Raw genomic sequence first — 108,844 nt, 5'->3', positions numbered from 1 at the left:
GTTCGAGCACACGAGGCCCGTCGTGTCGGCGAAGGCGGAAAGAAGCGGTCACGGTGCCAGGGAGCAATAGCCATGACGCTTGCCGGCGAAATCCTGCACCTGTTCAAACGGGCATGTTCGGACGGCGACATGGAAGTTGCCGAGAAGCTATTGCAGGCTCTTGAACTGATTGATGCGCGAGGGCTCGGCGTCGCAGCTTCGCACAAGCCGTTGTCTCAAGCTTATCTGGCTATCGGAGAACTTCCTGTGCCTCCGAAAAAATGTCAGCGGCATCACTAGGACATCATCCGTTCAATGAGGCCCAAGGATGGATGAGCCGGAAACGGGACGGGTCAATGCCGACTTCGCAGGTCAACAACTGCCCGCGTAGGCGGGACTCCGAAACTCAGCGGCGGCGGGAGACCTCCTCCTGATATCCGCGCTCTCGTTCCGGCCAAGTACTCTTAATAAAAGCGAGGACAGCCCGGATCTCGCCGTCGCTCAGGGCATCGGCAAAACCAGGCATGTCGCTCTCATAGCTCCCTCCGACGATGGCCGCTGTACCCTCCTTGACGATGCGGAACAGCATCTCATCGGCATGGTGCCAGGTGTGGCCGCTCTCGTCGTGCGGCGGTGCGGGCAGCCGACCGGAGGGAGGCGGCGAGCGCCAGTCCGGCTGCCCTTCGAGATTCGCACCGTGGCAAGACGCGCATTGATCCGCATAGACTTGTCGGCCCTGCTCGACGACCTCCGCTGATGCCGCAGCGATGGATTCGGAACGGGCGTAATGCCACCCAGCCAATGTCGCCACGATCGCACCTGCGAGGAGCGACCCTGCCCAGAATGTATTTAGGAGCTTCTTTCGCATGGCACGCATGTTCAGTAACGAGGAATTGCAACGCACGAGATGGCAAGGAGGATTTGCCAGTGGTGCGACACCATTTGCAATAGACATTCCGGTGAGTAGTACCTATCGTTCCAGTATGTTTGCGCGCGTTGTCTCCATGCTTGCCATAATCGGCGTCGCCGTCATGACGATGGCATTCTCCGCGCACGCGGCACGAATGAGCATACCGCCGGAACAGGCTGTGCATGTGGGCGAGATTACAAACTCTGCAGCCGGCATTGAGCCTGCATGCACCAGCAAACACTGCGGATCGGCAGACATGGATGCGGGAACCTGTGAACTGGTTTGTGCAGGTTTTTCAATCTTTCTCGTATCACCGAGCGGTGGTTCTGGAAACCAATACACGTCAACCGCCTATGTTCTGCCGCCTGATGCCAGCATTCCCGGTCGGGCGCTCGGACTGAACGAACGCCCTCCGAAGATCCGTCTCCTCTGATCGCGCCCGGGCATTCGGCCCGCGGCCTTCCGACAGCTTTGAGGAACGGGACTGCGGTCCCGAGGAGACGACCATGAATACCCTTTCACGACGCGGCTTTCTCGCCGCTGGCGCGGCCATGCTGGCCTACGCTCAGGTGCCCCGGATGGCGGCAGCGCAGGACGCCACGCCGCTATCGCTTCGCGCCGCCAGCCGCACGCTCGACATCGACGGACGCGCCGCCACTGTCTGGGGCCTTGCCGGGCCATCCGGACAGGGCCTGACACTCGATCCCGGCATGCCGTTCCGGGTGGATCTAACGAACGAACTCGACACCGCCACACTGATCCACTGGCACGGCCAGATCCCGCCCAATGCGCAGGATGGCGTGCCCGACATGCCCTTGCCGATGCTCGCCCCCGGCGAGACTCGCGCCTATGACTTCGCACCGCTGCCCGGCACCTATTGGATGCACGCGCATGTTCCGCTGCACGAGATGCGCCTTCTGGCCGCGCCCCTGATCGTGCGCAGCGCCGAGGATGTCGCCGCTGACCGGCAGGAGGTGGTACTGTTTCTGCATGATTTCTCATTCAAGGCACCCGAAGAGGTGATGGCGGAGATCAAGTCCGGCCATGGTGCCACGGGCAATCACGGAAGCGGCACAGGCACAGGCACGGGCGGAATGTCAGGTATGAACCACGGCGCGATGGGAAACATGCCGATGACTGGCATGGATCACGGCGCCAAGGGCGGCATGATGGGAATGGGGACCATGGACGGCATGACGATGGACCTCAACGACTACGACTGGGACGCCTATCTTGCCAATGATCGTACGCTCTCGGACCCGGAAGTGGTGCAGGTCGAGCGCGGCGGGCGTATCCGCCTGCGGGTCATCAACGCCGCTGCGGCGACGGTGTTCTGGCTCGACACCGGCGAAGCGCAGGCCCGGCTCGTCGCGGTTGATGGCCATGCCGTTCAGCCGCTCTCCGGCACGAGGTTCGGTCTGGCCATGGGCCAACGGCTCGACCTTGAGATCGACCTGCCTTCGGAGGGCGGTGCCTGGCCGATCCTCGCGCTGCGAGAAGGCGCGCGGGAGCGCACCGGTCTGATCCTTGCCACTCCGGGCGCCGAGATACGGCACATTGATGCTTTGGCAGAGACCGAAGCACCGGCCTTTGACACCGACCTTGCGCAGGAGACGCGCCTGATCGCTTCCGAATCCTTGCCGGAGCGGCCGGTGGACCGCAGCCACATGGTGATGCTGGGCGGCTCGATGCAGCCCTATGTGTGGACGATCAACGGTGCCGTCTGGGGCCAGCATCGCCCGGTTACCGCGAGGCGCGGCGAACGGATCGTGCTGTCCTTCCACAATATGTCGATGATGGGTCACCCGATGCATCTCCACGGCCATGTGTTCCAGGTCGTCGGGCTGAATGGACGTGCGGTCACGGGCGCGCAGCGGGACACGGTGTATGTGCCGCCGATGTCGATGGTCGACGTGGCACTCGATGCCGGAGAAGCCGCGCGCTGGATGCTGCATTGCCATCACATGCCGCATCTTGAAACAGGCATGATGACCGAATTCGCGGTCAGCGCATAGGCAGCGTGCTGGCAGGAGGACGCCGGCACCGGCGTCCTCCTGTGCAACAAGGAGGTGAACCCTATGTCAATGTCTCACGGCGGTCATGCCGGCCACATGCCGGCGAGTGGTGATCGCAAAGCGCTCGTCATTTCGGGCTGGCTTACCGGCCTTTACTTCATCGTGGAACTCGGGATCGGCATCTGGACGGGCTCAGTCGCCGTCATGTCGGATGCCTTCCACACCTTCTCGGCCGTGGGCGGCGTGCTCATTGCGCTGGTCGCCATGCGTCTGGGTGAGCGAAAATCCAGCCCCTCGCGCACCTTCGGCTACATTCGGGCGGAGATCCTGGGGGCCCTCTTCAACGGCCTCTTCCTCGTCGCCATGGCTCTCTACGTGCTGTGGATGGGCGCGATGCGCCTCATGGAGCCCATCGAACTGGCCACGACGCCGATGTTGATCGCCGCAGCGGGCGGCATCGCCACCGAGCTTGTCGCGCTCTGGCTCATGTACGAGCGCCAGAAGGACAACCTGAATATGCGGGGTGCGTATTGGCACATCCTGCAGACCTTCGTCGGCAGCTTCCTCATCATCGTCTCGGCGCTGGTGATCCGATTCACGGGCTTTGTGGCCATCGATCCGCTGCTTGGCATGGCCTTCGGACTGCTGCTGCTCTGGGCTTCCTGGGGTATTATGCGCGAGGCATTGCACATCCTGCTGCAAGGCACGCCCGAAGACCTCGACTTGGAGGCCGCCATCGAGGCCATACGGCAGCTAGAGGGGGTTACCGACGTGCACCACGTCCATGCCTGGAGTCTGACATCCGGGCGCAATGTATTCTCAAGCCACGTCTGCGTTGGGGACTTTCAGGAAGGCGAACGGGTGCTGCGACAAGCAAGCAATCTCCTGCGCGAGCGTTTCAACATCTACTTCTCGACGTTGCAGATCGAGGAATACTGCCTCGACGGCGAGGACTCTGCGGCCGAGATTGACATCATGCAGTCTCAGACGGGGCAAGAACGGACCAGCATCGGAAAGATCCACGACAATCACTGATTGGCAGGAACCCCGGATTCCGATCACCTCTTGACCTTCCAACGGTTGGAAGGCGCAGAATAGGCGAAGAGCAAGCTTAGGATAAGACGCCGAGGAGGCGTGAAAATGGCCAGCAAGACCGAACACGATCACCAGAATCAGAGTCACGCTCATTCCGCCCAAGGTCATGCGCATGATCACGGGGCCGTCGCGCAGGACGACACGCACAAGGTCAAGGACCCGGTCTGCGGCATGATTGTCGATCCCCACACGGCCCAGCACAAGGCCGAGCATGCGGGCCGGCCCTATTATTTCTGCTCGGCCGGGTGCCGCGCGAAGTTCCTGGCCGAGCCCGAAAGCTATCTCGATCCGGCGGCGGCGGAGGTAGTACCGATTCTCGAGGGGACGGTCTATACCTGCCCGATGCATCCTGAGATCCGGCAGGACGGCCCCGGATCATGCCCGATCTGCGGCATGGCGCTGGAGCCGGTACTGGTCAGCCTTGAGGCCGAGCCCAATGTCGAACTGATCGACATGACACGCCGCTTCTGGATCGGCCTCGTTCTGGCGATCCCGGTGTTCATTCTCGAGATGGGCGGGCATCTGTTCGGGCTGACTCATGCCATCGGGCAGCAGGTCTCGAACTGGCTGCAACTGATCCTCGCAACGCCGGTCGTTCTCTGGGCGGGCTGGCCGTTCTTCCAGCGTGGCTGGCAGTCGCTCGTCAACCGCAGCCTCAACATGTTTACACTGATCGCCATGGGCACGGGAACGGCGTGGATATACAGCGTCGTCGCCACGCTGGCGCCGGGCATCTTCCCAGATGCATTCCGCCAGCATGACGGCTCGGTCGCGGTCTATTTCGAGGCGGCCGCGGTCATCACTGTGCTCGTGCTGCTCGGGCAGGTGTTGGAATTGCGGGCGCGCGAGAGCACCAGCGGCGCGATCCGGGCGCTGCTCGACCTCGCCCCCAAGACCGCCCGGATCATTCGTGACGACGGCACCGAGGAGGAGGTTCAACTCGACACCGTTCGGGTCGGCGACCGCCTGCGGGTGCGTCCCGGCGAGAAGGTGCCGGTCGATGGCGAAGTTCTGGAAGGACGCAGCGCCGTCGATGAATCGATGGTGACTGGCGAGTCGATGCCGGTCACCAAGGAGGTCGGCGCCACCGCCATCGGCGGCACCATGAACCAGTCCGGCGCGCTGGTGATCGAGGCGAAGAAGGTCGGCCGCGACACCATGCTGTCGCAGATCGTCCAGCTCGTCGCCGAGGCGCAGCGTAGTCGCGCGCCGATCCAGCGCCTCGCCGATCAGGTGTCGGGCTGGTTCGTGCCGGCGGTGATCGTGGTCGCAATCCTTGCCTTCATAACCTGGTCGATCTGGGGTCCGGAGCCGCGCTTCTCCTTCGGTCTGATCGCGGCGGTTTCCGTGCTGATCATCGCCTGTCCCTGTGCGCTCGGGCTGGCAACGCCGATGTCGATCATGGTCGGCGTCGGGCGTGGCGCACAGGCGGGCGTGCTGATCAAGAACGCCGAGGCGCTGGAGCATATGGAGAAGGTCGATACCATCATAGTCGACAAGACCGGTACGCTGACCGAGGGACGACCCGCCGTCACCGCAATCGTGCCGGCGCCGGGGTTCACCGAGGACGAGGCTTTGCGGCTTGCCGCCAGCGTGGAGCGGGCCAGCGAGCATCCGCTGGCGCTGGCCATCGTTCGCGCTGCCGAGGAGCGGGGGATCGTGACCGCACCGGTCGCGGATTTCGACTCGCCGACCGGCAAAGGCGCCTACGGCACGGTCGAAGGCAAGCGCATTCCCCTTGGAAATGCCAAGTTCCTAGCCGAGCAAGGCGTTGATGTCGCCCCACTGGCGGATGAGGCCGACCGGCTGCGCGAGGACGGGGCAACCGCGATCTTCATGGGAGTGGACAACCGCATCGCTGCCATCTTCGCCATCGCCGATCCGGTCAAGCCCTCGACGCCCGAGGCGCTTGCCGCGCTGAAGGCGCAGGGAATCCGCGTTGTCATGCTTACGGGTGATAACTGGACCACGGCCAAGGCGGTCGCCCGCCGGCTCGGCATCGACGAGGTCGAGGCCGAGGTCCTGCCCGACCAGAAAAGCGCGGTCGTGCAGCGTCACAAGGCGGCAGGCGAGGTGGTGGCGATGGCAGGCGACGGCGTGAACGACGCACCGGCGCTGGCGGCGGCCGATGTGGGCATCGCCATGGGCACCGGTACCGATGTGGCAATGGAAAGCGCAGGCGTCACATTGCTCAAGGGCGATCTCACGGGCATCGTCCGCGCGCGCCGGCTCTCGGAGGCTGTCATGCGCAACATCCGCCAGAACCTATTCTTCGCCTTCATTTACAACGCGCTCGGCGTGCCGGTGGCGGCCGGGGTGCTCTACCCGTTCTTCGACATCCTGCTGTCGCCGATCATCGCGGCCGCCGCCATGGCGCTGTCGTCGGTGAGCGTCATCGCGAACGCCTCCCGGCTGCGGGTCACGAGATTGTAGGAGGCTGACGTGGGCGAAGGTCCTCCATCTGGAAAAATTGGTGACGATGGTGGCGCCAACAGCCCGGATACCGTCCCATCCTTGCGCTAAGTCAAAGTCTGCGGCGAAGGGGGCCGCTATGAGTATCTTTGCGACGGAAGGGCAGAACAGGCCATGATGCAATGTCATGATGTCGGGCGGGATGATGTGGGGCATCGTTCTTCTGGTGCTCGTGCTCCTTACCGCCGCCGCTTTGATCAAATACGTATTTTTCCGGTGATCCAGCTTTGACGAAGTTGCGGCCCAGATGGAGGAACTGAGATGCAAACCATCCATATGATCAGCAGGCGCTCCTTCCTCGCCAGCGCCACCGCGTTCCCCCTCCTGCTCTCAACGGCGGGAACGGTTCGCTCGGCAGGACTGCCTCTGGTGACCGTCACCAAGGATACGAATTGCGGGTGCTGCGGCGCATGGGTCGAGCATATCGAGGCGGCCGGCTTCCCGGTGAGCGTCGTGGAATCGAGCGAGGTCGAAAGCCTCAAGCAGCGGCTCGGCGTCCCGGCGGCGTTGTACTCCTGCCATACGGCCGAAGTGGACGGCTATGTCATCGAAGGACATGTGCCGGCCGCCGCGCTTCGCCGCCTCCTGGCCGCGCGCCCGCTCGCGACAGGGCTTGCGGTTCCCGGAATGCCCGCCGGCTCCCCCGGCATGGACTTTCCCGGCGTGGTCCCCGAGCCATACGAGGTGTTCCTGTTCGGCCCTTCCGTCCAGAAAACCTTCGGGCGTTTCCGCGGCGCGCGGGAGATCTGAGTGGAACGGTGCTCATGATCCATCCGGTCGCCATCAGTCCGATCCAGAACCGGGCCTGCGGGGCAGACCCTGCCTTTGTCAGGAGCTCTGGTTGCCTGGGCTCGGATACTGACGGCCGCAAGGATGTCATCTGGTGCGTGGCAACTCTCCATCCCGACCTCGACAAAGAAGCCAAGCCATGAGCAGGAGCTCGACTGCGGCTTTCGGATCGAAAGGCGACTGGCTCCGCCAGTTCCTGACAGGCCTGCTGCTGCTTGCGTTCAGCGCTTTTGTTTTCCTGGCAGCGGCGCATGCCAGCCCGGGCACACACGGCTCGTATCAGGATCAGACCGTTGCGGGTGCACAGCATGAGGCCCATTCGAATTACTCCGACGACCGAAGCAAGGCTGCGGACGAACGATGCTGTCACACTGAAACGGCGCCGGACCGCGATTGCGGCCAGCTCTGCACCATTGTTGCCCTGCTACCCGAGGCGCCGCCTGTGATGCCATCCTCGGACGGCGAGCCATTGCTCGGTTTCCAGGCCAGCGATCTGGGCCGAAATCCTTCAGTCCTCCTGACACCACCGCGTCTGACCGCCCCTGCGTAGTGAACGCATCGGCCGGGAGGTGTTCTTCTCGGCACTCAAGCAGCAAACAGTCAGACGAAGCCACGGTAGGCGCGCGTCCAGAAATTAGACGCGGCTCTCCGGTGCCAAAGGATGAACCATGACGTACCGAACAATAGTTGCCCTTTCTGCCAGTCTCTTGATGGGAGTCTCCGGCGCTGCTCTGGCGCAGCAGGCAGAGCATGACGCCCATCACCCTCAGACGCCGCAGGCCCAGGAGGAACGGGCCCCTGCCTCCATGTCCCCTTCAGGACAGATGCCTTCGATGCAGGACATGCCGAAGGAATGCCGGGCCATGATGGAGACCATGCCCCAAGCGTGCATGGACGCCATGCAGCAGATGATGCAGGGCGGCATGATGCACGGTGGGATGGCCGCTCCCCAAGGCGGAGAGTCGGCTCCAGCCGACGCCGATGTCGCCGACTTCACCAAGGCCTATGTCGATGCGATGGAGGAGATGCACGGTCCGATGATGGAGGGCGTCATGGCCGAGGACCCGGACGTCGCTTTCATCCGGGGCATGATCCCGCACCATCAGGGTGCGGTCGACATGGCGAAGATCGTGCAGCGATACGGAGATGACCCGCAGACAAGAGAGTGGGCGTCTCAGATCATTGAAGCACAGGAACGTGAGATCGCCGAAATGCAGGCGTGGCTGGACAGGAATGCCGGCCAGCAGCCTGCCGGCTTGGTCGAGACAGGCGGAACCGTGTACTCCGCCAACGAGGGCGACAATTCGATCAGCGCCATCGAACTCGGCACGGGTTCGGTCGAGACGGTGCAGATCGGAGTCTCACCGCACAATGTCGATCGGACACCGGACGGGAGGCTGTTGCTCGCCGTCGGGAGCGCTGCCTCCGATCACGCTCACGGATCGGATGACCAGGGACATGCCGATGCCGGCAACGGGCTTCTGGTGGTGCTCGATCCGCAGCAGCTGTCACAACCCGTCGGCACAGTAGAAGTCGGTGCGCATCCGGCGCATGTCGTCGCCGATCGTAGCGGCCGCGCCTATGTTTCGCTGTCCGGCGGGAACGAGATTGCGGTCGTTGATCTCGCAGCGGCTTCGGTGATCGAGCACATCACGACCGGAGCCTATCCGCACGGGCTGCGCCTCAACCCGGATGAGAGCGAGCTCTATGTGGCCAATGTCGAGGACGGCTCGGTCTCCGTCATCGACACGCAGGAGCTGACCGAGGTTGCGCGCATTCCGGTGGGCGCAGCGCCTGTTCAGGTCGGGTTCACGCCCTCGGGCGATCAGGTCTACGTCTCTCTTCGAGACGAGAACCGGGTGGCCGTCATCGACACCGCATCCCGCGAGGTGACGAACAGGATCGACGTCGGGCCGAACCCGATCCAGATGTTCGCCACCCCGGATGGAGCCTACGTCTATGTGGCCAATCAGGGCACCGAGGCGGAACCGAACGACACGGTCTCCGTGATCGAGATTGAGTCCGGAAACGTGATCGAGACGATCACCACCGGGAGCGGCGCCCACGGCGTCTCGGCATCGGCTGACGGGGCATTCGTGTTCGTAACGAACATTGCCGATGACAGCGTTTCGATCATCGACGTGGCGAGCCAGGAAGTGCTCAAGACCGTGCCGGTCGGCGATCGCCCGAACGGCATAGTCTACGCCGGATCGAACCAGTAAGCAGCGCGGCGCCGGAGCGAAACAGCTCTGGCGCCAGACTTGAGAATTGAGAATAGCTATTGGCGTCGATGAGCAGAGCCGGCGTGCATGACGAACTTCGAGGCAGCACGGCATTGGTTGCAGACATCGGAACTGATCTTGTCGCATATGCCGCCCTTTTCGTAAGCGCGTTCACGTCGGCGACCCTCCTACCAGGGTCGTCCGAGGCAGCGCTCCTGACTCTTCTAACAATGGGACAGGCCAACCTCGTCACCCTAGTGGGCGTCGCAACGGCAGGAAATGTGCTCGGCTCCTTGGTGAACTGGGCGCTGGGCAGGTTCCTCTCAGGGTTTCGAGACCATCGCTGGTTTCCGATTGACGACAGGTCATTTAGCCGTGCATCAGATTGGTACGGACGTTATGGCGTGTGGTCTCTACTCTTGTCCTGGCTGCCGATTATCGGCGATCCGCTGACAGTTGTGGCAGGAGCACTGCGAGTTGACCTTTCTCGTTTTCTCATATTCGTGTCGATCGGCAAAGCGGCACGCTATCTCTTTGTCGCCGGCGCATTTCTCTGGTGGAGCGGTTCTTGAGTGTACTTGCACGTCGAGTCGAGCTGTTGAGAATGGCGGAGACGAAGGGGCGCAGCCGAGCCGCCACCGCGCCCAGAAGCCTCACGCGGCCGCCGACTGGTCCTTGCGTTCGGCCGGATAGCCTGCCTCGGTTAAGGCGGCGGGGAGTACCTGCTCGTCCACCTTCGTGGTGACCGTCACTTCGCGGGTGGGTGGATTGGTGGTGACATCAGCCGCCGGATCGACGCTCAGAAGCGCGTTGTTGACCCGGCGCGCGCAGCCGCCGCAAGTCATGTCGGGAGCAGTGAATCGGAACATGCGAACTCTCCTCTGTTGGGCGTTCACGGACAAATCTGGTCCTTGCCACGTTGGCAAGGTCAAGGGTCAACGAGGAAAAATGATATCGCGGCCAAGGCGGCCTTGACCTTCCCATTGTTGGAAGCCCCATCTGGGGTGCAATGGATCAGGAAGGAAGCATGTCAAGACGAACCTTGTTCCGGCGAATTTGCTGCTAGGACCGTCTGACCGCCGCCCGTTCCTGCCGCGCCAGGCCGCTCGGCCCGTCCGTGAACGACGAATCTGGTCATGTCATGGCCAGCTAGACCACTGATCGCCATTGCCTGATCGGCGCTTCTCGCATGCAAAATGTGGGCGATGTGCAGCTCATCGGCTTATAGATCAAGTTTCAGCGGATTTGGGAAGCAATTTGTTCTTGACCTTCCAGCCGTTGGAAGGATTAGGGGTCTGCGACATCTGAACGCCCCATGAAAAATAACAGGAACTCCGGATGTCTACGCTCTCCCCCCAAACGCCGAAGCCTCCGGTGGCTTCGTCACCTGCAAGCACGACATTGCCGCTGGCCGTCATTGCGACGGCTCAGCTCATGGTGGTGCTTGACGATACCATCGCGAACATCGCCCTGCCGACACTCCAGAACGAACTCGGAATGTCGGCTGCGAGCCTGCCTTGGGTGATCAACGCCTACGTTCTCGCCTTTGGTGGACTGCTGCTGTTCGGCGGCAGGTTGGGCGATATCTATGGCCGGCGGCGCATGCTGCAGGCGGGCATGGCGATCTTCACCATTGCTTCCCTGTTCGTCGGGCTTGCCCAGGACAGCATGAGCATAATCGCGTCACGCGGTCTACAGGGCGTGGGTGCGGCGCTGACGGCCCCCAATGCTCTTGCCTTGATCGCGACGACCTTCCCCGAAGGCAAGGCGCGCAACGGAGCGATGGCCGTTTACGGAGCAATGTCCGGCCTTGGTATCATCGCCGGGCTGATCCTCGGCGGGCTGCTGACGGGGCTGCTGGGCTGGCGCTGGGCCTTCTTCATCAACATTCCCATCGGCCTGGCTGTGCTGGCGGGGTCAAGAACGCTTGTCGAGGCGGAACTGCACAAAGGCCGCCCGGACTTCACCGGCGCGCTCACCAGCATTGTGGGCATGGCCGCGCTCGTCTATGGGATCACCCGTGGCGGCGAACATGGCTGGACGGACAGCATCACGCTCGCCTCGTTCGCTACCGCCGCGATCCTGCTGCCGCTGTTCCTGATCTTGCAGTCGCGCAGCAAAGACCCGCTTCTGCCGCCACGTCTGTTCAAGGAGCGCAACCGGGCGGGTTCCTACCTCGCCATGCTGCTGCTGGGCTTCGGTCCGATGGGGATGATCTATCTGCTGACGCTCTATTTGCAGCACATCCTCGGCTACAGCCCGATCATGACCGCGCTGGCGTTCCTGCCATTCGGTGCGGGTATTATCGTTGGGGCCATTGTCAGTTCCAAGCTTGTCACGCGGTTTGCGCCGCGCGAGGTGGCAGCGCCCGCCGCACTAATAGGCGGCGCTGCCTTGTTCTGGCTCGCCAATATCGGACAGGAACTCAACTATATGTGGCACTTCATGCCCGCGGCCTTCCTCACCGCTTTCGGTTTCGTGGGGGCCGTGATTGCACTGGCGCTGACCGCCGTCAAAGGCGTGCAGACACAGGAGACGGGCATCGCATCGGCGCTCTTCAACGCCTCGCAACAGATCGGCGTCGCCTTGGGGCTGGCCGTCCTTTCGACCATCGCAGTCTCTGCCACGGCTGGCAGGTTGCCGGGTGCACTCGCCGCCCTCTATCGCGGGCGGGAGACGGGTGACGCCGGGCTAGTGAGATCGGCCAGCGATGCGCTGATCCACGGTTATGGTCTTGCGCTTGCGGGAGCTGGAGCTGCCCTCGTGATTGCCGCAGTCATTGCCGCGGTTCTGGTCAACGCTAAGAGGGGACAGGTTTCTACCGGCACGATCGCTGTCCATTGACAGGATAGTCATTAAGCCTACGGCGCGGTTCCGTGGCGCGCTACCCGCCGTAGGCCTTGCGCAGACGCCTGCTTGGACGAATTGCAAGCGGAGCGGTTGACATACAACATATGAACACATATTCATGTGTTGTATGTCAACCGCATGAGCCCTGAAATGTCCCATTCACACAGCCATGGTCATTCTCATGATGACCATTCCCATGATCACTCCCATGCGCCGACCGTCACGAGCGATAATGAGCGCAAGGTCCTTCTCTCGTTCTTCCTGATCCTCACGTTCATGATCGTGGAGGTGATCGGCGGTCTGATCTCAGGATCGCTGGCGCTGCTCGCCGACGCTGGACATATGCTGAGCGACGCGGCTGCGCTGGCGCTAGCTTATGCCGCCTTTCGGTTCGGACGGCGGGCGGCAGACTCCAAGCGGACCTTTGGCTATCTGCGTTTCGAGGTCCTTGCCGGTTTTATCAACGCAATCACGCTATTCGCGATCGTCGTCTGGATTGTCTATGAAGCCTGGCAGCGCTTTCAGGAACCGCATGTTATCCTCGCGGGTCCGATGCTTGGCGTCGCCATTGCGGGGCTCCTCATCAATATTCTCGTGTTCTGGATTCTGACGCGCGGAGATACCGAGCACGTGAACATCAAGGGTGCCATCCTTCATGTGTTGGGCGACCTCCTCGGCTCTGTGGCAGCGGTTTCAGCCGCCATCGTGATCATGTACACGGGTTGGACGCTGATCGATCCTATCCTCTCGGTGTTTGTCTCCCTGCTGATCCTGCGCGCCGCGTGGAATCTCCTCGGCAAGTCGATACATATCCTGCTTGAAGGTGCGCCAGATAACGCGACGCCCGAGAAGATCGAACGCCATCTTGTCGAGAACATCGCTGGCGTGGCGTCGGTGAGCCACATCCATGTCTGGTCGATCACGTCCGGGCGGACCTTGGCCACCCTACATGTGCGGCCGAAAGCCGATGTCGATGCTCGCTCGGTGATGCGCGCGGTCGAGCGTGAGTTGAAGTCACAGTTTAAGATCGAACATCCGACCATCGCCATCGACTGGAATGACGATGCGGACGCGTGCAGCCTGTCGCAAGCCTCTGCCTTGACGGGGCACGCGCATGGGGATCGACACGACCATGATGGGCATCACCACAACCATGGGCCTGAGCATGTCCACAGCAAGCAGGAGCATGAACGTTGAAGCAAGCCCCGTCCCTGTCGCAGAACGACGTAACCGTACTGGCAGAGACTTTTCGCCTGCTGGGCGATCCTACACGGCTGAGAATTCTGCTCTTTTGCCTGCCGGGTCCAAAGTCCGTCGGCGACATTGTTGAGAGCCTGGGACTGTCGCAGACACTGGTTAGCCACCATTTACGCCTGCTCAGAGGTGCACGGCTCGTCAGGGGGAGCGTCGGTCAAAGCAGGTTTTCTACGAAGTGGCAGACAGTCACGTGAGCGACATGCTGATCGACATGGCAACCCACATCGACGAGGAGCACTTTGATGACTGACAAACAAGGCTTCTTGGCGATGTGATGCCTGTACCGCTGAAGAGCGGGCCGCTAATGCGTTCGTTGAAGCAGGCAGCAGCACTTATCGCCGACACGGCAATCTTCACGCTGCGGTTAAGACCGGGACTTAAGCAATTTCGGTCTTGACCTTCCAATGGTTGGAGGCTGCACGATCTTGCTTGATACCCGTTTCGTCAATGCAAGGCGGCAGAAATGAAGGACCAAGCGAAGAACCGTTCGTCCGTCGACAAATTATTCGGCTCGCTGATCGCGGAAGGGTACGTTTATGCAGATGATGCCGCGGACCTCGATGATGGTGCCGACATACGGATTCGTTTGGGCTTTCTCCAGACATTGATGTTGGCGACCAGAAGCAAGGTGGCCGCATAATGCGGAAAGGGGTCAAGTGTTCGGATAAAGTCGAGCTTCGCCATCTCCGCTATTTCGTGGCTGTGGTCGAGCATGGCAGCTTTCGCAAAGCAGGAGCTGCGGTTGGACGGTCGCAAGCTGCAATCAGTCGGTCCATTGCCAAGCTGGAAGACGAGATTGGCGCCTCCTTGTTTCACCGGCATACATGGGGCGTATCGCAAACCTATGCCGGCCAGCGATTCCTCGTACACGCCCGCAGGGTCATCAGGACTGTTGGAGAAGGCGCTCGAGAGGTTGCCTCCGCAGGTCGTTCTGAAAAGGGACGTGTCCGGATCGGTATTTATTCCTCGATCGCTTCCGGCTTTTTGGCGGAGTTGCTGGAAGTTTACGGCAGGCGACATAGCGCGGTGAGAATCGAAGTGGCTGACGGGAACCCCGCAGAGCATGTCGCAGCGATCCGGCAACTCAATCTCGACGTCGCCTTCATCACTGGAACACGAGACTGGCCGGATTGCGAACGCGTCCTCTTGTGGTCGGAGCGTGTGTTCGTGGTCTTGCCTGACCATCATGCCTTAGCCAACAGGGAGGAAGTCGTATGGCGCGATCTGGCCGACGAGTCCTTTATCGTCAGCGAGACTGCTCCGGGACAGGAAATTTACGATCATCTGGTGCGGCGGCTGGCGGATCTCGGCAGGCATCCCGAGATCCAGGTGCAATATGTCGGTCGGGATAATCTGGTGCCGCTTGTCGCCCTCGGCCGAGGGCTGACTTTGGTGAGCGAAGCCATCACCGTCGCACAATTTCCGGGTGTGGTTTACCGACCGATCCTCGGCGAGGTTCTGCCCTTTTCGGCCGTCTGGTCGGCGAGCAACGACAATCCCGCCTTCCGTCGCTTTCTCAGTCTGGCGAAAGCAATGGCCGTCAGACCTGCGACTTCGGAGACAGGACGGAGCGCCGTGCTTTCGTGAACCCCCTGTCAGTGGCGATAAAGCGCTCCAACATTGGCACGATCAGCCTGACAGGATCAGCGGCGGGTTGGCCGGTCTCGCGGGCCAGCACCTCGGCATAGGTCGCAAGATCGCGATGAAGCGGCCCCGGCAGCTCTACCGTAACCTTGACGGGCTTGTCCTCGACGATGGGACCGAGTTTCAGTTTTGTCATGCTCAACCTCCTGCGGGCTCGAATACCAGGTCGCGGGTCACAATAATCCTGACCGGAAAGCCGGGCCGGATGGTGAGCGTCGGCGCGACCTGCAATTGGCGCTGGACGATCTGCTGCCCGGCCTGATTGACGGTATCCTGTGCGCCGTCGCGAATGGCGCGGATCAACCGGTCCTCGTCGCTGGTCGCCAGCTCTGTACCGACCGCGAGCAGTGTGGAAAGCCCTGCCGCTTTCATCAGATCCCACCAGTGATAATCGACGCCATCCTCAAGCCCGGCGTAACCGGAAGCGTCCGCGCCCGGCAGGCGCTCCAGAACGATGGAGCGGCCGCCCGGCAGGATCAGGCGATTCCACACCAGCAGGACGCGGCGCTGGCCGAAGGTCACGCCGTCATCATATTGGCCGATGATGCGCGTTCCCTGCGGGATCAGAAGCAGCGAGCCGGTCGGGCTGTCATAGACGTTTTCGGTGACCTGCGCGGTGATCTGGCCCGGCAGATCGGAGCGGATTCCGGTGATGAGTGCGGCCGGAATGACGGCTCCAGCCTGAAGGATGTAGGGCGATGCCGGCGGCGTGACGCGATCTGGCGCAACCGTCTGTCGGTCGACCGGGCTATTGAGGAAAGCCGCGTGCCTGTTCTGCCCTGTGCCGTCCGGCTGCAAGCCTATCCCGGCTATTCCTGGCATGGCCGTTCCCGCTGTCCCGCCAGAACGCGACCCGGACTGGAAGAACACGTTGCTCAAGCGCGCGGCCTCTTCCTCGGCGCGGCGGCGCTCCTCTTCGGGATCGACGGCTGGTGTGGTGATTGCCGGAGGCGCGACTGGCTGCCCCCGGTTCTGCGCGTCGAGGATCGGACGGCCAAGGTCGCCCGGCAATGCCGGTCCCAGGACGGGGCCGGTATAGTCGCGCGGCAGACCGGCGAGGCCGTCAGCCGTGGGTCGGTTTTCGGTCGAATAGAGTTCGCCGCCACCCGGCCCCGCATCGCGGGTCTGGAGCGCATAGATCAAGGTTCCGGCGATGCCGAGAAGCGCGACCGCGCCAACGCTTGCCAGCAACTTTCGGGACAGGCGGGTGACACGAGGCGGCTCGGCGCGCAGGCGCATGGGGGCGGCGGTATCGGTATCGCTCATGACGACGATCCTCCCGTGGTCGTGCTGGCTGGTTCTGCTGCGGCCTGCGTCGGGTTGATGCGGACGATCCTGACCACTTGCTGCCGATCGCCGCTGCCAAGGCGCAGTTCGGCCGCACCGAACAGGCGGTCCACGATCAGGACATTCTGGTGGACACGGCTGTTGACGATCTGCGTTTCTCCGTCCGACCCGATGACGAACAAAGGCGGCATTTCGCCCTGCACGATGCCGCGCGAGAAAATGACATAGACGCGGCGGCCATCGTCGAAGACGGAGAGCGGCCGCCATGGCGGGCTGTCGCCCCGCACCTGCAATCCGTAGCGATAGTTCCGCGCCGCCTCGGCGGGGATGATGGGCGCGGCGGGCGTGGTGGCACGGCTTCCCGCCGGCGCCGCGGGATAGGCCCATGCGACGGAAGGCATGTAGAGCGATTCCCGCGCGCGCAGCTCGATCATGTAGGTGCGCCGGTCGGTGGTCACGACAAGGTTGGTGGAAATGTCCGGGCGTGTCGGCTTCACGAGGATGTGGACGCGGCGGTTCGCGCCCGAACCGGATTCGGTGTCGCCAATGATCCATCGTGTCGTATCCCCGGCCGCAATAGGTCCCGCGCCGGTCAGGCTTTCGCCCGGCGCCAGCGCGATATTTGTGATCTGGCCGGGGGCCGCATAGACCTGATAGAGCGCGCCTTCGCTCCACGGATAAATCTGGATGGCGTTGTAATAGCCCTCACGGCGAGGTTCGACACGGGCGGCGGCATTGGCGTTTTCGACACGGCCGTCCGGAGTGCTGGCAGCAGTTCCGCCCCGCGCGACCGTCCAGGCCGGCGGCGTGTGAAGCGGCCGGGGCCGGTCGTCGGTGGCGACCGTCTGCACGGTGGGCAGCGGCGGCACGTCGGCGTCATAGTTGAATTGCGGCGTCCGGTTGGTCGCGCAGCCGGCCAACATGGTCGCGGAAAGCAGCAAAGCCGCGAAAGCGGGTTTACGGAAAACCGGAAAACCGGCTCTACGGAAAGTCGTGCGGGTCATTGGCTCATCTCCCGCGACCATGAAATTGCGTTGATGTAGATTCCCAGCGGATTGGCGCGTAATCGTTCGGCATCGCGCGGGGGCTGGATCACGACAGTCAGGATCGCGGTCCATCGCTCGGTCGTGGAAAGCTGGCCGTTCTCGAAATGGCGTTCGGTCCAGGCGACGCGGAAACTGTCCGGCGAAGCCCGGATGACGCTCGACACCTCGACGGCGATCTGCTGGCGGCCGACCTTGGTGAAGGGATCGTTGGCCCGCGCATAATCGTTCAAGGCCGCCGCGCCCCGGTCGGTGGTGAACTCGTAAGCCCGAAGCCAGTTCTGCCGGACGATGATCGCGTCCGCCGGGATCGCGCGGACCTGCTCGATGAAGCGGCCGAGATGGAAGGCGATCTGCGGATCGGTCGGGCGATAATCGGCGTTCGCGGGCGCGACAGCCTGCGCCTGACCGAGATTGTCCACCTGCACCACCCAGGGCACGACGGTTCCACGCGCCGATTGCCAGACGAGCGCGGCGGCAAAGCCGGCCGAGAGGATCAGACAGCCGAACGCCATATAGCGCCAGTTCTTCGCCTGCACGCGGGCCGAGCCGATGCGTTCGTCCCAGACCTGTGCGGCTTTTTGATAGGGAGTCTCGGGTTCCGGCACCTTGCCGTAATGGGTCGTCGGTCGTTTGAAGATGTTCATGTGCGGTCACTTTCGGAAAGGCTGACGGAGGAGCCGCCGCCGTGGCTGTCGCCGGATCGGACAGCATGAGCAGCAGCCGTGACGCCGTGGCTCATGGCCCGGCCACGCCGCATCTGCTGCGCCCAGGCCGGCGGCCCATCAGGGGTTGAGGGGGTTGACGGCGCAGGCGACGAATCTCTGCCGACGGTGCCCATGGTCGACGTGCCGCCGGATGCCGCGAATCCGGCTTTCGCACCATCGGAATAGCTGGATTTCAGGCTGTCGCTGGCGCGGGAGGCGGCGCGCTTGAGTGGTGAAACGGCGGCGGAGGCTCCGGCGCGCGCCACACCGCCAAGGCCGGAGGCGACCCCGGCCGTGCCGGACCCGCCCAAGGAGCCGAGGGTATAGGCGGACGAAGCCGCACCGGCGGCCGAGGCACCGCCGCGGGCAAGTGCTGCCCCGCCCGAGAGTGCGGCTGCGCCACCCCGCGCCGCGAGCATGGTCGCGCCACCGGCTGCGATCGCAGCGCCGCCAACCGCAAGGCCAGTCCCGACGGCGGCGCCGGCACTGAGTTGCGGGCCTCCGGAGACGAGGCCGGTGGCGATGCCGGGGCCGAAGATGCCGAGGCCGAGAAGGGAAAGGGCTGCCAGCACGATCGCCATGGCGTCGTCGATTGTCGGGGTCGCACCGCCGAAGCCTGCGGTAAACTGGCCGAAGAGCGTGGAGCCGATGCCGATGATGACGGCGAGGACCAGCACCTTGATACCGCTGGAGATCACATTGCCCAGCACCCGCTCGGCCATGAAGGCGGTCTTGCCGAACAGGCCGAATGGAATCAGCACGAAGCCGGCCAGCGTGGTCAGCTTGAACTCGATCAGCGTGACGAAAAGCTGGATTGCCAGGATGAAAAAGGCCAGCACCACCAGCGCCCAGGCGAACAACAGGCACGCGATCTGGATGAAGTTCTCGAAGAAGGCGATCCAGCCCATCAGGTCCGAAATAGATTCCAGCAGCGGGCGACCGGCGTCCAGCCCGGTTTGGGCAACGCGGCCGGGGCGCAGCAGATCGGCAACCGAGAAGCCAGTGCCGGACGCCATGAGCCCGAGCCCGGCGAAGCTCTCGAAGACGATCCGTGCGAGATTGTTCCAGTTGCTGATGAGATAGGCGAAGACGCCGACGAACAGCGTCTTTTTCACCAACCGCGCAATGATGTCGCCGTCGGCGCCCCAGGCCCAGAACAGTGCGGCGAGCGTCACGTCGATGACGATCAGCGTCGTGGCGATAAACGCCACCTCGCCGCCGAGCAGGCCGAAGCCGGAGTCGATATAGCTGGTGAAGATGCCGAGAAAATTATCGATGACCCCCGTTCCGCCCATGGCTCACGGTCTCCCGTTCTGTGCGGGGGTCGCTGGCGCGGGTGTCTTGCCGAGGAAGCGATCGCGGGTCTCGGCCCAGGTTCGGAGGCAGTCGGCATCATTGGCCGCCGCCTCGCCCAATGCCTGGCAACGCCGCTGTTCCAGACGCAGCGGATCGGTGGCGGGCTGAAGCGCTGGGACGGAAGGTGCTGGCGCGGGGCCTTCCTCACGCGACATCTCGATGATCGCCGCCGTGATGGCCACGGCCACGAACACAATGGCCGCGATCCGGGCCAGCACCTTCCCCTCCATACTCCGCCTCCTTTCCTCAGTTGAACATTCGCGCGTTGCCGGGCTGATAGCCTGACCCCGGCGTCAGGAAACGCTCGCGCTGAATGCGTCCCTGTTCGGCTGCCGTGGCGCGTTCGGCCTCGGTCAAGGCATTCGCCCGGCCATTGGCCGAGATGACAGCGATCAGGTCCGAAAGCTGCTGCGACTGGAGGGCGAGAAGCTGGTTGCCAGCCTGGGTCGCCTGAAGCGCGCCGGTCGCCCCCTGGCTTTGGCCGACAAGCTCCGACATTTGCGTGCGATTGCTGTCGATATTGCCGACGACGCCGGCCTGGACGCGCATGGCGTCCTGCAGGCCGCCGACGGTGTTTTCCCAGCGCGAGCGCGCATCGGCGATCATCTGGGTGTCGGTCGCGGTCAAAGACAGCTTGCCGTAGTCCTGCTGGAACATCTGATCGATGTTCTGAACGTCGAACGCAATGTTCTGGGCCTGCCCGAGAAGCTGCTGGGTCCGCTGGACGTTCTGCTGAAGCGCCTGAAGCGAGCTGTGAGGCAGGCTCGCGAGATTGCGGGCCTGGTTGATCAGCATCTGCGCCTCGTTCTGAAGCGAGGTGATCTGGTTGTTGATCTGCTCCAGCGTACGGGCGGCGGTCAGCAGATTCTCCGCGTGGTTGGTCGGATCATAGACGATCCGGCCGAACCCGCCGAAGAAGGCATGGGCCGGGGTGATGAAGTCCGGCGCGAGCGCCAGCGGCGCGGCAAGCGAAAGGGCGAGCGCCGAAGCGCTGGCCATGCGGGAAATCCGGGTCTTTGTGCGCGTCATGGGGTACTTTCCTCTTCTTCCAGGGTGAGCTCGAACGCGTCCTCATCGAAAATGACGGACGGCAGATCCTCGCTTTCGGTCGCGAGATTGCTGAGGTCCGGGATCAGTTCTGCGGCCCATTCGACGCCACGCGCCTTGAGCCAGGCGGCGAGGAACCCGTCGCGGCCATGCTCGGTGAGGATTTCGCTGATCAGGGCCTGATCGGATTTGGCCGATGCGGCGCAAAGCGCCAGCCCGACTTCCGACAATCCGAGGTCAAACAGGCGGTTGCCGCGCCGCGACTGGCAGTAGTAGTCCCGCTTGGGCGTGGCCCGTGCGAGGATCTCGATCTGCCTGTCATTGAGGCCGAAACGGCGATAGATCGCGGTGATCTGGGGTTCGATGGCGCGCTCGTTGGGCAGCAACAGCCGCGTTGGGCAGCTTTCGATGATCGCCGGCGCGATGGCTGAATTGTCGATGTCGGACAGTGACTGCGTGGCGAAGATGACGCTGGCGTTCTTCTTTCGCAGGGTTTTGAGCCATTCCCTGAGTTGGTCCGCGAAGCCTTCGTCGTCGAGCGCCAGCCAGCCCTCGTCGATGATCAGCAGCGTGGGCCACCCGTCTAGCCGGTCGCCGATGCGGTGGAAGAGATAAGAGAGGACCGCGGGCGCCGCGCCGGTCCCGACAAGGCCCTCGATTTCGAATGCCTGCACGTCTGCTGAACCAAGATGTTCGGTCTCCGCATCGAGCAGCCGGCCATAGGGACCACCGACGCAATAGGCGCGGAGCGCCTGTTTCAGATCATTCGACTGGAGCAGCACGGCGAGGCCGGTGATGGTGCGTTCCCCGACCGGGGCGGAGGCGAGCGAGGTCAGGGCCGTCCAGATGTGCTCCTTCACCTCCGGGGTGATCTGGATGTTCTCGCGCGTCAGGATCGCCACGATCCAGTCGGCGGCCCAGGCGCGTTCGGCCGTCTCGTGAATGCGCGCCAGAGGTTGCAGCGAGACGGATGTTTCGGAAGCGTCGGTCAGCTCGCCACCAAGATCGTGCCAGTCACCTTGCATCGCGAGGGCGCAGGCCCGGATCGAGCCGCCGAAATCGAAGGCAAAGACCTGTGAGCGCGCGTAGCGCCGGAACTGCAAGGCCATTAGCGCCAGCAGCACCGATTTGCCGGCACCCGTCGGCCCGACGACAAGCGTATGGCCGACATCGCCGACATGGAGGGAAAACCGGAACGGGGTCGATCCTTCGGTCCTGCCATACAGCAGCGGGGGCGCGCCGAAGTGATCGTCCCGTTCCGGTCCCGCCCACACGGCGGACGAAGGGACCATGTGGGCAAGGTTGAGCGTCGAGACCGGCGGTTGCCGGACATTCGCATAGGCATGTCCGGGCAAGCTGCCGAGCCAGGCGTCGACGGCGTTGACCGTTTCGACCATGACGCTGAAATCGCGGGACTGGATGATCTTCTCGACCAGCCGCAGCTTTTCGTCGGCGCGGCGGGCGTCCTCGTCCCAAACGGTGACGGTCGCCGTGACATAGGCCATGCCCGCCATGTCGGCGCCAAGTTCCTGCAGGGCCATGTCGGCATCGGCCGCCTTGTTGGCGGCGTCGGTGTCGACGAGCGCGGATTGCTCGTTGGTCATCACCTCTTTCAGGATGGCGGCAATCGACTTGCGCTTGGCGAACCACTGGCGCCTGATCTTCGTCAGCAGCCGGGTCGCATCGGTCTTGTCCATGAGGATGGCGCGGGTCGACCAGCGATAGGGAAAGGCCAACCGGTTCATTTCGTCGAGCAGGCCGGGGGTGGTGGTTGCCGGAAAGCCGGTGATCGTCAGCACCCGGAGATGCTGATTGCCCAGGCGCGGCTCCAGCCCGCCGGTCAGCGGCTGATCGGCCAGCAGCGCATCGAGATAGGTCGGGGTTTCGGGCACGCGGACGCGATGCCGGTTGATCGAAATCGTCGAATGCAGGTAAGTCAGCGTCCCGGCGTCATCGAGCCAGCGGCATTCCGGCATAAAACCGTCGAGCAGCGCCAGCACGCGGTCGGTGCGGTCGGCAAAGCCGCGCACCAGTTCCCAAGGGTTCACGCTCGACGTTTCGCGGCCCTCGTAAAGCCAGGACTCGGAGCGGGCGGCATCCTCGGCGGGCGGAAGCCAGAGGAAGGTCAGGAAATAGCCAGAGACGAAATGGCTGCCTTTCTCCTCGAAATCGGCCTTGCGCTCGGCATCGACCAGCGCCGATGCGGGATCGGGGAAGCGGCTCGCCGGATAGGTGGCGGCTTCCGACCGCTGTGCTTCGACGAAGATCGCCCAGCCGGAGCCGAGGCGACGGAAGGCATTGTTAAGGCGGCCAGCGACCGCGACCAGCTCGGCCGCGACGGCGGAATCCAGATCGGGACCGCGAAACTTCGCGGTGCGCTGGAACGAGCCGTCCTTGTTGAGGACAACGCCGAAGCCGACCAGCGCTACCCAGGGAAGGTAATCGGCGAGGCGGGATGCGGTACGGCGGTATTCGGCGAGATTCATCATGGGCTTCCTCACACCGAAAGATGACCGGGGATGCGGAGGTGGCGGCGCGCGACCTCGACGAAGAGCGGATCGCGCTTGGCGGCCCAGACGGCGGCGATGTGACCGACGGCCCAGATCAGGATGCCGGCCAGCCAGAGCTGGAGGCCGAGGCCCACGGCTCCGGCCAGCGTGCCATTGAGGATCGCGACGGAGCGTGGCGCTCCGCCAAGCAGGATCGGTTCGGTCAGGGCGCGGTGAACCGGCACACTGAATCCCGGAACCGCGTCGAGCGCCTCGAAACTCACCGCCATCAGACCAGCGCTCCGCCGCCGAAGCTGAAGAACGAGAGGAAGAAGCTGGACGCCGCGAAGGCGATGGAGATACCGAAGACGATCTGGATGAGGCGACGGAAGCCGCCGCCGGTATCGCCGAATGCGAGCGTCAGGCCGGTGACGATGATGATGATCACTGCCACGATCTTGGCCACCGGGCCTTCGACGGATTCAAGGATGGATTGCAGCGGCGCTTCCCAGGGCATGGAGGAGCCAGACGCTTGGGCGGGGGCAGTCATCAGGCTCGCCCAGGTGAAGGCGGCGGCGGTCGCCAGATGATGACGGATACGAACGGCGCAACGGATCATGCAGGTTCTCCTGGAACGTGAGGGATTGAGGTGTCGGGAAAAGCGAGGGAAATCCGGTAATCGCCGTCGGGGCCGAGCCCTTCGACGCAGGCAAGTTCGGCCAGCCGGCGCGCGGAGCCGCGGCCAGCGAGGACGGCCACGAGGTCGATGGTCTCCGCGATCATCGCGCGCGGCACAGTGACGACGGCTTCCTGGATGAGTTGTTCGAGGCGGCGCAGGGCGCCGATGCCGGAACCAGCATGGATGGTGCCGATGCCGCCCGGATGGCCGGTGCCCCAGGCTTTGAGGAGATCGAGCGCCTCGGCGCCGCGCACCTCACCGATCGGAATGCGGTCCGGACGCAGGCGCAGCGAAGACCGCACCAGTTCCGACAAGGTGGCGACACCATCCTTGGTGCGCATCGCCACGAGATTCGACGCTGCGCATTGCAGTTCGCGGGTGTCCTCGATGATGACGACCCGATCCTGCGTCTTCGCCACCTCGGCGAGCAGCGCATTGGTCAGCGTCGTTTTACCGGTGGACGTGCCGCCTGCGACAAGGATGTTGGCGCGGGACGCGACGGCCGCGCGGAGCGTTTCCGCCTGATCGGCGGACATGATGCCGGCGGCCACATAGTCGTCTAGCGTGAATACTGCGACCGCGGGCTTGCGGATGGCGAAGGCGGGTGCGGACACGACCGGCGGCAGCAACCCCTCGAAGCGCTCGCCGGTTTCGGGCAGTTCGGCCGAGACGCGCGGGCTGCGCGCATGGACTTCGACGCCGACATGGTGGGCGACCAGCCGCACGATGCGCTCACCGTCAGCGGCGGACAGTATTTCGCCCGTATCGGCCAACCCTTCGGACAGCCGGTCCACCCAGATGCGTCCGTCCGGGTTCAGCATGACCTCGACGACAGACGGGTCTTGCAGCAGGGTTGAGATGGCAGGCCCGAGCGCTGTCCGGAGCATGCGCGCGCCGCGGTCCACATTTGCCTGTTTGTGGTTGATGCCTGGCATCTCGTCCCCGTTCCACCGGGGAGGCGAGAGACGATCCCCGGATGGGGATCACTAAAAGAGACACAAAACAGGTCGTTTCAACAAGTTTCGGTCGTCGTAGTAGTGTGGGATAAAATTACAGGAGAACGGCGGTGTGCCTGACCAGTCGGATGATCTGCAGGCACACCGGCATGCTCTCGACTGATTCGACCGGCCCGTGGCGTCAGGCCGCCTCGCCGGGACCGAGCCGACGTTCGCCCCAGGTGGTCCGCTCTCGGAAATCATGTCGCAAGTGGCTTAGCACTTGCGATAAAGTCTTGTGAAACGAATAGCCGCGACTTTCCGGGTGCAGCCGATCTATTGCGGGTTTCAGGAATTGCGCGAGATTGAGGCGCGCGCGCTCCATCTATAAGCAATAATTTCAACAAAACATGAAACGTTGAAATGATATGGACGAAAACGACGCGCTCGCGGGCTTCGCCGCGCTCTCTCACAAGGACCGCTTGCGGATAATCCGCATGTTGGTCGTCGCGGGGGCTGACGGCATGGCCGCTGGTGCCATCGCCGGCGCGCTCGATGATGCGCCGCCGTCGCGCGTCTCCTTCCATCTCAAGGAACTGGAGCGTGCCGGACTCGTGCAGGGGCGGCGAGATGGCAAGTCGATCATCTACAGCGCCAACTGGCCGGCGCTCTCCGATCTCGTCGCCTTCCTCATGCACGACTGCTGCCAAGGTCACTGCAAATATTGCGATCAAGCGATTGCCCTGTTCGCGAAATGCGAGGGCCGCCCAACCGGTACGATCCGCTGCGAATAGGACTGCCGATGCAGAAAGCCCTCGCCTTTGTTGAAAACAATCTCCTGCTGCTGGCCGTTGTAACGGCCGCGCTTGGCCTGCTCGTCCCTTCGCTCGGCATGGTCCTTGAAAGCGGCATAAGCCCGCTTCTGGCATTGCTGATGCTGGTCATCAGCCTGACATTCGACGCTCACGCCGTGAAGCTGGTTTTCCGGAAGCCGAGCCGGCAGCTTTGGGCGCTTGGCCTCGTCTATGGTCCCATGTCGCTCGCCGGATGGCTCACCGGGCGGCTGTTCTTCGGCTCTGGGCCGCTGGCCGCCGGTCAAACCCTTGTCGGCACTCTGCCGACTGACGTTTCCGCTCCGTTGCTGGTCCTGCTCGCACGCGGCAATGTCGCCCTCGCGGCGGTCCTCAATGCGGTCAACACAGTGCTTTCGCCCTTCATCGTGCCGATCCTGTTCCTGCTTCTCACCGGAATCGAGCTGCAAGTTCCCATCGGGGCGATCATCATGGAATTAGTGCTGATCGTGGTGCTGCCGACCGTGATCGGGGTCTACCTACGCACGCGATACCCGGAAGCGGTCGGCCGACACGATGGCCTCTATCCCTCTCTTGGTTCGGTGCTCTACCTGCTCCTGCTTCTGGCGGTCGTGGGTCCAAACGCCGAAACAATCCTCGGCTATGGCTGGTTCGCCCTCCTAATCGCGCTGGCCGCGCTCACGCTGAACCTGATCGGCTATGCGGTCGGGTCCATCGCAAAAGTCTTTGTGGCCGACCGGCAAGAGCTGATCGCCTACCTGTTCACGGTGAGCAAAAAGGAGTTCTCCATTGCGGCGGCGTTCGTAGCGGCGTCCGGGTTGCCCTCGGAAATCGCCGTGCCTGCCGCCTTCTTCGCTGTGATCCAGATGATTACGTCACCGATCGCCGCAAAGATTTTGGCATCGAGAGGCCCGGCGCTGCGGTGAGCAGTCATTAGGTTCTGGCTGGCAGCGGAGACAGGCTCTCTATTATCCTACAATCTGCGACCAGCCCGCATCCACACTGGTCTATCATCCTGTCCAGTTCCGACTTGAGCGCAGTTAGGTCTTCGATTTTTCGCTCGACTTCCTTCCGGTGCTCCTTTGCAATCGCATCAATCGCCGCGCAGGACTGCGAACGATCGTCGGCCAGCTTGAGAAACTCCCTGATCTGATCGAGCGAGAAACCAAGCTCGCGCGCACGCCTGATGAAGCTGAGGCGGTTGAGGTGGCCCGGCTCATATGCACGGTAGTTGCCATCGGTACGCGAGGGTGCGGGCAGGAGACCGTTCTTCTCGTAGAACCGGATCGTCTCGACCTTGGTCCCCGTTCGTCTAGCCAATTGGCCGATCATCAGAATTCTGTCGTTCATCTCTTGACCCTATAGTTACTACAGGGTCTATCTACAATGTCACATCGGGAAAGTCGAGGTGACATCATGGCGGCAGCGAGCCCTTACAGACTGCGTGTAGAAGGCATGGACTGCGCCTCCTGCGCGTTGAAAATTGAAACGGTGATGCAACGCCTGCCGGGCGTTAGCGACATTCATGTCAGCTACGCCAACGAGACGCTCGCATTGCAACTGGATGAGGACCGTACGGCTCTCGGCACCATTGAGCAAAAGATCCGAGCGCTCGGCTACACACCAGTGATCGAGCAGACCGAGGCAAAGGCGAGCCCACCTCGGAAACGCAGCACGGAGGCGTGGTGGAAAGGCAGCAAGGGTCGGCTTGTGCTCCTTACCGGCGCGTTGTTCATCCTTGCCTTCGCCCTCGCGCGTGTCCTGCCCGAATCGGAGCAATGGCTATACTCGGGCGCTGCATTGATCAGCATCATCCCGTTCGCGAGGCGGGCGGTCGCCGGCGCGATGTCCGGCTCCCCCTTCACCATCGAGACGCTGATGACGGTCGCGGCACTCGGCGCGGTCGCCATCGGCGAGGCCGAAGAAGCTGCTGTCGTGATCTTTCTGTTCGCAGTGGGCGAATTGCTTGAAACCGTGGCGGCCGGCCGTGCGCGCGCTGGCATTGAAGCACTGATCGATCTCGTGCCTCGGGCCGCGTTCCGCGAGCGTGATGGTGTTGTTGAGAAGGTCGCCGCAGAAGATCTGGCCGTCGGTGATGTTGTCGTTGTTCGGCCTGGTGACCGTGTGCCGTCTGACGGCACGGTGATTGACGGCGTTTCTGAGGTCGATGAGGCCCCGGTGACAGGCGAATCCGTGCCCGTGCTGAAAGAAGCCGGCGCAAACGTCTATGCCGGCAGCATCAATGCAAATGGCGAGTTGCGGGTGTCGATCAGCCATGTCGCGGCCGACAACACCATCGCCCGTATCATCCACATGGTCGAGGAAGCCCAGGAATCAAAGGCCCCGACGGCGCGTATGATCGACCGTTTCAGCCGCTGGTACACGCCGGGCGCGATGGTCGTCGCGGCTCTGATCGTTGTCGTGCCGCCGCTCGCCTTCGGCGGTGACTGGATGACATGGGTGTATCGGGGTCTCGCGACGTTGCTGATTGCTTGTCCCTGCGCGCTCGTGATTTCCACACCGGCGGCTATTGCTTCGGGTCTTGCCGCCGGTGCGCGTCAGGGACTGTTGATCAAGGGCGGCGCGACGCTGGAAACACTTGGCAAGGTCGTAACCGTTGCCTTCGACAAGACGGGAACGCTGACGCGTGGCCACCCCCAGGTGACGGACATTGTGCCGATCAATGGTGATGAGAACTCCGTCCTTGCCATCGCGGCGGCCGTCGAGCGCAGCACCAGCCATCCTCTCGGGATTGCAATCGTGGAGGCGGCAAAGGTGCGGGGGCTCGAACTGCCCGCCACCTTCGGGGGCGGCGTTGCCACACCCGGCAAAGCGGTCACAGCGCGGTTGAAGGACGGCTTCGCTTCGGTCGGGTCTCCCCGTCACGCCGCCGAACAAACGGGCCTCGAAGAGAGCATCGTTGACACGATCACCGGGCTGGAGAGCCAGGGCAAGACGGTCGTCGTGCTCATCAAGGGCAAGACCATCGAGGGATTGATCGCCTTGCGCGACGAGCCGCGCGACGACGCTATCGAAGGTGTGAAGCGGCTGACAGATCGCGGCGTGCGCCCTCTGATGCTGACCGGCGACAACAAGCGCACGGCCGACGCCATTGCGGCTCATCTCGGCCTTGAGGCGAGCGCCGAACTTCTGCCCGACGCCAAGCTCGCCGAGATCGGCCGCCTCAGGGCTGATGGACCGATTGCCATGGTGGGAGACGGTATCAACGACGCTCCGGCGCTCGCTGCTGCCTCCGTTGGCGTTGCCATGGGTGCGGGCACCGACGTCGCGCTGGAAACCGCTGATGCCGCGCTGCTCAGAAACCGGGTGACGGGTATCGCTGATCTCATCGGATTGTCGCAGGCGACGCTCGGCAATATCTGGCAGAACATCGCAATAGCGCTTGGTCTGAAGGCTGTCTTCCTCGTGACGACTCTATTCGGCATTACCACGCTCTGGATGGCCATCCTCGCCGATACGGGCGCTACTGTCCTCGTTACGGCCAATGCGCTGCGCCTGCTGACCTGGCGCGGCACCCGCGACAAATGAGCTTGAACAGTGCGCACATGCAGGTCGCGGCTTCCACTTCTCGCCAAGAAAGCCGAGGTATAATTTATGAGTAATCAGTCCCAGGGCAGTGCCAATTCATCCGAGAAGAGCGAACAATGGGCGCTCGCATGGGTACTTGCGATTAATACTGCCCAGGCAGCCATTGTGGGAGGATTAGGTTGGTGGGCTCAGTCAACAGGATTGATGGGCTCTGCACTCGATAATCTTGGCGATGCCGGTGTCTACGCCATCAGCCTTTTCGTCGTAGGTCGCGGTTTGGCGGCGAAGGTTCGCGTTGCGCGGCTGTCGGGTATGCTCCTGATAGTATTCGCCGGTTTGCTTCTGTTTGAGGTTGGCCGACGCTTCTTCACTGGCTCCGATCCGATCGGGCCGGTCATGATCGCCGTGGCAATCGCGAGCGCGCTTACGAATATGATCTGCATGTGGTTCCTGAAATCACATCGGGAAAGTGGCGTGCATCTGCAAGCCTCATGGATATTCACGACAAACGATATGCTCGTGAACTCGGCGATCGCTGTTTCTGGTCTTGCAGTAATTCTTTTCAATTCGCCTTATCCGGATCTGATCATTGGCTTGGGTGTGGTTGTAGTCGTTGTCAGAAGCGGCTTCGAAATCCTTGAGAAGGCCGGCGAAGCTGGAAAAGGAGAAAAGGAACATGACTAGTTTGCGAGCCCTATCCGCCGCCTTCCTTGCCCTTGCAGTGTCGATCTCTCCTGCTGTGGGTCACGACTTCCAAGCTGGTTCGATCACCATCAATCACCCGTGGTCACGCGCGACTCCGCCGGTCACGCCGGTAGCCGGCGGCTATCTGACGCTGACAAACGATGGCGATATGGCCGATCGCCTGGTTTCAATCTCATCACCTCTGTCAGACCGGGTGGAAATCCATGAGTCGACCGTGAGCGATGGGGTTGCCAGCATGAGGCCTGTGCAAAATGGCATCGAAATTGGAGCTGGCGAGACCGTCGAGCTTCAACCTGGCGGTATGCACATCATGTTCTTGAAGCCATCGCGCCCTTTGAAGGATGGGAAGCGGTTTGCCGCGACTCTTGTGTTCGAGCAGGCCGGTGCGATCGACGTTGAGTTCGTTGTGCAGAACATGGGCGCTCGTCCGGAATCTGCGAACGAACATGACGGACACGGAGAGGCTGTCCAATGAGCGGCGTCAAACTTTTCCGCCTTGTTGCATGGGTTGCCGTCGCCGCTGTCGGCGGGCTTTTCATCGGCCTGTCCGTATCCAAGCCTTGGCAACAGCAAACCGTGGCGGTCGCGTCCTCGACAGGCACGGCAGCCATCGGCGGCCCGTTCCAGCTCACATCCCATCGAGGCGAAACGATCGACAATGCTGCGCTGGCCGGAAAGCCTTATCTCGCCTTCTTCGGCTTCACCCATTGTCCCGATGTGTGCCCGACGACGCTCTATGAACTGAGCGATCTCATGAACGAGCTCGGGCCGGTGGCCGACCAGTTCAACGTCCTGTTCTTCACCGTCGATCCCGAACGGGACACACAAGAATTGCTGGCTCAGTACATGACAGCCTTTGATAACCGCATCCTCGCACTGCGGGGAAACCGACAGGAAACGGACGCTGTGGTGAAGGCCTTTGCGGCCTATGCGCGAAAAGTGCCTCTGGAAGGGGGCGAATACACAATGGATCATACCGCCGGCGTTTACCTGATGGATGCCGAGAGCCAATTCGTCGGCACGCTCGACATGCACGAGCCGCGTGAGATTCGATTGCAGAAGCTCCGCCGCCTGGCGGGCGAGATTGGCTGATGGAGTTCTCCAGTATCGGAATAGCGACGGCTTTCGCCGCAGGTGTCGTATCCTTCCTGTCGCCCTGCGTCCTTCCGCTGGTGCCGGGCTATATCTCCTACGTCGCAGGCCGCACGATTAGCCCGGATGGCACTGCGGCCGATGCCGAATTCAAGGCGGCAAGCCGAACTCTCGGCCTCAGCCTCTGCTTCGTGCTCGGCTTTACGACCGTGTTCGTCCTCCTTGGGGCCAGCGCAACCGTGTTGAGCCGGCTCCTGCGCATGTATCTTTTCGAAGCGAACCTGATCGGAGGCGTAATCGTCGTCCTCTTCGGTCTGTTCACGACAGGCCTCGTACCAATGCCCTGGCTCAATCGTGAAGCGCGGTTCCATGCCAATCCGGGCAGCGGAAGCGCCGGCGCGGCTTATCTCCTCGGTCTCGCTTTCGCGTTCGGCTGGACTCCCTGCATCGGACCAGTGCTGGGCGCGATTCTGACCCTGTCCGCCGCCAACGCCACGGTCGCAAGCGGAACGACGCTGCTCGCCGTCTACTCGCTCGGCCTTGGCCTCCCTTTCATCTTGGCCGCTTTGTTCATGCGCGGGTTCATGGCGCGGATGATGTCGATGCGCCGTACTGGCCGGGTGCTCAAAATCGTCGCTGGTGGGGTGATGGTGGTGATGGGCATCGCCATGATCACCGGCCATCTAACCAGCTTTGCGATATGGCTGCTCCAGACTTTCCCGGCCCTCGGCCGGATCGGCTAAGCCGGAGTTTAAAGGACATTTGGACATGCTCAGGCTCGGCCTTCCCATCGCCCTTGGCGGATTTTTCCTTGATCAGGCGACGAAGTGGTGGGTCCTGAACCATGTTATGAACCCGCCTCAGGTCATCCCCGTCACCGGCTTCTTTAATCTCGTGCTCGGCTTCAATACCGGCGTGAGCTTCGGATTGTTCGGCCAGGCGCCGGCTTGGCTCCTGATGGCGTTCACGCTCGCTATAGTCGCTGGCCTCCTTGTCTGGATCCATCGAAGCGACAGCCGCCTGACGGCATCCGCCCTCGGGCTCGTGGTTGGGGGGGCGCTCGGCAATCTGCTCGACCGGCTGCGGCAGGGTGCGGTGGCGGATTTCCTGGATTTTTACATTGGCAGCTATCATTGGCCCGCCTTCAACCTTGCCGACGTGGCGATTGTCTGTGGGGTCGGGCTTTTGCTGGTGGAGAGCGTTCTGGCACGAGGCAAAACAAAGGCTGCATGAACAGAAGTCCTCGCCAGCTATCCGAAACTATCGCCGCAAAATTCCCGGAACCTGCAACGTAGCGGGCTTTAGAAGTAGTGCGACATGGCAATGGCTCGGGCGGGCTTAGCCGCAGCAGGCAGACGCTCTCGTCTGCTGCGCGCGATGCCTCGGCTTGCAGATTGCGGGGCGCGGGCTGAGACGCACAATCGTCCGGTCTTTCTCGATCTCGATTCCGGCCCCGTCATAGACCTGCATCGGCTCACCGGGCCGGCTCACCTCCCATGTCAACCGCGCGTCCGTGTCAAGCTGGACCCTGCTGCCGACCTTTCCCAAGATTGACCGGAACTTGGCGACGGTCATCGGCATGCTGCCTTCGGTCGGGGGAATATCCTCGACCTGCAAGACCGTCTCCCGCCACGCATCGGGATTGCCGCCGCAATCGAGCGTGACGAAGGAACCGGCCTTGACCTCCGTGATGTGATAGCCGGCCTGCACCTGCTGCCCGTCGCCATAGGCGAGCACAAGAACCTTGTCGGCATGGCCCTCCAAAATATCGAGGATCGCCCCGAGCGAGGCAACATCAGGAAATTCTGTGATTAAGGGGCTGGCGTAAGCGTTCATGTCCGTGTATCCATGATTCAACTACTCTTGAGATGTTGAGGCATACATGAACGAAAAGCAAGCCCTCTCTGCCTTCGCGGCGCTCTCGCAGGAAACCCGGCTGCGCATCGTGCGCCTGCTGGTGACGGCCGGCCCGGAAGGGATGCCGGCCGGCGCGATCGGGGAAGCGATGGACGGCGCATCGTCGTCGCGCATGTCCTTCCACCTGAGCCACCTTGAACAAGCCGACCTCATCGAGTCGCGGCGCGACGGGCGCTCGATCATCTACAGCGCCTCCTATCCGGCGCTGTCCGGCCTGCTCGAATTTCTCATGCGCGATTGCTGCCAAGGCCACCCGGACGTGTGCAACCCGGCAGTCGCCGCGCTGTCCTGCTGCAAACCGACGAAAGGCGTCACCCATGCCTGAGCCTATGGCCAATCACTCCGATAGAATCTTCAACGTGCTGTTTCTTTGCACCGGAAATTCCGCCCGCTCGATCCTTGCCGAAAGCATCTTGAACAAGGATGGTGCGGGTCGCTTCCGGGCCTATTCGGCTGGAAGCCAGCCCAAAGGCGAAGTGAACCCGCTCGCCCTGAAGGTACTCGAAAGCTACGACTACCCGGCTGAAGGCTTCCGATCGAAAGGATGGGAAGAATTCTCCGGCCCCGACGCGCCGGTGATGGATTTCGTGTTCACCGTCTGCGACAACGCGGCCGGCGAAGCCTGTCCGGTCTGGCCGGGCCAGCCGATGACCGCGCATTGGGGTATCGAAGACCCCGCCACCGTCGAGGGCACCGAGATTCAGCGCATGGCGGCTTTTGTCACGGCGTTTCGCTACATGAAAACCCGGATTTCGGTCTTCGTGGCCTTGCCCGTCGCCAGCCTCGATAAATCGTCGCTCAATATGAAGCTCAACGAAATCGGTCAATCCGAAGGGGCAGCCTCGCCCCGCTCTGGCGCGGCGTGAGGCAATCCATGGATGTCATTGTCTACCACAATCCCGATTGCGGCACCTCGCGCAATACGCTCGGCCTGATCCGCAATTCCGGCGTCGAGCCGCATATCATCGAATATCTGAAAACCCCGCCCTCACGGGCGCTGCTCGCGCAACTCATCGAGCGCGCCAGCCTGACGGCCCGCTCGATCTTGCGGGAGAAAGGAACGCCCTATGCCGACCTCGGCCTTGGCGATCCAGAATTGAGCGATGACGCATTGCTCGACGCCATGATGGCGCACCCGATCCTCATCAATCGCCCCCTCGTCGTCACCCCCCAAGGGGTCAAGCTCTGCCGACCGTCCGAAGCCGTTCTTGATCTGCTGCCCCCACAACGGGGCGAGTTCGTCAAAGAGGATGGCGAGCGGATCATTGACGAACATGGACGGCGCGTTGCTTCCGCCTGACTTTCAGCCTGCGATTGGAGAATACTGATGGCTTCCCTCAAGCCAGCTTCCCGCCTTGGTTTCCTCGACCGCTATCTGACGGTGTGGATTTTCGCCGCGATGGCACTCGGCGTCGTGCTGGGCACGATATTCACCGGCTTGCCGGAAGCTCTCAACGCCATGTCGGTCGGCACCACCAACATACCGATCGCCATCGGCCTGATCCTGATGATGTATCCGCCGCTCGCCAAGGTGCGCTACGAAGAACTGCACCGGGTCTTTTCCGACAAGCGAGTGCTGATCCTTTCGCTGGTACAAAACTGGATCATCGGCCCGACGCTGATGTTCGCGCTGGCCGTGATCTTCCTGCGCGACCACCCGGAATACATGACAGGACTGATCCTGATCGGACTCGCCCGCTGCATCGCTATGGTGCTGGTCTGGAACCAACTCGCGCGCGGCGACAATCAATATGTCGCCGGTCTGGTTGCCTTCAACTCGATATTCCAGATTCTGTTCTTCTCCACCTATGCGTGGTTTTTCCTTTCCGTCTTGCCACCCCTCTTCGGCCTTGAGGGCAGCGTCATAGACGTGAGCTTCTGGACCATTACCGAAGCGGTGCTGATCTATCTCGGCATTCCCTTCCTCGCCGGGTTCCTGACGCGCCGCATCCTCATCGCTCGCAAAGGCGCGGGCTGGTATGAGCACGAATTTCTGCCGCGCATCAGCCCCATAACGCTAGCCGCGCTGCTGTTCACCATTGTCGCCATGTTCAGCCTCAAGGGCGCGGACGTGGTGTCGCTGCCTCTCGATGTCCTGCGCATAGCCATTCCCCTGGCGCTTTATTTCGTCATCCAGTTCCTCATCAGCTTCGCGATGGGCCGGCTGATCGAGGCGGATTATCCGCGCACCACGGCCATCGCCTTCACCGCTGCCGGCAATAATTTCGAGTTGGCCATCGCGGTCGCCATCGCGGCATTCGGTCTCGCATCGCCGGTGGCCTTCGCCGCCGTCATCGGCCCGCTCGTGGAAGTGCCCGCACTGATCCTGCTCGTTCATGTCGCGCTCAGGCTCGGCGCGAAGTGGTTTCCCGAGAAAGGGACGCCCGTTGCCGTTCCGGCCGAGGCCAAGCCATGACGGTTTCCGACCTTCCTAATGTGGTCCGCGCGGTGCTCGACAGCCCATCGGCTGAACGCCTACGAACGACGCCCTCTGCTCATCCGCCGCGCATTCTCCTGCTCTACGGCTCGTTGCGTGAACGCTCCTATAGCAAGCTGCTCACGCTCGAAGCCGAACGGCTCCTCAACCACTTCGGCGCGGAAACCCGTGTGTTCGATCCGCACGGCCTGCCGCTGCCTGATGGTGCGCCCGTTGATCATCCGAAGGTGCAGGAGCTTCGGAAACTTTCGGAATGGTCCGAAGGGCAGGTCTGGACCAGCCCCGAACGTCACGGTGCCATGAGCGGAGTCCTCAAGGCGCAAATCGACTGGATACCGCTCGCGGTTGGCGCAGTTCGCCCCACCCAGGGCCGCACATTGGCCGTGATGCAAGTCTCTGGCGGCTCGCAGAGTTTCAACGCCGTCAACCAACTTCGCGTCCTCGGCCGCTGGATGCGGATGATCACCATCCCCAACCAGTCCTCGGTCGCCAAGGCATATCAGGAGTTCGACGAAGCGGGTCGAATGAAGCCTTCATCCTATTACGACCGGGTGGTCGATGTGATGGAGGAACTGGTGAAGTTCACGCTTCTGACCCGCGACGTCGCTCCTTACCTCACCGACCGCTACAGCGAGCGCAAGGAAACCGCCCAAAAGCTGGAAGAGCGTATGGCGCTCAAGCGCGTCCGGTGACGACAAACCTGCCGGCTCAAACGGGCCTGTCTCCCGACGCGAGAAGGTGGCCCGTCATCTCCGCGCTCGGCATCGTACAGATATTTGCATGGGGCAGCTCCTATTACCTGCTCGCCGTTCTCGCCGCCCCGATCGCGGCCGATACGGGTTGGCCGCTTTCATGGATCGTCGGCGCTCTCTCCATTGGCCTGCTCGCGGCCGGCGTCGTTTCCCCGCGCGTGGGTGACGCCATTGGCCAGCACGGCGGGCGTCCCATCCTTGCTCTGGCTTGCCTGCTGTTCGCTGCCGGCCTCGTCATCCTTGCGGCTGCGCCGTCCCTATGGGTATTCGTCGCCGGATGGATCGTGCTCGGTATCGGCATGGGGGCCGGCCTTTATGATGCGGCATTTGCCACGCTCGGGGGCTATTATGGCCGTTCCGCGCGATCCGCCATCACTACACTGACCTTGTGGGGCGGCTTCGCAAGCACGGTCTGCTGGCCGCTCTCGGCCTTGTTTCTGGAGCATCTGGGATGGCGCGGGGCCTGCATGGCCTATGCCGGCATTCATCTCGCGATCTGCCTGCCGCTCGTGCTGCTGGTCCTTCCGAGCAACGGCAAGCCCAGGCCGATCGGTGGCAAAGACCAAGCTCCTGCGATCAAGCTGCGCGACCATGAGCGCCGGGCCTATCTGATCATGATGGCGATCGTGGTGCTGGCCGGATTGGGCGTCACCATCATATCGGTGCATCTGCTGACCCTGTTGCAGCAACGCGGGCTGTCGCTGGGCGAAGCTGTAGCCCTCGGCGCGCTGATAGGCCCGGCCCAAGTCGCCGGCCGAATTGGCGAAATGGCGAGCGGGGGGAGGCATCATCCCTTCTGGACACTCGCGGCCGCCTCCGTCCTGAGCGCGGCAGGGGTGACGATGCTCGCGGCAGGTTTTCTCATCATCGGCCTGTCGCTCATCCTCTACGGGGCCGGCAATGGCATCTTCTCGATCGCCAAGGGTGCGCTCCCGCTCGCCCTGTTCGGACCTTCCCGCTATGCGCCGATCATGGGGCGGCTTGCCCGGCCCAGTCTCGTCGCCCAAGCTGCCGGCCCAACCGTGGGTGCGATCCTGCTTTCGGTCGGGGGCACCGATCAAACTCTTGTGGCGCTGGCAGCTCTCGCCATCGCCAATCTCGCCCTCGTCGCGCTGTTATGGGGGCCGATCAAAGGAGAAGCGGGAAGCAACGATAAGTTTTGAGAAGCCGTCACGAAGATCCCTGATTTTTGTAGCAGGTCAGGCCAACGTTGAATTTTCAGGGGAATTTCTGTCGCAAATGTCGCGTGCGAAAGTCAAAATTGTGCGACTGATTTTTGCGACACGTCGCGGCCCGGAATCCGGGCCGCAATGGATTACCGCTCTTCCCGCTGCTGTGGTGCTGGACCGATTGTAGCGGGTTCCCCTTCGATGATGCGGATCGGCACGCCCAAAGCAGCCGAAAGGGATGCTTCGCTGCCACCGGCAAGCTCTGTTCCGGGGAGAACCGTAAGAACCACATATCCGGTGCGCTCATCGACATATCCGCCGTAGCCATCGGGAAGAACGCGCGTAATCATCTGGCGGTCATCCAACGCGGCGACCAGTTGATCGACGGTATGGGATGCGCCTGTCAGGACTTCGACACGCACCCGATCTTCGCCCAATTGGTACTGAAGCGTGCCCGCATCCCGGTCTCCCGTTAGCCTGACGACGACATGGAAATCGGGCTCGCGCTCGATGAAGATACCGGCGATACGGTCGCGGAAACGCTCCTGTAGGGCGGCCGAAAGCGGGCCGGTGTCCGGCTCCATCTCATGCGAGGGGATTTCAGGAACATAGTTCTCAGGCAACCCGGCCGGTCTGGCGGACGTGGGCGCCTCCGCGCCTGCCACGGATGCTGCCGCGACAAACACCGTTGCGCCAAAAGCCCCCGCCCATACCCTATTCATTTGTGGTTTTGCCGCGTGCTTCGAAGAGCGCGGCCTTGTCTTCCGCGGGGCTGATGAAACCGTCGCCATCGGTGTCGATCTGGTCGAAGACTTCATCGGTCATGTTCGGATTCCCGGCTTTCGCCTCTTCCCGGCTCAGCTTGCCGTCGCCATCCGTGTCGCCCGCGTCCCATTCGGCCTGCCATGCGGCTTCGTCAAAATCTGCGGGCGGTTCCGTCTGGGCGAAGGCAGGGACGGCGAGACCGATGGCGAACAGGCTGGCAATGGCAAGTCTCAAGGCTGTTCCTCCAAAGTCGAGTGAATATACAGCCATCACCTTAGGATAATTCGCGAAAATCCCAAAGACCGCGACAGTCGCGAAGGCCGCTTCCGGCGGATCCTTGTTACTGCTCAGCCAACCGGGAGCGGGAACTCGTGTCAACGACTAAGGCGGCCAAATTCAACTCTCTGATCCGTCACATCCTCCGACACCTCCTGCCGCAGCTTCGGTCCCTGTGCGAGGCGGCGACCGAGCGCGGTGATGAACGCCTCGTATCGCTCCGCTGATTTGGCCTTCGCGGCCTTTGCCGCCGGCTCAGGCAAGGCCGGTGTGGTGTTGACCCAGAAGCGGATGAAGACCGCCAGGCTTTCGACGGCGATGCCGACGTCTCGTTCAAGCCGGTCCATGCGGCGATCGAGTCGATCGAGGCGCTTGGCGATTATCGCCTCTCGGCGTTCGGCATCGTCGGGAGACAGGAATGAGGCGATGGCCGCCTCGCCGATCATCGACTGCGACCGGTCCCGCCGCGCGGCAAACTCGGTCAGGGCTTTTTCGACATCGGGGTCCAGATAGACGGTGAGTTTTTTCTTCTTCCGGAGATTGGCCATGGCGCTACAGCTCCATGCCGTCGTTCGGGTCCATGGCAACCTGCCGGGCAATGCCCTGCACCTGGCGGATCATGCGCCGATTTTGCATGGCCTCTTCCTCAACTTCATCGGGCGGCGCGATCTCGAATTCGTTCTCGAGGGGCTTTTTCTTCTCCACGGGCTTTACGCGGCTGAGTTCAGGCTGCAATCGGCGTTCGGATTCGGTCGGATCTTCGTCATTGGTTCTCTGGTCGCCGTGATCCGTGGCGCCTTCCGGTCGCGCCGGGATCGGAAGCTTGGTCCAGTCGTCGGGCCGCGTTTCTTCGGGACCTTTCAATTCAGGCGGTGACAGAACGCGCTCGCGAAACCGGGCGTCCTCGTAATAGCGCGCCTTCGTCGCCCGGATCGGGGGGATGCCCGCCACCATGACGATCTCCTCATGTGGGGGAAGCTGCATGATCTCGCCCGGCGTCAGCAACTGGCGCGCGGTTTCCGAGCGCGAGACCATAAGGTGCCCGAGCCAGGGCGACAGGCGATGGCCGGCATAGTTCTTCATCGCCTTCATCTCGGTGGCGGTGCCGAGCGCATCCGACACCCGTTTCGCCGTGCGCTCGTCGTTGGTGGCGAAGCTGACGCGGACATGGCAGTTGTCGAGGATCGAGTTGTTCGGCCCGTAGGCTTTCTCGATCTGGTTCAGCGACTGCGCGATCAGGAATGATTTCAGACCGTAGCCGGCCATGAAAGCCAGCGCGGTCTCGAAGAAATCGAGCCTGCCCAGCGCCGGAAACTCGTCCAGCATCAGAAGGAGCCGATGCCGCCCGGCGTTCGCCTGCAGGTCTTCGGTCAGGCGACGGCCGATCTGATTGAGCAGCAATCGCATCAGCGGCTTGGTGCGGTTGATGTCGGAGGGCGGCACGACGAGGTAAAGCGTGACCGGCTGATCGCCTCCCACAATATCGCTGATGCGCCAGTCGGAGCGGCGTGTGACTTCGGCCACGACCGGATCGCGATACAGGCCGAGAAACGACATCGCCGTCGACAACACGCCGCTGCGCTCGTTCTCGGACTTGTTGCGCAGCTCGCGCGCGGCGCTGGCAACGACCGGGTGCGGCCCCGCTTCGCCCAGATGCGCGGTCTTCATCATGGCGCGCAACGTGGAATCCACCGGGCGCTTCGGATCGGACAGGAATTTGGCCACACCTGCCAGGGTCTTGTCGGGTTCGGCGTAAAGCACATGCAGGATGGCGCCCACCAGCAGCGAATGGCTGGTCTTTTCCCAATGGTTGCGCTTGTCGAGACTGCCTTCCGGATCGACGAGGATGTCGGCGATGTTCTGGACGTCGCGCACCTCCCACTCGCCGCGGCGCACTTCCAGCAGCGGATTGTAGGCCGAGGATTTCGGGTTGGTCGGGTCGAAGAGCAGCACGCGGCCGTGCTGCGAGCGGAAGCCGGAGGTGAGCTGCCAGTTCTCACCCTTGATGTCGTGGACGATGGCCGACCCCGGCCAGGTCAGCAGCGACGGGACGACGAGGCCGACGCCTTTGCCCGAACGTGTCGGGGCAAAGCACAGGACATGCTCCGGCCCGTCATGGCGTAGATAGTCCTTCTCGTAACGGCCGAGAACAACACCATCGGGATCGAGCAGGCCCGCCGCCTTGATCTCTCCTTTCCCGGCCCATCGCGCCGAGCCATAGGTGGCGACGTTTTTCGCCTCGCGCGCCCGCCAGACCGACATGCCGATGGCGACGGCAATGGCGATGAAGCCGCCCGATGCCGCGATGATCCCGCCCTTGGCGAAGATCGGCGGCGCATAGGCTTCGTAGAAATACCACCACCAGAAGATCGCGGGCGGATAATAGATCGGCACGCCGAACATCACGAACCAGGGCGGCCCGAGTTGCGCCTGATAACCGAGGCTCGAGGCGACATACTGGGTCGCGCCCCAGGTGGTGGCGAGGATGATGAGGAAGACGATGGTGATCTGTCCCCAGAGGATCTTGGTCGCGGACATTGCGATGGTCCTTTCTGGTTGAGGCTAAAGGCCGAGGGAGCGCTTGCGCCCGAAGTCCCAATCTACGCCGCCATCATCGCGGGCTACGCCGGAGACGTGACGGCCGATCTGTTTTTCGAGAGAGGGCGACCAGGGCACGAGCTGGAAGCCGAGGCCGTCGTCGATCATGGCGAAGCGGCCGGAGGCGAGCGCGAAACGCTGGCGATAGGAGCCGGCGACATATTCGCCGCTGGCTGCGCGCTCGAAGGACATGCCGGTCTCGGTTGCGAGCTTCTCGCCGAGGTTGTCGAGTTCGCGTTGGCGCAAGGTGCTGAGCAGCCGGCGCGCGAAGACGACGCGACCGCCCTGCCGCTCGGCAAAGCCCTCGCCGATCAGATGTTCAGCGCGTTCGTCCAGAGCCTGACGGACCTCAGCGCCGAAACCGCTGTCCGACAGCGCGATCGGATCGCGGGCGATGGCCTGCCGGTCGAGCCAGGTCGCGCCCGAGGCGCCGACTTGCGCACCAAGATCGAGATCGGCGCGGACGGCGAGCGCGACGCGGCGCTGCCCCTGCGGGTCCTCCCAGGATCGCAACTCGACGATGGAACCGGGCGGACTGTCGCCGGCGGCGTCGAGATGCGGCAGCTTGATGTGATGGGTCCGCCCGTCGGTGCCGTCGACCACGGCATAAGCGGTGCCCTTCAACTCGTCGTCGAGGCCGCGCTCGACCAGGCGGCCGATGACGGGAACGTCAAGGCTTTCGCCGGCGAGGACATAGCTGGCCGAGCCGCGTTCGATGCCGCGTTCGGTCAGGGCACGGTGCATGCGCTTGATGATGTCGCCGCGCTCGCCCAGTTCACGCAGGACCGCTTCGGCTTCGGGCTTGATGAACCATTGCGAGAGGCCGATCTCTTCGGCAAGCCCGCGGATTTCAAGGGTTCGCAGCCGCCCCACCTTCAGAGTATGAAACTCGTCCGGCTGGCGGTCGGGAAGCGGGGCAAGGTCGATGATGCCGGACTTGCCGGCGTCGCGCACAAGCTGCCGGTCGAGCTGCGTCCAGCGTTCCGCCTCGACCTGCCGCTCCAGATTGCGGTGGATCTCCAGATCGGTGCGGGGCCCGAGTTCCTGCGTGACCAGATCCTGCGCACGGGCGCGCATGCCCTCCTTGATGTAGTCGCGGGAAATCACCAGGTCCTGGCCATCGTCGGTGCGGCCGCGCAGGATGATATGGATATGGGGATTGTCGGTGTTCCAGTGATCGACGGCGACCCAATCGAGGCGCGTGCCGAGATCCTTCTCCATCTGCCCCATCAGCTCGCGGGCGTGATCCTTCAGATTGGCCATGTCCACCGCGTCTTCGGGCGAGACGATGAAGCGGAAATGATGCCTGTCGTCCTGGCACTTTTCCGCGAAAGCGCCGACATCCATGTCGTCCCTTTCCGGGCCGAACATCCGCGCCTTTTCCCCGTCGCGGGTCACGCCATCGCGGCGCAGATAATTAAGGTGTGCGCCGAGCGGAGCCGAGCGTGCCGTTTGGCGAACCACGCGGGTCTTGATGACGGCGATGCGCGAGCGTCCGGTGAGAAGCCGGTTGGCCTGGATGCTGGCGCGCTGACCGCGCCCGAAGCGTGAGCGGTTGCCCGAGGTGATCTTGCCGGAGCGCGAGACGCGTCCGCCGGCTTTCTGGGCGGCGGCGAGCGCCTGGGCGACAAAGGGCCTCGCCTGTTGCGCGCGGGTCGAGCGGATACGGCCCGGACGGATGCGGAACTCGTTGTCATCGGACATGGGGCGCCCCCGCACGGTGCAAATCATCAAGGAAAATCAGGAAGAGGAGCGCGCAGCGCACGGTGCGCGCCAGCGCCGCACGGTGCGGGACGCGCCGGAAACCTGAACAAAAACAACCGCCCGCCACAGCCGCACCGTGCGGCCTTTTATCTCGCCATCTTTCGGTCGTGGTGCCTGCCGCCACCCTCTGCGCCCTCCATGACACGCCAGCGCCCGATGGGATGCGAATTGCGGTGCCGCTGCTCATGGCCGGTCCCCACCGGCATCGCGGGCGACGAACAGCCCCTCCGACTGCAAGGCGGTGAGTGCGTCCGGTGCCGCCGGGACGAGCGAAGGGGCATCGTCCGGCGTGCGGTCGGGGGACGCGGGATCGGCAGCGGAAGCGCCGATTTCACGCGCGACGAAGAGCGCCGCCTCGCGCCAGTCGGGCGGCGGAGCGACCGTCGAGCCGCTGCCGGAAGGCCGCTCGCCGAGCAGGATCGGCGTCAAAGCAGCGACATAGGCGCGCGTCTCGGCAGGCAGCGGACGAGCCGTCGCGCGGTATTCATCGTAGCGACCGGGACCGGCATTGTAGGCCGCGAGCATCGCGGCAACATTGCCGTAGCGATCCCACATCTCGCGTAGGTAGGCGGTGCCCGCGAGGATGTTGTCGCGCGGCTCGAAGGGGTCGCGGCCGAGAGCATGGCGGATGCGCAGCTCCGCCCAAGTCGAGGGCATGACCTGCATCAGCCCCATCGCGCCGGCAGACGATATGGCGTGCATATTGCCCGCGCTTTCGACCTGCATCACGGCGATGATCCATGCCGCCGGGATGCCGAACCGCTGCGAAGCCTCTTCGATATGGGCGCCGTGCGGATGCACGGCGACGGCACGACCCATCACGGCGATCTGCGCCAGGCCGGGCAGCGGGGCAATGGCTGTGACGAACAGGCCGGAAAGAAGAAGGAGGAGGATGCGGCGGCGGGCGCCACATCTCCCCGAGGCGGGACGGATGCAGGACGTGACCATGATCACTCCTGCTCGTCGCGCTTCTTTTGGCGGGTCCAGTGCAAGCCCCAGTCGCGGCCGTCTTCGTCCGACTGGAACAGGCGGGCGCGGATCGGCTGCTGGAAAACTGGATCGTCGAGAAGCACGGAGACGAACGGTCCCGCGCGCTCGCCGGAATGTTTCCAGCCTGCGCCGACTTCCGGCCCATACTCATCGCCGAGATGGATGCGATAGGCAGGCGCCTTGTCGGCGTCCGCATTTTCCGACGGCGTGAAGGTCAGCTCGACGTCCAGCGAGAGCGTGCGGAGTCGCCCGGAATAGCCGGACGGGGTGCGGGTAAACTGGCCGATCTGTGCCATGGAAGGCTCCTTTCCTATGCGGTGGAGAAGACGCGGGACGGCTCAACGGCCCCGCTCTGGACGCGCTGTCACCGCATCGGCGCGCGCCAGACAAAGCGGCCCTCGCCGTCTTCGTCGGTGAAAAGCGGGATCGCGTGGCCGATCACCGCCGAGGCGGGGAACGGGCCGAAATAGCGGCCGTCGAGGCTGTCGCCGACGTCCGGGTTCATCAGGAACACTTCGCCCTCGGCGATGACGCGACAGCCCTGCCAGACCGGCAGGTCTCGGCCGAAGCTGTCGTGGTCGCGCGCCTCGCCGAGCGGAACGCCGTCGACGATAATGGCGCGGCCATCGCGGCACAGGCGCTGTCCGGGCAGGCCGAGAACGTGCTTCAGAAGCGGCACGTCGCGTGCGACGTAGCCGCGCTCGACCATAAACGAGGCGAAGGGTTCGGGTGGGATGACGGCGACCAGATCGGGCACCGCGATCCGGTCGTCGGGTGCGACAGTATAGAACCCGATCGGCACGCTGGCCGATGCGTTCCAGACCAGCCTTGGCGCAGTCGGAACGAATCCGGCAAAGGCGATCCCGAGCGTGGCAACCGTCGTCACCATGACATAGCGAAAGCGCGTCATGGGGCGATCTCCCGCCGCCAGAGCCATGCCTGATGACGCTCCGCGGTGTAGGGACGCGGCGCTTCGCCTGCGTTTATCCAGTGGGAGACGTGCCGCCAATGATCGGGATCGACTTGGGCCGGATCGACACCTATGGCCTCGATCCCGTCGACATGGCGAAGGACAGCCTCGACCTTCGGCCAGCCTTCGATCTTCAGCAGGATTTCGCCGCCTGGACGGACGAAGGGCAGCGTCTGATAGGACTGGCCCGGCGCAACCGCGCGCAGGATGTCGAGGCGCGAAATGATCGTGCCGTGGTCGTTCGCCGCCCAGCGGACGAACGCAAACACCGTGCCGGGATGGAAGAATACAACACGCCGGTTGCGATCGAGGATCTGCTCACCAGTCGCATGGCCGAATCTGATCCAGTATTCGGTCTTGCCTTCCACCCAGGTCAGTTCCGCGCGGGTCAGATCGCCGTCATGGGCGTCGATGCCGATCATGGGCGGTCTCCCCCTATGTCGGGAAACTCGCGCGCCAGCAGGTCGCGCAGCATGTCGGCGACGGTGATGCCGCGCTGGAAGGCCGCGATCTTGATGCGGCCGCGCAGCGCCGGCGTGATGTCCACGGTCAGCCGCGCCGAATAGGCGTCGGCGGTATCCGTGCGCTTTGGCGGCGCGTCGCCGGCCTTGATCCAGCTATCGGGATCGGCCGGGCGCGTAGCGAAGCTGCGCTTCTCGGTGCGCGCCGTCATGACGAAATTCCGTCATGGAATGGCAGCACGGTGGCGATGCGCGCCCGCGCGCACTCGGCCATGTCGGGGTCGATCTCGCAGCCGAGATAGCGCCGGCCGGAAAGCCGGCAGGCTTCCCCGACCGCGCCGGAACCGGCGAACCAGTCGCCGACCAGGCCGCCTTCGGGGCAGCTCGTGCGGATCAGGATCTCCAGGAGCGCCGACGGCTTTTCGGTCGGATGGATGGCGCGGCCGTGGCAGTTGCGCAGGTAGATGACCGAGCGCATGAGGCGCGGCCCGCCGTCATGGCTGACATAATGGCCGGCGTCGATCTGGCCGGTATGGGGCGGGCGCTGCTTGCGCCGCACCGTGCGGGCCGTCGCGTCGGGCGTGGTCTGGACGTCGTTGTAGATGTCACGCCAAGCGGTCTCGGCGGGATAGAACTGGACGGCCAGTTCATGCACCCGCTTGAAGCGGTCGGCATGAAAGCCGGTGCCGTTCTGCTTTTCCCAGACGATCTCCTGCGCGATCCGCAAGCCGGCGTCAGTGAAGCGGTCGGCGGTCGCCATGAAGCTGCGCAGCGAGCCGAAGACCCAGAGCGAGCCGGTCGGCCTGAGGGCGGCGCGCGCCAGCACGACCCAGCCCTCGACGCGCCGATCCCAGGCGAGCGAAGTGTCGCCATAGGGCGGATCGGCGATGATCATGTCGTAGGGTGCGTGCCAGGGCATTTCTTCGCGGCAGTCGCCGGTAAGGATCGTCATGCCGATACCCTCCCGATCCCCAGCAGGCCGATCTCGGCGGCCAGGGCGGCAATCTCGCGCGCGGCGGGTGATCGGCGCCCGATCTCGCGGACGAGCCGCCCGGTCTGCGCGGCGTCGGCGAAGACGACGCGCTGGCCGATGGCGCTGGTGAGCACGGGAGGATCGTGGTCCGCCAGCGTCTCGGCGGTCTCGCGGGCGATGACGGTGCGGGCACCGCAGCGGTTGAGCACGAAGCGGGCAACGAGCTGGGGCCGGTAGATGCGCGCCTCCGCCAGGAGGGCGAGCATCTCCGCCGAAGCCCAGCCGTCGAACGGCGATGGCTGCACCGGGATCAGCACGAGATCGGCGGCGAGCAGCGCGGAGCGCATGAGGCCGGCGACGCGCGGTGGCCCGTCGATGACGATGCGATCGACATCGCGGGCGAGTTCGGGCGCTTCGCGATGCAGCGTGTCGCGGGCCAGGCCAACGGTGCCGAAGGCGCGTGGCAGGCCCTCACGCGCGCGTTGTTGCGACCAGTCGAGGGCGGAGCCTTGCGGATCGGCGTCGATCAGGGTGACGCGCTTGCCACCCTGAGCCAGTTCACCGGCAAGATGCAGCGCCAGCGTCGTCTTGCCGACACCGCCCTTCTGGTTGAGGAGCGCGATGATCATTTGCACCCCCCCGGCAGATCGAGAGGCAGGCGGGGTCTTTCTGCAGATTCAGGAGCCTCGGTTGCGCCTCGATCAGATGCCGGTCGAGGCGATGCCGGGGCGTCGGATGCCCTCTTCTTAGCGGCTCTACCAAGGCTTCTGGCGGTGTCGCGGATGAGGTTTTCCACATCGCGCGCGCGCTCTTCAAAGTTAGACTCTTTGTTAGACTCTAAGTTAAGGGCGCGATTTCCTGAATGGGTTCCGGGTGTTAAGCCCGGTTTCGGTTCCTGATAGCACGAGCCTCCGGTTCCCGATAGCACGATAGTCCGGGTTCCTGATAGCACGAGGCCATCCACAGGTTTTCCACAGGGCGCGACCGGCTCGAAGGCCAGCAGCATCCGCCCGCCAACCTCAGCTTCGAGAAACAGCGAATAGCCCGGCAGAGGCTGGCGCCGGATGATGTCGCGCAGCTCGAAGGCGAAGCGCTTGAACGGCGACAGGCTGCCGGATTTCTGGTGAAGGTGACGGAAATCGAACCGCCAGCCATCGCGCTGGCGGCCGCCGTGCTTGCGCACCAGGCGGTAGAGCCAGCGGTCGAGGCCGCCGGTGAGATCGAAATAGGTCCGGTCGATGGTCAGCACGAGCGCATCGTCGAGGACGGCTTGGTAGAACCAGTCCGGCACGATCATCTCGATGCCGTCGGGTCGGCCGTTGCGGTCGGTGCGCTCCTGCCATTCGTTGATCCACGAGAAACGATGACGGCGGCCTTCGGTCGGCTGGCGGATCGAGGTGGAAATCGTGGTCGATTGCAGCCGGTCGAGCGCCGCCTTCAGCCGCTGGTAGTCGCGAAGCGACGTGCCGCGCCCGACATAGGTGAGAATCTCATAGGGCGTGGCGGCCATCAGCCGGGAGGTGCGAAGCCCGGCATCGCGGGCTTCGACGATCTGGCTCGCGGCCCAGATCAGGATGTCGGCGTCCCAGATCGTGGCCATGCCATGATCGGGAACCGCCTCGACCCGGATGGTCACGCTGCCGGCAGCGAAGTCGATGGGCGCGATGCGCTTCGACTTGGCGAGGGAGAAGAAGGGATAGGCCATGAGATCCTGCGCGTCTCGTGGCGCGAAGTCGCCGGGGAGCGCCCGGAACAGGTCGAGCTGCCCGCGCTCAGAAAGGGATCGGCGTCGCACCGTCATGAAGGGAACCGGCTGCGATCAGCGGGCGTAACGACCGGCCTGCGGGCCGGACGGAAGCGACTGACGCTTGGCGGGCAGCACTGAGCCACGCGGATCGGAGGTGGAGGTCACCGCGCCGCGCTCGGTCCAGGCCTCGAGATCGTCGATGGCATAGACCACACGGCCGCCGAGCTTGCGATAGGCAGGCCCGGTTCCGTAGGTGCGGTGCTTTTCGAGGGTCCGGGCCGAGAGGCTGAGAAAGGTCGCGGCCTCCTTGGTCCGTAGAAAACGCGGCGGCAGGACGACGGGTTCATGTGGCATGATCGGGCCTCCGTGGGGTTGCAAGCGGCCGCTGCGGATCAGCGGCGGGCAATGACCACGGTGGCGCAGGAAGAGCGGCGAGTTGCAGGGCGAAGTTGGGGGGTATCGAAATCGCCCACCATCAGGGCAAAGGATCGCGTTATCGTGGGCGGCGATGACGAAGGAGTTTCCGATAACCGCCGGCGACCATGGAACGGGCGTCGCGCAGGAGTGCCTTGATGGCATGACGGGCCGAGGACGCCTGCCATTCGTCCCGCTCAAGCCGGCCGGTGTTCAGAAGAACCCGCGCGATCTCCTGCTGCGTGACGCCGGCCCGATGGCCATCGAAGGCCCGCAGCATCCGTCGGAGGCGTGCGCGTTGCTGGCGTGTCAGGCGCGTATCCGGCGGGATCGCGCGACCATGCAGGGCCGAAAGGAAGCGTTGAATGGCCTCGATCCGGTCGAAACCGGCGAGGCTGAGAGGGACGATGGCGACCGCGATCGCGTCCCCCTTGATGGCACCGTCGAAAATCTGGAGCTTCTGCCCGTTGCCGAGCGGAAAGTGAAACTCCGCACCTGCATTCTCGACCGCGTAGTCGATGCGCCAGTTCTGCGGAGTGACGTCAGCGCTGTCGCCAAGTTCCGAAGGGACCCCGGTCAGCACCACCACACTTGTGTCCTCCGCCGGGAGCCAAAAGACCGGCGCATCGGGTGGCGGGACCAACGGATCGACAGGGAAATCGCAACCCCCATCGCTGCCGGATCCGTTCGGTCAGCGGTTGGGGGTCTCCATGGTCGGCAATTGAGGCTTCAAAATCTGCGTCATAATCGTCATTGCGGCGCAGCCATTCCCAGGCCAGATCGGATGCCGTCAGTTCATCCAGATGGTCGTATTGCGCCGACGAACGCCAAGTCGATGCGTCAGGGGTCATCGCGGCCTCCCGGGTCTACTCAAACGAATTGAGAAGGGTCAGGATTCCCGCACGCGTTGAATTGAGGAAGTCAGGCGATGGTCAACAGGTGATGCGCGGCACGCATCACGCGTCAGGAATTGCGCTGGCTTTCGCGGACCAGCTCGCGGTAGCCGTGTTCGGTCATCCAGTGCGCGCGGGCGAGGTGAGCGTCATGGATGGACCGGCAATGCTCGGGGTCATGTTCGGGATCGAGGCCAAAGAGAACCTGCACAGCTTCGCGCCAATCGGCGCCATCACGCTCGGCATCGAGCAGGCGCATGTAGAGTTTCATATGCTCGCGATCATAGGACGTCAGCGTCTGGCTGGACGGTGGCTTGTCGAGGAAAGTCTGTGTCGGGCGTCCCATCATTCGCTCACGTTTGGGTAACGTATTTGTTAACCATCTTCGGCGGAAGACAGCCATTCCTTTTGACGAGAACCTGACATCACGCTGGCCGCTGTTTCACCGTTTGTCGGTGTTGACCGTATCGTGTTGCAGCAACACGCCCTCGCCCTTATCCGTCGACAAGAAAACGATCCCGGCCGCTTCGAGAGCGCGGCGCACCTGGTCGCGGGTGGACTCGAACACCTCGAGCCCGCTTTGGGATTCGAGGCGTTTGAGTGCGGTCAATGCGACCTGGGCCTTGTCGGCGAGCGTCTCCTGTGTCCATCCCAGTAACGCGCGCGCAGCCCGAGATTGGCGAGCGGTGATCATACATGATCACCTCCCACCGGGATACGCACGCACTCCAGAACTACGGCTATAATAGTCGTTCTCGCTGTGAGCACCAGCCGAAATTCAGGTGCAATTATCAAGGATAGAGAGACGACGCTCCCGTCCATGCCCGTCTGATTCGGTCGCTGGACCTTGCCAGAAGCGGCGGGCGCGATCCGGTGAAGCAGGAGGGAAACCCGGCGGCTTGCGCCGCCGGGCCTCGGGTTCCCGATCAGAACGGAATGTCATCGTCGTCGATGAACTTGCCGTCGTCGTTCTGGGTCTGCTTCGCCCGGCTCAGGAAATCGACCGTCTCGGCGATGATCTCGCAGCCGTAGCGATCGACCCCGGCGGCATCGGTCCATTTCGTGTAGTGGATGCGGCCGCGAACCAGAACCTTCATGCCCTTGTCGCAATGCTGCTGGACCGTCTTGCCGAGGCCGTTGAAGCAGGTGATGCGGTGCCATTCGGTGTCCTGGACCCGATAGCCGTTCTCGTCGCGCAGGACGCGGCCTTCCGAATAGCGGGGGCGCGAGGTGGCCAGGGTGAAGTGGGTGATGCCGGTGCCGCCCTGGGTGGTGCGGGTTTCGGGGGCCTGGCCGATGTTGCCGGCGAGGATGACGATGTTCTGCATTGTAGGTCTCCGTTGCTCCTCGGAGGGACCGTCCCTCCGACGAGACCCGGCCAAGGCCGTCGGAAGACTCCTGCAACTGCCGCCCTTGCTGCAGCTTGCCCCCAAGGCCCCAGGTGGGGCGGGCAGCCGCGTTTGCGCGGCAACACGGCTGGGAGCCGCGGGGGTTGCTGGTGGAAGCCGAACGGACTTAGGGGATCAGTCAGGCGGAGGGATGGTGCTTTCGAAAGCAGATCGGGGACGCACAGCAGAACCATCGTCCTTGCTGGCGACAGCGACCAGGCAGGCCCCCATGCGAACCGAGACCACCGGCATGGCACTCCTTCAACCGTCTTTGCCGGTCACCGTCGTGTCCGCCGCCGGAAGGCCATGTCATCCGCGATGTGATCGGACAGGCTATCGGGTTCTCAGGTCCGGTATGGCGCCGCCCTGCTTCATCGGCCAAAGGCTCGGTCCCTCAGCATCGTGAAGGGACAAGGAAGGTGTTCGCGAAGGCCCCACGAAACGACGTGGACCGATGCAGCGGGGCATCGACCGCACGGGACCACGGTTCGCACCGCAGACCATTTCAAGCGCCGCGAGAAGCAGACCGGGTGCGATGGTGACATGCTGCGACGAACTGCTTTTCCGTCTTGGGCGAAACGACCGGGGCTCGGCGGCGCAAGCTGCCGGCCTTCCTCAGAAGTGGCTGATCGCGTCTGCCGTTTCAGCGCGAGAACACCGACTCGCCGAGGGCGTTCAGATTGACGATGGCCGAGATGCCGATGACGAGACCGCCCATGCCGCCGAACAGGTTGAGAACCAGCCCCGAGTCGATGGCGTTCTTGGTGATGCCATAGACAAGGGCATAGCCGGCGATGACGGCGGGCACGGCGAAGAGAGCGAGCGCAATGAGCCGCAGGGCCGGGTTCTTCGCGAAGCCAAGAGTCACGATCACAAGCGCGATCGAGAGCACGGCGGCGCCGATGGCCATGAGGCCGGACATCACGACCCCGGCGCCCGCGCCCCAGGCATATTGCGCGGCCGTGATGGCTGCCATGACGGGCAAGGCATAGATCGCGAGATTCCAGGCGATCACGCAGGCCGCGATGGTGAGCGAGATGGCGAGCAGGATCAGCGTCATGGAAACCTCCAGAGAACGGTTGGGGATCACGACAGGCTGCCGGGAGATGCGCTCCGCCTGCGACTATGCTGCTTCGCCGGTTCTGCAAGGATGTTCCATCAAAGGCGCGGCCTTGCATCTTGTCAAGTATCGGCGGCCGAAAGCCGCCAGGCGGCGGCGCTTACGCGCCGCCGTCGAACTTCATGACCGGGATGCCGAGCTTGCGGGCCTTGTCGGCGAGATTCTCCTGAATCCCGGTGCCGGGGAAGACGAGGACGCCGACCGGCAGCACGTCCAGCATGGCATCGTTTCGCTTGAACGGCGCCGCCTTGGCGTGCTTGGTCCAGTCGGGCCGGAAGGCGACCTGGGGCACCTTGCGGTGATCTGCCCAACGGGAAGCGATCAGTTCGGCTCCCTTCGGCGACCCGCCGTGCAGCAGCACCATCTCGGGGTGCTTGGCATGGACCTGATCGAGCTTCGCCCAGATCAGGCGGTGATCGTTGAAGTCCGCGCCGCCAGTCACGGCAACCTTCGGGCCGGCGGGCAGCATCACCTCGGTCTCGGCCCGGCGCTTCGCGGCAAGGAAGTCGCGGCTGTCGATCATCGCGGCGGTCAGGTTGCGATGGTTGACCATCGAGCCGCTGCGCGGCCGCCAGGCACTGCCGGTGTGGTGCTCGAAAGCCTCGGCCGCGAGGTCGCGGAAGAGTTCCATGCTGGCGCGCCGTTCGATCAGGGTCTGCCCCTCGGCCGTGAGGCGTTCGAGTTCGACCGACTTGACCTCGCTGCCGTCCTGTTCCCGCTGAAGCCGGCGCTGCGCCTGCTCGTTGTCGTCGAGATCGCGCTCCACCCGGCCGGTGGCGCGGTGGAAGAGATTGACGGTCCCCCAGAGCAGCTCTTCGAGGTCGGGCTCTAAGCGGGTGTCGCCGAGCGTCGCGACGAGGGCGTCGAAGATGTCGGTGACGGCGGCGGCGACGGTGTTGCCCTCGGGCAGCGGCCTCGGATCGGGTTCGTCCTGGAACGGGCGCCAGCCGTAGAGCTGGAGTTCGGTGAGGGTGTGATCGGTCTGGGAGGAGGTGTGGACCGGCTCGTCGCCTGCGGAATAGGTTTCGTTCGTCATCGGGAGCGTCCTTCGTCTGGAGACCGCGCCCATCGCGGCCTTCGCAGGCGTCGAAGCGCACGGGCGGGACGGGTTGGCAGCCCTCGCCCGCTCCGCGAGGGCCTTGATGGCCGGGGGTGGGCTATTTTGACTTTCGCGATGCAAAGGCGGGGTTCGTCCCCGCCGGCGGAAAATAGTCCAAACCCGGCCATTGCCTGCCCGGCCCGTTTGTGCGCCGATCGCCCTCTCCGAAGGCCGTGGGCGCGGGACTCTCCGACGATGGATGCACCTGCCGATGGCGAAAGACTGAAACCGGCAGAGGATGACGCTGGGCCGCGCCTCCGGGACCGATCACGACCTCACCTCTCCATGAACCGGCGGACGTCTTCAGGATGAAGCTGATCCTTCAGACGCGCCCGGAGGGCATCGGCGCCGTGGCGTCGCAGATCATCGTTGAAATCGCCGTTGAGCGGCGTGAGCGACATCGCCTCGATCCCGAGGCTCTCTGCTCTGGCGGCCAGGCCGTCTCTTGCACCGTCCCCGGCCGGGTCGCGATCCCTGACGACATAGAGCCGGCGCAGCGACGGCGGGAACAGGATGGCAGCGAGGTGAGCGGCCGAAAGCGCCGCCAGCATCGGCATGCGGGGCAGAACCTGACGGGGCGACAGCACGGTCTCGATGCCCTCGCCGGCGGCGAGAACCTCAGCGGCGGTTCCGAAGCGGACAGCGTGCCCGAGAAGGACGCCCATCGCCCGCCGCGGTGTTTCGACAGCCGCCTTGCCGGAACCGTCCGGGGCGAGCCAGGTGCGATGCGCGCCGGTCTGCTGGCCCGCAAGATCGGTGACGGCGGCAACGAGTGCCGGCCGGATCTCGGTGGGTGAAGACTCGTCGGGTCTATAGTAGCACCTCGGATGGTAGCGCAGCGCGGTGGTGTCCGAGAGGGAGGTGATCGCCCGCCCGTTGAGGTAGATCGCCGCAAGGGTGCCGTGGATCGGCTGCGCCATGGCGAAGAGGCGGCGCGACGCTTCAGGCGAACCGGGCACGCTGCTGGATGTGCTGCCGGTCGGCGTCCTCGTCTTCTCCGGTTCAGGATGCGGGAGGGCAAGGAAACGGCGCGCTTCCTCGGCCACTTCCTTGAAGTCGACAAGGCCAAGCGCCTCGCGGATGACGTCGAGCAGATCGCCATGCTCCCCGGTGGCCATGTCGGTCCATTTCCCCGCCGCGCCCTTGCCGGAACCCGGGCCGGTCAGGCGCACGAACATCGAGCGGCCAGGAGTGTTCTGCACATCGCCGACCAGCCAATATCGCCCGGCGCGGTGGCCGGACGAGAGATAGTGGCGGCAGACCGCCTCGGCCTCTCGGCCGAGACGGGTCGCCAGTTCGGAGGCGTCGTGACGCGGCATCAGGCTGCCTCCCGTTCACCGATGCGCTCGACCGGCCAGCGGTCGAAGAGCTTGGCCAGCACGGCGGGTCCGCTGGCATCGACTGGCACGAACATGCGCAGCTTCCAGGAGATGATCTCGTGGAAGAGGCCGTATGCCGTGAGACGCTGGCGCATGGTGTCGGTGAAGCCGGAAAGCTCGATGCGGTTCACCCCCATGACGCGGACCCGGCGAAGCTGGAGGCCCTCGGAGAGATCGAGGATCGTCCGGCCTTCCATCAGCGCCGCGAAAGCATCCTTCGGCGTGACCTTCGCGATGCCGGTCGTGGTCGCGTTCGCGGCCCAGGCCGGGGAGACCTTGCGGCCGATGATGCGCTCGCCCGCGTCAGACTGGAGGCGATAGACGCGGGTGGACTCGTTCGGCAGCCGTTTCCAGATCGGCAGCAGCAAGCCCGTCACCATATGCAGGGTGCTGTCTGCGAACTCCGGCACCTCCGCAAGTTCCGCATTCCAGGCCGCAGCGAATGCGTCCCGGTCGGCCTCGACCCAATGGGTCTCGCCCATCATCCTGATGGGGATATTGTGTGCTTCCATCGGCCGGATCAGCCTGACGCGGCGCTCGATCTCGCCATCGTCCAGCATGACGCTGGTGGTGGGGATTTGCACCGCCGCGCGGCCTGAGCGCCCGTTGATCAGGAGCTTCGCGCGCGGATCGTCGAGTTCCGCTAGGGCGGCATCGAGCATGACGGGCCGGTTGCGCTTGCGTTCGGTGATCGTCAGCAGGCTGGTCTCGGCCCCGGTGCGGGGATGGGTGTAGATCACCTGACGGTCGGTGACGGTGAAGCTCTCGGCGCGCAGCGTCTCCAGCCCAGCGTCATAGATGCCGGACGCGATGGCGCCCTCGATCCGCGCGGTCAGAAGCTGCTCGAAAGCGCTGAAGAGAACGCCCTGAAGCTCGACGGTCAGCGCCAGCAGCCGGTTCAAGAAAGTCGTGATGGCGGGCAGCTCGTCCTTGATGCCGTTCGCGTCCATCAGTTTCAACCCGGTGGCGGATTCGAAGCGTTCGAGCGAACATCCCTCGACCTTGCCGCGCACCAGCAGGAGATAGAGCTGGCGCAGCGCGTCGCGGGCGTAGGGACTTTCCAGATTGTCCTCGGGCCGGAACAGGCCCTGGCCGCCGGTCTGGCGCTGGCCGCGCGTGATCGCGCCCAAAGTGTCGAGGCGGCGGGCAATCGTGCTGAGGAAGCGCTTCTCGGCTTTCACATTGGTCGAGATCGGCCGGAACAGCGGCGGCTGCGCCTGATTGGTGCGATGCGTCCGGCCAAGGCCCTGGATGGCGGCGTCCGCCTTCCAGCCGGCTTCGAGCAGGTAATGGACGCGCAGCCGGGTGTTCTTCGCTGACAGTTCGGCGTGATAGCTGCGCCCGGTGCCGCCGGCATCGGAGAACACCAGCACCCGCTTCTGATCGTCCATGAAGGCTTGCGTCTCGGCCAGGTTGGCCGAACCGGCGCGACTTTCCACGACGAGCCGGTCGATGGTAACGCCGCCGCCGCGCTTGCGGACGATACGACGCGAGCGGCCCGTGACCTCCGCCACCGTGTCGGTGCCGAAATGCTGGATGATCTGGTCGAGCGCGCCGGGAACCGGCGGCAAGCTGGCGAGGTTGGCGATCATCTCGTCGCGCCGGGCCGCGGCCTCGCGGCTCTCGACCAGCTGGCCATCACGATAGACCGGGCGCGACGACAGGTTGCCCTCCGAATCCGTGAACGGCTCATAAAGCTGCACCGGGAAGGAATGAGCGAGGTAGTCTAGGACATACTCGCGCGGCGACAGGTCCATTTTCAGATCGCCCCATTCCTCGGTGGGGATCTCTGCCAGCCGCCGTTCCATCAGCGCCTCGCCGGTCGAGACGATCTGGATGACGGAAGAATGTCCCGCTTCCAGATCGGCCGTGATGGACCGGATCAGCGTCGGGGTTTTCATCGACGTCAACAGGTGCCCGAAGAACCTCTGCTTGGCGCTCTCAAAGGCCGAGCGGGCGGCGGACTTGGCCTGCCGGTTCAGCGTGCCGGACCCGCCCTCGCCGCCGGTGATGTTGGCGGCCTGCATCGCCGCATCGAGATTGTTATGGATGATGGCGAAGGCATCGGCATAGCTGTCGTAGATGCGGACCTGTTCAGGGGTCAGTTCGTGGTCGAGCAACTCGTATTCCACGCCTTTGAAGGACAGCGAGCGGGCGGTGTAGAGGCCAAGCGCCCGCAGGTCGCGCGCCAGCACCTCCATCGCCGCGACGCCGCCGGCCTCGATCGCCTCGACGAACTCCGCCCTGGTCGAGAATGGGAAATCCTCGCCGCCCCAGAGACCGAGCCGCTGCGCATAGGCGAGATTGTGGACGGTGGTGGCGCCGGTGGCCGAGACATAGACCACGCGGGCCTGCGGCAGGGCGTGCTGGAGGCGCAGCCCGGCACGGCCCTGCTGGCTGGCGGCGACATCGCCGCGTTCTCCCTTGCCTCCTGCGGCATTGGCCATTGCGTGCGCCTCGTCGAAAATCACCACTCCATCGAAGTCGGAACCCAACCATTCGACGATCTGCCTGACCCTGGAAATCCTTTCTCCGCGGTCGTCGGAGCGCAGCGTGGCATAGGTTAGAAATAGGATGCCTTCGTTCAGGGTGATCTTTGCGCCTTGCGGGAATCGCGACAGCGGCGTGACCAGCAGCCGCTCCATGCCAAGCGCCGACCAGTCGCGCTGCGCATCCTCCAGCAGCTTGTCGGACTTCGAGATCCAGACCGCCTTGCGCCGCCCCTGCATCCAGTTGTCGAGGATGATCGCTGCGGATTCCCGGCCCTTGCCGACGCCGGTGCCATCGCCGACCATGAACCCTTGGCGGAAGCGGACGGCGCCCTTGGCGTCCTCCGGCGTGGCAGCAAGATTGTCGAGCGTGTCGTCCACCGTCCAAGCCCCGGCGAGGAATCCCATATGGGCCTCGCCGGCATAGATCCGTCTCCAACTGCGCCTCGGACAGCCTGCCGAGAATGTCTTTGGGCAGCACCGGACGATAGCTCGGCTTCGGCGGCGCGATGCTCGCCATCGAGGCCGACTGCACGAGCTGGGTCGGATGCGCCTGCGCCCCGGCGATGCGGATGGTCTGAAGACCGTATTCCTCGTAGATCGCGTCGGAGAGGCGGCCGCCCTCGGCCGGTTCCCAATCCACGATCTCGTAGGCGACCGGCACGGCCTCCGGTTCCGCAAGGGGCGCGTCGGGCGCGGATCGCGCGGCGCGGTTGACATAGCCGCGCACGGTGCGCGGCGCGGTCGGTCGTGCCACCGGCACGGCCAGGCCGGGATCGACGGGAAGCCTGGCCGGAAGCTGCTCCGCCAGCCAGCCCATCAGGGTGGCAACATCCGACGCCACACCGGGCGCTGCCGGGAACACCGCCGGGTCTTCGGCGGGCAGCTTGTCGATGACGGTCAGCCGCGTGTCGATGGTGGTGCCGTGCTTGGCATAGACCGATCCATCGATGACGGCCGAGAAGACCACGCGGCCGCGCTCCTGCAGCCGTTTCCAGTTAGCCGTCCAGGCCGGATTGTCGGGGGCGAAGCTCGCGCCGGTGATGGTGACGAGCCGCCCGCCGGGCGCAAGGCGCGCCAGCGTCGAGGCGACATGGCGGAAGGCGGCATCAGCCACGCGGCCCTCGACATGGGCCATGACCGAGAACGGCGGGTTCATCAGCACCACTGTCGGGATCAGGCCGGGATCGAGATGATCGTCGATCTGGGCGGCGTCGAAGCGGGTGACGGACAGGGCCGGAAAGAGGGAGGAAAGCAGGCCGGCGCGGACCTCGGCCAGTTCGTTGACGAGCAGCGCACCGCCGGCGATCTCGGCCAGGATGGCGAGGAGCCCGGTGCCGGCCGAGGGCTCCAGCACGCGGTCGGCGTGCGTGATCGCCGCCGCCGTCACCGCAGCGAAGCCGAGAGGGATCGGGGTGGAGAACTGCTGGAAGGTCTGCGCTTCCTCGGAACGCCGGGTGTGGGTCGGCAGGAGCCCGGCAATTTTCGTAAGCTGCGGCAGGATTGCCGACGGAGACCCGGCTTTGCGGAAAAGTGCATTGCCGTATTTGCGCAGGAAGAGGACGGTCGCCGCCTCGCAGGCATCATAGGCGGTCTTCCAGTCCCAAGCGCCGGTGGCATCGGACGTGCCGAAGGCGGCCTCCATGGCGCCGCGCAGCGTGGCGGCGTCGACACGCTGACCGCGTTCCAGATGCGGCAGCAGCAGACCGGCAGCGGTGAAAACGCAGGCCGCGGTCTCAGCGTCATGGTCGAACGGAAGCGGCGCGGTGGCGGATGCCGCCGCGGATGCGGAAATCATGTTCATCGGGGATTCCTCGGGAGAGCAAGTCAGGATCAAGCCGGGCAGCGCTCTCTCTCGACCGCACCGGCTCAAACCCCTTCCGGCCCATCTCTCGCTCTGAAGCCGTGGCGAAAGCAGGCATGAAACAAGCGCCCGACCGTCAGGCTGGGCGCTTGTGGGTTTCAGTCGATGGCCTGGAAAATCGCCGCCGCCTCCGCGTGATCGGCGGCATGCTCGTAGAGGCGACCATAGCCCTCGGCGAGTTCGTCGTCATCGTAGCGGAAGGAAAGATGCGAGAAGGCGAAGAGCGTGGCGATGATCCCGGCGGCATCGCTTGAGACCTCGCCCTCGAAGCCGTTGCCTTCGCAGAACAGGCGGCAACGGGGCTTTGAGGTCGGCGCGAGATAGAGCGGCTGGCCGGCGCGTTCGTAGAAATCCCAGAGCCCGCCGCCGTAATCGCCGGGGCTGAGTATCTCCATGAAGCGAAAGACGGTATGCTCGCCGATGATGAGCAGGCGCCGGCCAAAAAGGCGCGGCAGGAAGTCCATGCGGCGCTCGTCGGGGACGCGGATTGCGGATTGGGAAGCAAGTTCGGGCAAAGCCATGATCGGTCTCCGAGAGGGAAAGGGGCACCTGCCGGACGACCCTCTCTCAACCCGTCCGGGGGCACCTGTTCCCGGCCGTCCTTTCGCTCTGGGGGCTTGAAGTGGACCATTATCTGGACCATCTTGTGCAGAATAGCGGAGAACATCTGGAGTGATATGCGATGAGGGTTTCTGTCACCGAGGCGAAGGGGCAGCTCACCGAACTGGTGAAGCGGGCCGAAGCCGGCGACGAGGTGATCCTGACGCGGCGGGGCCACGAGGTCGCCCGCCTCGTGCCGGTTGCCGTGGTGGCGACCCCGAAAGGCCGGCGCGCGCTGATGGAGCGGGTCCGGGCCACGGCGCGGGGCAAGGCATTGCCCGGCGCGGCTGCCGCGCGCAGCCAGGATTTCCTCTACGGGGATGACGGGATGCCGGCATGATCGCCGTCGATACCTCGGCGCTGATGGCCATCGTGCTGGACGAGCCGCAGGCCGAGACCTGCATGGTGGCGATCGAGGCGGCAGACGGCCTGCTGATCTCGGCCGGAACAGTGGCCGAGGCGCTGATCGTCGCCGGGCGGCGCAATGTCGGTGAAGAGATCGCCGCCCTGGTCGAGGGCCTTGGGTTCGAGGTGGTCTCCGTCACTGAAGCCTCGGCACGCAGGATCGCCGAAGCCTATGCCCGCTGGGGCAAGGGCGTTCATCCCGCCGGACTCAACTACGGGGATTGCTTCGCCTATGAGGTCGCCAGCGAACGCGGCTGCCCGTTGCTCTTCGTCGGCGACGACTTCTCACGGACGGACCTGCTGTCGGTTCTGTGAGGCAGCGCAGAAGGGTTTCAGCCGAAGCGCTTTCCATCAACTGTGAAGCTGTATTCGTTGGCAACGATGGCCTCATCGACCGCCTCATCCGAAGTCAGGTAGTCGTATTCGCGCTCAAGCTGGCGATAAAGCCAACGGGCGAGATCGCGCAATGCCTCCATGACGGTCTCCTCGGCATCGGCGGTCATGTCCTGCCAGGTCGGGCTGTCGCGGGTGACCGAGATCGCCATGCAGTATTCGTGATAGTATCGCCCCCGATGGGTCGCCTCGGCGGTCAACTGGTAGAAGTTGCGGCGTTGCGCCTGGTGCAGGGCATCCGCGATGCGGTGCAGCTCCACATCCTTCGGCGCATAGGTACGGATTTCCGCCGCCGTGCCTTTGCGATAGGAATAGTGGCCTTCGAACGCGGCGCCATCGCCCTGCGACCAGAAGCCCGTAAACCAGATGCAAGGCTCTTGTCGCACGCCGCCGCCCATGAGGCGGACGGTGCGGGTCTTGATGCGGATGCCGAGGATGTCCGCGATCCGCCGGAAATCCTCATAGACGGCATCGTACCAATCGTAGTCGAAGCCGCCCTCGCGATACCAGGCGCGGGCATTGTCTTTCGCGGCTTCGGAAAGCTCGTCGAGCCGATAGACCGTGGTTTCGATGACGTCAGGCATTGGGGTCGCCCCTGTCCAGAACGGTGGAAAGCCAACCGTCGGTGTAGATCCAGTCCACCGTCTCGCCGGTGGCGAGGTCGAGGACATGCGCGCCGCCCCCGAACCCGTCGATTCTCGGACGTGAGCAGGTATTGGCGTATTGCATCCCCCATAGCCCGGTCAGGCCGAACGCGGCGGCACAGCGTTTGACGAACTGGATGACATGCTCGGGATCGCCGGTGCCGTCATCGCGCATCCAGAGCTGGGTGCCGCCATGTTCGGGCTGGATCGAAAGCATGAAGCCGTCCGAGGGCGGATCTTCGGCGGCGTTTTCGCGCGCCAGCGCGTTGTAGAGATCAAGCGCGCGGGCGGCGTTCTCGGGGCTGCCCACGTCGAGCAGGCAGGAGAAATGGGTGAAGTAGTCGGCCATGTCAGGCTCCTGAAACGAGAAGGCCCGGCGCGGGGCCGGGCCTAGTGGATGGAAAGGGGCGACAGGTCAGGCAGCTTGTGGCAGCCGCAGCAGATCGGCAGTCGTCTCGCGCCAGAAGGGATCGACCAGCCGCGCCTCGAGCAGGCTGGCGCGGTGGCGGAGATCACGAGCCGATACCGCATCGCCGCGCCCGGATGCCGTGAAGGCCATGCCCCGCAGACGGCTGGCCTCCGTGACGGTGCGGCGAGCCTCGGCGTCGGAGGCGACCGGATGCTGCCAGAGCACGATCCCGGCCCGGACCTCACCGGCAAGGACAAGGCCCAGTTCGTTGTCCTGAATGACCATGACGCGGGGGCGAAAGCGCAGCGCATCGCCCTGTCCAACGCGGAAATCACCGCGCGCAACGCGCTGGCTGGCGATGATCAGCGCCTCTTCGGGGGATTGGCACTGGCCGATGACGAGCGTGCGGTCGAAGCCGCCGACGTCATCGCTTTCGTCATCGCTGGCGATACCGATGCAGGAGATGCGCAGCGGCAGCTTCTGGGCATGACGCAGCCGGGGCAGGATCTGTCGCGCGACAATTTCGCCGATCGAGGCGAAAGTGGTGTGGTGGGAAAGGCTCATGGGGAATGCTCCGCGACGGACGGCGGAAGCCCCTCTCCCGCCTCACAATCCGTCACGGCCAACCGGCCCGCACTCTTACTCTCCCGTCCCGACGGTGGATCGTCCCGCACCTCGGCGGGACGATCCGGCGATCAGCACCAGGGCTCACGCCGCCCGGCCCAGGTTCTCGCCAGCCCTTCATCGACGAGAATATCGCCGACATCGCGGCCTTCGACGCGTATCGCCGCCAGGGTCCGGCCATAGCGGTCGGTCCCCTGACGCAGGATTTCGACCCGCCGACCTTGCAGGATTTCCGCCAGCCTGATCTTCGCTTGCCGGGCAAGGTCGGTTTCATGGATGCAGCGGCCCTCCATTTCGGGAGCGTCGATGTTGAATATCCGAACAGCTTCGGACTGCTGTCCCATACCCAGCCGGATCGAGTCACCGTCCCAGACGCGGATTTCCGCCGGTTCGCAGGAAGCCGTGCAGAGCAGGACGGAGATGACGATATGGCTGAGCATGGCAAGAGGCTTTCATAAGGGGGAGGCTGACGCGACTGCTCAGACTTCTTCCTGAAGTCGGCCATTGACGCAATGCGGATCGACCTCCGCCTCGATCCGCTGCGTCCGCCCCATCCAAGGCGCCGGGTGGATTGCCCGCGCCCAATCGGCGAAGGACGGGATACGGCCCAGATCCTCGCGGACATGCTGCTCCCCGACCCATCGGGCCGGGATCACCCTGCCGGTGGACAGGGTGATCGTCGCCCCGAAAATGGTCTCGGCCATGAAGATGCCCTCGGCATGGTGGCGAAGCGCGCGATGACGAAAATCGGCCAGGATCTCCTTGCTGGCATCGAACCAGCTATGGATGGGCAAGTAATCCTCGACCGTGCCGCCCCATTTCTTCACCGACGAGAGCGCATGATGATAGGGATGTGCCATTTCCGCCCCCTCAGAACTCGTGACTGTAGAATTCGGTGGCGGTGTAGCGCTCGTTGTAGTCGAGCGTGATGGTGCGCGCCGCCACATCGAAGCTGAACTCGCCATAGGCGCCATCATTGTTCTCCCAGCCGCCATGGGTTTCCGAGAGGAAGTCATAGGCGAGCTGTTCGATGGCCGCCTCAACGCCCATTGAGATTGCGGTCACCTTGTCGGTTCCCCATGCCACCGTGGCAATGGTGATCTCGCCCTGCGGCAGGTCCACGGTCCGGTCGTCCGATTGCGCGGTGATGTCCTCGATCTGGCCGCTGTCGCCAGAACCGTCGAAGGTGACGGTCACGAGAGTGATGCCTGCGGCGGCCAGCGCATCGAACAGCGCCGTCTTGTTGTCGGGACGGACCGCTTCAGCGCGACGGTTGCGCTCATCGCGCTCGGCGAAGAAGCGCGCGACGCTGGCGGCCATGTCGAATTCCGGCGTGGCTGGTTTGTCGGTATCGGTCATTGGATGATCCTCCAGGAGAGCGGGATGATATGGCCCGGCGGCGCTCTCCTCTCCTTCCGCCAGGCTCGCCCCGATCCCGGCCCAACTCTCCCTTTCCAGAGCCGAGGCGAGGCCTCGGCACCGCCGCTGGCGATGCGCAGCCTGCGCATGGCACAAGGCCCGGCTGCGCCTGACGCGGGCCGGGCCGTCGGGCGGAGGCGCTTTCGCGCCTCAGCCGAAGGGATCGAGTTCGAGCTTCACCATCTCTTCGTCGCCGTCGAACTCGTCGGCGGGCATGGCGCCGTGGGTGCCGTCCCCGGCCTGGAACACGACGATCACGACCATCAGCGTGGTGGCGAGGCTGGCGGCGAAAGCGGTGGCATCTGCGTAGGACATGGGTTCCGGCTCCTGTCTTTGGAGGCGGGGGACCATCCCCCGCGCGACAGGCGCCCGAAGTGTCTGACCGGATCTGCAATCACCCTCGGGCGTTCGGATTCTTTCCGAATCCCCGAGGGCGGCACGCGCGCGTAAGCCGACCCCACCGGGGTTGAATGCAAAGAGACGGTCGGACCAAGGTTAGCGAATGGAAGCGGGGGATGGTGCTTTGCGTCGAGCCGGTGCCGGAAACCCGTCGCAGATGCTTTGCTGCGCCAGCCTCGTTGCCGGCGGATATTCAGGGTGTGTTTCAGGCCGGGGACGGAACCCGTTGCCCCCACAACACCAAGGAGTTGGCGCAATGGTGAAGCTCGAACTCGATCCATCGCTGCTTGTGCAGCGATACCCGATAGCCCCGTGTGCAAGGTTCGGCTTTCAGGGCCGGTCAGTCCCAGAACCCATCGGCGATTTCGCGGGCGATCATGGCGCGGGCCTTCATCATCACATCGTCGCCGGAGGTGTCGATATGACCGAAAAAGCGCGTCCGGGCGCCATGGGCCGTCCAGTCGGCATAGCGGCAGTATTCGCGGGCATCGAGCCGGAAGGCGCGCATGTCCTCGGCCCAATGCGGTTTCGGTTCCACGATGACGGTGACGCCGTTGCGGGTTTCCTCCCAGGGAAGCGAGCGCTCCGATGGCGGATTGCGGCGGTCATCGGCGAAGATTTCATCGACCGTCATCATGATGCGCCCCCATCTTCGGCCTTCTCGACAAAGCCGGCAGGATCGTCGGGATCCGGCGGCAGATAGGCGTCATAGGGGTTGCCGCTTGCGAGATGGCCGAACGGCGTGAAGACGTAATCACCCCCGTCGCGGCCGACCGCGCACAGGACATAGCGTGTCTCACGGGTCGCGGCGTCGAGGCATTCCATAAGGGCGAGATTGCCGTCATCGGCAGCACGAAGCAGAGTGTCGAAGTTCGTTCGAACGGGATCGGGAATGGCCATTGTGTTCTCCTGAAACGAAGAAGGCCCGCCGTCACGGGACAAGCGGGCCGGATGAACGGGATCGGCGATGGTCACGCGGCAGCTCGACCCTCGACGGCATCGGCGCCTGCCTCGTCGGCGGTGATCTCCTCGAGGCGCGCGCGGCTGTAGCCGTTCCTGGCTAGCCAGAGTTCGGCCGCCTCGTGGTTCTCCGCGAGGTGCAGCAATTCGACGTTCTCTCCGACATCCTGCACAACACGGACCTGACCGATCTTCGGGCGTTCGACAACCCGGAAGCTCAGATCGCTGTCGATGCCGTAGCTGCGCATGATGGTGATGAGGATGATGCCGCCTTCGCCGAAATCACCCTCATGCAGGGTGAAGGACGGCGGCGTCGTGTAGGTCGGGCGCTCGCGGCCCGGTTCCTTGCGCACGAGGCGACCGGCCCCGTTGCGGGATTTCCACGCGGCGAGCTTCTTGGTGAAACGTGCGGGCGGTTTCGGCTGGCCGTCGCTATAGGCCACGAGCGAGCCGAGAGGCGCAATGTCGAAAATGAGGGAAGCGGACATGATCTTGCTCCTGAAACGAAAGCGGCCCGGCGAGATGCCGGGCCTTCAGATGGAAGGGATGGAATGCGGGGCGGCGGAGGCCGCCCCGCTGCTGCGCGTCACTCGGCGGCGACGAGGGCCTCTGGATCGTCGGCGGCCTCGGCCGTGTCCTCATGGCCACCGGCGAGGAAGTCGGGCAGCGCCACGCTGTCCTCGTCCTGATCGGTCGCGCCATCCACGGCCTGCGCCTCGATGGCGGGGCGCAGCGGCTCCGGCAGCCAGCCGGTATCGGCCAGGAGCCGTTCGGCCTCCTTCGCCATATCGCCCTTCTTGAGATGCGCGATGAGATCGGCCGCGCGATCGCCGGCGCCCTCGCGCACCGCCTCGATGATGCGGGTCTTGGTCACGCGACCCAGGTAGTTCTCGACCGTGGGCCTCCAGCCCGCTTCGACGAGATCGAGGCCGGTGGCCTGTGCCAGCCGTTCGGCCTCGGCCATGCGGCGGTCGAGACCGTGCTGCGAGATGCCATTCCCCGAATAGGGGTTGGGCCGCTCGTAAAGCGCGTTGACCCCGAAACTGACGCAATGGGCGAGCAGCGCCAGGCGGCTGGCATCGTCGAGACCGTCGATCCAGTCCCAGAGCCGGTCGTCATCGCCAGCGGGGATGTCGCCCCGCCAGGCGTCCGCGCGCTCGTCGATCATCTTCGCGGCGGCGCTGTCAGCGAGCCCGGTCGCATCCGTGGGAAGATAGATGTGACGCACGGCGGCATAGAGGCTGGTTCCCGAGGTGGCGGTGCGCTCGAAAGTATCGAGAACCAGCTTGTGCAGCAGCGCCGTCATGGCGACGCGCGGATTCTCGGCAAGCGCATTGCGCAACGCCAGCGTCCGCCAGGCGGTCAGGTCGGTCACCAGCCGCTCGGGCAGCGGCTTGACGGCATCGTCCTCCTCTTCATCGCCGTCCGGGACCGGCTCGCCGCCGACGGTGATAACCGCGCGCTGCACCGCATCGGGATCGGACGGGTCGGCACCTTCGCCCGCATCCTCACCATCGACGCTCTCGGGTTGTTCGTCCTCGGGGCGGACATAACCGGGACTGACGATCAACTCGCCATCGCGGTCGATGCTGACGAAAACACCGGCACGGGCGATGTCTTCCGGCGCGAAGGTGACGGGCCGGTTCTCGAAGCCTTCCAACTCGGCTTCGATCTCCCCGAGCCGCTGGTCGATCTCATCGGGCAGGTCGTCGGCTTCTGCATACTGCGCTTCGAGTTCGTCATACTCGTCGCGCAGCGCCTCGCGGGCGGTGCGCTCCTCGTCGGTCAGCTCCTGGGTCACACCGACCAGCCTGCGCAGGCCGTTGGCGTAGCCGTAGGGAAGTTCGACTGCCGCGTCGATCCACTTCCAGCCCTGTCCGGCGATCTCGTCGGCGACAGTGCGCAGCTTCTCGTCAACCAGGCGGTCGAGCAGCGTGACGTCCTGCAACCAACCGCCGTTCTCGTCGGAGAAGAGATCGCGCAGCACCGGGCCGCCCGCCGCCTCATAGGCGTCGATGCCGATGAAGCGGGCGCGCTTGTCGGCAGCCGGAACCGTGGTCTCGGTCAGCAGGCTGCGGATGTGCCAGGGCTCTTTCTGCCACGACGTGCTGATCCGCTCCCAGACCTGCTGCTGGCGCTCGTGGTCGGGATTGACGGTGAAGGCTTCCAGCATCGCCAGCGTCATCTCATTCCGCGCATAGGCGTCGTGCAGCGCCGGCGCGACCGTCGCGAGACGAAGGCGCTGCATGATGTAGCGCGGCGTGGTCCGCCAGGCGTCGGCGATCTCCTCCTTCGACATGCCCATGTCGAACATCCGCTTGAACGCCTTGAACTGGTCGAGCGGATGCAGGGCGAGGCGCAGCAGGTTCTCGGCCAGCGAGTCGTCGACTGCCGAGGTCTTGGCATCGGCCTTCTTGACGATGCAGGGGACGAGGCCATCGGCCGGGAAGCGACCGGCTTCGACGAGGCGCGCGATGGACCTGTAGCGGCGGCCGCCGGCCGGGGTCTCGAAATCGCCGGTCTCAACGCCGTCCGCGTCGAGGATGGCGCGAACGTTGAGGCCCTGCACGAGATCCTCGCGCCGGTCGATGTCATGGGTAAGTTCGTCCAGACCCGCCTCGACGTCAGCCTCGCGAACATTGCTGTCCGACAGCCTGATCCGGTTGAACGGAATGTCGCGCGCCCGTGAAAAGACGATCATCGGGGCGACGGGCTTCTTCCTGGCAGCTTTGGCCATGGTGATTTCTCCGCGACGGGCGGCCGGGAGCCACTCTCTCGACCTCCAACCCGTCACGAAGCGAAGCGCCGCCCTCTTCCTCTGAAGAGTGCGACGCCAGGCCACAAAGCCGGCAACCGGAAATCAGGATTCCCGGCTTTCCGTATCTGTGGATGTGCGGGTGAATGCCGCACCGGCGCGGTAGAGGGCTCGTTCCGCCGCCTGGATGCTGCCGGTTTCCCACGCAGCCTCCGCCCAGACCGAGATCGGGAAATCCCCGGTGAAGAGCAGATCCCGCTCGATCCCCATGCCGAAGGGCAACCGGACCCCACGCAGCTCTTCCAGGCTCCACGAGCCGAGTTCGGGGTAGCCGATATCGGCCAGGCCGAACATGATGTCGCCGCCCTGATCCAGCTCGGTGGCGAGCCAGACGCCCGCGCCGAAGGGATTGAAGAATTTGACGACGGGGACGTGATCGGCGCCGCGCTGCCGGCCATTGGCGAGGAGCTGCGCACGCTGGGTACGGGTCAGGAGGATCATGCCGCCACCCTCCGCTCGGTCGAGGCCGCAACCGATTCAGCGCCGTCCTCGTCGGGCAGATGCGACAGCAGCCAGTCGGCCGCCTTGCTCGCCTGCGAAGCGGCGCGGACGATGGCGCGGTTATCCTCGCGCAGCACCTCCAGCCAGGAGCCGATGTAGTCGGCGTGGCGCACGGTCGGCACGATGCCGAGCGAGGCGCAGCAGAAGGCCGCGTTCATCTCGGCGACTTATCTGAACAGTCAAGCTGTCTCAGCGGACTTTCATCAGCCGAAACCAGCCGATCTGGCGGCGTTGCGCGGTTTTAGAACGGGTGAGACACTCGGGAGTATCTGGAGGGCTGCTCTTCGCATTGCGGTTCGTGGTTTTTACGACTGCTCAGCGAACCGAATGCGACTGGTGAAGGGATTTCTTTCGTGCAGACTGCTCCGCGGCCGTACCGGTCGACCACCTCACTTACGCTCAAAGCATCTCGCCGATATCTGACGCGCCGCTGGGATATGCGAACATGGTGGTCTTCAACTGCTCTGCCGTCAGCCCTTGCCTGATCGCCAGTGCAAAGATGTTGATCACTTCGTCAGCGTGCGGACCGACAAGATGGGCGCCGAGGATGCGGTCAGTGTCCGCGTCGACCAACGTTTTGAAGCCATACACCGTCTCGGCCTGCTGGCGTGCGGTGAACCAGCCGTCCACGCGCTCGGTCTTTACGCGAACGTTCAGGCCTTTCTCACGCGCCTTGGCTTCGCTCATGCCGACGGCTGCGATCGGCGGGATGGTGAAGGCGACACTCGGAACGCCTGTGTATTCAGGCCTGACCGTGTTGCCGTTGAGCAGGTTCGCCGAGACTACCTTCGCGTCATGGCTTGATACCGGAGTGAGCGGCGGTCCTAGGCCGGCGGCATCACCTGCTGCGTAGACCGCGGGGTTGGAGACGCTTTGCAAAAATCCGTTCAACGCCAGCCGCCCGTTATGGTGCTTTACGCTCCCGGCATCGAGATCGAGCGTCGCGAGCGCCGGCGCCCGACCCGCGGCATGGACGACCAGATCTGCGTCCATATCGAGTTCGCCGTCAGGACAGTCCGCCCGGACGCGATAGCCGTCTGATACCTTCTCAATGGCGGTCACCCCTGCCTGTGTGCGGACATTGATGCCGCGCTCGCTGAACTTGTCCATCAGCCAGCCGACGAGATCGGGGTCGAATTGCTTGAGCATTCGCTTCCCGTGCTGAAGAATTGTGACCTGTGCTCCGGCGCGCGCCGCGATGTGCGAAAACTCGGCCGCGATATAACCGCCGCCGACAAGGACGATGCGTTCAGGCAGGCTCTCCAGTTCCAGGAAGCCTTCATTGGTGATCAGGTGCTGCTCGCCCGGAATGCCGAGCGGCACGGCCTCGGCGCCGGCGGCGATCACGATACGGTCCGCCTCGATCCTCTCTCCTCCGAACTCGAGCGCATTCGGGCCGATAAAGCGAACGTGACCGTGGAAGGCGTGAATCCCTTTGTCGGCAAAGGCTTTCTCACGCTTCTGCGGTACCGGATCGGTGAAGCTGCGCTTGAAGGCCATCAGTCCCGTCCAATCGAGCGTCGCGTCCCCTTCGATTCCACGTCCGCTCATGCGCCAGGCGTGATCAGCCGCCTCGGCGCCGCCGACCATCATCTTCTTCGGATCGCAACCGCGCAAGGCGCAGGTGCCCCCGAAGGGCCGGAAGTCCGCGACGGCGACGCTCCAGCCAGCCGCACGAACCCTGTGTGCTGTTACGATCGCAGCCGTTCCCGTGCCGATGATCGCAAGGTCATATCTCTTCGCCACTAGATCTCCTCCAACATTGTCACGTTCGACATCCGAGCCTTCACGGCTCAGCCGGCGCAGCATGAGAGCTTCGCCACGTCCTTGTCGAAGGCAAGAGCCGCGAGCTTCAGGCCCTCAACGGTGGTGAGATACGGAAAGAGCGTATCCGCGAGGTCGTCGACGGTGAGGCCGTGCCGGATTGCCAGGGCCGCCGTCTGGATGCTGTCGGCTCCCTCCGGTGCGAGGATATGCGCCCCGAGCAGCCGGCCGCTGCCAGCGTCGGCGACGAGCTTGATGAGCCCGCGTGTGTCTCGGGCGGCAATCGCGCGCGGCACCTGGTCGAGACCGATCGTGGAGACACGGACGGCGTGGCCGGCGGTCCGCGCAGCCGCCTCTGTCAGCCCGACGCTCGCCACCTGCGGATCGGTGAAGACGATGGCCGGCATGGCACTGTTGTCGTAGCGCAGGCTGTCGCCGTTGAGGGCGTTCTTCGCCGCGAGCTTGGCACCGTAGGCGGCCATGTAGACGAACTGATCGTGACCGGTGACGTCGCCGGCAGCGTACACGCCCGATCTTGTCGTGCGCATGCGGTCATCGACGAAGATGCCGCCCTTCGGCGAGAGAGCGATCCCATGCTCGGCGAGCCCGAGACCTTCGATATTGGGCGCGCGGCCCGTCGCCACGAGCACCTGATCGGCGTCGATCGTGACGTCCTTGCCGTCGCGATGGACAGTGAGTGCAACACCGTCCGCGGTCTTGCGGATCGTCCGGTACGTGATGCCGGAAATCACCGCGATGCTCTCGTCCATGAAATACCCCGTCAGCGCCGTGCCGATTTCGGGTTCGGCCTCCGGAAGGAGACGCGAGCGGCACACCAGCGTCACCTCGACGCCGGCGCGGGCGAACATCTGGGCGAGTTCGGCCCCGATATAGCCGCCGCCGATCACGAGCAGAGATCGGGGCAGCGCCTCGAGATCAAGCGCCGTCGTGCTCGTCAGGTATGGCACGGTCTCGATGCCGGGGATGACAGGGACGGCCGGTCGCGCGCCGGTCGCGATGATGATCTTGCCGGCTGAGACAAACGTGCCGTCCACCTGGACGCCGCCGTCCACGATGCGCGCCGGCCCTTCGCGATAGGCGATGCCGTTGTAAGCCGGGAGCAGGTCGGCGTACTTGGCCTGACGTAGCTCCGAAACCAGCGCGTCCTTCTGACGGACGGTTCCGCCCCAGTCGGTCAGTTCGGCCTCGGCCGTGATGCCGGCGAAACGTGCCGCGGCTCGGGCATTGTGGAGCGTCTCGGCGGCGCGGATCAGCGTCTTCGACGGCACGCAACCGATATTGACGCAGGTGCCGCCGATGGTGCCGCTGCCGATGAGGGCCACCTGGGCGCCCTGATCGGCTGCCGTGATCGCGGCCGAGAAGCCGGCCGAGCCGGCGCCGATGATGGCAAGGTCGTAGGAACCATTGTTGCGGCCATTCGTGCCAAGGCGCCGATGCGTCACGGGCCTGTCCGGCGATGCCGTATCGCCCGACGATTGAGGCTCACCTTGTGTCTCGGCCGCGTTGTTGCCGTGGCCGGCGATTGTGCCGATTCCGGCAAGGCTGGGCCCGAAGATCGCCCGACCTGCTTCGAGAGCTTCCTCGATCGACAGCCGGAATCCCGGCTCGTCTGCAGGACGCTGCCGGCGCCACGCGGCGAGGTGATCGTCGGAACAGAAGAAGGATGTTGCAGTGCACAGCGAGTTCGCAGCGCATCCGCCTTCGTAATGGACGCTGAGCCATACGACGGCCGTCGTCGGCTCAACGTCGGCCAGAGCCCGGCCCCGTTCCTGCGTGGTGATCCGGACCGGCGCGCCGCAGTGGCGGCAGCGCGAGACGATCGAGATGTCTTGGTCGGTCATAGCGCCGATGCCGAGCGCGTCGACCGCGCACATCGCAGTAAGAGTGCGTCCGTCCAGTGTGACCCGGTGGCCGGTGTCGCGGTCGGTGAAGGGATACGCGCCGACAATCATGTCGCCATCGAGTACGACGAGGTCGCGACGGCGGAGCTCTTCGAGCAGCGCACGGACGGCTTCCTCGCTCAGCCCCGCACGCTTGGCAAGCGCGCTTGGGGTCGGGGCTCGCCCGTGTTCGGCGTAGAGCTGTAGCAACGCAACGCGCACGCGATCCGTGGCCGCCTCGTAGCCGCTCCAGCGGTTGAGCACATGGTCGGAGCCGACCATGGCCAGCAGGGCCTCCTTCACCACGGGTGACGAAACCACCGACCAGTCCGGAAACGTCACACCCGGCCGCACGGCCAAGCTCGGCACCGTTGCGGATGTAGAAACCGTCGCCTTGTCGCGGGACGCGGAGGATGTGCAGCAATCGTTCATGGCTTCAGGCCTTCATTCAGAATCTTCGTGTTGGAACAGACGACCTTTGCACGGCGATGATGGATGCCGCAGGCGACAAGCCCGAGGCCCGCGGCGATCAGGGAAAGCACGACCAGACCCGAACCCGTCAACCACGCGCCGAGGCCGGCCAGCGGCGGGGGCACGGCAAGGAGTGGCGCCGCGCAGCAGATCGCAACGACAATGGCGCCTGCGGCGCCGGTGCGGATCAGGGCGCGGTCATGCATGTCAACTGCCTTGCTCCTGCGTCGGGCGGGCCGGATAGCCGGCATTCATGCTGGCGGCCGCGATGGCATCCGGGGTCGTCTGCGCGTCGTCGAAGGTCACGGTCGCGGTCTTGGCTTCGAACGAGACGGCCACCGTCGAGACCCCGGGGACCGCCGCCATCGAGGTCTTCACGATGTAGGGGCAGGAGGCGCAGGTCATGTTGTCGATGGCGAAGGTGACTGTGCGTTCGGTAGCGAACACGGCAGGCGCGGTCATCACCGACATGATCAAAGCAAGAGCACTCAAACTCTTCTTCATGGGACGGGTCTCCTCTTGGTGTCAGGCGGAAAGCAGCAGCGGGGCGACGTAGTCGAATGCGAAGGCGGCCGCGACGAGCACCGTCGCAAACCAGAGCGCGATCTGGACAATGCGGCTGGGGATCGGGCGCGCGCAGGCAGCATCCTCGGCGCAGGCCCGCCTCGGCTTCCAGTAGACGAGATAGAAGCCGTAGCCGAGAACGCCCGTCGTCCCGGCGACGAAGAGCGGCTTGTAGGGCGCGAGCGCCGTCAGATTGCCGATCCAGGCGCCACCAATGCCTAGGCTAAACAGGATGAGCGGGACGATGCAGCACGAGGAGGCGGCAAGCGCGCCGAGAATGCCGCCGACGGCGACCAGGCGCTGCCGTCCGACTTCGGCTCGGTCCGACGCGAGCACGTCGGTCGTGGCGGACGTCATGCCCGCCGTGCTGGGTCGCGATATATCCATGTCCGATCTCGCTTTCCTTGCCGAAATCCTCATTGCGCAGTACCATGCGGTCTGTAGCAACTACAGGGTCAAGAGGGATTTTTGCGATGCGCGATCACGCTGGCGTGAAGGGCCTGCAGCGGGCTGAGCTCGCCCGGCGGACGGGCAGCAATCTGGAGACTGTGCGCTACTACGAGAAGGTCGGGCTCCTGCCCGAGCCACCGCGCACGGCGGCCGGCTACCGCAGCTACGACACGACGCACGAGCGGCGCCTTCGCTTTGTGCTGCGGGCACGCGAGCTCGGCTTCTCACTCGACGAAATCCGCGAGCTGTTGCGCCTGGTCGACGAACGCGACCAGCCCTGCGCCGAGGCAAGCGCGGTCGCCGCCGCGCATCTCGACGATGTGCGGGCGAAGATCGCTGACCTGAAGCGCATGGAGCGGGTGCTCAAGGACGTCGTCGCGCAATGCGCCGACGGCACGCGGCCGGAATGTCCGCTGATTGAGGCGCTGTTCCGGGAGCGAACTGTCAACTGATCGGGTCGAGGAGCGCCTATGCGGCGCCCCTGACGTCGTTCCGGCAAGCGTTGCCCTGCTGGGCGTGCAGCCAGTCGGCGATCTGCTGCGCCTTGGCTGCGGCGGTGAAGATCGCGCGCTTGTCGGAGCGAAGCACCTCGAGCCAGGAGGCGATATAGCTGGCGTGGTCGGGCCGCGGCTCGACGCTGAGATGGAGGTCGGCGCAGATCATGGCGCTCAGGAGCTCGACCGTGCATTCCTCCATAGCATAGGCGGCCGAGCCGAACCGTCCGGAGAGATCACGGTCGAGGCGATGCCTGGCGCCGGAGGCGTGCCCGCATTCGTGGAGCAGCACGGCGTAATAGGCTGCGGCATCGCGGAAGCAGGCGAAGTCGGGCATCTGCACGTGGTCGGTGGATGGGCGGTAACAGGCCTGCGATCCGCCGTGGCGGATGTCGATGCCGAGCGCTGCGCAGAACCGTTCGGCCCGCTCGATGCGCTCGGCCTCGGGTAGCACCGGTATCTCGGGCGGCGTGTAGCCGTCGACCTGCGCGCAGTTGAAGACCGTGTAGCCGCGGGCGAACATGCGCCGGGCGGGCTCGTCGCGATCCTCGTCGCCGTCCTGTACGTCTGCCTTGCCGTGGCGATCGACGGTCTTCCAGAACACGACGAGGTGCCCGCGCTCGCCCTTGCGGACCTGGGCGCCGAGCGCCTGCCACTGGCGATAGGTGCCCCAGATGCCGGCGGGAAAGCCGGCGGCGTGCGCGGCGGCCCAGAGTGCGATGACGTTGACGCCACGATAGGCCTTGCGCGAGGCGACGTTGACGGGCGTAGTGATGGCCGATCCGTCGTGGTGCCAGGGCATCCGGTACTGGTCGGCGCCGGCCTCGATGGCGGCGATGATCTGGCTGGTGACACGCTCGTAGATGTCGTTCCGGGGCTGGGGTGTGCGATCGGTGGTCATGGCTGCCTCCTGTGTTCGCCCTCTCCGTCGAGGGCGAGGCGGCAGGGGCAGACGCGGGAAGCCGGGCCGTCACACCCTGTTCTCGGTGCTGGTGCGGAACAGGGTTGATGGGCCGGCAGCGTCTGCCACAACCCGAGCCCTGCCTCGACGGGCGAGCACGGGAGGCAGCCATGACCGGCGAGCGGCGCCTGGACCGGTCAGGATGAAGCGCGGCTGTCAGCCGGTGCCGTCCAGAGGCGGACGCCGCAACGGGACGACCCTGGCGTCCACGGATCGAGACAGCTCCGCTCGCAGACCTTCGATGACGGCATCTCGCTCGGCGAGCTGCAACGTCAGCATCTGGATGTGCTGCGCGAGCGTCCGGGTGAGCGCCCGCAGCTCCGCCATCTCGGCACCACGCACGGCGCGTAGTTCCGCTTCCAGAGCATGGATGCGTTCCTTGAGGGCCCTGGGCGACGATCGCCGCAGGCGGGCTTCGGCCGCGCGGAGCTCGGCGAGAAGATCGCCGGCCCGGTTCGCCGTCGCTCGGCTGACGCCGGCCTCGCGCGCCAGGTTGGCGACGGTCAGCGCCCCGTCGGTGCGTTCAGGGCGGCCGTCGAGCAACCGCTTCATGGCAGCCCTTAGCGCCGCTTGGCTCTTCGGCCCGAGCGCGGTCATGCGTCACCGTCCATGAGAGGCGCGATCAGCCGGCACTTGCGCTCGTTGTCCCGCAGGATCGCCGTGCGCTGCAGCGGCGATAGACGCCGGTCGGCCAGAAGCGCTTCGCCCTCGACGATCGAGGCCTGCCACGGTTCGCGGTGCCGGGCGGTCAGGCAGGCGTTCGGGCACCGGTCGGGGCTGCAGCGCGATAGGGCCGGCGCCGTCCGCTCGGCATCTGGCGCGCCGGTGAGGCAGAGCGCGGTCGCTGCATCGAACAGGCAGTCGTTGAGGAAACCGACATGCAGGGTCCGCCCGAGATGGGCAACCATGGTGCGCAGCCGCTTGCGGTCCAAGATCCGGCCGGGAAGATCGCCAAGTTCCTCCTGCACGCGGCCGAACTCGCGTCGCAGTCGCGCAGCACCCGGTCCCGCCGGGCCTTCACGGCGAAGATAGGCCTCGTAATGGGCGACAATGTCGTCGAGCTGGCCGAGTGCACGTTCGCGCTCGATCGCCAAGCGGAAGTCGGCCTGCGCCGATCCGGCATAGCCTTCGAACATGGCGACCGAGGCGTGCTTGTACTGGATCTTGCCGGCGACCGTGCCGAACGGCCGGTTGGCGATGTACCAGGCGATCGTGCGTCGGAGCTGCCGGGTCGTAAACTTCCAAGGCTCGTCGCCGATGCGCGGAATCGCCGGCGCGGCCTCCGAGCGCGTGTCGAGGCCCTCGCGGAAAAGGTTGAGTGTCGGCGTTGCACCCATCCCGAGATGATCGTTGCTCCAGGGCCAGTCCTTCAGCGCCACCCACAAGGATGACAGTTCCTTCTCTCGGCGATTGCGTGCCGAGAGAACCTCCATCACCGCGACGGCGCGAGCGACGGGCTCGATCGTGATCCAGTCGGCCGTGACGCCGCGCGCGCCATGGCGCTTGTACACCGTGCTGCGCAGCCGGTACCGCTCGACCAGGCCGTCGGCGCTGCGCACCGGCGACACGCAACCCGGCTGCATCGCCTGCACCTCGCTGTCGCGCATGCCGGTGAGGTAGGCGCAGACGAGATAGCAGGCGCCCTGCAACATCCGTTCTTCGCGGGCGAGGCTGAGGCCGTCGAAGCGCTCGCGCCATGGCAGTCCGGTGTCCGGATCGATCGAGATCGGCGTATCGAGCCCGCCGATCTCGGTTCCGAGCTCGGCGGCTGCCTTCTCGATCAGTCGTGCAGTCGGCTCGGACTGGCTGATGCGGCCGCTCTGCGGAGCGCCGGCGTGAAGGCGCATCAGATGGAGATTGTAGGGCGGGGTCTCTTCGCCGGTGAGCGGGTCGATGCGGCGGGCCACATTGGGCGCGTGCTCCCAGATCGGCACGCCTCGGCCCATGGCCCGGCGCACGTCGAGCCACTTGGCCACGCGGGCGCGATAGTTCTTGGCCACGGCCCGTCCGGCCCGCGCGTCCCGCGCCATCAATCGGGCGCAGCGGGCTTCGAGAGCGTCAAGCTCGGCCCGCGCCGCGAGGATATCGGGCGCATAGACCTCGACATACTTGAGCGCCCAGCGCAGCATGGCGCCGATGACCGGCTCGGGAATGCGCGGCGTGGCGTTCTCGGCGGGCGCTGGCGGCCGGCCGGCAACGCGGTGCGCCGCACGTCCACGCCACGGCAGGAAACCGATGCCGCCGCCGGTTAGCCATGGCGCCAGGTGATGCAGGTCGATCGGCACCTCGACATACTTCACCGTCTCGTGAGGCGTTCGCCGTCCGCCGTCACGGGCATACGCCAGATAGGCGTCGAGCAGCGCCTGATCGATCCGGCTGAGATCGACGGCGCCAGTCCTTGCGCGGAGGAACGCGGCGAAATGCTGGATGTAGCGCAGCAGGCGGATCGCCGAGGTCGCGCCGCAGGGCGCCCGATATCCCGGCACATGGATGCGCAGGCGGGCGATCACGTACTCCTTCGCCAGCCGCCGCGTGACGGGATCGGCGATGCGGGCGAGGTTCAGCCGGTAATTGCTGTAGCGGGCGTTCACCCGGAAAATGGCGGCGCCCAGGTCCCAAAGATCGTCACCGAAGCGCGGAAGTCGCGTGCGGTCGGCATCGTCCCTGACCGCCACGCCGGCAAGCACGGGCTCGTCGTTGCCATAAATGGCCGAAGGCAGCGACGCGTGCTGCGGCAGCTTGATCGGTGCCGGCATCATGGCGCTCTCGCTTCGGGCGGCAGGTAGAGGAGCGCGGGGTCCGATGACCCAATCCGACGGGCTTCCTCGATCTCGGCGTCGGCGAACCGGGGCAGAATCTGTTCGGCGATGCGTCCGTGAACCCGGCCGAACTTGGCGATCCAGTCGGCTTCGCTCAGCACCTGCCGCTGCGCCCGGATGAAGTTGAGGAAGGCCAGGAGCGCGGGCACCTTGCGGGCGGTGACCACGGCATTGCTGCATTCGAGACACCCCCAGAAGGGGGACGGACAGGCCTCTCCCTCCGAGCCGAACGGGCTGTTGTAGAAGCCGCCGCAACTGGCGAGCCAGACGTCCTGCTCGCCGCCGAACAGCGCCTTGACCGCGGCGGCGCCGACAACGGGAAGGCCGGTCGCCTTGTCGGGATCGGTCTGGACGGCCGCTTCCTCCTCCGACGACAGGACACAGGGGGGGAACGCGGCGTCGAGCGCATCGGTCATGGCGTCGGCAATTGTCGCCTCGTGCAGATGACGAAGCGCGGGAATGTCGGCGTAGTGGTCGGCCGCGACCGCGACAGTGTGGCCGACGGCGAAGCGGTCGAGCTGGCCGCCCGTGCGCCGGTACCATGCCGCCTTATGCGTCTTGCGCAGGCGCGTCAGATTGAGGCGAAGGCGTTGGCCCCGCTCATCAAGGATGCCGTGCCGGCGCGTCCATGAAGCCGCGAGCTCCTTCATGCTGAGCACCCGAGGGGTCAGGCGGCCCCAGGCACAGTGCGCCCAGAGCGTGTCGGCGCCGAGCCGGCTTCTCGCCGGACCGGTCCACTGCAGCGCCTTGCGGATCAAGCCGCCCGGCGTCGAGGAACCGCCGTCGCGCACACGCAGCCGCTTCCACTCGGCGCCGCGCGCCCGACGCTTGCAATACTCGATCTCGACATAGCCGCCCGCCGGGTTCTTCAGGCAGTCCGCTCGCAAGCCCTTGATCGCTTCGATCTCCATGCCGGTGTCGAGCGAGATAAGCACGATGAGCGGCACGAGATCGGCGGCGATGAGATGCCGGCGGCCATGCAGATCGTGGATCAGGCGATCGTTCGGCAGGCCACTCTCGCGGCGGAGCGTGTAGAGTCGCTTGAAGAGAGGGTGCCTGTGCCCGATGACGCCTTCCGCGTCGATCACTTCCATTACCTGTTTGTGGGTTGCTGCCAGCGCCTTGCTCCGATCGGAATCCTCGACCGCCGGAATACGATCGGCCTCGCCCAAGCGGCGGATGATGGCGGCGAGATCGGTGCGCGCCGCCTTCCGCAATGCCGCGGCGACATCATCGCCATAGGCATCGCGCGGCCTGGCGCGCACGCCGGGCCGATCGCTCGTGTACATCAGCCGGCGTGAGGCATCGGGCGGCAGGTGGCTGGGCTCCGCGGCCTCGGCAAGCCGCAGCAGGTTGAGCACCTTGCTCATGCGGTGCAGGCGGTGATTGGGATGCAGGCCGCTCCCCTCCATCCAGGAATCGAAGCCGTCGATGCAGACGGCACTGACGTCGGAGAGACGGGCGACGTGCGATCCGGCGGAATCGAGATAGCGCCAAAATGTCTTGAGCGCATTGGCATAGGCGTAGGCCGTCGAGATCGAGCCGGCCGGACCACCGACCTGGCAGGCGCGCCAGAGCGCGCCGGCAAAGGTCCGCGCCAATGCCTTGCGGCCGGCGAGCATCGTCAGGTCGATCGTCTTGCTGCGATCCGCCAGCGTGACGGTAAAGCGCAGCGATGCGATCGCAGCGGCGGCCTCGCCCTCGGGATCGGGCAGCGCCTCGGGAAAGAGGGCGCGGCGACCCGGCCGCCGCACCGATGGAGCCGCCGCGGCGGTCATGCCGCGCCGCCAGCCGTGTCTTCGGCCCAGCGATCCGCGGCGGCCTCGACCAGCTCCTGCGCCTCGGCGAGGCTGTCGAGATAGATGTAGGTGCTGGTGATACTCGCATGCCCCAGCAGGTGCTGGAGCTTCTGCAGAGGATCGCCGAGAATCCGCCGATAGGCTGCGCCGTGCTGGTCCTGCGGATCGAACACGGATCCGATCTGCTCGCGGATCAGCATGGAGAGCATGTTGACGGCGAAGGTGTGCCGCAGCGTGTGTGGCGTCACCTCGACCTCGATGCCGAAACGGCGGCAGCGGGTGCAGGCCCGCCGAAAGGCAGCTTCCCAAGTCGCCGAGGGCACGGGCTTGCCGCCTTCAGTCAGCCAGAGCAAGGCATGCTGCGCCTGGCCGGGCGTGCCGACCAGCACGCGGCGGCGTTCGCCCAGCGTCAGACGGTCGAGCCGGACACGCTTGCCCGCCGCGTCTGTTGCCTTCCCGTCCTCCAGCATCAGCCAGAGCGGATCGGACACCGAAGGCTCTGAGCGCGCGGCAGAGACCGTGCGCTCGAGATCGACATAGTCGCCGATCAATCTCAGTACCCGGCGGGGAACGCGGATGCGCCGTGGTCGTCCGCCCTTGGCGATCGGACCGGGGAGATCGAACGGCACCGAGCGCGATTCGGGATCGGTCAGGCGCGGCAGCTCACTCAGCAGCAGACTGCCGGCCTCTGTCAGCCGCAGGCCGGTCGTGACGAGAAGCTCGGCAAACAACGCATTGCGCTCGCCGTTGCGGCCGCGCCACGTCGCGTCCTCCGAGCCGTCGGGAAGCCGGCCGCGCAATCCCACCTCGCGGAACAGCAGGTAGCGGCCAAGATCGATGTAACGGGTATCGTGGCGCCGCGCGGCGCGCTCGCGGGCACGGTTCGTCGTCACAGCGAGCACTGCGCGGCTACCGCCGGCCCTGCGAAGGGTGGCGCCGTAGCTGAAGGGCGAGATCGCAATGATTCCTTCCTCGACAGCCCAGCGATAGAGCTTGTCGAGCGCGGCAACGCTCCGGTTCCAGCTCGCAGCCGAGATGCGGTAGGGAGCTGCCGACAGCCGACGCGCCCGGTGAAAGGCCAGGACATCGTCGCGGCCGGCCTGCCAGACCGTCTTGCCGCCGCGCCGTTCGACAAGAAAGCGCGCCCAGACGAGAATGTCGCGGGCGTAGGAGCGCCACGTGTTCGGCGATCGCGCTCCCATAGCAGGACAGGCACGAAAGAACCGGTTGAGAGCGAGATCGTAGCTGCCGTCATCCATCAGGATGAACGGCATGCCGTGAATCAGCCCGGTGCGCTCGACCGCGTCGAGCGCACCGGGCGCGAGGCTCACTGCAAGGTCATCAAGGAAAAGCGGACGCGAAATAGTGTCAAGATCGGTAAAATACAAATGCACGCACGATACCCAAGCGGAGCGCCTTCGGCGCAACTTCATTGTTTAGAATGCGAGGGGTTCCCCTCGCGCTCTCCCGCTCGCCGCGTGGCAGGGGTGCAGGACTTAGCCTGCACCCCATGAACAGCTTGTCGTGCCGCCGCCGCGTCAAGCGTTGTCCTCGCTACGCTGCGGGAACGCTTGACCCGGACGTCTGAAGAGCTTCACCGGAGCCGTGGTGAGGCGCCTCCAATGCATGATTCTGAGACAGGATCACAGAGTCAGGATAAGGCGACCAGCTCCTCGAAGGCGTATTTCTTCGTGCCGAAGCTGCCCGAAAAATCCCGCCCCAAGCGCGAGGCATGGCCTGTGGCATGCCCCATCTCGTGGAGCGCCGTCCTGTGCCAGTTGATCGGCTCGAAATAGGCGGCCGGAGGCGGCACCTGCACGTAGTCGAGCGCCGGAACATAGAAGGCGCGATCCCCGCCGATGCGGAAATCGATCCCGGTCGCCTCGATCAGCGCCTCGACCTTCGGCTCGATCATGCCGGGCGGCGGTGGCGGGGCCTCGAAGGCGATGTCCTCGGGCAGGCCCTCGCATTGCGCCGCGTTGAACACGGTGAAGCGCTTCAGGAACGGAATGCTGCTGGCTTCTTCGCCCGACTCCTGGGCGCGGCGCTTCTCGTCCTCCGGCGTGAAGCGGTCGGCATAGACGACGGTGGTGCCGCGCTCGCCCTTGCGGACATTTCCGCCCAGCGAGAGTGCTTGCCGGAAGGTGAGCCAATGCTGGGTCGGATAGCCGTGCTGGACCACTGCGCCCCAGAGGATGAGGACATTGATCCCGGAATATTGCCGCGCGGTCGCGGCATTCCTCGGCATGGCGAGCGGCGCCTTCGCCGCCGCCGTCCCCCAGGGCTGGACCCAGGGCAGCCGCCCTTCCTCCAGCTCGGCGATGATCTTGTCGGTGATGTCGTCATAGAGATTGCTGCGGGCGCCGCCTGGGCGAGCGCGGTCCTTTCTGGCCATCGGGATGATCTCCGCGACGGGCGCCGGAGGCCACTCCTCCAGCCCTCAACCCGTCACGGAAAACCCGTCCGCACTCTCCCTCTCAGGGGGCGTTGCGGGGCAGGCTGTGCCAAAACGTCAGCCGTCGGAGCCGCAGCGCCTGCCAGGTGGAGCCGAAGCGAAGCGCCGCCTCGCGTCAGCTCGGGGTAACAACCCTCGTTCCGAATGTGTTCGCGGCGTGTAGGATGTTGAAGGCTAGGATCGACAGCGCCGCCTCCGCCTTTACCGCCCTAAGTCCTCTAGTTAGGAACCTTCCGCCACCCGACATTCGCTTTATGGTGCCGAATGGATGCTCGACCGTGCATCGCCTGATCGTCATCAAGCTGGGATTGGCATGGATTCGGGCCTCCATGCGATCGAGGGCACCTTGATCGACAAGCCGGTGAATTGTGCGCTGGGCTCCCGGCGTGCATCTCGGCTTCAACGCACAGGTCGCGCAGGCCGAGGTACGGTAGCGCATCGCCCGATTGCGAGTATGGATTCCGGACGGGCGTAGAGTTTGCCCGCCGGGGCAACGGACCGTGTCGCTGTCCTCGTCGTAGAGGAACTGTACCGGTCGAAAATGTTCGGAATTCATCGCGCCGCGCTTGATCGGCGCAGCGACCTCAATGTTCTCGCGTTCGCAACGGGCGACTTCTTCGGCGTTTGAGTAGCCGCCGTCGGTCAACACCTGGAGCTGATCTACCTCCAGCACGGCCTTAGCCGCGACTGACATCGGATGAAGAAGGTGGCTGTCGTTCGCGTCATTGTAGACGTCATGGTGGACGATCAGACCACTCGCAACATCGACGACGCTTTGCAGATTGTACGAGGGAAGCTTCGGCGCGTGGGCATATCCCATCGGTTTGGCCTCCGGCTCGCCAAACACGAGCACCTTCTCGACCCGTCGATCGAGTTCCTGCTGTCGCCTGGCCAGCCGGTCCTTCCGACGCTGCAGGGAGGCAATGGCGGACTTGAAGCCTTCGCGGTGCAGTGGTTGATCATCAAAGCCCCGCGCGACGGTCTCGTCGATTATGTCCAGGCGGTCGAGATAATAGGCGATCTCTTTTTCGGTATGCGCGATATCGCGCGCGAGCCGCTCCGCCCCGGCGATGTTCTTTGGACTGGCGACCGCTCGCATCTTGGTGCCGTCGAGTGCGACCGACCGGCCGCCTACCAAATTCTGCTCGCGACAGAACAGCACGAACGCGGCGCTGGCGGCGACGATCGCGTCGGGATAGTCGTGCCGGAAGGCGGCAATGGTCCGATAGTCCGGCGCGAGTTGCCGCATCAGCCACATTGCTTCAAGGTCGCGCTTGCAGGAGCGCTCCAGATGTCGCGATGAACGGGCTTGATTGAGGTAGCCCCAGATATACAGCCGGAGCATGTCGCTGGGATGATAGCCTGGTCGTCCGGTCGAGGCCGCAATGGCGCGTGTGAAGCCAAGCTCAATCATATCCAGACTGTCGACGAAAGCATCGACGACGCGGACGAGCGCGTCAGGCCCAACATAGTCATCGACACATGGGGGAAGCAGATTGGCCTGATCTCGCGCTATTCCCTCAATGAAGCTCATAGACACCTCGGCAAAGCAGATCAGGAGAGTCTGATTCTACACTTGTTTGCTCATAGGGAAAGGCTTTGTATTGGGTCTCGAATAACTACCCAGAGGCAGGATCGCGGCACCTCGCTGACCCTCCAAACTTCCGAGAAAAGGTGGCTTCCTGCTTTCGGCACTTTGGGCGACGAACCTGCGAAAGCTGTCATTCAAACAGTCTTCGCACTTCGACTGGATGCGCCTGACGTCAGCCACAGGCCCGACTTTTCCGTTTGCTGAAAGTGGGTATTACGAGGATGGAACATTAGGTCGCGGCCGCACCGGCTCAAGGGATTGGAATCGCGCCAACCTAACGTCGGGAACCGGTCACAGTCAGCGGACCATGGCGGGTGCCTGACTAAAGTGAGTTATCTTCGAAAAGGTCTGCGGCGCTTCCGGTATGCCTTGCCGTATCGCCTGTAGCCTTGGTGTCCGGTCCCAAGGCGCCTTACTCGCGATGCTCTTGCGCCTGTTGCAAGCCCGATACCTCGTAAGTCCATACTCGGAACGCCTTCAGAACATGCGGGCCGAAGGAGTTGACGAGCGGTATGTCGGCTGCGTCGCGGCCGCGCGCCACCACGATCCTGCCGATCCGCGGGACGTTGTTGCGCGGATCGAAGGTGTACCATTCGCCATCGAGGAACACTTCGATCCAGGCGCTGAAATCCATCGGATCGACGACCGGCACGCCGATGTCACCGAGATGGCCGTTGATATAGCGAGCGGGGATGTTGAGGCATCGGCAGAACGTGACCGCAAGATGCGCGAAATCGCGACAAACGCCAACGCGCTCATGGAACGCCTCGAAAGCCGTCCGCGTAGATCGAGCCTGCATGTAGTCGAAGCGGATGTGGTTGTGGACGAAATCGCAGATCGCCTGCACCCGGCTCCAACCGGGCGGCATCTTGCCGAACAGGTCCCAAGCGGTCTGGCTGAGACGGTCGGTTTCGCAGTAGCGGCTGCCCATGAGGTAGACGAGGCAATCGTCCGGCAAGTCCGGCACCGGCAGTTCCCGGGCACCCGGCACAATCCCGTCCGGCCTGCCGTCGTCCTCGATCGTGGCATCACCCCACATCGTCAGGTCGCCCGCAGGCGCGACCAGCCGCCGGCATTTGTTGCCGAAGAGATCGCGGTAGGTCGATACGTGCACATCGGGTGTGGTGAACGTCGTCTCCGGCACCCGTATGTCAGCCGCGCGATCCTCGTGCACCGACAGCAGACACACCAAGGCTGTCGGCTGCTGGCAGGTCAGTGTGATCTCATACCCGTAGCGGATCAGCATTGAGTGGTGTCTTTACCGGAAATCGGCAGCGGTCAGCGTATAGGAGGTTTGGCGACGATGCGAGTAGGCCTCGCGGGCGACATCGTGGATCGAACTGCGCGTCGCATCGAAGGTCGAGAGATACATCTCTTCCGACACCTCAGTGCTGCGCAATTCAGCAGGGGACCTGGCGAGCGCTTCCACTTCGACAAAGAACGGCACTTCGAACATGCCGTCGTGCCCGATAAAGCGAATGGCGTTGCGCACTTCGTCGAAGCTGCGGCTGGGGTTCAGGAATTCAAGGGTCATCGTTGATCTGCCCTTGCCGTTTGCAGCAGCAGTGGTACACGCATAAACCCGTTCATGTGCTCCTTGCGTCGCACATCATTCCGACGATTGAGGGAAAGCATCCCGTCGGTTGCGGCCGAGTGGCTAAGGCCGATCATCTCCTGCCCTTCGCGGCTGGCTGGAACGCCGGTGAAGACATGGTAGATGGTCCAGGACCGGTCGGCTTCGATCCGGCGGCCATATTGTTCGTCGCCTGGTGCGCGGGCGGATGCACCGCCTTCATTGTCCCAGACGCCGATCGCGCGGTCGTGCCGCTCCCGTTCGATTTCATCTATGTATCGGGTCATGATCGTGGCCTTTCTCTAGTGGTCACGTCGGCATCAATGATGCCGGAAAATAGCGCGTTACCGGATAAGTCGGTGATCGCGATGGCGTCGGGCCGTTGAGGCATATCGAGCGTCTGCGAAAGCAGTTGCGCAATCTCAATGGCGTTGGCGAGATCGACGGCTTCCACCGCCTCTCGGCCCACGACAGCATGGGCGTCATCCGTCTCCCGCGTGCGGTAGAACTCGATGACAACTTTCATGGCGCTACTTGCTCTTTCAGCCGGAGCAGCACTGCCTCAGTGCTTGCCTTTGCCTTGGGAAGCATTGGCATCATTGGCGGCAAACTTGATCTGGTTGCCGAAGGTGCTTTCAGGCTTTGGCGGGGCCTTCTCCTGTTTCGGCTTTCTGATCTCGCGATTGCTTCGTTTCTGGCCTTTAGCCATGTCCGAACGTCCTTTCGATGAGGGTTGCGCCATTACCGGATTGCGACATGTCGACCGGCTCGAGGCTGTCCTGCGTCGTCACTCGCTCATGGCGTTCGTCGTCGTTGCGGATGCGATATTGCAGTGAATCTCCCCGTGCCGGCAGTCTGCCGGTTATGCGGTAGATATCGGCGGGTAATGCCGGCCTCACGAAACCGCCCTTGAGCCGGACAGCCTGTCCGATCGCGAAGAGATGAGCAGGAGCCTCGTGGCGGGCGGGACGGTTCGTGCGCCGGATTGGGTTGGTTGATATCATGGCTGTTGGTGATCCTTTTCGAGGGCGGCGTCGAGATCGGCGGGATCTATCGGCGCCATCTGATACGTGTGGCCATCAATGCCGATGGCGGGCAGGTGGATGAAGGCGCCTACACGTCTCCAGGCAAGGCGGGAGGATCCCTCCAGCAGTTCCTCATCCTGGTCCACGCGATAGTCGCCGGCAGGCTGCGCAGCGTCGAAGCCGGACAGCATGAAGGGTGCGGAGAACCGGACGATTTTCTGCGTGGTGCGCGTTGTCATGGGTCGATACCTCCGCAGGAGCACGCAAACGCGCCTCCTGCATCATTCCCATTCGAACCGGAACGAACTTCCGTGCTGCCAGTACATCCGTGGTCAGCGGCGCGTTCATTCCAAGGTTCGAACAGAGCGATATGCGCGCCAGGTCGGCGCGTGATGCATTCGCTATCGAGAATTCGGTGGTGAATGGCGGGTCTCTGACACCGCAAAAAGCCAAGTCGGCCAAATCAACGAGTTTTATATATGGGCTGTCCCCACCCGGTAAACAAGGAGCGGGTCGCTATTATTTATCTAGAATTGAATAAATGGCTCTTCCATAAAAATAAAAATCCTTAAAAAGGCAGGAAATACGTATTGAAAACAACAAACATCGCATTGGTAGAAGTGATATAAATTTTCGCAATTCCACCTTTTCAACGAAATACGTTTAGCACTCCTATCATTCGAGTGCCAAAGTCGCTATCTATCCGAGGTGGTCGCCCTATGCGCCGGCCTCAGAAAGAACCCCATGAAATTCCGGCCCCTCCACGACCGCGTCGTCATCCGACGGGCGGAAGGCGATCTCAAATCCAAAGGCGGGATCATCATTCCCGATACCGCGAAGGAAAAGCCGCAGGAAGGCGAGGTGATCGCCGTCGGCCCGGGTTCGCGCGACGAAGCCGGCAAGCTGGTTCCACTCGACGTCAAGGCGGGCGACCTCATCCTGTTCGGCAAATGGTCCGGCACCGAGGTCAAGCTCGACGGCGAGGATCTCCTGATCATGAAGGAATCCGACATCATGGGCATCGTCGAGAAGACAACGGCGGCCGCCAGCAAAGCCGCCTGACCGGCCGATACCTGATAATCAAGCCCGAACTGGACGAACATCATGTCTGCCAAGGAAATCAAATTCGCCGGCGAAGCCCGCGACCGCATGCTGCGCGGCGTCGAACTGCTGAACAACGCCGTCAAGGTGACGCTCGGGCCAAAGGGACGCAACGTCGTCATCGACAAGGCCTATGGCGCGCCGCGCATCACCAAGGACGGCGTCACCGTCGCCAGGGAGATCGAACTCGAAGACAAGTTCGAGAACATGGGCGCGCAGATGGTGCGCGAGGTGGCCTCCAAGACCAACGACCTCGCCGGCGACGGAACCACGACGGCGACGGTGCTCGCGGCCTCCATCCTGCGCGAGGGCGCCAAGCTGGTCGCCGCCGGGATGAACCCGATGGACCTGAAGCGCGGCATCGACATTGGCGTCGCGGCCGTCGTCAAGGAAATCCAGGCGCGGGCCAGGAAGGTCAAGTCGTCGGCTGAGATCGCGCAGGTCGGCACGATCGCCGCCAATGGCGATGGCACCATCGGCGGGATGATTGCGAGTGCGATGGACAAGGTCGGCAACGAGGGTGTGATCACCGTCGAGGAAGCCAGGACCGCCGAAACCGAGCTCGACGTGGTCGAAGGCATGCAGTTCGATCGCGGCTACCTCTCTCCATACTTCGTCACCAACGCCGAAAAGATGCGCGTGGAACTGGATGACCCCTACATCCTCATCCACGAGAAGAAGCTCGGTAATCTTCAAGCCATGCTGCCGATCCTGGAGGCGGTGGTGCAAAGCGGCAAGCCGCTGCTGATCATCTCCGAGGACGTCGAGGGCGAGGCGCTCGCCACGCTGGTCGTCAACAAGTTGCGCGGCGGCCTGAAGGTCGCGGCCGTGAAAGCTCCGGGCTTTGGCGACCGCCGCAAGGCCATGCTCGAGGACATCGCCGTGCTGACCGCCGGCCAGGTGATCTCCGACGATCTCGGCATCAAGCTGGAAAATGTCACGCTCGACATGCTCGGCAGCGCCAAGCGTGTTGTCGTAGACAAGGACACGACAACGATCATCGACGGTTCCGGCGACAAGGCCGGCATCGCCGCTCGTATTGCCCAGATCAAGGCGCAGATCGAGGAAACGACCTCGGACTACGACAAGGAGAAGCTCCAGGAGCGGCTGGCCAAACTCGCCGGAGGCGTCGCGGTGATCCGCGTCGGCGGCGCGACCGAGACCGAGGTCAAGGAGAAGAAAGACCGCATCGACGATGCGCTCAACGCCACCCGAGCTGCGGTCGAGGAAGGCATCGTGCCCGGCGGCGGTGTGGCGCTGCTGCGCGTCAGGACCGTGCTGGCCTCTCTGACAGGCGCCAACGCCGATATAACCGCAGGCATTTCGATCGTGCGTCGGGCGCTCGAAGCGCCGGTCCGGCAGATCGCCGAGAATGCCGGCGTCGAAGGCTCGATCGTGGTCAGCAAGCTCACGGACAGCAAGGACCACAACCAGGGCTTCGACGCCCAGACCGAAACCTATGTCGACATGATCGAGGCCGGTATCGTCGACCCCGCCAAGGTCGTCAGAACCGCCCTGCAGAACGCCGGCTCGATCGCAGCGCTCCTGATCACCGCCGAGGCGATGATCGCCGACATTCGCGCGAAGGAATCCACCCCGTCGGCCGGCAACGGCGGCATGGGCGGAATGGGATACTGAGAACAGTGCCTGAACCGTTCGGCCGACGCCCAGACAAAGCAATCTGCATTCCAACCTGGAAGGAATCTCCATGGCCACACAAAGCACGACCAAACCATCTCTCTCCCGCCGCTGGGAAGACTATCAGCCTTCAAAGACCATTCTGGTCTGGGCATGCATCGCGGCGATGATCGCAACGATCGTTATAGGATTCAGCTGGGGCGGCTGGGTCACTGGCGGCACTTCGCAGACCATGGCGAAAGCGGCCGGCGACACGGCGCGCGGGGAGCTGGCATCCGCCATATGCGTCGAAAGGTTCAACGCGGCCCCAGATGCGGCGGCGAAACTTGCCGAGTTCAAGGCGATACCCGACAGCTACAAGAAGCGTCAGTTCGTGGAAGCCGGCGGCTGGGCGACGATGCCGGGGCAGACGACTGCCGACCGGCTTGGAGTCCAAGGCTGTGTCACCGGGCTTGGCGCATAATACCCCGTTTAAAGCGCTCAGGCAGGCGCCAGGGCGTTTCCACCCGCCACAGGAAGGAACTTCAGCAATGATCTCGTTTGTGAAGAAGACAGATACGCATCCGACGCTCAAGCAGGTCGAAGAAAATCGCTTCGAGCAGATCCGCAAGGCGGCGGCTGAACGGCACCGCAAATCGGATACCGACGGCACCCGCCGCCGCGCCCGCCAGAAGGCCGAGGACAACAGGCTGATCTGAGATGCATGTGCTCTACTCGAAAAGGCAGCATCCGATGCGATATCTTGATCGAATAAGAACGGAACCGTCCCTCTGGCTCCTGATACTGATGGTCGGTGGCTTGGCCGCCACGATCCTTTACGTGGTTCTGACTAGCATCACCTATTGAGTGAAGTGCAAGCCAGCTTCACCGATCCGACGTTGGGATGATGGATGGGCATGGGGATGCGATCAGCGTATCTCCGGTATCCAGCCGCCTGGGGAGCTTGCTCTGCTGATCGCAGAGGCATTAAGGGAAGGAGCAGGCTGACATGCCGAGGCTGTCCGACTTGGGTGCGGAATAGTTCCTCCGAGGCGGACCAATAAGGGCCAAGCAGCGGTCAGCCGCAGCGGCTCAACGGCAGCTTTCGGGATTTTGCGATCTCATAGCCGATGATGACAAAGAGGTCTTAAGCAGCCAAACGCTCATATTCCATAGAGCGGGCAAAATCATTCGCTGCGCTCGCACGATTGGTGGGTTTTAGCACAGCCTGGGGGTCTCCCCGCTGAAGGGGGTGCGCCGGCAACGATAGTGCCGGCCAGGGGGGAAGGCCTTCCCCCTTCAGGCCCACGGCAAGATGCGCGTTTATTCGCGGGAACAATAAAACGAGCCCGCGCGAAGGAAGAATCAGAAGCGAATAGCCGTCGCCGGTGTTGGCGTCTCCCGGTATGATGAGGTGAGTTTGGCGCTCAGGCTTGGAAAACTAATGACGCAGCATGACCAGCACATCGCCGCGTGGCGGGATGCTTTTCGCGACGAGACAACGGGCATCCACAGAGCCATTCAGGATCTGCTCTGGAACTACGCCGCCTTTCGCACGACGGTTCGGATCGTCCGTCTTGCAAATGAGAAGAGAGGCTCGAGACCCCCGCTTAACCAGATGATGTTCAATCTCGTTTCCGAGGGATACTGGTCAAGCCTGCTTCTCGGCACTCGCCGACTTCTCGATAAGGCCCCGATAAAAGGCCCCAAGGGAGTTTACTCGATCCGATCTGTCGTCAACGACGTGAAAGCGAGCCAAAACTGGTTGACCAGGAGAATCTACGTCGAGAAAGTGCTTGACGCGCAATACGATCTCGATCGCCTGCATCAAGAACAACATGACCACCTCGTCGCCGCGAAGGGGCGTCCGGTGTGGGGCGATCCAGAGCTCATGAAAAGTGAGGCCGCGCATCGGCATTTCGATGTTTTGAGCGGCGTTTCTGCGTCAGAGCGTAACCCGAGCAATCTGATCTCGGACACGGTCTTCGAGAAGATCGAAACTCGGCTTGCCCGCCTTGATCGAATTGCCGAGCACGTTAACTCGCATGTTGCCCATGCCGGGAACAAGCAAAGTCGGCAGGACAGGGAGCTTGGTGATTTCGACATTCGCGATGCTGAAAAGACTCTCAGGCAGTTGAAGGAAATCGCGGATCTGGTCGGAGTGTGGTTCGCCAACGAAGGCGGTGCGGGCCTCGCCACATATCTCGGTGACCAATTCGAGGGCCTCGATCATCCTGTTGTAGACACCGCCGACCTTGCCGACCTTGCAGAACAATGGCGATTGATCGATAGAGAAATCGCAGAATGGTCGATCGGGCCAGAAGATCTGTGATCCCCGAGAGGCAAGCCGATTCCTTGGTTCGAACCGATACCGCCTTCTGTCAAAGCCACCGGCTTTACCGGAAATCCCGCGCCTTCACCCTGATGCCGCCGGCCACCGGCCCCTGCTTCTCGGCCGCAGCCGCCTCGCGCTGCCCGACACTCGCCAGATCCCGCGACAGATCGACGATCCGATGGGCGACAAGATGCACGACCTCGCCCTCGCGCTGAACGCGGCCCCTCACGGCGATCATGCTCGATGAGAGAATGACCCGCCGATAGCGCTCGAAGACCTTTTGCCACACGACGAGATTGGCGATGCCGGTCTCGTCCTCGAGCGTGACGAACATGACGCCATTAGCCGAGCCGGGGCGTTGGCGCACCAGGACGATCCCTGCCGCCTCCAGCCAGCGCCGGTCGCGCGCCGCCATCGCCTCGGCGCAGCTGACGATCCGGCGCTTCGCCAGGTCCTCGCGCAGGAAGGAGACCGGATGGCGGCGCAGCGACAGGCCGATATGCCCGTAATCCTCGACCACCTCGCGACCGGCGGGCATCGCTCTCAGCGCGATCGCAGGCTCGTCGAGTTCCGGAACGGTCCGCCCCTCACGGTCCGAGGCGGCGGCGAAGAGCGGCAGTTCCTCGTCGCGCAGCCCCTTGATGGCCCATTGCGCCTCGCGCCGGGCGAGGCCGAAAGCCGGACGGAATCCATCGGCCGCGGCGATCTGATCGAGCGCCGCGACGGGAACGCCGGCCCGCCGCCAGAGATCGGCGATCGAGGTGAAATTCTCATCGCCCCGCGCCGCCACGATGGCGGCGGCATGGGCATTGGCGAGGCCCTTGACCATTCGCAGTCCAAGACGGACCGCGAGACGGCTTTCGTCGCCGGTCGGCTCCAGCGTGCAATCCCAGCGGGAGGCATTGATGCAGACCGGGCGGACCTCCACCCCATGCTCGCGGGCGTCGCGCACGATCTGGGCCGGCGCATAAAAGCCCATGGGCTGGGCGTTGAGGAGCGCGGCGCAGAAGACATCCGGGTGCCAGCATTTGAGCCAGGCCGAGGCATAAGCGATCAGCGCGAAGCTCGCCGCATGGCTTTCGGGAAAACCATAGGAGCCGAAGCCTTCGAGCTGCTGGAAGGTCCGGGCCGCGAACGGCTCCTCATAGCCGCGCGCGATCATCCCCGAGATCAGCCGGTCGCGGAACTTCGAGACGCCGCCGGTATGTTTGAAGGTCGCCATGCTCTTGCGCAGGAGATCGGCCTCGCCCGCGGTAAAGCCCGCGCATTCGATGGCGACGCGCATCGCCTGTTCCTGGAACAGCGGCACGCCGAGCGTCTTTCCCAGCACCTTCTCCAGCTCGGGCCGGGGATAATCGACCTCTTCCAGGCCCTCGCGCCGGCGCAGATAGGGATGAACCATATCGCCCTGGATCGGCCCCGGCCGCACGATCGCGACCTGCACCACCAGGTCGTAATAGGTCCGGGGTTTCAAGCGCGGCAGCATCGACATCTGCGCCCGGCTCTCGATCTGGAAGGTGCCGAGCGTATCGGCTTTGCGGATCATCGCATAGGTGCGCGGATCCTCGGCCGGGATCGACGCCAGATCGAGGTGGATATCCTTGTGCTCGGCCAACAGGTCCAGCCCCCGGCGCATGCAACTCAGCATGCCGAGCGCCAGGACATCGACCTTCATGAAGCGCAGCGCGTCGATATCGTCCTTGTCCCATTCGATGATCTGGCGCCCCTCCATCGCCGCGGGCTCGATGGGCACGAGATCGTCGAGCCGGTCATGGGTCAGCACGAAACCGCCCGGATGCTGCGACAGATGCCGCGGCGCGCCGCGAAGCTGGGCGGCCAGTTCGAGCGTCAGGCGCAACCGGCGATCCTCCGGATTGAGGTTGAGATCGCGGAGCTGCTGCTCGGTGACACCAGCCTCGGACCCGCCCCAGAGCTGGCCGGACAGCGTCTGGATCAGGTCTTCGGGAAGCCCCAGGGCCTTGCCCACGTCCCGCAGCGCGCCCTTGGAGCGATAGCGGATGACGGTGGCGGTCAGAGCGGCGCGCTCGCGGCCGTAATGCTCATAGACCCACTGGATCACCTCCTCGCGCCGCTCATGCTCGAAATCCACGTCGATATCGGGCGGCTCGCGGCGCTCCTCGGAGACGAAGCGCTCGAACAGGAGATCGTTGCGGCCGGGATCGATCGCGGTGATGCCGAGCACATAGCAGACGGCCGAGTTCGCCGCCGATCCGCGCCCCTGGCAGAGGATGCCGCGCGACCGGGCGAAGCGGACGATGCTGTTCACCGTGAGGAAGTAGGGCGCGTAATCGAGCTTGCCGATCAGGGCCAGCTCATGCTCCAGCGCGGCGGTCACCTCCTCGGGCACGCCCTCGGGATAGCGGTGTGCGGCGCCCTCCCAGGTCAGCCGCTCCAGGGTTTCCTGCGGGGTCAGCGCCTGATCGTCGCGCTCTTCGGGATATTGATAGCGCAGCTCGTCGAGCGAGAAGCGGCAGCGATCCGCGATCTCACGCGTCCGGGCCAAAGCCTCGGGCCAGCGCGCGAAGAGCCGGTGCATTTCGGCGGGCGGCTTCAGATAGCGGTCGGCATGGCGCTCGCGCCGGGCGCCGAGCGCATCGACGGTGACATTGTGGCGGATCGCGGTGACGACATCCTGCAGGATGCGGCGGCCGGGTTCGTGGAAGAGCACGTCATTGGTCACCACGGTGGGCACGCCGATCCGCGCGGCGAGCGTCGACAGCTCCCAGAGGCGCATCTGGTCATTGGGCCGCCGCCGCAGCGTCAGGCCGAGATAGGCGCGATCGCCGAAAGAGTCGCGCAGGCGCCTCAGGCGCAAACCGCAGGTCTCGTCGGCAAGGTCCGGCACGAGGACCGCGATCAGCCCTTCGCCATAGGCGGTGAGATCGTCCCATTCGAGATGACAGCGCGCCTTGCCCGCCCGCCCCTTGCCCAGCGACAGGAGTCGGCAGAGCCGCGACCAGGCCGCCCGGTCGGTCGGATAGACCAGCGCCGACATGCCGCAGACGAGATCGAGGCGGCAGCCGACGATCAGCCGCACGCCCGCCTCCTTCGCCGCCTCATGGGCGCGCACGATACCGGCCAGCGTGTTGCGATCGGTCACGGCCATGGCCTCGATCCCCATCGCCGCGGCGGCAGCGAGCAGCTCCTCGGCCGCGGAGGCTCCGCGCAGGAAGGAGAAATTCGACGTCACCTGCAATTCGGCGTAGGCGGGCGCGCTCATCCGAAAATCCCGTGCAGGAACCAGCGATGCGAGCCGGTGGCGGCATCCTCGCCATCGCCGGAGCGGAAGATCCAGAAGCGTTCGCCGGCATCGTCCTCGACCCGGAAATAGTCCCGCACCGCGATCAGCTCGGCATCGCGCTTCCACCATTCCCCGAAGATGCGCTCCGGTCCGTCGGCCCGTCGGACCCGGCGACGCACGCCCTTCCAGGAGAACCAGTTCGGCGGATGGTCCGGCAGGAGCGCCATGGTCTCGATCGGCTCCGGCCGGGAGAGCAGCCGCGAAGGGCGCGGCCAATGGTCGGGCCAGCCCGCACCCGTATCCTCGGCGAGTGCCGGCAGACGACGGACCGAGCGCTCGGGCACATCGCTCGCCACCGGCGCGAAACGATAGACCGCCCGCGCGCCGACCCGATTGGCCAGCGTGTCGATCAGGCCGGACAGATCCGGCGCGCCCTCCTCGATCAGGCTGCTGGCCGCCTGCCGCAAAGGCAGGGGTTCGGCAAGGGTGGCGGTCAGCGACATGATCTCGATGCCGAAGCCCGGCGCGATGGTCTCGATCCTGTCGCAGAGAAGCCGGGTCAGGCGCGCGGAATCCCGCACCGGCATGGCCAGGCCGATGCGCACCGTCTCGATCCGGTTGTCGACCCGGTGGCAGAGCAGGTCGAGACGGCGCGCGCCAAGACCCCGCCCCTCGAGCGCCTCGCAGAGCGCCATGACCAGCTTGCGAATATAGCGCGCGATGGTCTCGGCGGCGCCGATGGGCTCTGCGAAGACGCGGCGAACCGAGACCAGCTCCTCGGGCCGGATCGGTTCGATGGGTTCGGCGATCTCGCCCAGGGCCTGATCGAGACGCCGGCAGAGCTCCGGGCCGAAGCGCCGGGTCAGAGGCGCGCGCGGCTGCCCGATCAGGTCGCCGATGCGGACAAAGCCGAGGTCGTTCAGCCCCGCCGCGATCGCGGGTGGCAGGCGCAGGGCTTGCAGCGGCAGCGGTGCGAGTCCTGGGATGGTTTCGCCGGGAGGAGTGACAAACAGCGGATCGGCCGCGTAGCGCGCCAGCGCATGGGCCGCGCCCCAGCTATCGGCGATGGCTGCGCGGGCGGTGACGCCGGACATGACAAGCCGCCCGGTCAGCGCCTCCAGCATGGCCGCCTCACCGCCATGCAGATGGTCGGCGCCGGTCGCGTCGATGACGATCCCGTCCGGCGCGTCGGCGGCGGCGATAGGTGAGAAGCGTTGCAGCACCCAGAGCGCGAGGCGTTCGAGGCTGTCCAGGTCGGCCCGCGGGTCGGCGGGCTCGATGTGGAGGCCGGGCACCATCGCCTGGGCCTTGGTGACAGGCATTCCGGCGCGCAGGCCGAGCGCCCGCGCGGCCGGATCGGCCGCCGTCACCACCCGGCGGTTCTTCTCCCTTCCGGCGATGACCAGCGGCGCCTCACCGGGCGGCGCTGCGTCGCCCGCCTTCCGCCGCAACCGGTCTGTCGGCCAGTTCGGCAGGAAGACAGAGATGACCCGAGCCATCGCACGCCTCCAGTTCGATATCGAGACATTCGCCCGCCCGCGCCCGGATCAGCTCGACCAGCCAGCGCGGCCGCCCGACGCCGGGAACTGGAAGGGACGAGGACGGCAGCGCCGAGATCCGCCAGCGGGTCATCGCCGCCGTCGGCTGCCCGAAATCGCTGGCCTCCGCCTGTCGCCGCCAGCGGCGCAACGCGATGCAGATCGTCGCCGAGCCTTTCGCGGCCAGATGCAGCCGCCGCGAGGCGGTCATCGGCAGGCGCGCGACGTCGCCCACGACCGCCCCCAGCCCGCCATGCCGCAGCCCTTCCTCCATACAGGCCAGAACGGCCTTGTCGTCTCCGGCTTCGACGAAGATCACCCGGCCGGGCGGCAGTCCGGCCTGCTCCAGCCCCGGTGCGAAGAGATCCTGTAGCGCCACGCACCAGAGCACCTGCCCGGTGGTGCGGGCGGCGATCCCGGCCGTGAAACAGGCCGCAGCCGCGCCATCCACCGCCCCGTTGCCGCCTCCGGCGACTTCATGGAGGCATCCGAGCGCCAGCCCGCCACCGGGCAGCTTGCGATCCAGCGGCGCGATCCCGAAGGGCAGCACCTCGTGCGGATGCGCGCCATCGCCTTCGAGCCGCGCGATGCGCGCCCGAAGGTCGGCAATGGCTGGGCTGTCGGCACGGCTGGGCATATGAGGATGGCGTCTCCGGGGCTTTGCACTGGTCGATTCCGTTGCTATGTTCTTTATTTGTTCTCTTACAGGTCGAGAGTCGATCTCGGCCATCCCGGAAGTGATCGACGGGGTGCAATGCCCTATGGTGACGTAAAGTATTCGCAAGGAGAGTGGCGGGGCGATGTGCAATCTCTATCGCATTACGACCAATCAGCAGGCGATCCGGGATTTCGTGGCAGCCACCCATGACAGTATCGGCAATCTCGAACCGTCGATGGACGTCTATCCCGACCGGCCGGCGCCGGTGGTGCGCAACACCGACGGCGGGCGGGAACTGGCCTCATTGACCTGGGGTATGCCCACGCCCGTCGAATATCTGAAATCCCGCGACGCGCCGGACACCGGCGTCACCAATATCCGCAACACGGCCAGCCCTCACTGGCGCAAATGGCTCGGGCTCGAGAATCGCTGCGTGGTCCCGGCCACCGCCTTTTCCGAATATGGGCAAAAGCCCGATCCAGTCACGAAGCGCAAACCGCTGCACTGGTTCGCCCTCGATGAGACCCAGCCCCTGTTCTTCTTCGCGGGAATCTGGACGCCGTGGCGCGGAACCCGCGGCTCGAACCGGACCCCGCGTCCGGGCGATCATCAACTGTTCGCCTTCCTGACGACCGAGGCCAATGGCGTGGTGAAGCCGATCCATCCGAAGGCCATGCCCGTCATTCTGACGAGCCACGAAGAAGTCGAGACCTGGCTGACCGCCGACTGGAACGAAGCCAAGACGCTGCAGCGGCCGCTGCCCGATGATCGGTTGGTGATCCTGGAAACGCCAGCCAATACAGCCGCCGATGGCATGTTGCCGGGCATCTGACAATGATCCGGAGGACGAACATGGGCCGGAAGGAAGAAGAACAGTTAGCGGCGACGCTCGCCAAGGCGATGGCGATGATCTGCGTCCGCAACAGCATGCTGGAGGACCTGCATGCCGGCCCGGTCCCGGTCACGAAGACCGGCGACTATTCCGATGTCTTCGTCATCGACGCCGACGGCAATCGCATTCCCTGGAGAACCGTGTCGAGGTTCGACGATGACGAGATGCGCGACCTGATGCGCCAGGTGGTCAATCGGCTCTACACGTTCCAGACCTGCTTCGCCGAGCCGCAGTTTCAGGCGTTGATCGACAAGTGGCTCGATGTTGCGCGCCACTGGGACGAGCCGGTCATCGACGAGCGCCTCGCGGGAAGGCCCAGCTAGCCGATCGTACGGACTGTCGGTGGGACGGCTGAGGTGATAGCCGCAGCGCGATTTCCCAAAGCGGCCCTCCGTAATCCTTGAAGCATTCGCGCGCTTAGGGCTCAGACCAAGACGCGTGGGAGCGACCATGCCGGCGAATGATCGCCTGAGGGCTGCCTTCATCAAAGCGAGCAGTCAGCACACTTGGAGCGGCGTCAACCATACTTTGCCCAAGCATGGCTACCACTTTGAAGTCAGGCGTAAGAACCCACACGGCATTGTCTGTTTCGTCGACCTCGACCCGATATGGACTGGCCGGAACCGGAACGATCTGCCGCGTCGCCGGTTCGATATTTATACGCCAGTCGCGCGAGGTCCAACGCTGGCTGATGCGGTTCAGCATCTCGGCCCTGAATGCTTTCCAAATGTCGTTGGTCGCTGGCGTTGGCCAGTCTCCGGCATCTGTCATCGCGACAACTTCATTGGTTTCGAGCCAGACAACGAGACCATCGTTATCGATGAAAATCGGATCCTGATCATTAATTGCGGCGAGGGCCGCGGCTCTTGAAGGAAGTCCGGCGCGCACAAGCATCGCCATCGTGTAGCGCGGCAGCCCGGCCTCAAGACAGGCAGCGGCTGTGCCGGCAATGATCTCGGGTTGCCAGCCAAGCGCAACCCTTCGGGTACGAAGTGCCTCCAGCGCCCAGACGAGCCGATACGTAAATACGTCCTCGATGAAACGCATGTTGTCCGGCCCGATCTCGTGCACTGGCGTTCCGGAAACCCACGCGGCCAGGATCTCGCGCCAATTGCCCGGCAGAGGATCGTCAGGAACAAAGGGGCGGATAGCGAGTAAGCGCTCCGCAAGCGTGGTAAGCGATGCAACGAGCACCTCGCTATCGCCGGGCAACGCTGCCTCGTCGGCTTGGTCGAGCAACACGGCGAGCTCGTCGGCCATCGCGTCGAGTGTCAATCCGGACTCAAGCCCAACACCCATCGCAAAATGACCGCGCCTTTGATCGGCGTTCGTCTGCGACCAGATCAGCCCCGAGCGCGCCCTGAACAATTCAAGCTGGCGCTCACGCAGGTCATCGCCACGGCGGGCAAGCTGCCGCGCCCAAAGCGAACCGTTCAGCGACTCGTCGATGAGCCGCGGCAAGTCCGCATCATCAGCATCCAGCGCTTCGACAAGACCAAGGATCGCGTGATCGAGTTTCTCTAGCAGAAGCTCGAAAGGCTCGTCGTCTTCCTCGTCGACATGGATGTTCCAGGCATCTCGGTTGTTGGCGAGATACTCAAAGGCGTCGTCTCGACTTAGCGTCCCGCTGCGCGCCAGACGATTGAGAATTTCGCTGGCGATCTGAATAAGCCCGCTCTCAAGCGTCCGGGCCCTTGATGCGTTCACAAGCTCGCGCCATGCCTGCCTGCGCCAACGCAGCGGTTCGAACATTACGTGGATCACAAGCCCTTCGAGATCGACGAAGGCGCGTCCGGCGCGCCCCGCGACGTTCGCAAATTCCTCGCCGGTGAGGGGAGTTCCCGCGCGATACAGGGTCGGCACAAGCAGGACCGCTGCGTTGAGATTAAGCCCCTGGGCGAGGGTCGGCGATGCGATAGTCACAGTTAGAACGCCTTCGTTTAGCAGGCGTTCGACCTCGCGAAGGAAAGGGTTAGGTAAACGCGCGTGATGAATGGCCACGCCCAGTTCAAGGCAGCGGACGGCCGGATGCTCTGCACCTAGCCATTCAGCCCCAACCGATTTCGCCCTCTCTATTGCGCCTTCGTCAGCAAGAAGTGGAGCGATGAAGCCACGCCGGGCGAGGTCGACAATGCGCGTTGCGTAGCTCTCGACATGATCCCGCTGCGTACAGAATACCAATGTGCGCTTGCCCTCATCGGCAAACTGCCATGCCGCAGCAATGGTCAACTCGGGATTGTCTCTGGGAAACGGCGTTCGACGCGGAGCGATGGGAGGCTGCTCCGTGACAAAGTTCTGGATGAAGGGTCCGTCATCATCAAGATCGAATGTCAGGCGCGCTCCCTGTCCGCCCCACGCCAGCGTTCCGAAACGCTGACGGGTCGGCCGCCAGCTTGATTTCACCGCTTCGCCCTCGGCATCGCTACGCACCCACGCCGTCAGATCTTCGAGTTGTTCGCCATCGGGCAGGATCGCCGACAGGCAGACGATACGCCGGTCGACCGCGTCCGCGCGGCGCAGAAGCCTTTGCACGAGAATTTCGTAGCGGAGCTCGCGCTCGCTCGGCCCTATCAGATGTCCCTCATCCAGAACGATCAATCCGATATCATCCAGCAATTGCGGATTGCTTCTTAGCGCGAAGTCCAGCTTTTCCGGCGTCGCAATAACGATGTCGTGCGAGCGCAGTGCGTCCTGGTCTCCCGGCATTGCGCCGCTCGCACCGTAGAGCGAGGACACCGAAAATCCGAGAGGACCGAACGTCTTGCGAAAGGACCGCTCGGTCTGCGCCGACAGTGCCCGCAGCGGCGTCACGAGCAACACCCGCTTCTCTGCACTGAGCGACATGAGGGTGCAGATTTCCGCGACGCGGGTCTTTCCAGCACTCGTCGGCAGAGCCACCACGAGATCATCAGTCAAATCGGTTGCGCGGCGCGCCGCGCCGATCTGCGAAGGCCAGAGCTCAACCTCGGCCGTCTTGCGCGCATAAAGCGACGCAAGAAACATCTCCCGCAGCGCGGCATAACCATCCGTGCCGGCTGGCCCGATTTGAGGCAGCACATGGTGGAGGCTATTGCCCCAGAGATCGTCAATTAAATTTCGGGCTACGCGGATGATCCACCAATGGGATACCGCACCGACATTGCTGGCCACTCTCAGAGCGCGCCGGAGTATTGATAGCGCTCCGTCGTGCATAGCGGTATCGCCGGTGAGCAACGCGAATTCGAAGAACGCGAAAGCTCTGAAGACCGCCGTAGTCAGCATGATCGACAAGATGTCGTCGATCTCCTGATCGCCGACCTCGAGAGCAGCTTGGAGAGCATCGTCGCCGTATTCAGGATTGCGCAGCCAGGATCGCGCCTCGTCACGCAGAGTCCCGAGATCACTAAGGAGTAGCCGTACGATCACGCGTTCTGCGGGCGCAAGATTCGCTTCTTCTTCGGCCTGAGACATCAGCGAGAACGCCATCGCTGCGTACCCCGCGAGATGGTACGAGGCCGCGCCCATCACACGCCAGAAGCCACGCTGGGAGAGTTCCGGTGACCCGTTGCGGACAAGGGCCTCGAAGGCATTGCCAGCCTTGAGAAAGCCCTCGCGCCATATTGCTGGGTCGCCCTCGCCCCGCTCCCGCAGGGCGAGCGATGCACGGAGCAAAGAGAATCCATACTCGGACAAATCGGTGTCGAGACTCACCGCGAAAGCCGGAGCACCCTCGGGAAGTTGGCCGGCCCTCCTAATGATCGCCCGCGCGTCACCCCGTGCTTGAAGCCGACCGCGTACCGTCGGCTGCGCCATCACTTCGATAAATTCCTGAAGCTCCTCAATCGTTTCCAAGGCTCTCGGCCTCTTCATAAATCCAGGCGATGAACTCCTGGTGGTCGTTTATGCGGAGGTTCACCGAGATATGGCCGTGGTCACCGCCAGCACCTGCAAGATCGGCTTCGAGGTCGGCGCGCCGGTCGTTGCCGGTTAACGTGAACAGTCCATGCGTGACATCACGCGCCCGAATCGTGCCTCTGCCGACAGCATTGCGGATTTGGCGACCTAGCGCCTCGTCTTCTTCGCTCCCCTCCAGCAACCTATCGGCTACAAACAGTAGGGAGATCGGCGTGGGACGGCCATCGTCGTCATTGAGCCGGGCACGAGCGGCGTTTATCACACCTGCGGCCATCGCCTGACCGCTCTTGGCCTCGCCCTTCAGATAGGCAAGGCGTCCATCTACCTCCTCGATGCCGAGGAAATCATCGCCGCGCAGGGCCATTTCGCGACCGTCCTTGTAGCGCAGGCGGCGAACGGGGATCCGGAATCCAGTCTGGTGCTCCACAAACTCCGTAGCCAATATCTCGCCTACTTCGCCGGACCGCGTTCTGGCGTCGGTCGGCAAGCGCTCGCGAAGAATGGCAGCAGCGCCGGGGAATCCCAGCTCGGCAATGTCGTCGGCAATGTGCCGCGGATCGTCGTAGTGAGCGCGGACACGCTCCATGAGGTCCGCCTGGACTGCGACTCTACCGCCACCTCTCTCGCCAAGCACAAAGAGGCGCTTTCTTTCGCCGTGCTCCGCCTCCTCGATGTTCAGCCAGTCTTCAATCATAAATATTTGTTATCAGGCCCTGATGACTGAAGAAAGCAACCACGAACATGTAGCTTCTTACCGTAGCCATCAACTTCGGAGGTGACGCGCCGAATGGCTGATGTTCCGTGCGTGCCTCCGGATGTTGCACCTGCGAGGTTGGAAACTGCGCGTACGCAGCAACAAGGCGCATTGTCAGCATAACTGGCATCTCACCTCGCCGCTCCACGCGCGGTTCGCATTGCCGCACCTACCGGCTGCACCACCATTCATCGCCGTCAGGCCAGGAGCGAGCCAGCCCTTCTTCGATCAGGATGTCGCCGATGTCGCGACCACCGATTCTGATCGTCACGAGCGTCCGCGTGCCGGTGTTATCCCGCTCTCCATATTCGACAGTCCAGTTATGCGAGTTCAGCAGCTCGATCACCCGGTCGCTGGCTCGGTGTGCCAGCGCGACTTCGGCCTCGCCACCGCAGATGTGGGTTTGCGGTTCCGGGGTGTCATATCCCTCCATGCGCAGCTTTTCCCCGTCAATCCAGATCGTGTCACCGTCGACGAGACAATATTCGTCAGCGGTGCGCGCCTGACCGGGAACGCACTTCGCAATCTGCGGCCGAGGCTGAGCCTGGGCAGGTTCCGGCAGGCCGCCGACCGCCCAAGATAGAGCGAGGGAAAGCACGAACATCTGCCAGCGGAATGTGGACAATGGGGGGAGACGAATTTGCATGGGCAGATCTGGTCTACTGCAATCTGAGTGAACGGGCGGATCGCTGGGGTGAGGCCAGCCAAGCATTCAACCTCCAGCCTCACCGAGCGAGGCCGCGATGTCGTTGATCGATCGGAGCAGAACCAGGGGATCATCCCTGGACGGCTCAAAGCCGCGCCGCCTCCAGAATTCGGCGGCTTCACCATCGACGGCATTGACCAACAAGGCCCGTCCGCCGATCAGCGAAGCGGCCTGAACGCAGCGCTGGAGGGCGTGCTTCACAAGACCGGTCCCGATGCCCAGCCCTGCCCAACCCGTATCGGTCGCGAGCTGGCCGAGTAGCATGCACGGGACCGGATTGGGTGGCTGCCCCGTCCGGATCGAACGCGGCAGCACCGATGGCACAACGGCGGTCGGCGCCAGGCCATAGTAACCGACCACGCGTCCGGCCTCGTGCACGACAAGGACGGCGGTGAAGCCCTTCTGCTGATTGGAGAGGGCGCGCGTCTTCAGCCAGTGGTCAAGCGTGGGCTTGCCACAGGAGAAATCAGACACATCGTGAGCGGCGGTAAGCGGTTCGGGGCCTGACAGTTGCAATGGCTTACCGCTTCGCCACGTAGCCGGGCTCCCACGGCGCGGGCCGTTTCAGAACTTCGACCATCTCCGGAACGGGAGCGGCCGGACGCGCCAGCACATCCATGAACTCAGCGAAGCCCTCTGGACTCATCCGGATCAGCCCCTGCTCCATGACGACCTCCTCGGCCGCGCGCACTGCGGCGTCGCGCACGAAATCGGTGCGCGAGCGGCCGCGCAGGCTCGCTGCGCGATCGATCATTGCGACATCCGCCTCGGGCAGGCGCATCGAGATCGGATATTCCTTGCGTTCGGCGGTCGTGGCCATGGCGAATCTCCTTGGTCGGTATATAGCGCCTTGTATCGCGAATTACAATACGCTAGGGTTGCGTCAACAGTCAATGACCTCACGAGGAGAGGCGACGAGGCCAATGATGACCGGGTCAGCGAGGGATTCCGATAGGTTATTTTGCTACGCAAAGGCACGCCCGGCTGCGCTTGGCCACGCCATGGCACGATTGCCCGCGCCAATCGCCGCCGAATATTCGCCTTCAATTTCCGTTGCTTATGCTTCCCTCGGGGCGAATGCTGCAAGCTATGACCTTGCGAGCCCCAGGAAACCCGGCAAAGATGACAGGAGGAGAGCGCGAAGCGCTGCTCGAATCCTTGCTGCTGGACGCGCCGGAGCTGACGTTTACGCCGCGTGGCAATCCCGACCCTCGCCTTCTGCGTCTGGTCGGCATCCTGGCGAGGCAGGCGGCGCAGGAGTGCTATGCAGAGGAAGTGAAGATGTCACGGCAAAGGAGGAAGCGCTCCTCCTGATACGGACGGGAGCCAGGTTTTGAAAGTCGCGATCTACGCCCGCTATTCTTCCGACAATCAACGCGACGCTTCCATCGCCGACCAGTTCCGTATGTGCCGTCTCCATGCCGAGAAGCAGGGCTGGCATATCGTCGAGGAGTATTCGGACCACGCGATCTCCGGCGCCTCGCTGATCCGCCCAGGCATTCAGGCGCTCATGGCCGACGCAATGGGCGGCCGTTTCGACCTGATCCTGGCCGAAGCGATGGACCGCCTCTCCCGCGATCAGGAAGACATCGCGGGCATCTTCAAGCGCATGTCGTATGCCGACGTGAAGATGTTCACCCTGTCGGAAGGCGAGGTGACGCATCTGCATGTCGGTCTCAAGGGCACGATGAATGCGCTGTTCCTGAAGGATCTGGCCGACAAGACCCGCCGCGGGCAGCGCGGCCGCGTCGAGGCGGGCAAATCGGGTGGTGGCAATGCCTATGGCTACGATGTGGTCAAGAAACTCGATGCGAACGGCGAGCCGATCCGCGGCGATCGCACCATCAACGAGTTCCAGGCCGAGGTGGTCCGCCGCATCTTCCGCGACTACGCCGCCGGCAAGTCGGCCAAGACCATCGCCTTCGCCCTGAACAAGGAAGGCATTCCCGCTCCGTCAGGCGGCGATTGGGGGTTCAGCACGATCAACGGCAACCCGAAACGGGGCAATGGCATCCTCAACAATGAGATGTATATCGGCAAGATCGTCTGGAACCGGCAGCGCTTCGTCAAGGATCCGAACACCGGCAAGCGGCAGGCCCGCCCCAACCCGGAAGAGGAATGGGTCATCCAGGAAACGCCGGAGCTGCGCATCCTCGATGACGATCTCTGGAACGCCGTGAAGGCGCGGCAGGAGAAGAACAAGATCGCCCGGAAGGAAAACGGCGAGGCCGATCTCTCCCGGATCAATACCCGCCGCCGCCCCAAATACCTCTTCTCGGGATTGACCAAATGTTCCTGCTGTGGTGGCGGCTATTCCGCGATCTCGGCGACGCTGATCGGATGTGCGACGGCGCGCAACAAGGGGACCTGCGACAACCGGGTCAACATCCGCCGCGACGAGTTGGAAGCGCGTGTGCTGAACGCACTGCGTACCAAACTCGTCGATCCGGAGCTCTTCACCCATTTCTGCGAGGTCTTCACGCAGGAGATGAACCGGCTGCGCATGGAGGGCCGCGCCGAGATCGCGTCGGCCGAGGCGGAGATTGCGAAGATCGATCGGGAACTCGAGACCCTCCTCAATTTGATACTGAAGGGTGGGGCCGCTGACGCGCTCAACGCGAAGATGGTGGCGATTGAGAAACGCAAGAAGGAACTTGAACTGTTCCTGGCCGAAGCCGACGAGCCGCCACCCCTGCTGCACCCGAGCATGGCACTGCAATACCGCAAGCGGGTCCAACAGCTTTACGACGCCCTGCAGGACGAAGACGAGGGGAAGCGGATCGAGGCCGCCGACACGCTGCGCTCGCTCGTGGATCAGATCGAGCTGACGCCGGTCGACGGCAAGGTGGAGATCGCCGTTCAGGGCGATCTCGCTGGAATCCTTACGATTTCCACGCAAAGCAAAAACCCCGCAGCGGGGGCTACGGGGTCGCAAGTAAAGATGGTTGCGGGGGCAGGATTTGAACCTGCGACCTTCAGGTTATGAGCCTGACGAGCTACCGGGCTGCTCCACCCCGCGTCACCGAGTATCGGCGTTTTGCCGGCCGGGCAGCCCGGTCTTTTTGGTTTGTTCGTCCTTGGAAGCTTTGCTTCCTGTGGTTGAACGGGGCGCTGCTCCCCCTGTCACCATGGTCCGGCGCTTTGCCGGGAATGGCTATGTCCTGAATGCGTTGGGCCGCTTGCGCGGCCCGTTTTCCGCCTTGCGGTGGAATGTCGTGAAGAGAAGATTGATTTCATGCATTTGGCAGACCTGGCAGCGACCTACTCTCCCGCGTCTTGAGACGAAGTACCATCGGCGCTGGGGCGTTTCACGGCCGTGTTCGGAATGGGAACGGGTGCTATAACCCCGCCAGAACCACCAGGTCGGCGAAAGGCATGAAGGTTCGAGAAGCTGGTGATGAAGGGAATAGGGAAGTAGCGAAAGGGAAGAGATTGTCCCTGATACCTACTTTGCACCCTGCCCTTTGAAGTTGTGCTTCGGGCGAAGCCCGAGCCATCGACTGATGGCCGGCGCTGATGCGCCGCGCGCGCAGCTGCCGCGGTCCGAAGGACTGCGAATGGCAGCGTGAGCGAGAGAAGCACTCATCCGACTTGTCGGATGGGTATAAGTAATGTGAATGATCAAGCCGATCGAGCTATTAGTACCGGTAAGCTTCATGCGTTGCCGCACTTCCACACCCGGCCTATCAACGTGGTCGTCTTCCACGGCTCTGATAGGGAATACTCGTTTTCAGGTGGGTTTCCCGCTTAGATGCCTTCAGCGGTTATCCCGTCCGTATATAGCTACCCTGCTATGCGGCTGGCGCCACAACAGGTCCACCAGAGATACGTCCATCCCGGTCCTCTCGTACTAGGGACAGATCCTGTCAATATTCCTACACCCACGGCAGATAGGGACCGAACTGTCTCACGACGTTCTGAACCCAACTCACGTACCGCTTTAAATGGCGAACAGCCATACCCTTGGGACCTGCTCCAGCCCCAGGATGCGATGAGTCGACATCGAGGTGCCAAACAACCCCGTCGATATGGACTCTTGGGGGTCATCAGCCTGTTATCCCCGGCGTACCTTTTATCCGTTGAGCGATGGCCCTTCCACGCGGGACCACCGGATCACTATGACCGACTTTCGTCTCTGCTCGACTTGTCAGTCTTGCAGTCAGGCGGGCTTATGCCATTGCACTCGACGAACGATTTCCGACCGTTCTGAGCCCACCATCGCGCGCCTCCGTTACTCTTTAGGAGGCGACCGCCCCAGTCAAACTACCCACCATACACTGTCCCGGACCCGGATGACGGGCCGCGGTTAGACATCCATATAAGTAAGGGTGGTATTTCAAGGATGACTCCACAAAGGCTGGCGCCCCTGCTTCAAAGTCTACCACCTATCCTACACATGCCGACACGAATGCCAGTGTAAAGCTATAGTAAAGGTGCACGGGGTCTTTCCGTCTAACCGCAGGAACCCCGCATCTTCACGGGGAATTCAATTTCACTGAGTCTCTGCTGGAGACAGCGGGGAAGTCGTTACGCCATTCGTGCAGGTCGGAACTTACCCGACAAGGAATTTCGCTACCTTAGGACCGTTATAGTTACGGCCGCCGTTTACCGGGGCTTCGATTCAAAGCTTGCACCTCTCCTCTTAACCTTCCGGCACCGGGCAGGCGTCAGACCCTATACGTCGTCTTGCGACTTCGCAGAGCCCTGTGTTTTTGATAAACAGTCGCTACCCCCTGGTCTGTGCCACCCCCATACGGTTGCCCGCATAAGGGTCACGCTTATCCCGAAGTTACGCGTGCAATTTGCCGAGTTCCTTCAGCAGAGTTCTCTCAAGCGCCTTGGTATGCTCTACCTGACCACCTGTGTCGGTTTCGGGTACGGTCTATACGCGGGAGCTATTTCCTGGAACCGCTTCGCTGCCCAACCAATCCAATAAGGATGGACAACACACGCGATCCGTCACTACCCGCAGGCCCACGAATATTAACGTGGTTCCCATCGACTACGCATTTCTGCCTCGCCTTAGGGGCCGGCTAACCCTGCTCAGATTAACTTTAAGCAGGAACCCTTGGTCTTTCGGCGAGGGGGTCTCTCACCCCCTTTATCGTTACTCATGTCAGCATTCGCACTTCTGATACCTCCAGCAGTCCTCACGGATCTGCCTTCGCAGGCTTACAGAACGCTCCGCTACCGCTTGACCCTTGCGGATCAAACCCAAAGCTTCGGTGCATGGCTTTAGCCCCGTTACATTTTCGGCGCAAAACCCCTTAATTAGACCAGTGAGCTGTTACGCTTTCTTTAAATGATGGCTGCTTCTAAGCCAACATCCTGGTTGTTTTGGGAGTCTCACATCCTTTCCCACTTAGCCATGACTTGGGGACCTTAGCTGTTGGTCAGGGTTGTTTCCCTCTCCACGACGGACGTTAGCACCCGCCGTGTGTCTGCCGACTAGTACTCCTCGGTATTCGGAGTTTGGTTAGGTTTGGTAATCCGGTGAGGACCCCTAGCCCATCCAGTGCTCTACCCCCGAGGGTATTCGGTCGACGCTCTACCTAAATAGATTTCGCGGAGAACCAGCTATTTCCAAGTTTGATTGGCCTTTCACCCCTAGCCACAAGTCATCCCAATCTATTGCAACAGATACGGGTTCGGCCCTCCAGTTGGTGTTACCCAACCTTCAGCCTGCTCATGGCTAGATCACTTGGTTTCGGGTCTAATGCGACAAACTGAACGCCCATTTCAGACTCGCTTTCGCTGCGCCTTCACCTACCGGCTTAAGCTTGCTTGCCACACTAAGTCGCTGACCCATTATACAAAAGGTACGTGGTCACCATTTCAGGCTCCCACTGTTTGTAGGCAATCGGTTTCAGGTACTCTTTCACTCCCCTTGTCGGGGTGCTTTTCACCTTTCCCTCACGGTACTGGTTCACTATCGGTCATGCACGAGTACTTAGGCTTGGAAGGTGGTCCTCCCAATTTCAGACAGGATTTCACGTGTCCCGCCTTACTCAAGGACTTACAGTCGCATTACGTGTACGGGGCTATCACCCATATTGCCCGACTTTCCAGACGGTTCCACTTGTCTCATGTAAGCCACTGGCCTGGTCCGCGTTCGCTCGCCACTACTTGCGGAGTCTCGGTTGATGTCCTTTCCTTCGGGTACTTAGATGTTTCAGTTCCCCGAGTTCGCCTCTTATCCCTATGTATTCAGAATAAGATACCTTTTAACGATACTTGGAAACCAACGCTGTTGGTTGCTTCGCCCAACGAACCAAAGGTTCGCAAGGCCGACCGGCTGTCGCACCTGATGGTGCGCGCCGGCGCAGGGCCAGACCGCCAAAGGCGGTCGGTACGGCCCGTGAGCCAAACAAATCAACAAAGTTGATTTCCCAAGTATCTAAGGTGGGTTTCCCCATTCGGAAATCGCCGGATCAAAGCTCATTCGCAGCTCCCCGACGCTTATCGCAGCGTATCACGTCCTTCATCGCCTGTGCATGCCAAGGCATCCACCAATTGCCCTTAAGACACTTGATCATTCACATTGCCAATACCCATCCATCCCGCACAACCCCGGCAGGTCGAAGACCTGACAAAAAAGAATTATGCGGCAAAAAGAATGAGGCATTGCAATTATTAAAGACCAGCTTCTCGA

At 63.9% G+C, this 108,844-nt stretch carries 117 protein-coding genes, 1 tRNA gene, 2 rRNA genes and 3 pseudogenes (1 of these 123 cut by a window edge); 41 read left to right on the top strand and 82 right to left on the bottom strand.

All coding sequences use genetic code 11. From position 1 onward, the window contains the following. Together cueR and ACX82Z_RS04555 are read left to right on the top strand one after the other, a co-directional pair. Nucleotides 1–70: the 3' portion of a Cu(I)-responsive transcriptional regulator gene (gene cueR / locus ACX82Z_RS04560; RefSeq protein ID WP_012092680.1), read on the top strand. It extends 446 nt beyond the left edge of the window; 70 of the gene's 516 nt are visible here — the last part of the coding sequence; the start codon falls outside the window, past its left edge; it ends in the stop codon at nt 68–70. Between the two features lie 2 nt (nt 71–72). After that, a complete protein-coding gene (locus ACX82Z_RS04555) occupies nt 73–279 on the top strand; it encodes a hypothetical protein (protein WP_028034408.1) in 207 nt (68 codons plus the stop codon). 106 nt (nt 280–385) lie between these two features. Here ACX82Z_RS04555 and ACX82Z_RS04550 read toward each other — a convergent pair whose 3' ends face one another. Then, nucleotides 386–847: a c-type cytochrome gene (locus ACX82Z_RS04550; protein WP_028034407.1), complete on the bottom strand. Its 462-nt coding sequence runs from the start codon at nt 845–847 to the stop codon at nt 386–388. On the opposite strand from ACX82Z_RS04550, the gene ACX82Z_RS04545 reads away from it, so the two are divergent. From ACX82Z_RS04545 to ACX82Z_RS04510, 8 genes are all read left to right on the top strand, one after another. Continuing rightward, the gene (locus ACX82Z_RS04545) at nt 846–1,322 is read left to right on the top strand and encodes a hypothetical protein (protein WP_197057541.1); all 477 of its coding nucleotides are present in this window, start codon (nt 846–848) and stop codon (nt 1,320–1,322) included. The genes ACX82Z_RS04550 and ACX82Z_RS04545 overlap by 2 nt on opposite strands. 73 nt (nt 1,323–1,395) lie before the next feature. Next, a complete protein-coding gene (locus ACX82Z_RS04540; protein WP_012092678.1) occupies nt 1,396–2,904 on the top strand; it encodes a multicopper oxidase family protein in 1,509 nt (502 codons plus the stop codon). Between the two features lie 63 nt (nt 2,905–2,967). Then, nucleotides 2,968–3,939 (top strand): cation diffusion facilitator family transporter, encoded by a 972-nt coding sequence (locus ACX82Z_RS04535; RefSeq protein WP_012092677.1) that lies wholly within the window; start codon nt 2,968–2,970, stop codon nt 3,937–3,939. 105 nt (nt 3,940–4,044) lie between these two features. Further along, nucleotides 4,045–6,432, top strand: a complete 2,388-nt coding sequence (locus ACX82Z_RS04530) for a heavy metal translocating P-type ATPase (RefSeq protein WP_012092676.1) — start codon at nt 4,045–4,047, stop codon at nt 6,430–6,432. 300 nt (nt 6,433–6,732) lie between these two features. Beyond that, nucleotides 6,733–7,221: a DUF411 domain-containing protein gene (locus ACX82Z_RS04525; protein WP_012092675.1), complete on the top strand. Its 489-nt coding sequence runs from the start codon at nt 6,733–6,735 to the stop codon at nt 7,219–7,221. 178 nt (nt 7,222–7,399) lie between these two features. Next, nucleotides 7,400–7,810 carry a hypothetical protein gene (locus ACX82Z_RS04520; protein ID WP_028034404.1) on the top strand — a complete coding sequence of 137 codons (411 nt, stop codon included), beginning with the start codon at nt 7,400–7,402 and terminating at the stop codon, nt 7,808–7,810. A gap of 118 nt (nt 7,811–7,928) precedes the next feature. After that, entirely contained in the window at nt 7,929–9,482 is a 1,554-nt protein-coding gene (gene copM, locus ACX82Z_RS04515; RefSeq protein WP_012092673.1) for a CopM family metallochaperone, read from the top strand. Between the two features lie 83 nt (nt 9,483–9,565). Further along, nucleotides 9,566–10,054 (top strand): YqaA family protein, encoded by a 489-nt coding sequence (locus ACX82Z_RS04510; RefSeq protein WP_231771508.1) that lies wholly within the window; start codon nt 9,566–9,568, stop codon nt 10,052–10,054. A gap of 81 nt (nt 10,055–10,135) precedes the next feature. On the opposite strand, the gene ACX82Z_RS04505 is transcribed toward ACX82Z_RS04510, so the two are convergent. Further along, nucleotides 10,136–10,351, bottom strand: coding sequence for a heavy-metal-associated domain-containing protein (locus ACX82Z_RS04505; RefSeq protein WP_012092671.1), 216 nt, complete (start codon nt 10,349–10,351; stop codon nt 10,136–10,138). 469 nt (nt 10,352–10,820) lie between these two features. Between ACX82Z_RS04505 and ACX82Z_RS04500 the strand changes: the two genes are divergently transcribed. The 5 genes from ACX82Z_RS04500 (at nt 10,821) to ACX82Z_RS04480 (ending at nt 15,176) form a co-directional block, all read left to right on the top strand. Next, the gene (locus ACX82Z_RS04500) at nt 10,821–12,326 is read left to right on the top strand and encodes an MFS transporter (protein WP_012092670.1); all 1,506 of its coding nucleotides are present in this window, start codon (nt 10,821–10,823) and stop codon (nt 12,324–12,326) included. 156 nt (nt 12,327–12,482) lie between these two features. Beyond that, nucleotides 12,483–13,529 (top strand): cation diffusion facilitator family transporter, encoded by a 1,047-nt coding sequence (locus tag ACX82Z_RS04495; protein WP_034658511.1) that lies wholly within the window; start codon nt 12,483–12,485, stop codon nt 13,527–13,529. Next, nucleotides 13,526–13,783, top strand: a complete 258-nt coding sequence (locus ACX82Z_RS04490; protein ID WP_459586846.1) for an ArsR/SmtB family transcription factor — start codon at nt 13,526–13,528, stop codon at nt 13,781–13,783. Before ACX82Z_RS04495 ends, ACX82Z_RS04490 begins: the two co-directional genes overlap by 4 nt. Before the next feature lie 269 nt (nt 13,784–14,052). Next, nucleotides 14,053–14,229, top strand: coding sequence for a hypothetical protein (locus ACX82Z_RS04485; RefSeq protein WP_012092667.1), 177 nt, complete (start codon nt 14,053–14,055; stop codon nt 14,227–14,229). Continuing rightward, nucleotides 14,229–15,176, top strand: a complete 948-nt coding sequence (locus ACX82Z_RS04480) for a LysR family transcriptional regulator (RefSeq protein ID WP_012092666.1) — start codon at nt 14,229–14,231, stop codon at nt 15,174–15,176. The genes ACX82Z_RS04485 and ACX82Z_RS04480 overlap by 1 nt, the downstream gene beginning before the upstream one ends. Here the strand turns inward: ACX82Z_RS04480 and ACX82Z_RS04475 are convergent. From ACX82Z_RS04475 to trbB, 11 genes are read right to left on the bottom strand one after another with little or no spacing between them, the layout of a single operon-like run. Further along, nucleotides 15,130–15,369, bottom strand: coding sequence for a DUF2274 domain-containing protein (locus ACX82Z_RS04475; RefSeq protein ID WP_012092665.1), 240 nt, complete (start codon nt 15,367–15,369; stop codon nt 15,130–15,132). The two genes, ACX82Z_RS04480 and ACX82Z_RS04475, sit on opposite strands and share 47 nt — an antisense overlap. Nucleotides 15,370–15,371: 2 nt before the next feature. Next, nucleotides 15,372–16,499, bottom strand: coding sequence for a TraB/TrbI/VirB10 family type IV secretion system protein (locus ACX82Z_RS04470; protein WP_012092664.1), 1,128 nt, complete (start codon nt 16,497–16,499; stop codon nt 15,372–15,374). Continuing rightward, nucleotides 16,496–17,524 (bottom strand): P-type conjugative transfer protein TrbG, encoded by a 1,029-nt coding sequence (gene trbG, locus ACX82Z_RS04465; protein WP_012092663.1) that lies wholly within the window; start codon nt 17,522–17,524, stop codon nt 16,496–16,498. The genes ACX82Z_RS04470 and trbG overlap by 4 nt, the downstream gene beginning before the upstream one ends. Then, nucleotides 17,521–18,210: a conjugal transfer protein TrbF gene (trbF, locus tag ACX82Z_RS04460; protein ID WP_012092662.1), complete on the bottom strand. Its 690-nt coding sequence runs from the start codon at nt 18,208–18,210 to the stop codon at nt 17,521–17,523. Before trbF ends, trbG begins: the two co-directional genes overlap by 4 nt. Then, on the bottom strand, nt 18,207–19,565 hold the full coding sequence (gene trbL, locus ACX82Z_RS04455; RefSeq protein WP_012092661.1) for a P-type conjugative transfer protein TrbL: 1,359 nt from the start codon (nt 19,563–19,565) through the stop codon (nt 18,207–18,209). Before trbL ends, trbF begins: the two co-directional genes overlap by 4 nt. A 3-nt stretch (nt 19,566–19,568) precedes the next feature. Continuing rightward, nucleotides 19,569–19,856, bottom strand: coding sequence for a putative entry exclusion protein TrbK-alt (gene trbK-alt / locus ACX82Z_RS04450; RefSeq protein WP_012092660.1), 288 nt, complete (start codon nt 19,854–19,856; stop codon nt 19,569–19,571). A 16-nt stretch (nt 19,857–19,872) separates the two neighbouring features. Next, nucleotides 19,873–20,655 carry a P-type conjugative transfer protein TrbJ gene (trbJ, locus tag ACX82Z_RS04445; protein WP_012092659.1) on the bottom strand — a complete coding sequence of 261 codons (783 nt, stop codon included), beginning with the start codon at nt 20,653–20,655 and terminating at the stop codon, nt 19,873–19,875. Beyond that, nucleotides 20,652–23,162 (bottom strand): conjugal transfer protein TrbE, encoded by a 2,511-nt coding sequence (trbE, locus tag ACX82Z_RS04440; RefSeq protein ID WP_012092658.1) that lies wholly within the window; start codon nt 23,160–23,162, stop codon nt 20,652–20,654. The genes trbJ and trbE overlap by 4 nt, the downstream gene beginning before the upstream one ends. Nucleotides 23,163–23,170: 8 nt before the next feature. Then, nucleotides 23,171–23,452: a VirB3 family type IV secretion system protein gene (locus tag ACX82Z_RS04435; RefSeq protein ID WP_012092657.1), complete on the bottom strand. Its 282-nt coding sequence runs from the start codon at nt 23,450–23,452 to the stop codon at nt 23,171–23,173. Further along, on the bottom strand, nt 23,452–23,781 hold the full coding sequence (locus ACX82Z_RS04430; protein WP_012092656.1) for a TrbC/VirB2 family type IV secretion system protein: 330 nt from the start codon (nt 23,779–23,781) through the stop codon (nt 23,452–23,454). The genes ACX82Z_RS04435 and ACX82Z_RS04430 overlap by 1 nt, the downstream gene beginning before the upstream one ends. After that, nucleotides 23,778–24,776, bottom strand: a complete 999-nt coding sequence (gene trbB, locus ACX82Z_RS04425; RefSeq protein ID WP_012092655.1) for a P-type conjugative transfer ATPase TrbB — start codon at nt 24,774–24,776, stop codon at nt 23,778–23,780. The genes ACX82Z_RS04430 and trbB overlap by 4 nt, the downstream gene beginning before the upstream one ends. A 428-nt stretch (nt 24,777–25,204) precedes the next feature. Here trbB and ACX82Z_RS04420 point away from each other — a divergent pair, with 428 nt between their 5' ends. Both ACX82Z_RS04420 and ACX82Z_RS04415 read left to right on the top strand, forming a co-directional pair. After that, entirely contained in the window at nt 25,205–25,570 is a 366-nt protein-coding gene (locus tag ACX82Z_RS04420; RefSeq protein ID WP_012092654.1) for an ArsR/SmtB family transcription factor, read from the top strand. An 8-nt stretch (nt 25,571–25,578) separates the two neighbouring features. Next, entirely contained in the window at nt 25,579–26,514 is a 936-nt protein-coding gene (locus ACX82Z_RS04415) for a bile acid:sodium symporter family protein (RefSeq protein ID WP_012092653.1), read from the top strand. Between the two features lie 7 nt (nt 26,515–26,521). On the opposite strand, the gene ACX82Z_RS04410 is transcribed toward ACX82Z_RS04415, so the two are convergent. After that, nucleotides 26,522–26,938 (bottom strand): MerR family transcriptional regulator, encoded by a 417-nt coding sequence (locus ACX82Z_RS04410; protein ID WP_012092652.1) that lies wholly within the window; start codon nt 26,936–26,938, stop codon nt 26,522–26,524. A gap of 66 nt (nt 26,939–27,004) precedes the next feature. Between ACX82Z_RS04410 and ACX82Z_RS04405 the strand changes: the two genes are divergently transcribed. The 6 genes from ACX82Z_RS04405 (at nt 27,005) to lspA (ending at nt 32,167) form a co-directional block, all read left to right on the top strand. Beyond that, complete coding sequence (locus tag ACX82Z_RS04405; RefSeq protein ID WP_028034401.1) at nt 27,005–29,137, top strand: heavy metal translocating P-type ATPase; 2,133 nt, start codon at nt 27,005–27,007, stop codon at nt 29,135–29,137. A gap of 66 nt (nt 29,138–29,203) precedes the next feature. Then, the gene (locus tag ACX82Z_RS04400; RefSeq protein WP_012092650.1) at nt 29,204–29,821 is read left to right on the top strand and encodes a cation transporter; all 618 of its coding nucleotides are present in this window, start codon (nt 29,204–29,206) and stop codon (nt 29,819–29,821) included. After that, nucleotides 29,814–30,317 carry a copper chaperone PCu(A)C gene (locus ACX82Z_RS04395; protein WP_459586845.1) on the top strand — a complete coding sequence of 168 codons (504 nt, stop codon included), beginning with the start codon at nt 29,814–29,816 and terminating at the stop codon, nt 30,315–30,317. Before ACX82Z_RS04400 ends, ACX82Z_RS04395 begins: the two co-directional genes overlap by 8 nt. Next, nucleotides 30,314–30,934: an SCO family protein gene (locus ACX82Z_RS04390; RefSeq protein ID WP_012092648.1), complete on the top strand. Its 621-nt coding sequence runs from the start codon at nt 30,314–30,316 to the stop codon at nt 30,932–30,934. Before ACX82Z_RS04395 ends, ACX82Z_RS04390 begins: the two co-directional genes overlap by 4 nt. Next, on the top strand, nt 30,934–31,677 hold the full coding sequence (locus tag ACX82Z_RS04385; RefSeq protein ID WP_012092647.1) for a cytochrome c biogenesis CcdA family protein: 744 nt from the start codon (nt 30,934–30,936) through the stop codon (nt 31,675–31,677). Before ACX82Z_RS04390 ends, ACX82Z_RS04385 begins: the two co-directional genes overlap by 1 nt. 25 nt (nt 31,678–31,702) lie before the next feature. After that, entirely contained in the window at nt 31,703–32,167 is a 465-nt protein-coding gene (gene lspA / locus ACX82Z_RS04380) for a signal peptidase II (RefSeq protein ID WP_012092646.1), read from the top strand. Between the two features lie 105 nt (nt 32,168–32,272). Here the strand turns inward: lspA and ACX82Z_RS04375 are convergent, their stop codons facing one another. Continuing rightward, nucleotides 32,273–32,770 carry a DUF6428 family protein gene (locus ACX82Z_RS04375; RefSeq protein WP_012092645.1) on the bottom strand — a complete coding sequence of 166 codons (498 nt, stop codon included), beginning with the start codon at nt 32,768–32,770 and terminating at the stop codon, nt 32,273–32,275. 46 nt (nt 32,771–32,816) lie between these two features. On the opposite strand from ACX82Z_RS04375, the gene ACX82Z_RS04370 reads away from it, so the two are divergent. From ACX82Z_RS04370 to ACX82Z_RS04345, 6 genes are read left to right on the top strand one after another with little or no spacing between them, the layout of a single operon-like run. Next, on the top strand, nt 32,817–33,176 hold the full coding sequence (locus ACX82Z_RS04370; RefSeq protein WP_012092644.1) for an ArsR/SmtB family transcription factor: 360 nt from the start codon (nt 32,817–32,819) through the stop codon (nt 33,174–33,176). Continuing rightward, nucleotides 33,169–33,717 (top strand): arsenate reductase ArsC, encoded by a 549-nt coding sequence (locus tag ACX82Z_RS04365; protein WP_012092643.1) that lies wholly within the window; start codon nt 33,169–33,171, stop codon nt 33,715–33,717. Before ACX82Z_RS04370 ends, ACX82Z_RS04365 begins: the two co-directional genes overlap by 8 nt. A gap of 8 nt (nt 33,718–33,725) precedes the next feature. Next, nucleotides 33,726–34,151, top strand: coding sequence for an arsenate reductase (glutaredoxin) (arsC, locus tag ACX82Z_RS04360; protein WP_012092642.1), 426 nt, complete (start codon nt 33,726–33,728; stop codon nt 34,149–34,151). Nucleotides 34,152–34,178: 27 nt separating this feature from the next. After that, nucleotides 34,179–35,267 carry an ACR3 family arsenite efflux transporter gene (gene arsB / locus ACX82Z_RS04355; RefSeq protein WP_012092641.1) on the top strand — a complete coding sequence of 363 codons (1,089 nt, stop codon included), beginning with the start codon at nt 34,179–34,181 and terminating at the stop codon, nt 35,265–35,267. After that, nucleotides 35,264–35,980 (top strand): arsenical resistance protein ArsH, encoded by a 717-nt coding sequence (gene arsH, locus ACX82Z_RS04350; RefSeq protein WP_012092640.1) that lies wholly within the window; start codon nt 35,264–35,266, stop codon nt 35,978–35,980. Before arsB ends, arsH begins: the two co-directional genes overlap by 4 nt. A 26-nt stretch (nt 35,981–36,006) precedes the next feature. Beyond that, nucleotides 36,007–37,203 (top strand): MFS transporter, encoded by a 1,197-nt coding sequence (locus tag ACX82Z_RS04345; protein WP_049768451.1) that lies wholly within the window; start codon nt 36,007–36,009, stop codon nt 37,201–37,203. 152 nt (nt 37,204–37,355) lie between these two features. Here ACX82Z_RS04345 and ACX82Z_RS04340 read toward each other — a convergent pair whose 3' ends face one another. The 24 genes and pseudogenes from ACX82Z_RS04340 to ACX82Z_RS04225 form a co-directional block, all read right to left on the bottom strand. Further along, nucleotides 37,356–37,931 carry a hypothetical protein gene (locus tag ACX82Z_RS04340; RefSeq protein ID WP_028034399.1) on the bottom strand — a complete coding sequence of 192 codons (576 nt, stop codon included), beginning with the start codon at nt 37,929–37,931 and terminating at the stop codon, nt 37,356–37,358. After that, nucleotides 37,924–38,352 carry an EF-hand domain-containing protein gene (locus ACX82Z_RS04335; protein ID WP_034658497.1) on the bottom strand — a complete coding sequence of 143 codons (429 nt, stop codon included), beginning with the start codon at nt 38,350–38,352 and terminating at the stop codon, nt 37,924–37,926. Before ACX82Z_RS04335 ends, ACX82Z_RS04340 begins: the two co-directional genes overlap by 8 nt. After that, nucleotides 38,349–38,798, bottom strand: a complete 450-nt coding sequence (locus ACX82Z_RS04330; RefSeq protein ID WP_012092637.1) for a ribbon-helix-helix domain-containing protein — start codon at nt 38,796–38,798, stop codon at nt 38,349–38,351. Before ACX82Z_RS04330 ends, ACX82Z_RS04335 begins: the two co-directional genes overlap by 4 nt. 4 nt (nt 38,799–38,802) lie before the next feature. After that, the gene (locus tag ACX82Z_RS04325; RefSeq protein ID WP_012092636.1) at nt 38,803–40,788 is read right to left on the bottom strand and encodes a conjugal transfer protein TraG; all 1,986 of its coding nucleotides are present in this window, start codon (nt 40,786–40,788) and stop codon (nt 38,803–38,805) included. A 24-nt stretch (nt 40,789–40,812) separates the two neighbouring features. Then, nucleotides 40,813–42,552: a relaxase/mobilization nuclease domain-containing protein gene (locus tag ACX82Z_RS04320; protein WP_037092212.1), complete on the bottom strand. Its 1,740-nt coding sequence runs from the start codon at nt 42,550–42,552 to the stop codon at nt 40,813–40,815. Between the two features lie 243 nt (nt 42,553–42,795). Then, entirely contained in the window at nt 42,796–43,560 is a 765-nt protein-coding gene (locus ACX82Z_RS04315; protein WP_012092634.1) for a lytic transglycosylase domain-containing protein, read from the bottom strand. 2 nt (nt 43,561–43,562) lie between these two features. Then, nucleotides 43,563–43,898 (bottom strand): DUF736 domain-containing protein, encoded by a 336-nt coding sequence (locus tag ACX82Z_RS04310; protein WP_012092633.1) that lies wholly within the window; start codon nt 43,896–43,898, stop codon nt 43,563–43,565. Between the two features lie 68 nt (nt 43,899–43,966). Then, on the bottom strand, nt 43,967–44,512 hold the full coding sequence (locus ACX82Z_RS04305; protein WP_012092632.1) for a S26 family signal peptidase: 546 nt from the start codon (nt 44,510–44,512) through the stop codon (nt 43,967–43,969). Beyond that, a complete protein-coding gene (locus ACX82Z_RS04300; protein ID WP_012092631.1) occupies nt 44,509–44,994 on the bottom strand; it encodes a DUF2840 domain-containing protein in 486 nt (161 codons plus the stop codon). Before ACX82Z_RS04300 ends, ACX82Z_RS04305 begins: the two co-directional genes overlap by 4 nt. Then, nucleotides 44,991–45,245: a hypothetical protein gene (locus tag ACX82Z_RS04295; protein WP_039194771.1), complete on the bottom strand. Its 255-nt coding sequence runs from the start codon at nt 45,243–45,245 to the stop codon at nt 44,991–44,993. The genes ACX82Z_RS04300 and ACX82Z_RS04295 overlap by 4 nt, the downstream gene beginning before the upstream one ends. After that, the gene (locus tag ACX82Z_RS04290; protein WP_039194770.1) at nt 45,242–45,985 is read right to left on the bottom strand and encodes a DNA-methyltransferase; all 744 of its coding nucleotides are present in this window, start codon (nt 45,983–45,985) and stop codon (nt 45,242–45,244) included. Before ACX82Z_RS04290 ends, ACX82Z_RS04295 begins: the two co-directional genes overlap by 4 nt. Continuing rightward, entirely contained in the window at nt 45,982–46,635 is a 654-nt protein-coding gene (gene parA / locus ACX82Z_RS04285) for a ParA family partition ATPase (RefSeq protein WP_012092628.1), read from the bottom strand. Before parA ends, ACX82Z_RS04290 begins: the two co-directional genes overlap by 4 nt. Beyond that, nucleotides 46,632–47,807, bottom strand: coding sequence for a replication initiator protein A (locus ACX82Z_RS04280; RefSeq protein WP_039194769.1), 1,176 nt, complete (start codon nt 47,805–47,807; stop codon nt 46,632–46,634). The genes parA and ACX82Z_RS04280 overlap by 4 nt, the downstream gene beginning before the upstream one ends. An 18-nt stretch (nt 47,808–47,825) precedes the next feature. Next, a complete protein-coding gene (locus ACX82Z_RS04275) occupies nt 47,826–48,107 on the bottom strand; it encodes a helix-turn-helix transcriptional regulator (RefSeq protein ID WP_039194768.1) in 282 nt (93 codons plus the stop codon). Between the two features lie 139 nt (nt 48,108–48,246). After that, nucleotides 48,247–48,756, bottom strand: coding sequence for a DUF2285 domain-containing protein (locus tag ACX82Z_RS04270; RefSeq protein ID WP_197057540.1), 510 nt, complete (start codon nt 48,754–48,756; stop codon nt 48,247–48,249). Then, nucleotides 48,710–49,018, bottom strand: coding sequence for a transcriptional regulator domain-containing protein (locus tag ACX82Z_RS04265; RefSeq protein WP_073469400.1), 309 nt, complete (start codon nt 49,016–49,018; stop codon nt 48,710–48,712). The genes ACX82Z_RS04270 and ACX82Z_RS04265 overlap by 47 nt, the downstream gene beginning before the upstream one ends. Nucleotides 49,019–49,130: 112 nt before the next feature. After that, entirely contained in the window at nt 49,131–49,406 is a 276-nt protein-coding gene (locus ACX82Z_RS04260; RefSeq protein WP_039194909.1) for a DNA -binding domain-containing protein, read from the bottom strand. A 96-nt stretch (nt 49,407–49,502) separates the two neighbouring features. Continuing rightward, nucleotides 49,503–49,754, bottom strand: coding sequence for a helix-turn-helix domain-containing protein (locus ACX82Z_RS04255; RefSeq protein WP_012092622.1), 252 nt, complete (start codon nt 49,752–49,754; stop codon nt 49,503–49,505). Nucleotides 49,755–49,986: 232 nt separating this feature from the next. Further along, complete coding sequence (locus ACX82Z_RS04250) at nt 49,987–50,388, bottom strand: single-stranded DNA-binding protein (protein ID WP_012092621.1); 402 nt, start codon at nt 50,386–50,388, stop codon at nt 49,987–49,989. Nucleotides 50,389–51,091: 703 nt separating this feature from the next. Beyond that, nucleotides 51,092–51,508: a hypothetical protein gene (locus tag ACX82Z_RS04245; protein WP_039194765.1), complete on the bottom strand. Its 417-nt coding sequence runs from the start codon at nt 51,506–51,508 to the stop codon at nt 51,092–51,094. Between the two features lie 160 nt (nt 51,509–51,668). Continuing rightward, entirely contained in the window at nt 51,669–52,604 is a 936-nt protein-coding gene (locus tag ACX82Z_RS04240) for a DUF2493 domain-containing protein (RefSeq protein ID WP_012092619.1), read from the bottom strand. 338 nt (nt 52,605–52,942) lie between these two features. Beyond that, nucleotides 52,943–53,986: a DUF7146 domain-containing protein gene (locus ACX82Z_RS04235; protein ID WP_039194763.1), complete on the bottom strand. Its 1,044-nt coding sequence runs from the start codon at nt 53,984–53,986 to the stop codon at nt 52,943–52,945. Then, nucleotides 53,986–58,339: pseudogene (locus ACX82Z_RS04230) on the bottom strand (strawberry notch-like NTP hydrolase domain-containing protein). Before ACX82Z_RS04230 ends, ACX82Z_RS04235 begins: the two are co-directional and overlap by 1 nt. Before the next feature lie 158 nt (nt 58,340–58,497). Further along, nucleotides 58,498–58,920 carry an antirestriction protein gene (locus ACX82Z_RS04225; protein ID WP_012092616.1) on the bottom strand — a complete coding sequence of 141 codons (423 nt, stop codon included), beginning with the start codon at nt 58,918–58,920 and terminating at the stop codon, nt 58,498–58,500. Nucleotides 58,921–59,081: 161 nt separating this feature from the next. Here ACX82Z_RS04225 and ACX82Z_RS04220 point away from each other — a divergent pair, with 161 nt between their 5' ends. Further along, on the top strand, nt 59,082–59,339 hold the full coding sequence (locus ACX82Z_RS04220; protein ID WP_028034381.1) for a type II toxin-antitoxin system Phd/YefM family antitoxin: 258 nt from the start codon (nt 59,082–59,084) through the stop codon (nt 59,337–59,339). Next, nucleotides 59,336–59,719, top strand: coding sequence for a type II toxin-antitoxin system VapC family toxin (locus ACX82Z_RS04215; protein WP_012092614.1), 384 nt, complete (start codon nt 59,336–59,338; stop codon nt 59,717–59,719). Before ACX82Z_RS04220 ends, ACX82Z_RS04215 begins: the two co-directional genes overlap by 4 nt. Before the next feature lie 17 nt (nt 59,720–59,736). On the opposite strand, the gene ACX82Z_RS04210 is transcribed toward ACX82Z_RS04215, so the two are convergent. The 18 genes and pseudogenes from ACX82Z_RS04210 to ACX82Z_RS04125 form a co-directional block, all read right to left on the bottom strand. Continuing rightward, the gene (locus tag ACX82Z_RS04210) at nt 59,737–60,381 is read right to left on the bottom strand and encodes an antitoxin (RefSeq protein ID WP_039194756.1); all 645 of its coding nucleotides are present in this window, start codon (nt 60,379–60,381) and stop codon (nt 59,737–59,739) included. Beyond that, nucleotides 60,374–60,790 carry a hypothetical protein gene (locus tag ACX82Z_RS04205; RefSeq protein WP_186398808.1) on the bottom strand — a complete coding sequence of 139 codons (417 nt, stop codon included), beginning with the start codon at nt 60,788–60,790 and terminating at the stop codon, nt 60,374–60,376. The genes ACX82Z_RS04210 and ACX82Z_RS04205 overlap by 8 nt, the downstream gene beginning before the upstream one ends. 66 nt (nt 60,791–60,856) lie before the next feature. Further along, the gene (locus tag ACX82Z_RS04200) at nt 60,857–61,414 is read right to left on the bottom strand and encodes a hypothetical protein (RefSeq protein ID WP_039194755.1); all 558 of its coding nucleotides are present in this window, start codon (nt 61,412–61,414) and stop codon (nt 60,857–60,859) included. A gap of 131 nt (nt 61,415–61,545) precedes the next feature. Continuing rightward, entirely contained in the window at nt 61,546–61,914 is a 369-nt protein-coding gene (locus ACX82Z_RS04195; RefSeq protein WP_012092610.1) for a thermonuclease family protein, read from the bottom strand. A 39-nt stretch (nt 61,915–61,953) separates the two neighbouring features. After that, nucleotides 61,954–62,334 carry a DUF6915 family protein gene (locus ACX82Z_RS04190; RefSeq protein WP_012092609.1) on the bottom strand — a complete coding sequence of 127 codons (381 nt, stop codon included), beginning with the start codon at nt 62,332–62,334 and terminating at the stop codon, nt 61,954–61,956. Nucleotides 62,335–62,344: 10 nt separating this feature from the next. Next, nucleotides 62,345–62,833, bottom strand: a complete 489-nt coding sequence (locus tag ACX82Z_RS04185) for a DUF6878 family protein (protein ID WP_012092608.1) — start codon at nt 62,831–62,833, stop codon at nt 62,345–62,347. Nucleotides 62,834–63,043: 210 nt separating this feature from the next. Further along, complete coding sequence (locus ACX82Z_RS04180) at nt 63,044–63,208, bottom strand: hypothetical protein (protein ID WP_166507195.1); 165 nt, start codon at nt 63,206–63,208, stop codon at nt 63,044–63,046. A gap of 424 nt (nt 63,209–63,632) precedes the next feature. Then, entirely contained in the window at nt 63,633–63,929 is a 297-nt protein-coding gene (locus ACX82Z_RS04175; RefSeq protein WP_012092597.1) for a hypothetical protein, read from the bottom strand. Then, a complete protein-coding gene (locus ACX82Z_RS04170; protein WP_012092596.1) occupies nt 63,926–64,192 on the bottom strand; it encodes a DUF6117 family protein in 267 nt (88 codons plus the stop codon). The genes ACX82Z_RS04175 and ACX82Z_RS04170 overlap by 4 nt, the downstream gene beginning before the upstream one ends. A 71-nt stretch (nt 64,193–64,263) precedes the next feature. Then, nucleotides 64,264–64,740, bottom strand: coding sequence for a hypothetical protein (locus tag ACX82Z_RS04165; protein ID WP_012092595.1), 477 nt, complete (start codon nt 64,738–64,740; stop codon nt 64,264–64,266). Nucleotides 64,741–64,838: 98 nt separating this feature from the next. Beyond that, nucleotides 64,839–66,989 carry a ParB/RepB/Spo0J family partition protein gene (locus tag ACX82Z_RS04160; protein WP_039194752.1) on the bottom strand — a complete coding sequence of 717 codons (2,151 nt, stop codon included), beginning with the start codon at nt 66,987–66,989 and terminating at the stop codon, nt 64,839–64,841. A 123-nt stretch (nt 66,990–67,112) separates the two neighbouring features. Next, on the bottom strand, nt 67,113–67,508 hold the full coding sequence (locus ACX82Z_RS04155; RefSeq protein WP_039194750.1) for a DUF2958 domain-containing protein: 396 nt from the start codon (nt 67,506–67,508) through the stop codon (nt 67,113–67,115). Continuing rightward, a pseudogene (locus ACX82Z_RS04150) lies at nt 67,505–67,735 on the bottom strand (zincin-like metallopeptidase domain-containing protein); the annotation flags it as partial. The gene ACX82Z_RS04155 and the pseudogene ACX82Z_RS04150, both read right to left, overlap by 4 nt. A 232-nt stretch (nt 67,736–67,967) precedes the next feature. Then, nucleotides 67,968–69,314: a dihydrolipoyl dehydrogenase family protein gene (locus ACX82Z_RS04145; RefSeq protein ID WP_012112814.1), complete on the bottom strand. Its 1,347-nt coding sequence runs from the start codon at nt 69,312–69,314 to the stop codon at nt 67,968–67,970. 47 nt (nt 69,315–69,361) lie between these two features. Beyond that, nucleotides 69,362–71,665 (bottom strand): bifunctional organomercurial lyase/mercury(II) reductase MerBA, encoded by a 2,304-nt coding sequence (gene merBA, locus ACX82Z_RS04140; protein WP_012112815.1) that lies wholly within the window; start codon nt 71,663–71,665, stop codon nt 69,362–69,364. Then, complete coding sequence (locus tag ACX82Z_RS04135) at nt 71,662–71,910, bottom strand: hypothetical protein (protein WP_036742955.1); 249 nt, start codon at nt 71,908–71,910, stop codon at nt 71,662–71,664. The genes merBA and ACX82Z_RS04135 overlap by 4 nt, the downstream gene beginning before the upstream one ends. 1 nt (nt 71,911) lies before the next feature. Continuing rightward, on the bottom strand, nt 71,912–72,208 hold the full coding sequence (locus ACX82Z_RS04130; RefSeq protein WP_012112816.1) for a heavy-metal-associated domain-containing protein: 297 nt from the start codon (nt 72,206–72,208) through the stop codon (nt 71,912–71,914). 21 nt (nt 72,209–72,229) lie between these two features. Then, the gene (locus tag ACX82Z_RS04125; protein WP_039194744.1) at nt 72,230–72,655 is read right to left on the bottom strand and encodes a mercuric transporter MerT family protein; all 426 of its coding nucleotides are present in this window, start codon (nt 72,653–72,655) and stop codon (nt 72,230–72,232) included. Between the two features lie 86 nt (nt 72,656–72,741). Here ACX82Z_RS04125 and ACX82Z_RS04120 point away from each other — a divergent pair, with 86 nt between their 5' ends. Beyond that, nucleotides 72,742–73,170, top strand: coding sequence for a MerR family transcriptional regulator (locus ACX82Z_RS04120; RefSeq protein ID WP_012112818.1), 429 nt, complete (start codon nt 72,742–72,744; stop codon nt 73,168–73,170). A 16-nt stretch (nt 73,171–73,186) separates the two neighbouring features. On the opposite strand, the gene ACX82Z_RS04115 is transcribed toward ACX82Z_RS04120, so the two are convergent. The 14 genes and pseudogenes from ACX82Z_RS04115 to ACX82Z_RS04050 all read right to left on the bottom strand — a co-directional run bounded on the left by ACX82Z_RS04115 (nt 73,187) and on the right by ACX82Z_RS04050 (nt 85,674). Beyond that, a complete protein-coding gene (locus tag ACX82Z_RS04115; protein WP_012112819.1) occupies nt 73,187–74,113 on the bottom strand; it encodes an ArdC family protein in 927 nt (308 codons plus the stop codon). A 216-nt stretch (nt 74,114–74,329) separates the two neighbouring features. Further along, nucleotides 74,330–74,770 carry a hypothetical protein gene (locus ACX82Z_RS04110; RefSeq protein ID WP_012112820.1) on the bottom strand — a complete coding sequence of 147 codons (441 nt, stop codon included), beginning with the start codon at nt 74,768–74,770 and terminating at the stop codon, nt 74,330–74,332. Further along, the gene (locus ACX82Z_RS04105; RefSeq protein WP_012112821.1) at nt 74,767–76,932 is read right to left on the bottom strand and encodes a hypothetical protein; all 2,166 of its coding nucleotides are present in this window, start codon (nt 76,930–76,932) and stop codon (nt 74,767–74,769) included. The genes ACX82Z_RS04110 and ACX82Z_RS04105 overlap by 4 nt, the downstream gene beginning before the upstream one ends. Then, entirely contained in the window at nt 76,929–78,770 is a 1,842-nt protein-coding gene (locus ACX82Z_RS04100; protein ID WP_012112822.1) for a hypothetical protein, read from the bottom strand. The genes ACX82Z_RS04105 and ACX82Z_RS04100 overlap by 4 nt, the downstream gene beginning before the upstream one ends. Next, on the bottom strand, nt 78,767–80,122 hold the full coding sequence (locus ACX82Z_RS04095) for a tyrosine-type recombinase/integrase (RefSeq protein WP_245283067.1): 1,356 nt from the start codon (nt 80,120–80,122) through the stop codon (nt 78,767–78,769). The genes ACX82Z_RS04100 and ACX82Z_RS04095 overlap by 4 nt, the downstream gene beginning before the upstream one ends. Before the next feature lie 329 nt (nt 80,123–80,451). Beyond that, nucleotides 80,452–81,186 (bottom strand): annotated as a pseudogene (locus ACX82Z_RS04090) (ArdC family protein); the annotation flags it as partial. A 175-nt stretch (nt 81,187–81,361) separates the two neighbouring features. Next, complete coding sequence (locus tag ACX82Z_RS04085; RefSeq protein WP_039194741.1) at nt 81,362–82,780, bottom strand: IS1182 family transposase; 1,419 nt, start codon at nt 82,778–82,780, stop codon at nt 81,362–81,364. Nucleotides 82,781–83,249: 469 nt separating this feature from the next. Beyond that, a complete protein-coding gene (locus ACX82Z_RS04080; protein ID WP_039194740.1) occupies nt 83,250–84,083 on the bottom strand; it encodes a transglutaminase-like domain-containing protein in 834 nt (277 codons plus the stop codon). A gap of 12 nt (nt 84,084–84,095) precedes the next feature. Then, a complete protein-coding gene (locus tag ACX82Z_RS04075) occupies nt 84,096–84,371 on the bottom strand; it encodes a DUF1488 family protein (protein ID WP_009452373.1) in 276 nt (91 codons plus the stop codon). Continuing rightward, a complete protein-coding gene (locus ACX82Z_RS04070) occupies nt 84,368–84,697 on the bottom strand; it encodes a hypothetical protein (protein WP_039194738.1) in 330 nt (109 codons plus the stop codon). Before ACX82Z_RS04070 ends, ACX82Z_RS04075 begins: the two co-directional genes overlap by 4 nt. Further along, complete coding sequence (locus ACX82Z_RS04065; RefSeq protein WP_039194737.1) at nt 84,694–84,936, bottom strand: hypothetical protein; 243 nt, start codon at nt 84,934–84,936, stop codon at nt 84,694–84,696. Before ACX82Z_RS04065 ends, ACX82Z_RS04070 begins: the two co-directional genes overlap by 4 nt. A gap of 36 nt (nt 84,937–84,972) precedes the next feature. Beyond that, a complete protein-coding gene (locus ACX82Z_RS04060) occupies nt 84,973–85,119 on the bottom strand; it encodes a hypothetical protein (protein WP_167387076.1) in 147 nt (48 codons plus the stop codon). After that, the gene (locus tag ACX82Z_RS04055; RefSeq protein WP_039194736.1) at nt 85,112–85,414 is read right to left on the bottom strand and encodes a hypothetical protein; all 303 of its coding nucleotides are present in this window, start codon (nt 85,412–85,414) and stop codon (nt 85,112–85,114) included. The genes ACX82Z_RS04060 and ACX82Z_RS04055 overlap by 8 nt, the downstream gene beginning before the upstream one ends. Then, nucleotides 85,411–85,674: a hypothetical protein gene (locus tag ACX82Z_RS04050; RefSeq protein WP_039194734.1), complete on the bottom strand. Its 264-nt coding sequence runs from the start codon at nt 85,672–85,674 to the stop codon at nt 85,411–85,413. Before ACX82Z_RS04050 ends, ACX82Z_RS04055 begins: the two co-directional genes overlap by 4 nt. A gap of 505 nt (nt 85,675–86,179) precedes the next feature. On the opposite strand from ACX82Z_RS04050, the gene ACX82Z_RS04045 reads away from it, so the two are divergent. From ACX82Z_RS04045 to ACX82Z_RS04025, 5 genes are all read left to right on the top strand, one after another. After that, nucleotides 86,180–86,497 carry a co-chaperone GroES gene (locus ACX82Z_RS04045; protein WP_050475053.1) on the top strand — a complete coding sequence of 106 codons (318 nt, stop codon included), beginning with the start codon at nt 86,180–86,182 and terminating at the stop codon, nt 86,495–86,497. Nucleotides 86,498–86,539: 42 nt separating this feature from the next. Then, the gene (groL, locus tag ACX82Z_RS04040; protein ID WP_039194732.1) at nt 86,540–88,174 is read left to right on the top strand and encodes a chaperonin GroEL; all 1,635 of its coding nucleotides are present in this window, start codon (nt 86,540–86,542) and stop codon (nt 88,172–88,174) included. A 70-nt stretch (nt 88,175–88,244) separates the two neighbouring features. Next, on the top strand, nt 88,245–88,637 hold the full coding sequence (locus ACX82Z_RS04035; RefSeq protein WP_039194731.1) for a hypothetical protein: 393 nt from the start codon (nt 88,245–88,247) through the stop codon (nt 88,635–88,637). A 67-nt stretch (nt 88,638–88,704) separates the two neighbouring features. Beyond that, a complete protein-coding gene (locus ACX82Z_RS04030; protein WP_094513308.1) occupies nt 88,705–88,872 on the top strand; it encodes a hypothetical protein in 168 nt (55 codons plus the stop codon). Between the two features lie 725 nt (nt 88,873–89,597). Beyond that, entirely contained in the window at nt 89,598–90,485 is an 888-nt protein-coding gene (locus tag ACX82Z_RS04025; protein WP_199259163.1) for an AbiU2 domain-containing protein, read from the top strand. Between the two features lie 64 nt (nt 90,486–90,549). On the opposite strand, the gene ACX82Z_RS04020 is transcribed toward ACX82Z_RS04025, so the two are convergent. Genes ACX82Z_RS04020 through ACX82Z_RS04010 form a run of 3 tightly spaced genes read right to left on the bottom strand, consistent with a single transcriptional unit; the run spans nt 90,550 to nt 95,925 of the window. Then, on the bottom strand, nt 90,550–93,729 hold the full coding sequence (locus ACX82Z_RS04020; protein WP_039194727.1) for an error-prone DNA polymerase: 3,180 nt from the start codon (nt 93,727–93,729) through the stop codon (nt 90,550–90,552). Then, nucleotides 93,726–95,249: a Y-family DNA polymerase gene (locus tag ACX82Z_RS04015; RefSeq protein ID WP_039194726.1), complete on the bottom strand. Its 1,524-nt coding sequence runs from the start codon at nt 95,247–95,249 to the stop codon at nt 93,726–93,728. The genes ACX82Z_RS04020 and ACX82Z_RS04015 overlap by 4 nt, the downstream gene beginning before the upstream one ends. Continuing rightward, entirely contained in the window at nt 95,164–95,925 is a 762-nt protein-coding gene (locus tag ACX82Z_RS04010) for an ImuA family protein (RefSeq protein ID WP_039194725.1), read from the bottom strand. Before ACX82Z_RS04010 ends, ACX82Z_RS04015 begins: the two co-directional genes overlap by 86 nt. 163 nt (nt 95,926–96,088) lie before the next feature. Between ACX82Z_RS04010 and ACX82Z_RS04005 the strand changes: the two genes are divergently transcribed. Then, nucleotides 96,089–96,778: an SOS response-associated peptidase gene (locus ACX82Z_RS04005; RefSeq protein WP_039194724.1), complete on the top strand. Its 690-nt coding sequence runs from the start codon at nt 96,089–96,091 to the stop codon at nt 96,776–96,778. A gap of 20 nt (nt 96,779–96,798) precedes the next feature. Beyond that, the gene (locus ACX82Z_RS04000; protein WP_039194905.1) at nt 96,799–97,161 is read left to right on the top strand and encodes a hypothetical protein; all 363 of its coding nucleotides are present in this window, start codon (nt 96,799–96,801) and stop codon (nt 97,159–97,161) included. 94 nt (nt 97,162–97,255) lie between these two features. On the opposite strand, the gene ACX82Z_RS03995 is transcribed toward ACX82Z_RS04000, so the two are convergent. The 5 genes from ACX82Z_RS03995 to ACX82Z_RS03975 all read right to left on the bottom strand — a co-directional run bounded on the left by ACX82Z_RS03995 (nt 97,256) and on the right by ACX82Z_RS03975 (nt 103,012). After that, nucleotides 97,256–100,669 carry a DEAD/DEAH box helicase gene (locus ACX82Z_RS03995; protein WP_050475054.1) on the bottom strand — a complete coding sequence of 1,138 codons (3,414 nt, stop codon included), beginning with the start codon at nt 100,667–100,669 and terminating at the stop codon, nt 97,256–97,258. After that, complete coding sequence (locus ACX82Z_RS03990) at nt 100,656–101,426, bottom strand: Hachiman antiphage defense system protein HamA (protein WP_050475055.1); 771 nt, start codon at nt 101,424–101,426, stop codon at nt 100,656–100,658. The genes ACX82Z_RS03995 and ACX82Z_RS03990 overlap by 14 nt, the downstream gene beginning before the upstream one ends. A 229-nt stretch (nt 101,427–101,655) precedes the next feature. Beyond that, on the bottom strand, nt 101,656–102,090 hold the full coding sequence (locus ACX82Z_RS03985; RefSeq protein ID WP_372026229.1) for a thermonuclease family protein: 435 nt from the start codon (nt 102,088–102,090) through the stop codon (nt 101,656–101,658). A 108-nt stretch (nt 102,091–102,198) separates the two neighbouring features. Then, a complete protein-coding gene (locus ACX82Z_RS03980; RefSeq protein ID WP_039194721.1) occupies nt 102,199–102,708 on the bottom strand; it encodes a GNAT family N-acetyltransferase in 510 nt (169 codons plus the stop codon). A gap of 4 nt (nt 102,709–102,712) precedes the next feature. Continuing rightward, nucleotides 102,713–103,012, bottom strand: coding sequence for a type II toxin-antitoxin system TacA family antitoxin (locus ACX82Z_RS03975; protein WP_039194720.1), 300 nt, complete (start codon nt 103,010–103,012; stop codon nt 102,713–102,715). Between the two features lie 302 nt (nt 103,013–103,314). Here ACX82Z_RS03975 and ACX82Z_RS03970 point away from each other — a divergent pair, with 302 nt between their 5' ends. After that, nucleotides 103,315–103,506 carry a hypothetical protein gene (locus ACX82Z_RS03970; protein ID WP_120443149.1) on the top strand — a complete coding sequence of 64 codons (192 nt, stop codon included), beginning with the start codon at nt 103,315–103,317 and terminating at the stop codon, nt 103,504–103,506. 19 nt (nt 103,507–103,525) lie between these two features. Next, nucleotides 103,526–105,178: a recombinase family protein gene (locus ACX82Z_RS03965; protein WP_073469449.1), complete on the top strand. Its 1,653-nt coding sequence runs from the start codon at nt 103,526–103,528 to the stop codon at nt 105,176–105,178. On the opposite strand, the gene ACX82Z_RS03960 is transcribed toward ACX82Z_RS03965, so the two are convergent. From ACX82Z_RS03960 to ACX82Z_RS03950, 3 genes are all read right to left on the bottom strand, one after another. Beyond that, nucleotides 105,135–105,211: transfer RNA gene (locus ACX82Z_RS03960), tRNA-Met, on the bottom strand. The genes ACX82Z_RS03965 and ACX82Z_RS03960 overlap by 44 nt on opposite strands. A gap of 229 nt (nt 105,212–105,440) precedes the next feature. After that, nucleotides 105,441–105,555 (bottom strand): 5S ribosomal RNA (gene rrf, locus ACX82Z_RS03955). A gap of 254 nt (nt 105,556–105,809) precedes the next feature. After that, a 23S ribosomal RNA gene (locus ACX82Z_RS03950) occupies nt 105,810–108,726 on the bottom strand. Nucleotides 108,727–108,844: the final 118 nt, after the last annotated feature.

The sequence above is a fragment of the Aliihoeflea sp. PC F10.4 genome, from assembly GCF_054612275.1.
This window is presented reverse-complemented; position numbering and strand designations above follow the sequence as displayed.

Excerpts from the sequence above, each read along its gene's own strand:
- ACX82Z_RS04255 (WP_012092622.1), bottom strand. The coding sequence starts at position 49,754 with ATGATCACCGCTCGCCAATCTCGGGCTGCGCGCGCGTTACTGGGATGG.
- parA (WP_012092628.1), bottom strand. The coding sequence starts at position 46,635 with ATGATCATCGCGCTCCTCAACCAGAAGGGCGGTGTCGGCAAGACGACG.
- ACX82Z_RS04265 (WP_073469400.1), bottom strand. The coding sequence starts at position 49,018 with ATGACCCCTGACGCATCGACTTGGCGTTCGTCGGCGCAATACGACCAT.
- ACX82Z_RS04320 (WP_037092212.1), bottom strand. The coding sequence starts at position 42,552 with ATGTCCGATGACAACGAGTTCCGCATCCGTCCGGGCCGTATCCGCTCG.
- ACX82Z_RS04500 (WP_012092670.1), top strand. The coding sequence starts at position 10,821 with ATGTCTACGCTCTCCCCCCAAACGCCGAAGCCTCCGGTGGCTTCGTCA.
- ACX82Z_RS04180 (WP_166507195.1), bottom strand. The coding sequence starts at position 63,208 with ATGTCCTACGCAGATGCCACCGCTTTCGCCGCCAGCCTCGCCACCACG.
- ACX82Z_RS04485 (WP_012092667.1), top strand. The coding sequence starts at position 14,053 with ATGAAGGACCAAGCGAAGAACCGTTCGTCCGTCGACAAATTATTCGGC.
- ACX82Z_RS04220 (WP_028034381.1), top strand. The coding sequence starts at position 59,082 with ATGAGGGTTTCTGTCACCGAGGCGAAGGGGCAGCTCACCGAACTGGTG.
- arsH (WP_012092640.1), top strand. The coding sequence starts at position 35,264 with ATGACGGTTTCCGACCTTCCTAATGTGGTCCGCGCGGTGCTCGACAGC.
- ACX82Z_RS04115 (WP_012112819.1), bottom strand. The coding sequence starts at position 74,113 with ATGACCACCGATCGCACACCCCAGCCCCGGAACGACATCTACGAGCGT.
- ACX82Z_RS04050 (WP_039194734.1), bottom strand. The coding sequence starts at position 85,674 with ATGACAACGCGCACCACGCAGAAAATCGTCCGGTTCTCCGCACCCTTC.
- ACX82Z_RS04200 (WP_039194755.1), bottom strand. The coding sequence starts at position 61,414 with ATGAGCCTTTCCCACCACACCACTTTCGCCTCGATCGGCGAAATTGTC.
- ACX82Z_RS04260 (WP_039194909.1), bottom strand. The coding sequence starts at position 49,406 with ATGGGACGCCCGACACAGACTTTCCTCGACAAGCCACCGTCCAGCCAG.
- ACX82Z_RS04365 (WP_012092643.1), top strand. The coding sequence starts at position 33,169 with ATGCCTGAGCCTATGGCCAATCACTCCGATAGAATCTTCAACGTGCTG.
- ACX82Z_RS04250 (WP_012092621.1), bottom strand. The coding sequence starts at position 50,388 with ATGCAGAACATCGTCATCCTCGCCGGCAACATCGGCCAGGCCCCCGAA.
- ACX82Z_RS04160 (WP_039194752.1), bottom strand. The coding sequence starts at position 66,989 with ATGGCCAAAGCTGCCAGGAAGAAGCCCGTCGCCCCGATGATCGTCTTT.
- ACX82Z_RS04185 (WP_012092608.1), bottom strand. The coding sequence starts at position 62,833 with ATGACCGATACCGACAAACCAGCCACGCCGGAATTCGACATGGCCGCC.
- ACX82Z_RS04315 (WP_012092634.1), bottom strand. The coding sequence starts at position 43,560 with ATGGTCACGTCCTGCATCCGTCCCGCCTCGGGGAGATGTGGCGCCCGC.
- ACX82Z_RS04530 (WP_012092676.1), top strand. The coding sequence starts at position 4,045 with ATGGCCAGCAAGACCGAACACGATCACCAGAATCAGAGTCACGCTCAT.
- copM (WP_012092673.1), top strand. The coding sequence starts at position 7,929 with ATGACGTACCGAACAATAGTTGCCCTTTCTGCCAGTCTCTTGATGGGA.
- ACX82Z_RS04555 (WP_028034408.1), top strand. The coding sequence starts at position 73 with ATGACGCTTGCCGGCGAAATCCTGCACCTGTTCAAACGGGCATGTTCG.
- ACX82Z_RS04055 (WP_039194736.1), bottom strand. The coding sequence starts at position 85,414 with ATGATATCAACCAACCCAATCCGGCGCACGAACCGTCCCGCCCGCCAC.
- ACX82Z_RS04010 (WP_039194725.1), bottom strand. The coding sequence starts at position 95,925 with ATGCCCAGCCGTGCCGACAGCCCAGCCATTGCCGACCTTCGGGCGCGC.
- ACX82Z_RS04420 (WP_012092654.1), top strand. The coding sequence starts at position 25,205 with ATGGACGAAAACGACGCGCTCGCGGGCTTCGCCGCGCTCTCTCACAAG.
- ACX82Z_RS04245 (WP_039194765.1), bottom strand. The coding sequence starts at position 51,508 with ATGACGCTGATCCTGCTCGCCATCTCGCTCACCATCGCGGCCTGCGTG.
- ACX82Z_RS04100 (WP_012112822.1), bottom strand. The coding sequence starts at position 78,770 with ATGACCGCCGCGGCGGCTCCATCGGTGCGGCGGCCGGGTCGCCGCGCC.
- ACX82Z_RS04325 (WP_012092636.1), bottom strand. The coding sequence starts at position 40,788 with ATGTCCGCGACCAAGATCCTCTGGGGACAGATCACCATCGTCTTCCTC.
- ACX82Z_RS04300 (WP_012092631.1), bottom strand. The coding sequence starts at position 44,994 with ATGATCGGCATCGACGCCCATGACGGCGATCTGACCCGCGCGGAACTG.
- ACX82Z_RS04215 (WP_012092614.1), top strand. The coding sequence starts at position 59,336 with ATGATCGCCGTCGATACCTCGGCGCTGATGGCCATCGTGCTGGACGAG.
- ACX82Z_RS04070 (WP_039194738.1), bottom strand. The coding sequence starts at position 84,697 with ATGACCCGATACATAGATGAAATCGAACGGGAGCGGCACGACCGCGCG.
- ACX82Z_RS04375 (WP_012092645.1), bottom strand. The coding sequence starts at position 32,770 with ATGAACGCTTACGCCAGCCCCTTAATCACAGAATTTCCTGATGTTGCC.
- ACX82Z_RS04505 (WP_012092671.1), bottom strand. The coding sequence starts at position 10,351 with ATGTTCCGATTCACTGCTCCCGACATGACTTGCGGCGGCTGCGCGCGC.
- ACX82Z_RS04020 (WP_039194727.1), bottom strand. The coding sequence starts at position 93,729 with ATGAGCGCGCCCGCCTACGCCGAATTGCAGGTGACGTCGAATTTCTCC.
- ACX82Z_RS04385 (WP_012092647.1), top strand. The coding sequence starts at position 30,934 with ATGGAGTTCTCCAGTATCGGAATAGCGACGGCTTTCGCCGCAGGTGTC.
- ACX82Z_RS04390 (WP_012092648.1), top strand. The coding sequence starts at position 30,314 with ATGAGCGGCGTCAAACTTTTCCGCCTTGTTGCATGGGTTGCCGTCGCC.
- ACX82Z_RS04480 (WP_012092666.1), top strand. The coding sequence starts at position 14,229 with ATGCGGAAAGGGGTCAAGTGTTCGGATAAAGTCGAGCTTCGCCATCTC.
- ACX82Z_RS04400 (WP_012092650.1), top strand. The coding sequence starts at position 29,204 with ATGAGTAATCAGTCCCAGGGCAGTGCCAATTCATCCGAGAAGAGCGAA.
- ACX82Z_RS04085 (WP_039194741.1), bottom strand. The coding sequence starts at position 82,780 with ATGAGCTTCATTGAGGGAATAGCGCGAGATCAGGCCAATCTGCTTCCC.
- ACX82Z_RS04045 (WP_050475053.1), top strand. The coding sequence starts at position 86,180 with ATGAAATTCCGGCCCCTCCACGACCGCGTCGTCATCCGACGGGCGGAA.
- groL (WP_039194732.1), top strand. The coding sequence starts at position 86,540 with ATGTCTGCCAAGGAAATCAAATTCGCCGGCGAAGCCCGCGACCGCATG.
- ACX82Z_RS04305 (WP_012092632.1), bottom strand. The coding sequence starts at position 44,512 with ATGACGCGCTTTCGCTATGTCATGGTGACGACGGTTGCCACGCTCGGG.
- ACX82Z_RS04210 (WP_039194756.1), bottom strand. The coding sequence starts at position 60,381 with ATGCCTGACGTCATCGAAACCACGGTCTATCGGCTCGACGAGCTTTCC.
- ACX82Z_RS04205 (WP_186398808.1), bottom strand. The coding sequence starts at position 60,790 with ATGGCCGACTACTTCACCCATTTCTCCTGCCTGCTCGACGTGGGCAGC.
- trbG (WP_012092663.1), bottom strand. The coding sequence starts at position 17,524 with ATGACCCGCACGACTTTCCGTAGAGCCGGTTTTCCGGTTTTCCGTAAA.
- ACX82Z_RS04005 (WP_039194724.1), top strand. The coding sequence starts at position 96,089 with ATGTGCAATCTCTATCGCATTACGACCAATCAGCAGGCGATCCGGGAT.
- trbL (WP_012092661.1), bottom strand. The coding sequence starts at position 19,565 with ATGGGCGGAACGGGGGTCATCGATAATTTTCTCGGCATCTTCACCAGC.
- ACX82Z_RS03990 (WP_050475055.1), bottom strand. The coding sequence starts at position 101,426 with ATGATTGAAGACTGGCTGAACATCGAGGAGGCGGAGCACGGCGAAAGA.
- ACX82Z_RS04155 (WP_039194750.1), bottom strand. The coding sequence starts at position 67,508 with ATGATCCTCCTGACCCGTACCCAGCGTGCGCAGCTCCTCGCCAATGGC.
- ACX82Z_RS04105 (WP_012112821.1), bottom strand. The coding sequence starts at position 76,932 with ATGATGCCGGCACCGATCAAGCTGCCGCAGCACGCGTCGCTGCCTTCG.
- ACX82Z_RS04550 (WP_028034407.1), bottom strand. The coding sequence starts at position 847 with ATGCGAAAGAAGCTCCTAAATACATTCTGGGCAGGGTCGCTCCTCGCA.
- ACX82Z_RS04135 (WP_036742955.1), bottom strand. The coding sequence starts at position 71,910 with ATGCATGACCGCGCCCTGATCCGCACCGGCGCCGCAGGCGCCATTGTC.
- ACX82Z_RS04405 (WP_028034401.1), top strand. The coding sequence starts at position 27,005 with ATGGCGGCAGCGAGCCCTTACAGACTGCGTGTAGAAGGCATGGACTGC.
- ACX82Z_RS04340 (WP_028034399.1), bottom strand. The coding sequence starts at position 37,931 with ATGAATAGGGTATGGGCGGGGGCTTTTGGCGCAACGGTGTTTGTCGCG.
- ACX82Z_RS04310 (WP_012092633.1), bottom strand. The coding sequence starts at position 43,898 with ATGGCACAGATCGGCCAGTTTACCCGCACCCCGTCCGGCTATTCCGGG.
- ACX82Z_RS03975 (WP_039194720.1), bottom strand. The coding sequence starts at position 103,012 with ATGGCCACGACCGCCGAACGCAAGGAATATCCGATCTCGATGCGCCTG.
- ACX82Z_RS04015 (WP_039194726.1), bottom strand. The coding sequence starts at position 95,249 with ATGGCTCGGGTCATCTCTGTCTTCCTGCCGAACTGGCCGACAGACCGG.
- ACX82Z_RS04395 (WP_459586845.1), top strand. The coding sequence starts at position 29,814 with ATGACTAGTTTGCGAGCCCTATCCGCCGCCTTCCTTGCCCTTGCAGTG.
- arsC (WP_012092642.1), top strand. The coding sequence starts at position 33,726 with ATGGATGTCATTGTCTACCACAATCCCGATTGCGGCACCTCGCGCAAT.
- ACX82Z_RS04435 (WP_012092657.1), bottom strand. The coding sequence starts at position 23,452 with ATGGCGGTGAGTTTCGAGGCGCTCGACGCGGTTCCGGGATTCAGTGTG.
- ACX82Z_RS04330 (WP_012092637.1), bottom strand. The coding sequence starts at position 38,798 with ATGGCCAATCTCCGGAAGAAGAAAAAACTCACCGTCTATCTGGACCCC.
- trbJ (WP_012092659.1), bottom strand. The coding sequence starts at position 20,655 with ATGACGCGCACAAAGACCCGGATTTCCCGCATGGCCAGCGCTTCGGCG.
- ACX82Z_RS04370 (WP_012092644.1), top strand. The coding sequence starts at position 32,817 with ATGAACGAAAAGCAAGCCCTCTCTGCCTTCGCGGCGCTCTCGCAGGAA.
- ACX82Z_RS04235 (WP_039194763.1), bottom strand. The coding sequence starts at position 53,986 with ATGCCGCGTCACGACGCCTCCGAACTGGCGACCCGTCTCGGCCGAGAG.
- ACX82Z_RS04175 (WP_012092597.1), bottom strand. The coding sequence starts at position 63,929 with ATGATGACGGTCGATGAAATCTTCGCCGATGACCGCCGCAATCCGCCA.
- ACX82Z_RS04030 (WP_094513308.1), top strand. The coding sequence starts at position 88,705 with ATGATCTCGTTTGTGAAGAAGACAGATACGCATCCGACGCTCAAGCAG.
- ACX82Z_RS04470 (WP_012092664.1), bottom strand. The coding sequence starts at position 16,499 with ATGAGCGATACCGATACCGCCGCCCCCATGCGCCTGCGCGCCGAGCCG.
- ACX82Z_RS04170 (WP_012092596.1), bottom strand. The coding sequence starts at position 64,192 with ATGGCCATTCCCGATCCCGTTCGAACGAACTTCGACACTCTGCTTCGT.
- ACX82Z_RS04475 (WP_012092665.1), bottom strand. The coding sequence starts at position 15,369 with ATGACAAAACTGAAACTCGGTCCCATCGTCGAGGACAAGCCCGTCAAG.
- trbB (WP_012092655.1), bottom strand. The coding sequence starts at position 24,776 with ATGCCAGGCATCAACCACAAACAGGCAAATGTGGACCGCGGCGCGCGC.
- ACX82Z_RS03970 (WP_120443149.1), top strand. The coding sequence starts at position 103,315 with ATGACAGGAGGAGAGCGCGAAGCGCTGCTCGAATCCTTGCTGCTGGAC.
- ACX82Z_RS04130 (WP_012112816.1), bottom strand. The coding sequence starts at position 72,208 with ATGAAGAAGAGTTTGAGTGCTCTTGCTTTGATCATGTCGGTGATGACC.
- ACX82Z_RS04125 (WP_039194744.1), bottom strand. The coding sequence starts at position 72,655 with ATGGATATATCGCGACCCAGCACGGCGGGCATGACGTCCGCCACGACC.
- merBA (WP_012112815.1), bottom strand. The coding sequence starts at position 71,665 with ATGAACGATTGCTGCACATCCTCCGCGTCCCGCGACAAGGCGACGGTT.
- ACX82Z_RS04495 (WP_034658511.1), top strand. The coding sequence starts at position 12,483 with ATGTCCCATTCACACAGCCATGGTCATTCTCATGATGACCATTCCCAT.
- ACX82Z_RS04290 (WP_039194770.1), bottom strand. The coding sequence starts at position 45,985 with ATGACGATCCTTACCGGCGACTGCCGCGAAGAAATGCCCTGGCACGCA.
- ACX82Z_RS04035 (WP_039194731.1), top strand. The coding sequence starts at position 88,245 with ATGGCCACACAAAGCACGACCAAACCATCTCTCTCCCGCCGCTGGGAA.
- ACX82Z_RS04080 (WP_039194740.1), bottom strand. The coding sequence starts at position 84,083 with ATGCTGATCCGCTACGGGTATGAGATCACACTGACCTGCCAGCAGCCG.
- ACX82Z_RS04240 (WP_012092619.1), bottom strand. The coding sequence starts at position 52,604 with ATGACGAACGAAACCTATTCCGCAGGCGACGAGCCGGTCCACACCTCC.
- ACX82Z_RS04195 (WP_012092610.1), bottom strand. The coding sequence starts at position 61,914 with ATGCTCAGCCATATCGTCATCTCCGTCCTGCTCTGCACGGCTTCCTGC.
- ACX82Z_RS04000 (WP_039194905.1), top strand. The coding sequence starts at position 96,799 with ATGGGCCGGAAGGAAGAAGAACAGTTAGCGGCGACGCTCGCCAAGGCG.
- ACX82Z_RS04415 (WP_012092653.1), top strand. The coding sequence starts at position 25,579 with ATGCAGAAAGCCCTCGCCTTTGTTGAAAACAATCTCCTGCTGCTGGCC.
- ACX82Z_RS04275 (WP_039194768.1), bottom strand. The coding sequence starts at position 48,107 with ATGCCACATGAACCCGTCGTCCTGCCGCCGCGTTTTCTACGGACCAAG.
- ACX82Z_RS04535 (WP_012092677.1), top strand. The coding sequence starts at position 2,968 with ATGTCAATGTCTCACGGCGGTCATGCCGGCCACATGCCGGCGAGTGGT.
- ACX82Z_RS03985 (WP_372026229.1), bottom strand. The coding sequence starts at position 102,090 with ATGTTCGTGCTTTCCCTCGCTCTATCTTGGGCGGTCGGCGGCCTGCCG.
- ACX82Z_RS04060 (WP_167387076.1), bottom strand. The coding sequence starts at position 85,119 with ATGGCTAAAGGCCAGAAACGAAGCAATCGCGAGATCAGAAAGCCGAAA.
- ACX82Z_RS04165 (WP_012092595.1), bottom strand. The coding sequence starts at position 64,740 with ATGTCCGCTTCCCTCATTTTCGACATTGCGCCTCTCGGCTCGCTCGTG.
- ACX82Z_RS04025 (WP_199259163.1), top strand. The coding sequence starts at position 89,598 with ATGACGCAGCATGACCAGCACATCGCCGCGTGGCGGGATGCTTTTCGC.
- ACX82Z_RS04225 (WP_012092616.1), bottom strand. The coding sequence starts at position 58,920 with ATGGCTTTGCCCGAACTTGCTTCCCAATCCGCAATCCGCGTCCCCGAC.
- ACX82Z_RS04525 (WP_012092675.1), top strand. The coding sequence starts at position 6,733 with ATGCAAACCATCCATATGATCAGCAGGCGCTCCTTCCTCGCCAGCGCC.
- ACX82Z_RS04430 (WP_012092656.1), bottom strand. The coding sequence starts at position 23,781 with ATGATCCGTTGCGCCGTTCGTATCCGTCATCATCTGGCGACCGCCGCC.
- ACX82Z_RS04545 (WP_197057541.1), top strand. The coding sequence starts at position 846 with ATGGCACGCATGTTCAGTAACGAGGAATTGCAACGCACGAGATGGCAA.
- ACX82Z_RS04540 (WP_012092678.1), top strand. The coding sequence starts at position 1,396 with ATGAATACCCTTTCACGACGCGGCTTTCTCGCCGCTGGCGCGGCCATG.
- ACX82Z_RS04190 (WP_012092609.1), bottom strand. The coding sequence starts at position 62,334 with ATGGCACATCCCTATCATCATGCGCTCTCGTCGGTGAAGAAATGGGGC.
- arsB (WP_012092641.1), top strand. The coding sequence starts at position 34,179 with ATGGCTTCCCTCAAGCCAGCTTCCCGCCTTGGTTTCCTCGACCGCTAT.
- ACX82Z_RS04110 (WP_012112820.1), bottom strand. The coding sequence starts at position 74,770 with ATGACCGCGCTCGGGCCGAAGAGCCAAGCGGCGCTAAGGGCTGCCATG.
- ACX82Z_RS04280 (WP_039194769.1), bottom strand. The coding sequence starts at position 47,807 with ATGACGGTGCGACGCCGATCCCTTTCTGAGCGCGGGCAGCTCGACCTG.
- trbF (WP_012092662.1), bottom strand. The coding sequence starts at position 18,210 with ATGAACATCTTCAAACGACCGACGACCCATTACGGCAAGGTGCCGGAA.
- ACX82Z_RS04295 (WP_039194771.1), bottom strand. The coding sequence starts at position 45,245 with ATGACGGCGCGCACCGAGAAGCGCAGCTTCGCTACGCGCCCGGCCGAT.
- ACX82Z_RS04520 (WP_028034404.1), top strand. The coding sequence starts at position 7,400 with ATGAGCAGGAGCTCGACTGCGGCTTTCGGATCGAAAGGCGACTGGCTC.
- ACX82Z_RS04065 (WP_039194737.1), bottom strand. The coding sequence starts at position 84,936 with ATGAAAGTTGTCATCGAGTTCTACCGCACGCGGGAGACGGATGACGCC.
- trbE (WP_012092658.1), bottom strand. The coding sequence starts at position 23,162 with ATGATGAATCTCGCCGAATACCGCCGTACCGCATCCCGCCTCGCCGAT.
- trbK-alt (WP_012092660.1), bottom strand. The coding sequence starts at position 19,856 with ATGGAGGGGAAGGTGCTGGCCCGGATCGCGGCCATTGTGTTCGTGGCC.
- lspA (WP_012092646.1), top strand. The coding sequence starts at position 31,703 with ATGCTCAGGCTCGGCCTTCCCATCGCCCTTGGCGGATTTTTCCTTGAT.
- ACX82Z_RS04120 (WP_012112818.1), top strand. The coding sequence starts at position 72,742 with ATGCGCGATCACGCTGGCGTGAAGGGCCTGCAGCGGGCTGAGCTCGCC.
- ACX82Z_RS04075 (WP_009452373.1), bottom strand. The coding sequence starts at position 84,371 with ATGACCCTTGAATTCCTGAACCCCAGCCGCAGCTTCGACGAAGTGCGC.
- ACX82Z_RS04410 (WP_012092652.1), bottom strand. The coding sequence starts at position 26,938 with ATGAACGACAGAATTCTGATGATCGGCCAATTGGCTAGACGAACGGGG.